At 60.5% G+C, this 115,343-nt stretch carries 91 protein-coding genes and 1 tRNA gene (2 of these 92 cut by a window edge); 50 read left to right on the forward strand and 42 right to left on the reverse strand.

Translation table 11 applies throughout. The annotated features are described in order from the left end of the window. Positions 1-1,198, reverse strand: partial view of a methyl-accepting chemotaxis protein gene (locus ACIROY_RS08465; RefSeq protein WP_402341153.1) — the 5' portion only. The gene continues 539 nt to the left of window position 1, outside the view; 1,198 of the gene's 1,737 nt are visible here — the first part of the coding sequence; the start codon lies at positions 1,196-1,198; its stop codon lies beyond the left edge, outside the window. Beyond that, the gene (locus tag ACIROY_RS08470; protein ID WP_402341155.1) at positions 1,199-1,705 is read right to left on the reverse strand and encodes a hypothetical protein; all 507 of its coding nucleotides are present in this window, start codon (positions 1,703-1,705) and stop codon (positions 1,199-1,201) included. 22 nt (positions 1,706-1,727) lie between these two features. On the opposite strand from ACIROY_RS08470, the gene ACIROY_RS08475 reads away from it, so the two are divergent. Then, entirely contained in the window at positions 1,728-2,378 is a 651-nt protein-coding gene (locus tag ACIROY_RS08475; RefSeq protein ID WP_402341157.1) for a VTT domain-containing protein, read from the forward strand. Between the two features lie 45 nt (positions 2,379-2,423). On the opposite strand, the gene ACIROY_RS08480 is transcribed toward ACIROY_RS08475, so the two are convergent. The 3 genes from ACIROY_RS08480 to tsaE all read right to left on the reverse strand — a co-directional run bounded on the left by ACIROY_RS08480 (position 2,424) and on the right by tsaE (position 6,274). After that, positions 2,424-4,106: a methyl-accepting chemotaxis protein gene (locus tag ACIROY_RS08480; protein WP_402341159.1), complete on the reverse strand. Its 1,683-nt coding sequence runs from the start codon at positions 4,104-4,106 to the stop codon at positions 2,424-2,426. Between the two features lie 369 nt (positions 4,107-4,475). Next, on the reverse strand, positions 4,476-5,822 hold the full coding sequence (locus ACIROY_RS08485; protein WP_402274441.1) for an N-acetylmuramoyl-L-alanine amidase: 1,347 nt from the start codon (positions 5,820-5,822) through the stop codon (positions 4,476-4,478). Next, positions 5,786-6,274 carry a tRNA (adenosine(37)-N6)-threonylcarbamoyltransferase complex ATPase subunit type 1 TsaE gene (tsaE, locus tag ACIROY_RS08490; RefSeq protein WP_402274444.1) on the reverse strand — a complete coding sequence of 163 codons (489 nt, stop codon included), beginning with the start codon at positions 6,272-6,274 and terminating at the stop codon, positions 5,786-5,788. The genes ACIROY_RS08485 and tsaE overlap by 37 nt, the downstream gene beginning before the upstream one ends. Positions 6,275-6,321: 47 nt before the next feature. Between tsaE and queG the strand changes: the two genes are divergently transcribed. Both queG and ACIROY_RS08500 read left to right on the forward strand, forming a co-directional pair. Continuing rightward, positions 6,322-7,398, forward strand: coding sequence for a tRNA epoxyqueuosine(34) reductase QueG (queG, locus tag ACIROY_RS08495; protein WP_402341161.1), 1,077 nt, complete (start codon positions 6,322-6,324; stop codon positions 7,396-7,398). A 38-nt stretch (positions 7,399-7,436) separates the two neighbouring features. Then, positions 7,437-9,866, forward strand: coding sequence for a penicillin acylase family protein (locus ACIROY_RS08500; protein ID WP_402341163.1), 2,430 nt, complete (start codon positions 7,437-7,439; stop codon positions 9,864-9,866). A 50-nt stretch (positions 9,867-9,916) separates the two neighbouring features. Here the strand turns inward: ACIROY_RS08500 and ACIROY_RS08505 are convergent, their stop codons facing one another. Genes ACIROY_RS08505 through ACIROY_RS08515 form a run of 3 tightly spaced genes read right to left on the reverse strand, consistent with a single transcriptional unit; the run spans position 9,917 to position 13,506 of the window. Then, positions 9,917-10,807, reverse strand: a complete 891-nt coding sequence (locus ACIROY_RS08505) for an AEC family transporter (protein ID WP_402341165.1) — start codon at positions 10,805-10,807, stop codon at positions 9,917-9,919. Positions 10,808-10,830: 23 nt separating this feature from the next. After that, positions 10,831-11,427: a response regulator transcription factor gene (locus ACIROY_RS08510; protein ID WP_402274965.1), complete on the reverse strand. Its 597-nt coding sequence runs from the start codon at positions 11,425-11,427 to the stop codon at positions 10,831-10,833. A 54-nt stretch (positions 11,428-11,481) separates the two neighbouring features. Continuing rightward, entirely contained in the window at positions 11,482-13,506 is a 2,025-nt protein-coding gene (locus ACIROY_RS08515; RefSeq protein WP_402274453.1) for a PAS domain S-box protein, read from the reverse strand. Positions 13,507-13,720: 214 nt separating this feature from the next. On the opposite strand from ACIROY_RS08515, the gene ACIROY_RS08520 reads away from it, so the two are divergent. The 3 genes from ACIROY_RS08520 to ACIROY_RS08530 all read left to right on the forward strand — a co-directional run bounded on the left by ACIROY_RS08520 (position 13,721) and on the right by ACIROY_RS08530 (position 16,714). Continuing rightward, positions 13,721-14,725, forward strand: coding sequence for a TRAP transporter substrate-binding protein (locus ACIROY_RS08520; RefSeq protein WP_402274456.1), 1,005 nt, complete (start codon positions 13,721-13,723; stop codon positions 14,723-14,725). 148 nt (positions 14,726-14,873) lie between these two features. Further along, a complete protein-coding gene (locus tag ACIROY_RS08525; protein WP_402274458.1) occupies positions 14,874-15,437 on the forward strand; it encodes a TRAP transporter small permease in 564 nt (187 codons plus the stop codon). Continuing rightward, positions 15,434-16,714: a TRAP transporter large permease gene (locus ACIROY_RS08530; RefSeq protein ID WP_402341167.1), complete on the forward strand. Its 1,281-nt coding sequence runs from the start codon at positions 15,434-15,436 to the stop codon at positions 16,712-16,714. The genes ACIROY_RS08525 and ACIROY_RS08530 overlap by 4 nt, the downstream gene beginning before the upstream one ends. A gap of 383 nt (positions 16,715-17,097) precedes the next feature. Here ACIROY_RS08530 and ACIROY_RS08535 read toward each other — a convergent pair whose 3' ends face one another. Next, positions 17,098-17,757 carry a VOC family protein gene (locus ACIROY_RS08535; protein ID WP_402274461.1) on the reverse strand — a complete coding sequence of 220 codons (660 nt, stop codon included), beginning with the start codon at positions 17,755-17,757 and terminating at the stop codon, positions 17,098-17,100. Positions 17,758-17,852: 95 nt separating this feature from the next. Between ACIROY_RS08535 and ACIROY_RS08540 the strand changes: the two genes are divergently transcribed. Genes ACIROY_RS08540 through plsY form a run of 4 tightly spaced genes read left to right on the forward strand, consistent with a single transcriptional unit; the run spans position 17,853 to position 20,498 of the window. Further along, positions 17,853-18,350 (forward strand): methylated-DNA--[protein]-cysteine S-methyltransferase, encoded by a 498-nt coding sequence (locus ACIROY_RS08540; RefSeq protein ID WP_402341169.1) that lies wholly within the window; start codon positions 17,853-17,855, stop codon positions 18,348-18,350. Continuing rightward, a complete protein-coding gene (gene xerD, locus ACIROY_RS08545) occupies positions 18,340-19,323 on the forward strand; it encodes a site-specific tyrosine recombinase XerD (RefSeq protein ID WP_402274466.1) in 984 nt (327 codons plus the stop codon). Before ACIROY_RS08540 ends, xerD begins: the two co-directional genes overlap by 11 nt. 32 nt (positions 19,324-19,355) lie before the next feature. Next, positions 19,356-19,850 (forward strand): Cys-tRNA(Pro) deacylase, encoded by a 495-nt coding sequence (ybaK, locus tag ACIROY_RS08550; RefSeq protein ID WP_402274469.1) that lies wholly within the window; start codon positions 19,356-19,358, stop codon positions 19,848-19,850. 39 nt (positions 19,851-19,889) lie between these two features. After that, a complete protein-coding gene (gene plsY / locus ACIROY_RS08555) occupies positions 19,890-20,498 on the forward strand; it encodes a glycerol-3-phosphate 1-O-acyltransferase PlsY (RefSeq protein ID WP_402341171.1) in 609 nt (202 codons plus the stop codon). Between the two features lie 28 nt (positions 20,499-20,526). Here plsY and ACIROY_RS08560 read toward each other — a convergent pair whose 3' ends face one another. Then, positions 20,527-21,183 carry a hypothetical protein gene (locus ACIROY_RS08560; RefSeq protein WP_402341172.1) on the reverse strand — a complete coding sequence of 219 codons (657 nt, stop codon included), beginning with the start codon at positions 21,181-21,183 and terminating at the stop codon, positions 20,527-20,529. Positions 21,184-21,282: 99 nt separating this feature from the next. Next, on the reverse strand, positions 21,283-22,308 hold the full coding sequence (gene tsaD / locus ACIROY_RS08565) for a tRNA (adenosine(37)-N6)-threonylcarbamoyltransferase complex transferase subunit TsaD (RefSeq protein WP_402341174.1): 1,026 nt from the start codon (positions 22,306-22,308) through the stop codon (positions 21,283-21,285). A 185-nt stretch (positions 22,309-22,493) separates the two neighbouring features. Between tsaD and ybiB the strand changes: the two genes are divergently transcribed. Further along, entirely contained in the window at positions 22,494-23,465 is a 972-nt protein-coding gene (gene ybiB / locus ACIROY_RS08570; protein WP_402341176.1) for a DNA-binding protein YbiB, read from the forward strand. 66 nt (positions 23,466-23,531) lie between these two features. Here the strand turns inward: ybiB and ACIROY_RS08575 are convergent, their stop codons facing one another. Then, a complete protein-coding gene (locus ACIROY_RS08575; protein ID WP_402274479.1) occupies positions 23,532-23,957 on the reverse strand; it encodes an XRE family transcriptional regulator in 426 nt (141 codons plus the stop codon). Positions 23,958-24,067: 110 nt separating this feature from the next. After that, on the reverse strand, positions 24,068-24,487 hold the full coding sequence (locus ACIROY_RS08580; protein WP_402341178.1) for a hypothetical protein: 420 nt from the start codon (positions 24,485-24,487) through the stop codon (positions 24,068-24,070). Positions 24,488-24,577: 90 nt separating this feature from the next. On the opposite strand from ACIROY_RS08580, the gene ACIROY_RS08585 reads away from it, so the two are divergent. Further along, on the forward strand, positions 24,578-26,638 hold the full coding sequence (locus ACIROY_RS08585) for a putative bifunctional diguanylate cyclase/phosphodiesterase (protein ID WP_402274484.1): 2,061 nt from the start codon (positions 24,578-24,580) through the stop codon (positions 26,636-26,638). Here ACIROY_RS08585 and ACIROY_RS08590 read toward each other — a convergent pair. The 6 genes from ACIROY_RS08590 to trxA form a co-directional block, all read right to left on the reverse strand. Further along, positions 26,617-28,005: an MATE family efflux transporter gene (locus ACIROY_RS08590; protein ID WP_402274487.1), complete on the reverse strand. Its 1,389-nt coding sequence runs from the start codon at positions 28,003-28,005 to the stop codon at positions 26,617-26,619. The genes ACIROY_RS08585 and ACIROY_RS08590 overlap by 22 nt on opposite strands. Before the next feature lie 52 nt (positions 28,006-28,057). Next, positions 28,058-29,776, reverse strand: a complete 1,719-nt coding sequence (locus tag ACIROY_RS08595; RefSeq protein ID WP_402274967.1) for an ArnT family glycosyltransferase — start codon at positions 29,774-29,776, stop codon at positions 28,058-28,060. Positions 29,777-29,974: 198 nt separating this feature from the next. After that, a complete protein-coding gene (locus ACIROY_RS08600) occupies positions 29,975-30,244 on the reverse strand; it encodes a type B 50S ribosomal protein L31 (RefSeq protein WP_053196114.1) in 270 nt (89 codons plus the stop codon). 274 nt (positions 30,245-30,518) lie between these two features. Then, the gene (locus tag ACIROY_RS08605; RefSeq protein WP_402274489.1) at positions 30,519-31,733 is read right to left on the reverse strand and encodes an ABC transporter substrate-binding protein; all 1,215 of its coding nucleotides are present in this window, start codon (positions 31,731-31,733) and stop codon (positions 30,519-30,521) included. 490 nt (positions 31,734-32,223) lie between these two features. Further along, entirely contained in the window at positions 32,224-33,492 is a 1,269-nt protein-coding gene (rho, locus tag ACIROY_RS08610) for a transcription termination factor Rho (RefSeq protein ID WP_040503902.1), read from the reverse strand. A gap of 148 nt (positions 33,493-33,640) precedes the next feature. Continuing rightward, positions 33,641-33,967 carry a thioredoxin TrxA gene (gene trxA, locus ACIROY_RS08615; protein ID WP_116436841.1) on the reverse strand — a complete coding sequence of 109 codons (327 nt, stop codon included), beginning with the start codon at positions 33,965-33,967 and terminating at the stop codon, positions 33,641-33,643. A gap of 394 nt (positions 33,968-34,361) precedes the next feature. Here trxA and ACIROY_RS08620 point away from each other — a divergent pair, with 394 nt between their 5' ends. From ACIROY_RS08620 to dnaG, 8 genes are all read left to right on the forward strand, one after another. After that, the gene (locus ACIROY_RS08620) at positions 34,362-37,094 is read left to right on the forward strand and encodes a PD-(D/E)XK nuclease family protein (RefSeq protein ID WP_402341180.1); all 2,733 of its coding nucleotides are present in this window, start codon (positions 34,362-34,364) and stop codon (positions 37,092-37,094) included. Beyond that, the gene (locus ACIROY_RS08625; RefSeq protein WP_402341182.1) at positions 37,091-40,459 is read left to right on the forward strand and encodes a UvrD-helicase domain-containing protein; all 3,369 of its coding nucleotides are present in this window, start codon (positions 37,091-37,093) and stop codon (positions 40,457-40,459) included. The genes ACIROY_RS08620 and ACIROY_RS08625 overlap by 4 nt, the downstream gene beginning before the upstream one ends. Before the next feature lie 225 nt (positions 40,460-40,684). Beyond that, positions 40,685-41,893, forward strand: coding sequence for a cation:proton antiporter (locus ACIROY_RS08630; RefSeq protein WP_402274496.1), 1,209 nt, complete (start codon positions 40,685-40,687; stop codon positions 41,891-41,893). Beyond that, the gene (locus tag ACIROY_RS08635; protein WP_402274498.1) at positions 41,890-43,125 is read left to right on the forward strand and encodes a YbdK family carboxylate-amine ligase; all 1,236 of its coding nucleotides are present in this window, start codon (positions 41,890-41,892) and stop codon (positions 43,123-43,125) included. Before ACIROY_RS08630 ends, ACIROY_RS08635 begins: the two co-directional genes overlap by 4 nt. A gap of 42 nt (positions 43,126-43,167) precedes the next feature. Beyond that, a complete protein-coding gene (locus ACIROY_RS08640) occupies positions 43,168-44,367 on the forward strand; it encodes an NAD(P)/FAD-dependent oxidoreductase (protein ID WP_402341184.1) in 1,200 nt (399 codons plus the stop codon). 175 nt (positions 44,368-44,542) lie between these two features. Further along, positions 44,543-44,755, forward strand: coding sequence for a 30S ribosomal protein S21 (gene rpsU, locus ACIROY_RS08645; RefSeq protein WP_005665410.1), 213 nt, complete (start codon positions 44,543-44,545; stop codon positions 44,753-44,755). Positions 44,756-45,051: 296 nt separating this feature from the next. After that, entirely contained in the window at positions 45,052-45,501 is a 450-nt protein-coding gene (locus tag ACIROY_RS08650; RefSeq protein WP_402274504.1) for a GatB/YqeY domain-containing protein, read from the forward strand. A 24-nt stretch (positions 45,502-45,525) separates the two neighbouring features. Next, positions 45,526-47,340, forward strand: a complete 1,815-nt coding sequence (gene dnaG, locus ACIROY_RS08655) for a DNA primase (protein ID WP_402341185.1) — start codon at positions 45,526-45,528, stop codon at positions 47,338-47,340. 277 nt (positions 47,341-47,617) lie between these two features. Here the strand turns inward: dnaG and ACIROY_RS08660 are convergent, their stop codons facing one another. Further along, positions 47,618-47,926, reverse strand: coding sequence for a hypothetical protein (locus ACIROY_RS08660; protein ID WP_402274509.1), 309 nt, complete (start codon positions 47,924-47,926; stop codon positions 47,618-47,620). A gap of 88 nt (positions 47,927-48,014) precedes the next feature. Between ACIROY_RS08660 and rpoD the strand changes: the two genes are divergently transcribed. After that, complete coding sequence (gene rpoD / locus ACIROY_RS08665; RefSeq protein WP_402274512.1) at positions 48,015-50,240, forward strand: RNA polymerase sigma factor RpoD; 2,226 nt, start codon at positions 48,015-48,017, stop codon at positions 50,238-50,240. Between the two features lie 33 nt (positions 50,241-50,273). Beyond that, positions 50,274-50,352, forward strand: a tRNA-Ile gene (locus ACIROY_RS08670). Positions 50,353-50,498: 146 nt separating this feature from the next. Here the strand turns inward: ACIROY_RS08670 and ACIROY_RS08675 are convergent. From ACIROY_RS08675 to ACIROY_RS08685, 3 genes are all read right to left on the reverse strand, one after another. Continuing rightward, positions 50,499-50,801, reverse strand: coding sequence for an ArsR/SmtB family transcription factor (locus ACIROY_RS08675; RefSeq protein ID WP_402341186.1), 303 nt, complete (start codon positions 50,799-50,801; stop codon positions 50,499-50,501). A gap of 63 nt (positions 50,802-50,864) precedes the next feature. Next, positions 50,865-51,614, reverse strand: coding sequence for an SDR family NAD(P)-dependent oxidoreductase (locus ACIROY_RS08680; RefSeq protein ID WP_116436716.1), 750 nt, complete (start codon positions 51,612-51,614; stop codon positions 50,865-50,867). Positions 51,615-51,722: 108 nt separating this feature from the next. After that, positions 51,723-52,400 carry a peroxiredoxin-like family protein gene (locus ACIROY_RS08685; protein ID WP_402341188.1) on the reverse strand — a complete coding sequence of 226 codons (678 nt, stop codon included), beginning with the start codon at positions 52,398-52,400 and terminating at the stop codon, positions 51,723-51,725. Between the two features lie 120 nt (positions 52,401-52,520). On the opposite strand from ACIROY_RS08685, the gene ACIROY_RS08690 reads away from it, so the two are divergent. From ACIROY_RS08690 to ACIROY_RS08710, 5 genes are all read left to right on the forward strand, one after another. Beyond that, positions 52,521-53,399, forward strand: a complete 879-nt coding sequence (locus tag ACIROY_RS08690; RefSeq protein WP_402341190.1) for a LysR family transcriptional regulator — start codon at positions 52,521-52,523, stop codon at positions 53,397-53,399. Between the two features lie 93 nt (positions 53,400-53,492). Beyond that, complete coding sequence (locus tag ACIROY_RS08695; protein ID WP_402274527.1) at positions 53,493-54,098, forward strand: TetR/AcrR family transcriptional regulator; 606 nt, start codon at positions 53,493-53,495, stop codon at positions 54,096-54,098. A gap of 122 nt (positions 54,099-54,220) precedes the next feature. Beyond that, positions 54,221-55,255 carry an NADP-dependent oxidoreductase gene (locus ACIROY_RS08700; RefSeq protein ID WP_402341192.1) on the forward strand — a complete coding sequence of 345 codons (1,035 nt, stop codon included), beginning with the start codon at positions 54,221-54,223 and terminating at the stop codon, positions 55,253-55,255. A gap of 508 nt (positions 55,256-55,763) precedes the next feature. Next, on the forward strand, positions 55,764-56,891 hold the full coding sequence (locus ACIROY_RS08705) for a porin (RefSeq protein ID WP_402274532.1): 1,128 nt from the start codon (positions 55,764-55,766) through the stop codon (positions 56,889-56,891). A 330-nt stretch (positions 56,892-57,221) separates the two neighbouring features. After that, positions 57,222-59,063 carry a DUF1566 domain-containing protein gene (locus tag ACIROY_RS08710; protein WP_402341194.1) on the forward strand — a complete coding sequence of 614 codons (1,842 nt, stop codon included), beginning with the start codon at positions 57,222-57,224 and terminating at the stop codon, positions 59,061-59,063. 143 nt (positions 59,064-59,206) lie between these two features. On the opposite strand, the gene ACIROY_RS08715 is transcribed toward ACIROY_RS08710, so the two are convergent. Both ACIROY_RS08715 and zwf read right to left on the reverse strand, forming a co-directional pair. Then, a complete protein-coding gene (locus tag ACIROY_RS08715) occupies positions 59,207-61,168 on the reverse strand; it encodes a glucokinase (protein WP_402341196.1) in 1,962 nt (653 codons plus the stop codon). 122 nt (positions 61,169-61,290) lie between these two features. Then, positions 61,291-62,766 (reverse strand): glucose-6-phosphate dehydrogenase, encoded by a 1,476-nt coding sequence (gene zwf, locus ACIROY_RS08720; protein WP_402274539.1) that lies wholly within the window; start codon positions 62,764-62,766, stop codon positions 61,291-61,293. Between the two features lie 253 nt (positions 62,767-63,019). On the opposite strand from zwf, the gene ACIROY_RS08725 reads away from it, so the two are divergent. From ACIROY_RS08725 to ACIROY_RS08750, 6 genes are all read left to right on the forward strand, one after another. After that, entirely contained in the window at positions 63,020-64,273 is a 1,254-nt protein-coding gene (locus ACIROY_RS08725) for an ABC transporter substrate-binding protein (RefSeq protein WP_402274541.1), read from the forward strand. Between the two features lie 175 nt (positions 64,274-64,448). After that, on the forward strand, positions 64,449-65,411 hold the full coding sequence (locus tag ACIROY_RS08730) for a carbohydrate ABC transporter permease (RefSeq protein ID WP_402274543.1): 963 nt from the start codon (positions 64,449-64,451) through the stop codon (positions 65,409-65,411). Beyond that, positions 65,401-66,300 (forward strand): carbohydrate ABC transporter permease, encoded by a 900-nt coding sequence (locus ACIROY_RS08735; RefSeq protein WP_402274546.1) that lies wholly within the window; start codon positions 65,401-65,403, stop codon positions 66,298-66,300. Before ACIROY_RS08730 ends, ACIROY_RS08735 begins: the two co-directional genes overlap by 11 nt. A 36-nt stretch (positions 66,301-66,336) precedes the next feature. After that, entirely contained in the window at positions 66,337-67,479 is a 1,143-nt protein-coding gene (locus ACIROY_RS08740) for an ABC transporter ATP-binding protein (RefSeq protein ID WP_402341198.1), read from the forward strand. Between the two features lie 243 nt (positions 67,480-67,722). Further along, positions 67,723-69,471 (forward strand): ATP-dependent nuclease, encoded by a 1,749-nt coding sequence (locus ACIROY_RS08745; RefSeq protein WP_402341200.1) that lies wholly within the window; start codon positions 67,723-67,725, stop codon positions 69,469-69,471. Further along, the gene (locus ACIROY_RS08750; RefSeq protein WP_402341202.1) at positions 69,471-71,189 is read left to right on the forward strand and encodes a UvrD-helicase domain-containing protein; all 1,719 of its coding nucleotides are present in this window, start codon (positions 69,471-69,473) and stop codon (positions 71,187-71,189) included. Before ACIROY_RS08745 ends, ACIROY_RS08750 begins: the two co-directional genes overlap by 1 nt. Before the next feature lie 26 nt (positions 71,190-71,215). Here ACIROY_RS08750 and ACIROY_RS08755 read toward each other — a convergent pair whose 3' ends face one another. From ACIROY_RS08755 to ACIROY_RS08800, 10 genes are all read right to left on the reverse strand, one after another. After that, complete coding sequence (locus tag ACIROY_RS08755; protein ID WP_402341204.1) at positions 71,216-72,016, reverse strand: competence protein CoiA; 801 nt, start codon at positions 72,014-72,016, stop codon at positions 71,216-71,218. A 216-nt stretch (positions 72,017-72,232) separates the two neighbouring features. Further along, complete coding sequence (locus ACIROY_RS08760; RefSeq protein ID WP_402341206.1) at positions 72,233-75,448, reverse strand: CusA/CzcA family heavy metal efflux RND transporter; 3,216 nt, start codon at positions 75,446-75,448, stop codon at positions 72,233-72,235. A gap of 53 nt (positions 75,449-75,501) precedes the next feature. Further along, positions 75,502-76,797 (reverse strand): efflux RND transporter periplasmic adaptor subunit, encoded by a 1,296-nt coding sequence (locus ACIROY_RS08765; RefSeq protein WP_402341208.1) that lies wholly within the window; start codon positions 76,795-76,797, stop codon positions 75,502-75,504. Between the two features lie 12 nt (positions 76,798-76,809). After that, complete coding sequence (locus ACIROY_RS08770) at positions 76,810-78,042, reverse strand: TolC family protein (RefSeq protein ID WP_402341210.1); 1,233 nt, start codon at positions 78,040-78,042, stop codon at positions 76,810-76,812. Between the two features lie 77 nt (positions 78,043-78,119). Beyond that, positions 78,120-78,488, reverse strand: coding sequence for a cation efflux protein, CzcI family (gene czcI / locus ACIROY_RS08775; protein ID WP_402341212.1), 369 nt, complete (start codon positions 78,486-78,488; stop codon positions 78,120-78,122). A 40-nt stretch (positions 78,489-78,528) separates the two neighbouring features. Next, on the reverse strand, positions 78,529-79,689 hold the full coding sequence (locus ACIROY_RS08780) for an MFS transporter (RefSeq protein ID WP_402274565.1): 1,161 nt from the start codon (positions 79,687-79,689) through the stop codon (positions 78,529-78,531). A gap of 272 nt (positions 79,690-79,961) precedes the next feature. Then, a complete protein-coding gene (dgoD, locus tag ACIROY_RS08785; RefSeq protein WP_016836730.1) occupies positions 79,962-81,110 on the reverse strand; it encodes a galactonate dehydratase in 1,149 nt (382 codons plus the stop codon). Positions 81,111-81,214: 104 nt separating this feature from the next. Further along, positions 81,215-81,868 carry a 2-dehydro-3-deoxy-6-phosphogalactonate aldolase gene (locus ACIROY_RS08790; protein ID WP_402274568.1) on the reverse strand — a complete coding sequence of 218 codons (654 nt, stop codon included), beginning with the start codon at positions 81,866-81,868 and terminating at the stop codon, positions 81,215-81,217. 4 nt (positions 81,869-81,872) lie between these two features. Beyond that, a complete protein-coding gene (locus ACIROY_RS08795; protein ID WP_402341214.1) occupies positions 81,873-82,892 on the reverse strand; it encodes a 2-dehydro-3-deoxygalactonokinase in 1,020 nt (339 codons plus the stop codon). Positions 82,893-82,938: 46 nt separating this feature from the next. Beyond that, positions 82,939-83,868, reverse strand: coding sequence for an aldose 1-epimerase (locus ACIROY_RS08800; RefSeq protein ID WP_402341216.1), 930 nt, complete (start codon positions 83,866-83,868; stop codon positions 82,939-82,941). Between the two features lie 436 nt (positions 83,869-84,304). Between ACIROY_RS08800 and ACIROY_RS08805 the strand changes: the two genes are divergently transcribed. From ACIROY_RS08805 to ACIROY_RS08850, 10 genes are all read left to right on the forward strand, one after another. Further along, the gene (locus ACIROY_RS08805) at positions 84,305-85,276 is read left to right on the forward strand and encodes an ABC transporter substrate-binding protein (protein ID WP_402341217.1); all 972 of its coding nucleotides are present in this window, start codon (positions 84,305-84,307) and stop codon (positions 85,274-85,276) included. A 264-nt stretch (positions 85,277-85,540) separates the two neighbouring features. Then, positions 85,541-87,130, forward strand: coding sequence for a sugar ABC transporter ATP-binding protein (locus ACIROY_RS08810; protein WP_402341219.1), 1,590 nt, complete (start codon positions 85,541-85,543; stop codon positions 87,128-87,130). After that, entirely contained in the window at positions 87,127-88,221 is a 1,095-nt protein-coding gene (locus tag ACIROY_RS08815; protein WP_402341221.1) for an ABC transporter permease, read from the forward strand. Before ACIROY_RS08810 ends, ACIROY_RS08815 begins: the two co-directional genes overlap by 4 nt. Positions 88,222-88,237: 16 nt before the next feature. Continuing rightward, complete coding sequence (gene yjfF, locus ACIROY_RS08820) at positions 88,238-89,269, forward strand: galactofuranose ABC transporter, permease protein YjfF (protein ID WP_402274581.1); 1,032 nt, start codon at positions 88,238-88,240, stop codon at positions 89,267-89,269. 214 nt (positions 89,270-89,483) lie between these two features. Beyond that, positions 89,484-90,557 (forward strand): multiple monosaccharide ABC transporter substrate-binding protein, encoded by a 1,074-nt coding sequence (gene chvE / locus ACIROY_RS08825; RefSeq protein WP_402274584.1) that lies wholly within the window; start codon positions 89,484-89,486, stop codon positions 90,555-90,557. 202 nt (positions 90,558-90,759) lie between these two features. Further along, a complete protein-coding gene (gene mmsA, locus ACIROY_RS08830; RefSeq protein ID WP_402341223.1) occupies positions 90,760-92,307 on the forward strand; it encodes a multiple monosaccharide ABC transporter ATP-binding protein in 1,548 nt (515 codons plus the stop codon). Position 92,308: 1 nt separating this feature from the next. Continuing rightward, the gene (gene mmsB, locus ACIROY_RS08835) at positions 92,309-93,508 is read left to right on the forward strand and encodes a multiple monosaccharide ABC transporter permease (protein WP_402274589.1); all 1,200 of its coding nucleotides are present in this window, start codon (positions 92,309-92,311) and stop codon (positions 93,506-93,508) included. A gap of 115 nt (positions 93,509-93,623) precedes the next feature. Beyond that, positions 93,624-95,372 (forward strand): IlvD/Edd family dehydratase, encoded by a 1,749-nt coding sequence (locus ACIROY_RS08840; protein ID WP_402274592.1) that lies wholly within the window; start codon positions 93,624-93,626, stop codon positions 95,370-95,372. Positions 95,373-95,384: 12 nt separating this feature from the next. Continuing rightward, positions 95,385-96,383, forward strand: coding sequence for an AraD1 family protein (gene araD1 / locus ACIROY_RS08845; protein ID WP_402274595.1), 999 nt, complete (start codon positions 95,385-95,387; stop codon positions 96,381-96,383). 26 nt (positions 96,384-96,409) lie between these two features. Next, the gene (locus tag ACIROY_RS08850; protein ID WP_402274597.1) at positions 96,410-97,186 is read left to right on the forward strand and encodes an SDR family NAD(P)-dependent oxidoreductase; all 777 of its coding nucleotides are present in this window, start codon (positions 96,410-96,412) and stop codon (positions 97,184-97,186) included. A gap of 172 nt (positions 97,187-97,358) precedes the next feature. Here the strand turns inward: ACIROY_RS08850 and ACIROY_RS08855 are convergent, their stop codons facing one another. Next, positions 97,359-98,300 (reverse strand): LysR family transcriptional regulator, encoded by a 942-nt coding sequence (locus ACIROY_RS08855; protein ID WP_402274600.1) that lies wholly within the window; start codon positions 98,298-98,300, stop codon positions 97,359-97,361. A 294-nt stretch (positions 98,301-98,594) separates the two neighbouring features. On the opposite strand from ACIROY_RS08855, the gene ACIROY_RS08860 reads away from it, so the two are divergent. Both ACIROY_RS08860 and ACIROY_RS08865 read left to right on the forward strand, forming a co-directional pair. Further along, positions 98,595-99,704, forward strand: a complete 1,110-nt coding sequence (locus ACIROY_RS08860; RefSeq protein ID WP_402274602.1) for a porin — start codon at positions 98,595-98,597, stop codon at positions 99,702-99,704. A 169-nt stretch (positions 99,705-99,873) separates the two neighbouring features. Further along, positions 99,874-100,755 carry an SMP-30/gluconolactonase/LRE family protein gene (locus ACIROY_RS08865; RefSeq protein WP_402341225.1) on the forward strand — a complete coding sequence of 294 codons (882 nt, stop codon included), beginning with the start codon at positions 99,874-99,876 and terminating at the stop codon, positions 100,753-100,755. A gap of 76 nt (positions 100,756-100,831) precedes the next feature. On the opposite strand, the gene ACIROY_RS08870 is transcribed toward ACIROY_RS08865, so the two are convergent. Next, entirely contained in the window at positions 100,832-102,715 is a 1,884-nt protein-coding gene (locus tag ACIROY_RS08870) for a tetratricopeptide repeat protein (RefSeq protein WP_402341227.1), read from the reverse strand. Positions 102,716-102,925: 210 nt separating this feature from the next. Here ACIROY_RS08870 and ACIROY_RS08875 point away from each other — a divergent pair, with 210 nt between their 5' ends. Further along, the gene (locus tag ACIROY_RS08875; protein ID WP_402274608.1) at positions 102,926-103,609 is read left to right on the forward strand and encodes a fumarylacetoacetate hydrolase family protein; all 684 of its coding nucleotides are present in this window, start codon (positions 102,926-102,928) and stop codon (positions 103,607-103,609) included. 344 nt (positions 103,610-103,953) lie between these two features. Then, complete coding sequence (locus ACIROY_RS08880) at positions 103,954-105,504, forward strand: DEAD/DEAH box helicase (RefSeq protein ID WP_402341229.1); 1,551 nt, start codon at positions 103,954-103,956, stop codon at positions 105,502-105,504. Here the strand turns inward: ACIROY_RS08880 and gluQRS are convergent, their stop codons facing one another. After that, positions 105,505-106,398, reverse strand: coding sequence for a tRNA glutamyl-Q(34) synthetase GluQRS (gluQRS, locus tag ACIROY_RS08885; protein ID WP_402341231.1), 894 nt, complete (start codon positions 106,396-106,398; stop codon positions 105,505-105,507). Continuing rightward, positions 106,391-107,323 carry a LysR family transcriptional regulator gene (locus tag ACIROY_RS08890; RefSeq protein WP_402274614.1) on the reverse strand — a complete coding sequence of 311 codons (933 nt, stop codon included), beginning with the start codon at positions 107,321-107,323 and terminating at the stop codon, positions 106,391-106,393. The genes gluQRS and ACIROY_RS08890 overlap by 8 nt, the downstream gene beginning before the upstream one ends. Positions 107,324-107,533: 210 nt before the next feature. Here ACIROY_RS08890 and ACIROY_RS08895 point away from each other — a divergent pair, with 210 nt between their 5' ends. Further along, positions 107,534-108,109, forward strand: coding sequence for a flavodoxin family protein (locus ACIROY_RS08895; protein ID WP_116436894.1), 576 nt, complete (start codon positions 107,534-107,536; stop codon positions 108,107-108,109). 80 nt (positions 108,110-108,189) lie between these two features. Here ACIROY_RS08895 and ACIROY_RS08900 read toward each other — a convergent pair whose 3' ends face one another. After that, the gene (locus tag ACIROY_RS08900; protein WP_402341392.1) at positions 108,190-109,110 is read right to left on the reverse strand and encodes a sulfurtransferase; all 921 of its coding nucleotides are present in this window, start codon (positions 109,108-109,110) and stop codon (positions 108,190-108,192) included. Positions 109,111-109,326: 216 nt separating this feature from the next. On the opposite strand from ACIROY_RS08900, the gene dnaE reads away from it, so the two are divergent. Both dnaE and ACIROY_RS08910 read left to right on the forward strand, forming a co-directional pair. Further along, a complete protein-coding gene (gene dnaE, locus ACIROY_RS08905; protein ID WP_402274617.1) occupies positions 109,327-112,785 on the forward strand; it encodes a DNA polymerase III subunit alpha in 3,459 nt (1,152 codons plus the stop codon). Further along, a complete protein-coding gene (locus ACIROY_RS08910; RefSeq protein WP_402341233.1) occupies positions 112,772-114,100 on the forward strand; it encodes an O-antigen ligase family protein in 1,329 nt (442 codons plus the stop codon). Before dnaE ends, ACIROY_RS08910 begins: the two co-directional genes overlap by 14 nt. Positions 114,101-114,112: 12 nt before the next feature. On the opposite strand, the gene ACIROY_RS08915 is transcribed toward ACIROY_RS08910, so the two are convergent. Beyond that, the gene (locus tag ACIROY_RS08915) at positions 114,113-115,144 is read right to left on the reverse strand and encodes a glycosyltransferase family 9 protein (RefSeq protein WP_402341235.1); all 1,032 of its coding nucleotides are present in this window, start codon (positions 115,142-115,144) and stop codon (positions 114,113-114,115) included. Positions 115,145-115,191: 47 nt separating this feature from the next. Further along, on the reverse strand, positions 115,192-115,343 hold the 3' portion of the coding sequence (locus tag ACIROY_RS08920; protein ID WP_402341236.1) for a glycosyltransferase family 8 protein. The gene runs 859 nt beyond the window's last position; the window shows 152 of its 1,011 coding nt (coding positions 860-1,011); the start codon falls outside the window, past its right edge — the gene reads right to left on this strand; the stop codon is at positions 115,192-115,194.

Consider the following 115,343-nt stretch of genomic DNA (forward strand, 5'->3'; position numbering starts at 1 on the left):
CTTCGGAAGCCACCACGGCAAAGCCGCGGCCCTGTTCGCCGGCACGCGCAGCTTCGACTGCGGCGTTCAACGCGAGGATGTTGGTCTGGAAGGCGATGCCATCGATCACACTGATGATGTCGACGATTTTCTTCGACGAATCATTGATGTTGTTCATGGTGTCGACCACCTGGCTGACCACCGTACCGCCTTGCTCCGCCACTTGCGATGCGGTTGCCGCCAGCTGGTTGGCCTGGCGCGCATTGTCGGCGTTCTGGCGGACGGTCGAGGTCAGTTCTTCCATCGCGGACGCGGTTTCTTCCAGTGCGCCGGCTTGCTGCTCGGTGCGTGAGGAGAGGTCGAGATTGCCGGTGGCGATTTCGCTCGAGGCGGTGGCAATGGTGTCGGTGCTGACGCGCACTTCGCCGACGATCTGCAGCAGGCGTGCGTTCATGACCTTGAGGGCGGACAGCAGTTTGCCGGTTTCGTCCTTGCTGTCGCTGTCTATGCGCGAGGTCAGGTCGCCCGCCGCCACCGTTTCGGCCAGGCCGACGGCGCGGTTGAGTGGACGCGTGATGCTGCGCGTTGTGAAATAGGCAATCGCCACCGCCACCAGCAACGCCGTCGCGGTCAGCAGGATGATCAGGTTGAGTGCGCTGCGGTATTGTTGCTCCACCAATGCGCCGGCGTCCTTCATCAGCTTGTCTTGGTATTTGATCAACTCGGTCAGGGATTTCAGGTACTTCTGCTGCAGGTCGAAGGTGCCGCCGGCGAACAGCAGCGCCACCGCCTTGTCTTTTTCGCCGGCGGCGATGTTCTTGAGCACCTGGTCGCTGGCGGCGACGTATTCGCTGCGGCTGCGCTGGATTTCCTTGAACAGCTCACGGCCGCGTTCACTCCTGATGCCCTTGTCCAGCTTGTCCATGTCGGCCGCCACGGTCTGGAAGGCCGGAGAGAAAATCGCGTTCTGCGCCTTGAGCTGTTCCGGGTCGGACATCAGCAGCAGATTGCGGGTGGCGCGGATGATCAGGTTTTCCTGGATGATGATGTCGTTGGCATAGACGGTCTTGGGGTAGGTCTCATTCACGACCATCGACATCTCGCCGTTTAGTGATGCCAGGCGGTTGCCGCCGAGAAAGCCGGTGGCGATGAGCAGCATAACCAGAATGGCAAAGCCAAGTCCCAGCCGAACGCCGATTTTCAAATTTGTGATGCGCATTCAGAGTCTCCCGTTGATAAGACATGCCGTCGCTTTTATTGGGGAAGTGCAGCGGTCGGCATATCCGTTGTTATCGGAAACATAGTTGTTGTTCTTGAGCATGCAGATCAAATAAGTTTTTTCTTTAAAACGATTTACCTGTTGAGTCGCCTCTTGACATTGTTCCTGCCTAACCAGCCCTGCTATCCGGCGACGGCCCGCCGGGTCGAGTAGTGTATGATTCCGGCGCAGCCTGAGCGGCGTCAAAAACGAAATGAGTGCGGAACTCATTTCATGAATAGCCGCGAGATGCGTTTGCCCCAGAAAGGGCGCTGGCAAGGCGTGCGACGCGTCGCGTGGCGGTGCCACGCGCAAGGAGCGCAACGCGGCCAGCGCCCTTTCTGGGGCAAACCCTTCGGGAACGTCCTGTTTGGGCGTATTGCTGCGTTGCGCCGCTTGCCAAGGGAGCCACCCTTGGCTGCGCGACGCGCCTTGCACTACCTCCCAAACAGGATCGTTCGCACTCACGGCTATTTATGAAATGAGTTCCATGGATTACTTGCAGTTACTGGACGTGCTGTTGCACGTCGACAAGTCCCTCGGCATCCTGATAGAACAATACGGCACGATGATTTATGTGGTGCTGTTCCTGATCATCTTCTGCGAAACCGGTCTGGTGGTGTTGCCCTTTCTTCCCGGCGACTCGCTGCTATTCATTGCCGGCACCTTTTGCGCCACCGGCGCCATGAACATCTGGCTGCTGATGTTCCTGCTGGTGGTCGCGGCCGTGACCGGCAACACCCTCAACTATTGGATCGGCAGCGCCATCGGGCACCGCGTCTTCACGCACAACTACCGCTGGCTCAATCCCGCCGCGCTTGCCAAGACCCACGCCTTCTACGAAAAACACGGCGGCAAGACCATCATCCTGGCGCGCTTCACGCCCATCGTGCGCACCTTCGCGCCGTTCATCGCCGGCGTGTCGGCGATGACCTTCATCAAGTTCCAGTTCTTCAACATCATCGGCGCCCTGTTGTGGGTGGTCGGCCTGCTGGCGTTCGGTTACCTGTTCGGCAACTTGCCATGGGTGCGTCAGAATCTCAACACGCTGGTCCTGATCGGCATCGCCGCCGCGATCCTGCCGATCGTGCTTGGCGCGCTGTGGCAGTTCTACCGCAAGTTCTTTTCGAAACGTCAATAATCGGCAAGGAGTAGCCGGTCTGATCGATTGCCCGGCTGCGTCTCATCAGAATTCCTTCCACTGTTTGTCGCTGCCGAGCGCCACCGGTTGAGCAGCGCGGCCAAGCCGCATCGGCGGGGCTTTCGCGGCGACCGCCGGCCTGGTCTTGCGTTGCACCAGACCGTCGTCACCGAGCAGCTGGTACCCGCCGAGCTTGAATATTCCGACCACCTGCGCCAGGCGATCGGCCTGGTCTTGCAAGGACTGCGCCGCTGCGGCCGCCTGTTCGACCAGGGCGGCGTTCTGCTGCGTGGTCTCGTCCATCTGCGTGACGGCCTGATTGATTTGTTCGATGCCCTCGCTTTGCTCCTGGCCGGCGACGGTGATTTCGCCGACGATCTCGGTCACGCGCCTGACGCTTTGCACCACCTCGCTCATGGTGTTGCCGGCCTGGGCCACCAGTTTGCTGCCGTTGCCGACTTTTTCCACGGAGTCGTTGATCAGCGTCTTGATCTCCTTCGCGGCCGATGCGCTGCGTTGCGCCAGGCTGCGCACTTCCGACGCCACCACGGCAAAGCCGCGTCCCTGCTCGCCGGCGCGCGCGGCTTCGACGGCGGCGTTCAACGCCAGGATATTGGTCTGGAAGGCAATGCCGTCGATCACGCTGATGATGTCGACGATCTTGCGGGACGACTCGTTGATGGACTCCATGGTCGTGACCACCTGACCGACCACGTTGCCGCCCTGGGTCGCAACTTCCGAGGCCGACGCCGCCAGCTCATTGGCCTGGCGCGCGTTGTCGGCGTTCTGCCTGACGGTCGAGGTGAGTTCTTCCATGGCCGACGCGGTTTCTTCCAGCGAGCCGGCCTGCTGTTCGGTGCGGCTCGAAAGGTCGAGATTGCCGCTGGCGATTTCGCCGGAGGCGGTGGCGATGGTGTCGGTGCCGCTGCGGACCTGGCTGACAATCTTCAGCAGATTGTCGTTCATGGTTTTCAGCGCCTCCAGCAATTGCGCGGTTTCGTCCTTGCCGCTGCTGTCGATCTCGGAGGTGAGGTCGCCGGACGCCACCGTCCTGGCGACTGCGACAGCGCGGTTGAGCGGTATGGTGATGCTGCGCGTGATGCCCCAGGCGATGCTTCCCGCCATCACGAGGCCGAGGGCGGCCAGCACGATGAGCATGTTTCTGGCGTGTTCATAGTTGCGCTCCACTTCGTCGCCGGATGTCACCATCATCTCGTTTTGCTGTCTGATCAGCTTGTCGACCGCAGTCATGTATGCGCTCTGGACCGGCCGTACTTCGCCGATGAGCATGTCGATGGCGCCGTCCTTGGTGCCGTCGACCACCATCTGGCGTACCTTGTCGCGTTTGTCGACGTAATTCGTTTGCGCCTTGATCAGATCGGCCAGCAGCGCACGGCTCTGATCGTCGGCCAGCCGCTTGTCGAGTTCGGCCAGGCGTTCCTGGATGGCTTTGTCGGCGCCGACGATGCGGTCGTTTTCGCTCTTGATCTGCGCGGGGTCCTTGAGCAGCAGGATGTTGCGCAGCGAGCGCGCAACCAGGTTGATCTGGTCGACGATGTCGCCGGCGGCCACGGTCTTGGGATATTTGTCGTGGATGACGTCGTTCATCTGGTGGTTGAGCTGAGCAAGCCGGTTCACGCCGACGACCGCCATGGCGATCATCAACAGTGTCAGCAATCCAAAGCCCAGCCAAAGACGACGGCTGATGGTGATGTTGGCAATCTTCACTTGTTCCTCCCAGTTGTAAAACACGCAATGCGGATATTGCTGTCGGAAAATACCTTGGGTATGGCAGTGGAAGATGACGCTGTGTTTTTTGAGCAACCGGAGGCCGGTGACAGCAATGGACGCCAGTTTGCTCTTTATGATTGTCCCCGGACGCAAGAGAGCAACTCCGACGCCTCGCGAGACAATTCATCATACGGCCGCGCGGGGCTGCTGCGATGGGCGGAAATGAGGCGGGAATACAGTTCTGTTCGGCCTTGGAGGCCGGTTACGATGCCGCCCGGCAAAAAAAAGCGGTCCAAATGAACACTCCCGGCGCGATGGCCGGGAGTGGAAGAGACAGTGGCGCAGACGGGGCAGACCCCGATCAACTCAGGTCAGCTTGTTCTTGGCCAGCGGCGGATTTTTCGAGAAATACTTCTTGATGCCGGTCATGATGGCGTCGGCCATGTCATCCTGATAACTGTTGTCGGTGAGCTTGGCTTCTTCTTCCGGATTGGAGATGAAAGCCGTCTCGATAAGGATGCTGGGGATGTCCGGCGCCTTCAGCACGGCAAAGCCGGCTTGCTCGACGGCGCCCTTGTGCAGCTTGTTGATGCCGCCGATTTCCTTGAGCACGGCATTGCCAATGCGCAGGCTGTCATTGATCTGGGCGGTGGTCGACAAGTCGAGCAGGACGCTCGCCAATTGTTTGTCGTGGGTCTTGATGTTGACGCCGCCGATCATGTCGGCCGAATTTTCCTTGTTGGCAAGCCAACGCGCCGCGGTTGAACTGGCGCCTTTTTCCGACAGGGCGAACACCGAGGAACCGCGCGCGGTCGGTTGCACGAAGGCGTCAGCGTGGATCGAGATGAACAGGTCTGCCTGCACCTTGCGCGCCTTTTGCACGCGCATGCCCAGCGGGACGAAGAAGTCGGCGTCGCGGGTCAGCATGACGCGCATGTTCGGCTGTTCTTCGATCTTCTTCTTGAGGCGCTTGGCGATCGACAGCACCACGTCTTTTTCGCGGTTGCCGCGGCTGCCGATGGCGCCGGGATCTTCGCCACCGTGGCCGGGGTCGAGCGCGATGGTGATCATGCGCGTCAATTGCAGCTTGGTGTCGTCCTGCGGTCTGGCCTTGGCGGCGAACGGCGGATCTTCATCCTGTACTTGCGGCGCAGCTTTGGGATCAGGTTTGGCTTCGGCCAGCGGCGGCCTGACTTCGGCCTGCTGATCCTTGGGCCAGTTGCCCTTCTGGATCAGCGCGGCGATCGGGTCGGGCGGGTTGGCCGGGTAGAGGTCGATGACGAAACGGTACTTGTATTCGCCGACCGGCTCCAGCGTGAACACCTGCGGCTTGATCTCGTCCTTCAGGTCGAACACCAGCCGCACTACGCTGGGGCGGTTCTGGCCGACGCGGACCTGCTTGATATAGGGATCGTTGGGCTGGATCTTGGCGACCAGGTCTTTCAGCGTCGAATTGAGGTCGATGCCTTCGATATCGACCACCAGGCGTTCCGGATTCTTGACGATGAAGTGGGTTACCTTGAGGTTGCTGTCGTTTTCCAGCGTGACGCGGGTATAGTCGTCGGACGGCCACACGCGCACCGCGAGGATTTGCGAGGCCAGCGCCGGCAGGGGAGTCAATACGGAGACGAGGAGCGTGCCGCCTGCCTTGAGGATGGTGCGGCGAGTCTTGGATGTCACAGATTTGGAGCGAATTTCAGTCGAGCGAGGCATTGATGACCCTTGTCAGACAACGCTCGTAATTCTACATCACGTCCGTGTCCTGCAACCGTTAGCGAGATATTGATATCCGGAGCAGGCAACACGGGGTCGCCCTTTTCCGGCCATTCGATGATGCAGATGCTGTTTTCGTTGAAATGTTCACGAAAACCCGCATCCAGGAACTCTTCCGGGCTGGCCATGCGGTAGAGGTCGAAGTGGATTACGGTTACCATGCGGTCTGCCAGCTTCACCTCATACGGTTCGGCCAGCGTGTAAGTCGGGCTTTTGACGCGTCCCGCGTAGCCGGCGGCATGCAGCAGCGCCCGCGTGAGCGCGGTCTTGCCGGCGCCGAGGTCGCCGTGCAGGTAGATCGCCATGCCGGGTTCCAGCACCTGGGCCAGCGATGCGCCCAGGGCTGCGGTGCCGGCTTCATCCTGCAAATGGGTGTGACGCGATGGCTGCATAAATTCTTGTTTGATTCTTGTTTTAAGCGACGTAGTGAAAACGATCGATGACTGACCTTGTAGCACTTGCCGACACCATCAAAGCCTGGGGGCGCGAACTCGGGTTCGCCGACCTGCGCATTGCCGACGTCGATCTGTCGCATCGGGAGGCGGGTTTTCAGGCGTGGCTGGACAAGGGCTACCACGGCGAGATGGATTATATGGCAAGCCACGGCATGAAGCGCGCCCGGCCCGCCGAATTGGTGCCCGGCACGGTGCGCGTGATCACCGCGCGGATGCCTTACCTGCCGCGCGACACCGCCCCTGACTGGCGCGAGCGCGAAGAAGGGCGCGGCGCCGACGGCTCTGCTGCAGTGGTCTCGCTGTATGCGCGCGGCCGCGATTACCACAAAGTTTTGCGCGCGCGGCTGCAGCAACTGGCCGGCCGCATCGAGAAGGAGATCGGCGCCTTCGGCTATCGCGTCTTCACCGATTCGGCGCCCGTGATGGAAGTCGCACTGGCCGAGAAATCCGGCCTCGGCTGGCGCGGCAAACACACGCTGCTGCTCAACCGCGAAGCCGGCTCCATGTTTTTCCTCGGCGAACTGTTCACCGACCTGGCGCTGCCGGTCGACGAACCGATTACGCCGCATTGCGGCCAGTGCAGCGCCTGCATCGACGTCTGTCCGACCCAGGCCATCGTCGCGCCGTACGAGCTCGATGCGCGCCGTTGCATTTCCTACCTCACCATCGAGCTCAAGGGCAGCATCCCGGTCGAGCTGCGCAGCCTGATCGGCAACCGCGTCTATGGTTGCGACGACTGCCAGTTGTACTGCCCGTGGAACAAGTTCGCCCAGACCTCGACCTTGCCTGACTTCGACGCGCGCCATGGTCTCGGCAGCGCTTCGCTGATCGAATTGCTGAACTGGAGCGAAGACGATTTCAACCGCAACACCGAAGGCAGCGCAATCCGCCGCATCGGCCACGAACGCTGGCTGCGCAACATGGCGGTCGGCCTCGGCAACGCCGCCGGCACGCACAAGGGCGATGCGGACATCGTCGCGGCGCTGCACGCGCGTCTCGAGCATCCTTCCGAACTGGTGCGCGAACACGTTGAGTGGGCGCTGGCGCAACATTCCTTGTAAAGTGTTGTCTCCATAAAAAATATAGATGGAGACACCTGATGACAAAACTGAAACCTTTATCCGCTGCGCTGCTGCTGTCCGGTTGCGCCGCGATGGCGCTGTCCATGACGGCCCATGCGGCAGGCGAATCCGAAACCCTGCGCGTCCCCGGCCTGCACAAGAAGGCCGAGATCCTCGTCGACAAATGGGGCGTGCCGCACATCTATGCCGCCAGCCAGGACGACGCCTTCTTCGTGCAGGGTTTCAACGCCGCGCGTGATCGTCTGTTCCAGATTGATTTGTGGCGTCGCCGTGGACTGGGCCAATTGTCCGAAGTGTTCGGTCCGGCCTACGTCGCGCAAGACCAGGCGACGCGCCTGTTCCTCTATCGCGGAGATATGCAGCGCGAGTGGAAATCCTACGGCAAGCATTCCGAACACGTGGCGAGCGCCTTCGTCGCCGGCATCAACGCCTATGTCGACTATGTCACGGTGCATCCCGAGCGGCTGCCGTATGAGTTCAAGCAACTGGCTTACCTGCCGGCGCGGTGGCAGGCCGAAGACGTGGTGCGCATCCGCAGCCACGGCCTCACGCGCAACCTCACCAGCGAAGTCGCGCGCGCCAACGTCGCCTGCAAGGCCGATCTCAAGTCCGATGAAATTCGCTCCGGCCTGACGCCGCAATGGGAGGCGATCATGCCGCAGGGCCTTGATCCTTGCCTGCCCAAGGACTTGCTCAAGGTATTCGGGCTGGCCACGCAAAACGTCAAGATCACCAAGGAAAGTCTGAGCACCGCAGCCGATGATCAAGGCGCGACTATCCGCATTGCCGCCGCCGAGAACCCCGAAGAGACCATGGAAGGCAGCAATAACTGGGTGGTCTCGCCGGGAAAATCCGCCACCGGTCGCGCCATCATGGCCAATGATCCGCATCGCGCTTACTCTGCACCGTCGCTGCGTTACATCACGCATCTGAGCGCGCCCGGCCTGAACGTCATCGGCGCCGGCGAGCCGGCCTTGCCGGGTGTGTCGATCGGCCACAACGGCACCATTGCATTCGGCCTGACGATCTTCAACATCGACCAAGAAGACCTCTATGTCTACGAGCTCAATCCCGCCAATCCCGACGAGTACAAATACCAGGGCAAGTGGGAGCGCTTCAAGGTCCTGCGCGAAGCGATCAAGGTCAAGGGCGGCACATCGACAACTGCCGAGCTGAAGTTCACGCGGCACGGTCCGGTGATCTTCGTCGAGCAGGAAAAGAACCGCGCCTTCGCCGTGCGCTCCGGCTGGCTGGAGCCGGGCATGTCGCCGTACTTCGGCAGCATCGATTACATGCGCGCCAAGAATTTCAAATCCTTCAAGCGCGCCATGCTGAACTGGGGCGCGCCGACCGAGAACCAGGTCTACGCCGACGTCAAGGGCAACATCGGCTGGGTGCCGGGCGGTCTCGCGCCGAAGCGTCCGAACTGGGACGGCTTGCTGCCGGTGCCGGGCGACGGTCGCTATGAGTGGGCCGGATTCTGGACCGGCGATCAGCTGCCGTCAACCTACAACCCCAAGCAGGGCTGGTTCGCGTCGGCCAACCAGATGAACCTGCCGGACGACTATCCTTACCGCGAGCGCAAGCTCGGCTTCGAGTGGACCAACAATTCGCGCTTCTCGCGCATCAGCGAAGTGCTGGCCTCATTGCCGAAGGTGTCGCTGGAAGATTCGATGCGCCTGCAGAACGACGACCTGGCGATTCCCGCACGCCGGCTTGGCGCGCTGCTCAAGCCGTTGACGTCGGGCGATGCGCAGACGCAAGCGGCGTTAAATATTTTCAACAGCTGGGATGATGTCGAACGCGTCGATTCACCGCAGGCCGCGCTGTATGAAGTCTGGCTCACGCGCCACCTGGGCAAGGCCTTCAAGGAAGCCGTGCTGAGCAAGGAAGCGGCAGCGGCGATGGGCGCGCCCGATGTCGCCGTGATGCTTGACACGCTGGAGCAGCCGCAGGCCCGGTTTGGCGCCGACGCGGCGAAGAAGCGCGATGACGTCTTGCTGACGAGTCTGGCTGGCGCCTTTGCCGAGATGGTGAAGTTGCAGGGCGATGACGCCAGCAAATGGCAATGGGGCAAGCTGCATCACAACTTGATGGAGCATCCGCTGGCCGGTGTGGTGGACGAGGCGACGCGCGCGAAACTGAACGTCGGACCACTGCCGAAACACGGCGGCGCCTATTCGCCGAACCAGTCGACCTATCGCCCCAGCGACTTCCGCCAGACCAACGGCCCGTCGTTCCGGGTGGTGGTCGACGTCGGCAACTGGGATAACTCCAAAGCGGTCAATTCGCCGGGCCAATCGGGCGACCCGGACAGCCCGCACTATCGCGACCTGGCCGACAAATGGCTGAACGGGGAATACTTCCCGCTGCTGTATTCGCGCAAGGCGGTGGAGGAGGCGACGGTGCAGCGGATTGTGCTGGAGCCGGCCGGGCAAGTTAAGTAAGCTCCACGGTAAAACCGTCGTCCCGGTGAGCGCCGGGGCGACGATGACTCTCAATGCACCAGCATCAACCAGAACGGAATCGTCACTGCCGACACCAGCGTGCCGAGTGAAATCAGGAAGGCCGTCATGGGGCCGTTGCCGCCCATGCGCGCAGCGAGGATGTAGCAGCTCGACGCCGTCGGCAGCGAGCAGAACAGCACCACGATCTGCAACTGCAGCTGCGGCAGTTCGAGCCAGCGTCCCAGCACATAAGCGACGGCCGGCACCGCCAGTAATTTGATGGCAGTGAAGTAGGTCGTCATCAGTTTGTCTTCACGTATTCCCGCCAGGCGCAGACCCGCGCCGACCATCAGCAGACCCAGCGCAATCGAGGCGCTGCCGAGACGCGACAAGACCGCGCCGGCAACTTCCGGCAAGGTGAACCCGCACAGCGCGAACAGCAGGCCGGAACCGGTTGCGATCAGCAGGGGATTGCGCGCCAGCTCGCTTCCCAGGTTACCGCTGCGATGGGCCAGCGCATGCACGGCGGCCATGTTGCACAAGGGGACGCCGAAGCCGATCAGCAGCGCCATCAATCCCACGCCTTTTTCGCCCGCCAGGCGTGACGCCAGCGCCAGCGCAATGTAGGAGTTGAAACGGAAGGCGGTCTGCATGCCCGACTCGTAAGTCATGGGACCGGCCTTGATGAAGGGCTTGCCGATCCAGGTCAGCGCCACGCCGGCCAGCAGCGCCAGCACGCCGACTTCGACAAACTTGCCGGTGGTGGCGAGATTGAGCTGCAGGCGCGCGGTGGAATAGAACAGCAGCGCCGGGAACAGCAGGTAATAGACCATCTTTTCCATGCCGGCCCAGAACGCTTCACCCCAGTTGGTGATGCGGAAGATGATCACGCCCATCAGGATCAGGATGAAATCGGGCAGCAACAGTGAGATGACTTGCATGGGTATTCGGCTTGCGTTGGTTGTTACTTGAGCAGGCGCGCAAGTTCGACGGCGGTCTTGACGTTCATTTTGTCGAAGATGTGGGCGCGGTGCACTTCCACCGTGCGCATGCTGATGCCGAGCTCGTCGGCGATGACCTTGTTCATTTTGCCGGCCAGGATCAGGTTCAGCACTTCGCGTTCGCGTGTCGACAGCGAGTCCAGGCGCGTGCGCACGGCGTCCTGTTCGCCGGCTTCGCGCGAGGCCTGCAAAGCCTCCAGCACGCGGTCCATGAGCTGGTTGTCGTTGAACGGCTTTTCAAAGAAATCGAAGGCGCCGTTCTTGAGCATGTCGACCGCCATCGGCACATCGCCATGGCCGGTCAGGAAAATCACCGGACGCCGCCGTGTGACGCCGCGGCTCTTGAGCGTGTCGAACAATGCCACGCCGCTTTGATCCGGCATGCGAACATCGAGCAGGATGCATTCGCCGTCGACGTCGAAACTGTCTGGACCGGCCTGCTCCATTGCCGCCAGAAAGGCTGCGGCGCCGGCGTAGGCGATGGCGGGAATGGCGCGCGATTGCGCCAGCCACGTGAGCGAATCACGGATGATCTCTTCGTCGTCAACAATGTGCAGCATCGATGCCATGTGAAATAGTGACGCTTGGCCGAAGGCGCGCGTTTTTGTTCTGGTTCAAACCGCAGAGTCCTGCCCGGGCAGGGAAGGCAAGGAAAACCGGAAGATTGTACCCCCGGCAGGGTTGTTGGCATAGGTCAGCGTGCCGCCATGGAATTCGATGGTGGTGCGGCAGATGTTGAGCCCCATCCCCATGCCCTCGGCCTTGGTCGAGAAGAACGGCGAGAACAGGGCGGCGGCGACTTCGGGCGGGATGCCGTGGCCCTGGTCGGTCACAGACACCACCACGGATTGCTGGGTCGATTGCTGCGACGACGTCTGCCGGTCGAGTGCGGCGGCAATCCGCAGGATGCGGCGCTCCGGCGCGATCGCCGCCATCGCCTGGATGGCATTGCGGGTCAGGTTGAGCAGCACCTGCTCAAGCAGTACCGCATCCCCCAGCACATTGGGCAGGTTGGCGGGAATCGCGGTCTGCACCACCACCAGGAATTGCTGCGCCTGCAGTTCCACCAGCGGTGCAATGTTGTCGACGATGCCCTTGATCGACACCGGCTGGCGCGTCGGCTCGCGCTTCTTGACGAACTGGTGCACGCTGCGGATGACGTTGCCGGCGCGCTGCGCCTGGGTATTGATTTTCTCGAGCGCAGGTTGCAGCGAGGCTGGATCGAGTGCGCCGTTCTGCATCATGTTGAGTGCACCCGTGGTGTAGCTGGAAATCGCCGCCAGCGGCTGGTTCAGCTCATGCGCCAGGGTCGAGGCAATTTCGCCCATGCTGGCCAGGCGTGCGCCAGTCTGCAGCTTTTCTTCCTGCATGCGACTCAGGTCCTCGGCGCGCTTGCGGTCGGTCACGTCGAGGATCGATCCCATCCAGCCGGTCTGCTTGCCGTTCTGATCGACCAGCGGCGATTCGAAAATCAGCACCGGAAAACGCTCGCCGTCCTTGCGCTGGAAGATGGTTTCGAATTGCGGCGTAATCCGGCCGGCCAGCACGTTGGAGAAGCGCTCCTGGTATTCGTCCATCGCTTCCGGCGCCCAGTAGGGCATCGGCGGGATCTTGCCGACCAGCTCGTCGGCGGGGATGCCGACCATCTTGCAAAAGGCCGGATTGACGTAGGTGATGCGACCTTCGAGGTCGCGTGCGCGCATGCCGGTGACCAGCGAGTTTTCCATCGCGCTGCGGAACGACACTTCATGCACCAGCGCTTCTTCCGCCGTCATGCGGCGATTGATGTCGCGCCACAGCGCCCACAGGCTCCACAGCAGGCCGAGCGACAGCACGATGACCGAGCCGACCAGCAGATTGGGTAGCAGCTTCGGCGCGCTCTTGGTGCTGTTGGTGTGCAGTCGCAGCGTCAGCCCGGGCAGCTCCAGTTCGCGCCGATGGGTGTAGACGTTCAGGCCCGGGCCGCCGGCCGTGCGCCGTGCGACCACCTTGTCGTCGGTGTCGGTGAGGACGATCTCGTTGTCCTGGGCGAACCACCACGGCACCATTTCATTGAGCACGCGCGCCACCGAATAGCTGGCGACGACGCTGCCGAGGTAATGATTCTCGCGGAACAGCGGGATGTGGTAATCCATCACCACCGGCTCGGCGATCCCGGGCGGCACGGCGGGGGCGCTGTAGATCGGTCGGCGAATCGTGCGCGCCTGCTCTTCGGCCTGTTGCGACGGCGTCGACAATTCGTGGCGCGCGACCGGGAAATCGTCGGTGGAAGCGAGCGGCTTGCCGTCGGCGCTGAACCAGGTGACGCGATAGAACTCGCGGTTGTTGCGCAGCAGCGCGTTGAGGCGGCTGCGGAACTGGTCTTTTTTCAGGTGCTCGTTGACGATCTCGCGCGCGATCAGGCGCATGCTCTCATCGTCGCGGCTGAGCTGGAAACGGATCGCCTGCTCGACCCACAGCGAATCGGCGATGAGCTGTTCCTGGCGTTCGCTCGACTCCATCTGTTGCGCCTGGCGCGGCAGCCAGATCAGCGTCATCAGGAACAGCAGCACCAGCAGGATGGGCATGACCCAGCGCAGCAGGTGGCGGCGCCCCGGCGACAACAGGTGGGAGGGAGAGGAGATGTGCTGCGGCTTCATGGACTCGGAAGTGGGCGATGGCTCGATGCGCGTAGTTTATCGCGAGCAGACTTACGGTGGACGATGTTCGTCGGACGTACGTCAGATGTTGCAATGCGTCATGCAAATTGTGGTTATCCACAGTTGTGTCAGCTTTTTGTCATGTCAAAATGCGCTCAGTCAGAATTGTGACCACACCTTTACACTATTTTCTAAACCAAAAAAGGGGACAACCATGAAGCTCAAGTCATTAGTTTTTGCGCTCACCGCCGCAACGATCATCGCAGGCAACGCCTTCGCCCAGGCGCCTATCGTCATCAAGTTCAGCCACGTCGTCGCCAACGACACGCCCAAGGGAAAGGCCGCCGAGCGTTTCAAGGAGCTGGCCGAAAAAGCCACCAAGGGGCGCGTGAAGGTCGAGGTCTATCCGAACAGCACGCTGTACAAGGACAAGGAAGAACTGGAAGCGCTGCAACTGGGCGCGGTGCAGATGCTGGCGCCGTCGCTGGCCAAGTTTGGTCCGCTGGGCGTGAAGGAATTCGAGGTCTTCGACCTGCCGTATATTTTCCCGAGCAAGGAAGTGCTGTACCGCGTGACCGAAGGTCCGATCGGCAAGGACCTGTTCAAGAAGCTGGAGCCAAAGGGTATCACCGGTCTGGCCTATTGGGATAACGGTTTCAAGGGCATGTCGGCCAACAAACCACTGCACGTGCCGGCTGACTTCCGCGGCCTGAAGATGCGCATCCAGTCGTCCAAGGTACTCGATGCGCAGATGCGCGCGCTCGGCGCCAATCCGCAAGTACTGGCCTTCTCTGAGGTCTACCAGGCACTGCAGACCGGCGTGGTCGACGGCACCGAGAATCCGCCATCGAACCTGTACACCCAGAAAATGCATGAAGTGCAGAAGCACGTGACGGTCTCCGACCACGGCTACCTGGGCTACGCCGTGATCGTCAACAAGAAGTTCTGGGACGGCTTGCCTGCTGACATCCGCACCGCGCTGGAAGGCGCGATGAAGGATGCCACCAAGTACGCCAACGCCATCGCGCAGCAAGAGAACGATGCCGCGCTGGCCGCCGTGCAAAAGACCGGCAAGACCACCATTTATCGCCTCAACGACAAGGAAAAGGCTGAATGGCGCAAGGCGCTTCTGCCGGTGCAGACACAAATGGCCGACCGCATCGGCAAGGATCTGATCGCCGCGGTCAACAAGGAAGCCGCCGCGTTGGGTCAGAAGTAAGCAGTCAGAAAAATAAGACGAGCTCAGGCGGCACAAGGTGTCGCCTGAGAAAAAAGATCTGACAGGGATGGGGCAACGTTCGATAGCGGTTCGTTCGGTTTGATCCGTCTATCCCCATTCCCGCACTTACATCCAACGAGGAGAAACAATGCTTAAATTTCTGGACCACCTGGAAGAGTGGCTTATCGCCTTCCTGATGGCGGGTGCGACCGTCATCATCTTCGTGGCGGTGTTGCACCGCTATGCCTCCGGCCTGCCGATTCCCTGGTTGCAGGACCAGCTGATACAAATCAACACCAGCTGGGCGCAGGAGCTGTGTATTTTCATGTTCGTGTGGATGGCCAAGTTCGGCGCCGCGTACGGCGTGCGCACCGGCATCCACGTCGGCGTCGATGTGCTGATCAATCGCATGAACACGCCATGGCGCAACAAGTTCGTGGTGCTGGGACTGCTGGCCGGCGCGCTGTTTACCGGCATCGTCGGTACGCTGGGTGCACAGTTCGTCTGGGAAATCTCACAGCACTCGAGCACTTCCGAAGTTCTGGAAATACCGATGTGGATGGTCTACATGGCCGTGCCGCTCGGTTCCTACCTGATGTGCTTCCGTTTCCTGCAGGTCTGCTGGGCCTTCATCAAGACCGGTGAATTGCCTAAACACGACCACGCCTACGTCGAAGGCCTCGACGAAGAAATCGCAGGAGGAAAAGTATGAACGCAGCCATTATCTTCGTCCTGCTGTTCGGCCTGATGCTGACCGGCATGCCGATCTCAATCTCGCTCGGCCTGACGGTATTGACCTTCCTGTTCACCATGACCGACGTGCCGATCCAGTCGGTCGCGCTGAAGCTGTTCACCGGCATCGAGAAGTTCGAGATCATGGCGATCCCGTTCTTCATCCTGGCGGGCAACTTCCTCACGCACGGCGGCGTTGCCCGGCGCATGATCAACTTCGCCACGGCGATGGTGGGTCACTGGCACGGCGGCCTTGCACTGGCGGGCGTGATGGCCTGCGCCTTGTTCGCAGCGGTGTCCGGTTCTTCGCCGGCGACCGTGGTGGCGATCGGTTCGATCATCCTGCCGGCGATGGTGCGCCAGGGTTTTCCCAACAAATTCGGCGCGGGCGTCATCACGACCTCGGGCGCGTTGGGCATCCTGATTCCGCCGTCGATCGTGATGGTGATGTACTCGGTCTCGACCAATACCTCGGTGGGCAAGCTGTTCATGGCCGGCGTGGTGCCGGGCCTGATGCTGGCCTTCCTGCTCGGCCTGACCACCTGGTACCTGGCGCGCAAGCACAACTATCCGCGCCTGCCGAAGGCAAGCTGGGCGGAGCGCGGTGCGGCTTTTCGCAAGAGCGGCTGGGGCCTGTTCCTGATCGTGATCGTGATGGGCGGCATCTACACCGGCATCTTCACGCCGACGGAGGCGGCGGCGATGGCGGCGGTGTACGCCTTCATCATTGCGGTGTTCGTCTACAAGGACATGGGCCTGAAACAAGTACCCAAGGTCTTGCTGGACTCCGCCTCGATGTCGGCCATGCTGCTGTACATCATCACCAACGCGGTGCTGTTCTCGTTCCTGGTGACCAGCGAAAACATTCCGCAGGCGATGGCGGCGATGATCACCGACAGCGGCCTTGGTCCGATCACCTTCCTGCTGGTGGTCAACGTGCTGCTGCTGTTGGCGGGCAATGTGATGGAGCCGTCGTCGATCGTGCTGATCATGGCGCCTATCCTGTTCCCGGTGGCGATGAAGCTGGGCATCGACCCGGTCCACTTCGGCATCCTGATCGTGGTCAACATGGAAGTCGGCATGTGCCATCCGCCGGTCGGCCTGAACCTGTACGTGGCCTCGGGCATTACCAAGATGGGGATTACCGAGCTGACGGTGGCGGTGATGCCGTGGCTGTTGACGATGCTGGCATTCCTGGCGCTGGTGACGTACGTGCCGCAGATTTCGCTGTGGTTGCCGAACCTGGTTTTTGACTGATCAAAGGGTAATGCAGCAGGCCGTCGCCGCAGGCTGGAAGCGGCGGCGACGGCAATATTTCCCGATTGAAATATTGTCAAAAAACATGTTTTAAATTTGCGCAAAAAGTACTTTTAATGCGGAGCAAGTACTGTTAAAGTGCGACCTCGTCTGCAAGGACAACAGAATTTCAGCCGCAGTATTGTCGGTAGTTCATGGCTTTAAAAACAAGATTTAAAGTGGGTGATGCACATAACAAACGGTATTGATACCGAGGATACTGAGGAGACGTGGGTTCAAGAAGCTGTTTAAACGGCCGGGACGCACAAGGGTAATTTCAAGGCGCATCGCAAGATGCGCCTTTTTTATTTTCTGCGCGGATTTCGCTGCCTGCAGGCGCGTTGTTACTCCGCCAACCCCAGCGGATGCAGGCCGGTTGGCGTCTGGATCAGCGCCAACAGGTGCGGCTTTTGCCCGGGCGCCGGCTGGTGCATGTCGACGTGGCTTTGCAAGCCCATCTGCGCCAGACTGGCGGCGATTGCCTCGGCTTGTGGATGGCATCCCTCCAGTTTGACCAGGCTGCAACCGAGATCGGCCATGTTGTCGGTCGGGTGGCTGGAACTGTTCCACTGGATCAGGCTGGGCATCACGCCATCCAGGACCAGCTTGCCGTCGGCGGGAATGGTGATGCGCCATTGCAGCGCGCCACGGCTCATTTCTTCAACGATGCCGGGCGAGATGGCAGACGCTGCCGCTGCGGCTTCGATATCGTCGGTGCGCACCACCCAGGTCGCCAGGCGCGGCTTGCTGCCCGCGGCCATGTAGTCAAGCCCGAACCAGCGCGCGCGTTGTGGCGCAGGAGCTGGCGCAGCTGGATTGATCGCGATGACTTCCAGATAAAAACCCCGGCCCAGCTTGAGCAGGGCGTTATGCGTGCCGAGCCGCACATGTTCGCCACCGGCTTGCGGCGTCACGCCGAGGGTTTGCTCGATGTAGGCAATGCCTTCGGCCAGCGAGGGAGCGGTGACGACGAGGTGGTCGGCGTGGCTGGTAGGTGTTGTCATGTATCCGGTTCCTGAGTTGCAGCGGGGTTGAAGGCGGGTGGCAGAGGTTTGCGGCGATGTGCTTAAATAGCGTATTCCCTCAATGTTTCCGAGTCATGAAGAATACACAAGCGGGCGACATTTTTTCCGCCATCGTACACGTACCGTTCGGCGGCATCGGTATTCGCACTTCTGCCGGCCTGATCCTGGAGATGGTTACCCTGCCCAAACACTTTCGTGAAAAGGACGCGACCGACGCCGTGGCCGACAAGGCCGCGAAACAGATTCTGCGCTACATCGACAAGCCGGACTACCGCTTCAAGCTGCCGCTGGCCGAAGTCGGCTCGGACTTCCAGCGCCGCGTGTGGGATGCAATCGCCTCGATTCCACGCGGCGAAGTGCGCACCTACGGCCAGATCGCCAAGTTCATCCGGTCGGCGCCGCGCGCGGTGGGACAGGCTTGCGGCGCCAACTGGTTTTCGCTGGTCATTCCCTGCCATCGCGTCACGGCGGCGGGCGGGCTGGGCGGCTATTCGCATCGCGACGACGAAGACGGTTTCCCGCTCAGCGTGAAGCGCTGGCTGCTGGCGCACGAAGGTGTCGATGGCTACTGACGTATCTGCTGACGTGTCTATTGACGCCGCCAAGCCCGTCAGGAAAAGCGTCACCGGCCGCGCGCCCAAGGTCGAAGCCACCGGCGCCAGCCTGGCCGCTATCGACGAGTTTTGCGACACGCTGTGGCTGGAAGACGGGCTCGCCAAGAATTCGCTGGAAGCCTACCGGCGCGACATGACGCTGTTCGCACATTGGCTGCAGACCGAGCGCCAAAAGGATCTGCTGGCGACGCATGCGGAGGACCTTAACGCCTATTTTGCCGCACGCCACGCTGACACCAAGGCGAGTTCCTCCAATCGCCGGCTGGCGGTGCTCAAGCGCTTTTTCCTGTTGGCGCTGCGGCAGAACCGCATCAGCGAAGATCCCTGTCTGCGCCTGCGCTCGGCCAAGCAGCCGCCGCGCTTTCCCAAGGTCTTGTCGGAAGGCCAGGTCGAAGCCTTGCTCGCCGCGCCTGACGTGACGACGCCGCTGGGCCTGCGCGACCGCACCATGCTTGAACTGATGTACGCCAGCGGCTTGCGCGTGTCCGAACTGGTGTTGCTCAAGTCGGTGGAAGTCGGCATGAACGAGGGCGTGCTGCGCATCACCGGCAAGGGCAACAAGACGCGCCTGGTGCCGTTCGGGGAAGAGGCGCGCAGCTGGATCGAGCGCTACCTGCGCGAAGCCCGTCTGCTGATCCTCGAAGGCCAGGTCGATGACGCCCTGTTCGTCACCGCACGCGGCGGCGCCATGACGCGCCAGATGTTCTGGACGCTGATCAAGAAATACGCGCTGCAAGGCGACATCCGGGCGCCGCTGTCGCCGCACACGCTACGCCACGCCTTCGCCACGCATCTGCTCAACCATGGCGCCGACCTGCGGGTGGTGCAGTTGCTGCTCGGGCATGCCGATATTTCAACCACGCAGATTTACACCCACGTGGCGCGCGAGCGCCTGAAGAAATTGCATGCGGAACATCATCCGCGTGGATAACACGCTTCAAGTTGCGGCATAATGTGCGCCAAATGAGCTCCAGAAAAGACCATATTTCCGAAACCCAGGCCACGCAATTCCTGCGCAAGCATGGCGTTTCCTTCACCGAACACCCTTATCCCTACGAAGAGCACGGCGGCACCAGCGTGTCGGCGCGCGAACTGGGTGTGGATGAGCATCATGTCGTCAAGACACTGGTGATGCAGGATGAGGCGGCCAAGCCGATGCTGGTGCTGATGCACGGCGACCGCAAGGTATCGACCAAGAATCTGGCGCGGCAGATCGGCTGCAAGTCGGTGGAGCCGTGCAAGCCGGAAGTGGCCAATCGCCATTCCGGCTTCCTGATCGGCGGCACCTCGCCGTTCGGCACGCGCAAGGCCATGCCGGTCTACGTCGAAGAAAGCATCCTGGCGATTCCGAAGATTTACATCAACGGCGGCCGCCGTGGTTTCCTGATCGGGATCGCCCCGGACGTCATTGTCAAAGTCTTGCCCGGCAAGCCTGTACACTGCGCGCTGGAAGAATAAACAAGCTGCTGCAAAACAGCGTCAAGAAAGAAGGATTCAATGAATACAGTATTGTTTGCGATCGCCGCCTACCTGATCGGCTCCATTTCATTCGCCGTGGTGGTGAGCAAGGCCTTCGGCCTGTCGGACCCGCGTACTTATGGCTCGAAAAACCCCGGCGCCACCAACGTCCTGCGCAGCGGCAACAAGAAGGCGGCGGCGCTGACCTTGCTGGGCGACGGTTTCAAGGGCTGGCTGGCGGTGTGGCTGACAATTAAATTCGGTCCGCAATTCGGCGTCGGCGACACCGGCGTCGCGCTGGCGACCATCGCCGTCTTCCTCGGTCACCTGTGGCCGGTGTTCTTCCGCTTCGTCGGCGGCAAGGGCGTGGCGACCGCGCTCGGCATCTTGCTGGCGCTGAACGTCTGGCTCGGCGTAGCGACACTGGTCACCTGGCTGGTGATTGCCTATGCCTTCCGTTATTCCTCGCTGGCGGCGCTGATTGCCAGCGTGTTCGCACCGTTCTACTACGGCCTGCTGTTCGGCAGCGCAGACGGCATCCTGCTGGCAGTGCTGGCGATGAGCGCGCTGCTGATCTTCCGCCACCGCAAGAACATCGCCAATCTGCTGGCGGGCAAGGAAAGCAAGATCGGCGCTAAGAAAAAGTAATCGCCGGGCGCCAGCCGGCCGGGAGCGGCTACTGCCCCCATGGCAAATGAAAATTGAACGAACGCTGTTGCGGCAGGCATGTTCGGATCAACTGAAATTTCCGCCACGTGCGCGGCATGAAATCACTCCTGAGCGTCTCAGGCAACTGCATTTGTCGTTCTACCGTGTGTCTGGCGCGGTTGTAGCAGCGATAACACCATGACGTGGAAATCAGCAAATATGTGGCAAGCACTGCGATATTGTTGTCGCAGTGTTCCAGCAACTTGAGATAGGCCGCAGCGCGTGAATGATGCGGGCTGACGTGCAACTCCCGACTCTCGGCCTCCTTCAATTCCAACTTCGCCAACGGATCATCGGCCGGATCGCTGCGCAGCTTGTTGAGCAGCGGATGGCTGTCATGTTCAGGATCGTCGCCATAATCCCACGCGTCCAACCGGACCGCCATGCGGATAGTCTTCTCGTCGTAGTTCACCAGTTGCTGGTACAGATAACTGAATAGCAAATCGACGTGGGCCGGATTCAGAAAGTCGATTTCGAATCCCTGTTTCGCTTTTATTTCTTCCGCCATGAGCCAGGCTTCCGCCTGCACGTCATCAGCTTCGTGCTCTCCTTTTGTCGCTGCGGAGATCTTCCTGAATTTGGATTTGTATTTTTTTGCGAAGGCTGCAAAGTCGCTGTGAGGCATCTGTTTTTGAAAAAAAGATGCATCTTAGCTGCGCGTATTTCCTGTGGGAATCGTATTTATTCGTATATTGCGTTTGATTGCGCATTGATTACGCAGTGACTATGTATTGATCTCGTCCAGCGGCCAGCGCGGCCGCACGCTGAAGGCATAGTCGCGCTTGGCCGCTTCGGGATGCTGCTGCAGCCGCATGGCGCCGGCGAAGGCGATCATGGCGCCGTTGTCGGTGCAGAATTCCAGCTCCGGATAAAACACCTGGTAGCGTCGTTTGGCGGCAGCGGCGTTGAGGCCTTCGCGCAGCTGCTTGTTGGCGCCGACGCCGCCGGCGATGACCAGGCGCTTCATGCCGGTGTGCTTGAGCGCGTTCATGCATTTCGCCACCAGCACGTCGACGATGGCGTCGACGAAGGAACGTGCGATGTTGGCCTTGTCTTGTTCGCAGATGTTGGTGGTCTGGTTCTTGACCACGGTCAGCACGGCAGTCTTCAGGCCGGAAAAACTGAAGTCGAAATTCTTGGAATGCAGCATCGGGCGCGGCAATTGATACACGCCCGGATCGCCGAACTCGGCCAGGCGCGAAATCGCCGGGCCGCCCGGATAGCCGAGGCCGAGCAGCTTGGCCGACTTGTCGAAGGCTTCGCCGGCGGCGTCGTCGAGGGTTTCGCCGAGCAGCTCGTATTGGCCGACGCCGTCCACGCGCATCAACTGCGTATGGCCGCCCGACACCAGCAGCGCCACGAACGGAAACTGCGGCGGGTTGGACGACAGCAGCGGCGACAGCAGGTGGCCTTCCAGGTGATGCACGCCGAGCACCGGCTTGTCGAGCGAGAGGCCGAGCCCGCAGGCCACCGATGCGCCGACCAGCAGCGCGCCGGCCAGGCCGGGACCTTGCGTGTAGGCGATGGCGTCGATGTCGTCGTGGACGATGCCGCTTTGTTCAAAGACTTGCCTGAGCAGGGGAATCGCACGGCGGACGTGGTCGCGCGACGCCAGTTCTGGAACGACGCCGCCGTATTCCTGGTGCATTGCGATTTGCGAATGCAGGGCATGGGCGAGCAGACCTTTTTGCGTGTCGTATAACGCAAGACCGGTTTCATCGCAGGAGGATTCGACGCCGAGAACTATCATGGATTGCAGCAGGGAAAACAATGAGGACGCGGGTGCATCCGAAGGCGCTATTGTAAAGGAAAGGCGCACAGGAGAATGTCAAGCGCCCGGCGGCGCACAAGAAGCGTCGCATGGTGTACTCTTGCGCACATCAAAAACGGCAGCAATAACGGCAACAACATCGGCACCAATACGAGAGCAGGATCATGACGGAATCAAACAAGGACATGCTGGCTGCGGCCCGCTTCATCAAGGAAATCGGACGCGGCAAGGATGGCGCGCGCAGTCTGTCGCGCGACGATGCGCAACTGCTTTACGGGGCGATGCTGGATGGCCGCGTCAGCGATCTCGAACTTGGCGCGATCCTGCTGGCCATGCGCGTCAAGGGCGAATCGGTGGAAGAAATCGCCGGCTTCCTCGACGCCGCCGAGGCATCGTTCACGCCATTGCAGGCGCCGCTGGGCGACTATGCGCCGGTGGTGATTCCGAGCTACAACGGCTCCCGCCACATGGCCAACCTGACACCCTTGCTGGCCTTGCTGCTGGCGCGCGAAGGCGTGCCGGTTCTGATGCATGGGGTGACCCAGGATCCGCAACGCGTCACCAGCGCAGAGATTTTTGAAGCGCTTGGCATCCATCACGCGATCGGTCCGCACGAAGCGGAGGCTGCCCTGGCCAACCGGCAACCGGCATTCATTCCGATCCAGGTGCTGGCGCCGAAAATGTCACGTTTGCTGGCAATGCGCCGGGTGCTCGGGGTGCGCAACTCAACCCATACGCTGGTGAAGATCATGCAGCCGTTTGCGGCGCCGGCCTTGCGCCTGACTTCGTACACTCATCCCGAATACCTGGAAATGCTCGGCAAGTATTTTGTCGACGCCGCGCCGCCTCAGCGCGGCGATGCTTTCCTGATGCGCGGCACCGAAGGCGAGACCGTCGCCAATGCGCGGCGTGCACAGCAGATCGACTGGTTCCATGGCGGCGAACGTACCTTGCTGGTGGAAAAACAGAAAGTGGCGGAAGAGATTCCGGACTTGCCGGAGGGCAGGGACGCCGCCGTGACGGCGCGTTGGATTGAGGCGGTACTGCGCGGCGAGAAAACCGTACCGATTGCGATCACCGAACAGGTCGAGCATTGCATGACGGTATCCAAAGCGATCAAGGCGCGCGGGCTCTGAAGGTGCTCATTGATACGTGAGCGTCATCGCGGCGTATTGTCTCGACGTGTTGTCTCTAGGTGTATCTCAGGCTTTGGGTTTGACGACCTTTGGGGGGAGCGCTGCAGCGACTTGTGCGAAGGCGAAGATGACTTCCTTGACGATCTTGCGTTGTGGCGCAGGCAGGTTGATGAAGGCTTCGAAGGCCTCGCGTTCGCGATAGCCGATGGCTTCTTCCCAGCGCGCGCGGCGCTTGTCGATGCGCTTGCCGATTTCTTCGCCGAAGCGCAGATGTTGCGGCGTGACAATGAGCCATTCTGCGAGCGTCTCGAGCTTATCCTGATTCGGCATGGACTCGCCGAGAAGCCAGCGTCGCACGCCGTGCAACGTCATCGGTTTACCCCAATAGCGCAAATTGAACTCGCGTTCCAGAACAGCGGGCTTTGGTTCATATCCCGCTTTTTCCATCGAGGCGCGCAGTCGTTTTGCAAATTTTTCGTTCGCGTTTTCCATGACTGGAACTTACTGCCTAGTGGGTGAGGATTGGGTACTTTTGGTTTTCGGAATAATTACGCGGAGGATGTGACTTATAATCAACGCCGCTTAACGTCACCAAGTTGTAGCTATCTTGTCTTATTTTCAACTTGACTGATAGATAACAATTGTAACGTGTGGGAATCTCCCAACATGACGCCCAGCAAGACTTTCAGGCCGGTAACGGTGTTTGCGCGAACCTCGTTCGGCGCCTGCCCCACGGCAGAAAAGTTGCCTTGGCGGTCACATTCCGGAGTCGCGGGCGGAAGCTGTGATTTCGTCAGAACAGCCAGTTCTTTTCGCAGGGTGAAAACGCCGCGGAAGAAGCCGGGATTTTTTGGTGCAAACCAGCTAGAATAGGCGCGGATAAAGGGATTGCGCCGGATGGCACCGATTGTCGCTAATGAATAAAGAGCAAACGACAAACGGCTGCGCATGCAAAAACACGAGCGTTTGCGACGCTTTTTTCTCCTGATTTTGTTTGTGAACATCGATGCGTCTTCATGCATCGGGGAAGCTTTGTTTGTTGTCGTGGATTCACGGGATTCATTTTCGTAACACGCAGTTCGAACGGAAGATGCAGACGGATTTATCAGATCATGGCTGGCTCCTATAACCTTTTGCTGATTTGCTTTTCTCTATTTGTTGCGACGCTCGCTTCGTACACAGTATTGGAAATCGCTGAACGCATCTCATCGCAGGAAACCGCGCGCTACCGCCGCATGTGGCTGGCCGGCGGTGCGCTGGTGTTCGGCGTCGGCATCTGGTCCACCCATTTCACCGGCATGCTGGCGTTCCAGCTGCCGATCAACGTCGGCTACAACGCGTTCTTCACCGGCATCTCGCTGCTGCTGTGCATCGGCCTGTCGTTTTATCTCCTGCATCGTTCCACCCAACGCCGGCTGCGCTGGCCGCGCATGCTGGCCGACGGCGTCGCGCTCGGCGGCGGCATGGCAGTGGTGCACTGGCTCGGCCTGCATTCGATGCAAATCCTCCCGGCGGTGCGTTACACGCCCTGGCTGGAGATTCTGTCGGTGCTGGCGACGATGGCCGTCGCAGTGCTCAACATCTGGATCATCTACACCCTCAATGCGCGCAAGAGCGATCATTTCTGGCGCCGTGTGATTTTTGCGGGCGTGCTGGGCCTTGGCATCTTCTTCATGCATTGCCTGAACATGGCGGCGGCCAATTTTTCGGCGGATAGCATCAGTAGCACCTACGCCAGTATCGACAGCGACAACCTGATGAGCGCGGTGGTGCTCGGTACCCTGTTTGTGCTGATCGCCGCATTGATTTTCAGCGGCGCACAAAAGACCAAACTGCTGCGCAAGATCGTCGGCCGCACCAATGACAAGCTGCTGCATTTCGCCACCCACGACGTGCTTACCGGCCTGCCCAATCGCGCTTTGCTGGCCGAGCGCATCCAGCATGCGATCCATGTCTCCAAGCGCAGCGGATTGTCGTTTGCGGTGCTGTTCATGGACCTGGACGGCTTCAAAGGAATCAACGACTCGCTCGGCCACTCGGTCGGCGACGGTTTGCTGATCGCCGTCGGGCAGCGTATCCGCGCCTGCATCCGCAGTGAAGACATGGTGTCGCGCATCGGCGGCGACGAGTTCGTGGCGGTGATGGGCAACCTGGCCTCGCCCGAAGTGGTCGAGAACCTGGCGGAAAACATCCTGAGCGTGCTGCGCCAGGATTTTCGCGTCGACGAGGCGACCTTGCGCGTGACGTCGAGCATCGGCATCGCGGTGTATCCCAACAGCGGCGACACTGTAGATGCGTTGATGAAGAACGCCGACGCGGCGATGTATGAAGCCAAGCAGAACGGTCGCAACACCTACCGTTTCTTCGAGCCGGCCATGCACGCCAGCGCGATGCGCCACCTGACGGTGCGCCACGCGCTGCAGATGGCGGTGGAGCACAACCAGCTGTCGCTGCATTTCCAGCCCAAGTTCGAAGGCCGCCAGCGGACGCTGACCGGTGTCGAGGCCTTGCTGCGCTGGGATCATCCGGAACTGGGTAGCATGAGCCCGACTGAATTCATCCCCATCGCCGAGCGCTCGGGCCAGATCATTCCGATCGGCGATTGGGTGTTGCGCGAAGTGTGTGCGCAGATAGTGCGCTGGGATGCGGCCGGCATGCCGCCGGTCAAGGTGGCGCTCAATTTGTCGCCGCTGCAGATGCGTCCGGACCTGGTCGACAGCGTCACCGCGATCGTCAGCCAGGCTGGCATTACGCCGCAGCGCCTGATGTTTGAGATCACCGAAACCGCTGCGATGAAGAACGTCGAAAAGAGCGCGCGCATCATCACCGACCTGCAGGAGCTCGGCTACGACATCGCCATCGACGATTTCGGCGCCGGTTATTCCAGCCTGGCGTATCTGCAGCAGTTCCACTGCCGCCAGATCAAGATCGACAAGTTCTTCACGTCGCGCCTGGATCAGGGCGGCGACTCCGGACCGGCCATCGTCTCGGCCATCATTGCGCTGGCCCATGCGCTGAACATGGAAGTGGTGGCCGAAGGCGTGGAGACCGAAGCGCAGCTCGCCGCGTTGCAAAAACTCAACTGCGACCAGGTACAGGGATTCCTGCTGGCGCGGCCGGCAGCAGCCGGGGATGTCCAGCATTTCCTGGGTCAGGGCAGGGCGTTCGCCTGAGGTCCTGAAGCGCTCGAAGCAGCGCGTCGCTGGATGATGCGCAAATACCAGATCAGGAAGAACGCCACCAGCCCCAGGCTGGCGCTGTTGCCGAGCCAGAAGCCGGCGGCGCCGTGCAGCCACGCCGGCGATACGCCGAACGGATCGAGGCCGAGGATATAGCCGCCGCCGAGTCCGACACCCCACAGCGCCACCGCGTAAATCACAGTCGGGACCACCGCCACCTTGTAGGCACGCAGCACGAAGGCCGTGGTCACCTGCAGCGAGTCGAACAGCTGGTAGAACGCGATGAACAGGAACAGCGGCAAGGCCGAGGCGATGATGACTTCGTCGGGCGTATAGGCGCGGATGATCAGCTCTCGCGCGAACCACACCGCCACGCCGATCAGCACCGACAGGATCGCCGACAGGCGGATGCCTGCACGGGAAATCTTCTTGGCGGTCTGCCAGTCGCGTGCGCCGATGGCTTGCGCCACCAGTGTGCCGGTGGCGTTGGCCAGCGACAGGGGCAGCATGTACAGCACGGTGCCGACGTTGGCGGTGATCTGATGTCCGGCCACCGCCACCGCGCCGAGGCGCGCGATGAAAATCGCCATCAGCGTGAACGCCGTGACTTCGATGAAATAGCTCAGGCCCATCGGGATGCCTAGTTTCAGCAGGCTGCGTTGCGCCTTCCATTGCGGCGCGACGAAGCCGCTGCCGAACACGCGCAGTTCGCGGTAGATCGGCGCGCCGCGTACCAGCATCCAGCCGGTCAGCAGCATCAGCCAGGCAATCAGGCTGGTGGCGATGGCGCAACCCGGACCGCCGAAGGCAGGCAAGCCGAGGCCGCCGAAGATGAACCAGGCGTTGAGCGGAATCTTGAGCAGCAGGGCGCCGATCTGGATCGCCATGACCATCTTGGGGCGCGAGATGGCGTTGTTGAGCGCGGCATAGACGCGGAAACCCAGCGTCGCCGGCAGCGCCAGCGCTTCGATGCGCAGGTAGAGGGTGGCTTTTTCAGCCAGTTCCGGCGAGGCTTGTGCGAACGACAGGAGCACCGGCGAGAACAGCAACACCAGGCAGCCGAGGCAGCTGAGGAAGAAGGCCAGCCACAATCCCTGTTTCACTTCTCTGCCGATGTCGCCGAAGCGGCGCGCACCGTACAACTGGCCGATGGTCGGCAACAGCGCCTGCAGCACGCCCGACAAGCCGACGAACACGCTCACGTAAATCGATACCCCCAGCGACAGCGCCGCCAGATCCATCGCCGAGAAGCGCGACACCATCGCCGTGTCGATCACGCCATTGGCGATCAGCGCCAGCTGGCCGATCAGGATCGGCCAGGCCAGCGAAGCAATGCGGAAAGTATGGATGCGTGATGTCATGCTGTTGAAAAGTCGACGCCGGTCTGGCCTGGATCAGGATGCCGGCATCGCTTCAGTTGCCGATGCGGCGATACAGGCGGAAGCGCTCGTCGCGGTCGGAGGGACGCCGGCCCTCCCACAGCAGTTGCCAGCGGCCTTCATACTGGCGCAGCATCTGTTCGGCGTTCTGGTTGTCGATACTGTCCTGCAGCAGCAGGAAGTCGCAGCGCATGTCCGGACGGTCTTCGAAATGCACGTGGCCGAAGTAGGCGAACGAGGCGCGTTGCGCCGGGCCGACGTTGGACTCCACGCATTGCTTGACGGCCGACATGCGTTCTTCGATCTGTTGCGCCACGCCGGCATAGCTCTTGCCGTAGTTGACCCATGGCAGCCACAAGGTCATCAGCAGCACCCAGCACAGCACCACGCCGCCGGACGACAGCACCACCGCGCGCCACAGCACCGAAGGCCGGCGCGAAATGCGCCAGTGCACCAGCATGATCCAGAAAATCGTGGTCAACACCGCGATCGCCAGCGCAATGGCATTGAAGCCGGGTTTGTAGCCGGGAGCGAGCTTGAAGGCGTTCTTGGCGATCTGCGCCGGCCAGCCGGTTTCCTTGGCGATCCAGCCGATCCAGATGAAGGCCGCGCAGGTGGTCAGCGTCATTACCGAGAACCAGTCCACCGCATTGATGGCGCCGCGCTTCATGGTCGGCAGACCGAAGGCCGCCAGTATCGCCAGCGCCGGCAGCAGCGGCAACAGGATGCCTTCTTCACTGTGCACATTGAGCAGCACCAGCAGCGTGAGCGGGATGAAGAATGCCAGCGGCAGCGAAATATGCAGCGATTGCAACTGGCGGCGCCAGGCGTACACGGCCCAGCCGGCGAACGGCCAGGCCGGCCAAGCGAACCAGACGCCGTACTTGCCGAAGAATTTCAGCGAGGCCATGGTCGGCCAGTTGATCTGATAGATGTTCCAGCTGAGCCAGGTCGAGAATTGTGCGCTGGCCTCAGGCAGCAAAGCCCGGATCGAAAAGACCCAGACCAGGCAGATCGCCAGCGCCGCCGGCAGCGTCAATCCCACCAGCGACTTGAACACCGGACGGTAATGCAGGCCCGACAACACCAGCAGTCCCAGCAGCACGCCGGCCGGCAGCAGCCAGCCGTGCGTGAGCACCAGCAAGCCCAGCACCGCGCCCAGCGACAGCGCCTGATGCGGCTTGTTGGTGTCGAACACGCGTGCCGCGCTGTACATGGCGTAGGCCACCAGCGCGATTTGCAGGGTTTTGGCGCTGGTCTCGTGGCTGTGCAGCAGCAAGCCCAGGAAACCGAGGTAGATCAGGAAGGCGCCGTCAGCCAGGGTGCGGCCGAAATCGCGCGGCTCCGGCTGGCCGCCGAAGGCCAGCTTGAGCGGCTGCGCCTCGCTGCGGCGGCCGAGCAGGTAGGTGGCGTACCAGATCGACAGCGAGCCGATCAGGAAGCAGCCCACGGTCGAGATGCGCGCCGCCAGCGGATCGCCCAGCAGCCAGCCGAACAGCTTGATGCAGATGGCGCCGAACCAATAGGCCAACGGACTCTCGGCGGGCATCGCCATGCCGGCGATATTCGGCGCCAGCCAGTCCATCAGGTTGCCATGCGCCATGGTCCACATGATGCCGAAGCTGGCGGCGTCATCGTTCTTCCACGGGTCGCGGCCGATCAGGCCGGGCAGGATATACAGCAAGCCGAGCGCGAGCAGGCCCCAGCGAGGCAGAGCATTGGTCGCGGCGGCAGGGAGGCGGACTGGCTTCATCAAGGTGTTATTGCTCTTGTACGTGTTGCTGCACTGTGCGGGTGCAATTATCGGGTAGCCGATATTGTGCAGCAAAATTCCGTTAAAGGATGTATTGGATGGTAACGGCGGGGCAATCCTGCAGCGGTAAAGCTGCACCCCGTTCCGCAAAAAACAAAAAAGGCAGCCTTAGCTGCCTTTTTTGACATCGTGCAGAGATTATTCTGCTGCGATTGCAGTCTTGGAACCGACTGTGCCGAACTTTTGGCGGAATTTCTCGACGCGACCTGCGGTGTCGACGATCTTGTGCTTGCCGGTGTAGAACGGATGCGATTCGGAAGAAACTTCAATCTTCACGAGTGGGTATTCCTTGCCTTCGAATTCGGCCTTTTCGCGTGTGCCGATAGTCGAACGGGTGATGAACTTGAAGTCGTTCGAAACGTCGTGGAACAGAACTTCGCGGTAATCCGGGTGAATGCCTTGTTTCATTTTTTTGCCTTGAAAAGTAGTGGTAGCCAATCGTCACTTCGTCGGTCGCCTTGCTTCTTGACCCGATTGTCGATCACTTGCCGGTGAAAAGTCCGAAATTATACAATGAAATCAGGGGTTTGCACCAAATCTATATAGTCAGAGGCCGGGGAAGGATGTTGTTTTTTGCCGATTTGACGCGGTTTTCGGGCCGTTTCGGTCCGGTAGGCGCCAGGTGAGACGCTGCCGGACAGGGATCAAGCCCCGCCGGCAGGTCAGATTGGTCAGCCCAGGCTTATTTCCACAGGGAACACTTGGATTCAGCCTTGGTGGTCCATGCCTGTTCGGCAGGAATGGTCTGCACCACCTTGTAATAGTCCCACGGATACTTCGATTCCGACGGTTTCTTCACTTCCATCAGGTACATGTCATGCACCATGCGGCCGTCGGGACGGATGTAGCCGTTCTTGGCGAAGAAGTCGTTGATCTTGGTCTTGTGCATCTGCGCGATGACCTTGTCCGGATCGTCGGTGCCGCTGGCTTTCACCGCGTTCAGGTACTGCATCGTCGCCGAATAGTCCGCCGCCTGCAGCATCGACGGCATGCGCTTCATCTTGGCGAAGTAGCGCTTGGACCAGTCGCGGGTTTCCTGGTTCATGTCCCAGTACCAGCCGTCGGTCAGGTACATGCCCTGGGTCACCTGCAAGGTCAGCGCATGCACGTCGTTGATGAACATCAGCAGGCCGGCCAGCTTCATGGTCTTATTGATGCCGAACTCGTTGGCGGCCTTGATCGAGTTGATGGTGTCGCCGCCGGCGTTGGCCAGCCCCAGGATCTGCGCCTTGGATGCCTGCGCCTGCAGCATGAAGGACGAGAAGTCCGACGCACCCAGTGGATGCTTGACCGCGCCCACCACCGTGCCGCCATTGGCCTTGACGATGTCGGAGGTGTCCTTCTCCAGCGAGGCGCCAAAGGCATAGTCGGCGGTCAGGAAGTACCAGCTCTTGCCGCCGTTCTTGACGATGGCCGAGCCGGTGCCTTTGGCCAGCGCGACCGTGTCGTAGGCATAGTGGATGGTGTAGGGCGTGCATTCTTCATTGGTCAGGCGTGCGGTGGCGCCGCCGACGGCGATGAAGGTCTTTTTCTTTTCGCCGGCAACCTTGGCCATGGCCAGGCTGGTGCCGGAATTGGTGCCGCCGATCAGCATGTCCACGCCTTGCTGGTCGAACCATTCACGCGCCTTGGAGGCGGCGATGTCGGCCTTGTTCTGGTGATCGGCGGTGACCAGTTCGATCTTCTTGCCGTTGACGCTGCCGCCGAAGTCGGCGATCGCCATCTTGATTGCTTCGATGCCGCCCTGGCCGTCGATGTCGATGTAGACGCCCGACAAGTCGGTGATCAGGCCGATCTTCACCACATCTCCCGAAATCTGCGCTGCCGCCGGTCCGGCAAATCCTGCTGCACATGCGGCGACCACGGTCGCCGCGATGGCTGTCATTTTGACTTTCATCTTTTGCTCCTCCTGATTGGTTGTGTCTGCGTTGCTGTTTTTATGCCGTCTGGTGGACGGAAAGGTGAAACCCCGGCATGGATCCATGACCGGCAGTACTGCGGTGCTCTACAACGTACAACGGTGCTGCGCTTGCGGATGAATGCCCGGCAGCGGGAGCGATGCCGGTAAATGATCTGAACGGTCTGAACCTGTCGGTTCGATGCTGTCTCTGTATTTAATTTTTATTGCCGGGTCTGTCTTTGCGCAGAGCGCGGCGTGGCTGAAATAGTAGTGTAGGAAGAAAATTGCGGTCAAGCGGTATTTCCAAACCGGCGAAAACCAACCAAGGCCGCGCGGGCATAAAAAAATCCGCCTGGTCGCCCGGGCGGATTTTTCTGATTGATAGCCCTAAACGGGGGCTAACACGGCGTCACTGGCAAGGCGCAACGACGCAGACAGCACGAATGTGCGGCAAGGAGTTGCAACGCAGCCAGCGGCGTTGTGTTAGTCACCGCTCGCTGCCGCGACGCATCATGTCGAAGAACTCGGCGTTGTTCTTGGTCGACTTCATCTTGTCGAGGATGAATTCCATCGCTTCGATTTCGTCCATGTCGTACATCAGCTTGCGCAGGACCCAGATCTTTTGCAGCTGGTCCGGCTTGATCAGCAGTTCTTCGCGGCGTGTGCCGGACTTGCTGAGGTTGATCGCCGGGTAGACGCGCTTCTCGGCGAGGCGGCGTTCCAGGTGGACTTCCATGTTGCCGGTACCCTTGAATTCTTCGTAGATCACGTCATCCATGCGGCTGCCGGTTTCGATCAGGGCGGTGGCGATGATGGTCAGCGAACCGCCTTCTTCGATGTTGCGCGCGGCGCCGAAGAAGCGCTTCGGACGTTGCAGCGCGTTGGCGTCGACACCGCCGGTCAGGACCTTGCCGGACGCCGGGATCACGGTATTGTAGGCGCGCGCCAGGCGGGTGATCGAGTCCAGCAGGATGACCACGTCCTTCTTCATTTCAACCAGGCGCTTGGCTTTTTCCAGCACCATTTCGGCGACCTGGACGTGACGCGTTGCCGGTTCGTCGAAAGTCGATGCAACGACTTCGCCGCGCACCGAGCGCTGCATTTCGGTCACTTCTTCCGGACGTTCGTCGATCAGCAGGACGATCATCACGGTGTCGGGATGGTTGGTGGTGATGGCGTGGGCGATGTGTTGCAGCATGACCGATTTGCCGGACTTCGGCGACGCCACCAGCAGGCCGCGCTGGCCGCGGCCGATCGGCGCGATCAGGTCGATGATGCGGCCGGTGATGTTTTCCTCGCCGCGCATTTCGCGCTCGAGCTGCATGATCTTGTTCGGATGCAGCGGCGTGAGGTTTTCAAACAGGATGCGGTGCTTGGAGGCTTCCGGCGCTTCGCCGTTGACCTTGTCGACCTTGACCAGCGCAAAGTAGCGCTCGCCGTCTTTCGGTGTGCGCACTTCGCCTTCGATGGAATCGCCGGTGTGCAGGTTGAAGCGGCGGATTTGCGAGGGCGAAATGTAAATGTCGTCAGTGGACGCCATGTAGCTGGCGTCAGGCGAGCGCAGGAAGCCGAAGCCGTCAGGCAACACTTCAAGGGCGCCGTCGCCGAAAATTTGTTCTCCCGATTTCGCGCGTTTCTTGAGGATCGCGAACATCAGTTCTTGTTTGCGCAGGCGCGCCGCGTTATCGATGTCCAGGCCAATTGCCATTTCAAGCAATGCGGAGACGTGTAACGCCTTTAATTCTGATAAGTGCATAAGAGTGTCCCGGGATGGGAATCGTAAAAGGTGGGGGAGGGAATTGCGTGGCGTGTAAATTAAAAAACTAGCTTACGTGTATCGATTGTTCAGGCTACCGGTAAGCACAACAAGCGGCGATACGAGCGTACCGCCGCTGTGAATCTTCTTAGATGTTGCTGTCGATGAACGAAGTCAGCTGGCCTTTTGCCAGAGCGCCGACTTTTTGCGCTGCTGCTGCGCCGTTCTTGAACAGGATCAGCGTCGGAATGCCGCGGATGCCGAACTTGGCTGGAATTGCCTGGTTTGCATCGACGTCCAGCTTGGCGATCTGCAGCTTGCCTTCGTATTCCTTGGCGACTTCTTCCAGAATCGGGGCGATCGCTTTGCAAGGACCGCACCATTCAGCCCAGAAGTCCACCAGGACCGGCTTGTCGGATTTCAGGACGTCTGCTTCAAAAGAGGCGTCGGAGATGTGTTTGATGTTTTCGCTCATGGTAGATCCTCGATCTGAGGGAATATATATAAGTAAGTGGTCAAATAGCGCCGGGGGAACATACCATTTGCTTGGCGTATGCCATCAACGCTTCCGGAGTTGCTTCATTGCGTAACTTTGCTTAAAGCAGATGGAGTCGTTGTGCCCTGATTCAAGTATTTTGAAACGCGGCAACGGGTATTCGGCGGGGTACGGAGGCAATCATAACCCATTTTCGGGAAAAGTGCGCCTTGCCGCCGCCGATAGGCCGCCATCCGGCAAAGCCTGTTGCGGGGCGGTTGCCAAGGTTGCCAATTGACCCGGCCGGTCGCATACAATGCGGCAAAGACATGCCGGGTCGATAGATTTCGGCAATCATTTCGATAAATATATTTTTCTCTGCGGCCCCCTTTTAATGTTGCATTCGCCCCTGTTGATCAGCCCCTCCATCGACTTCTGGCCGCAGACCGCGGCCGCCTTGCTGGAGGCCGATCACATGCTGGGCGCTGCATTTGGAGCGGGGGCGCGTGACTTTTCCGGTTATCAGGTGGTGGTGCCGGCGTTTTCGCATGCGGTGCACTGGCGCGCGGCGTTGGCCCAGGTGCTGCAGCGCCGGTCGCCGCAACAGGCCGGCTTCATCCCGCCGCGCATCAACACCATGGCCGGCTGGCTGGCCATGCAGGCGCCGCAGCCGCAGCAGGACGACAGCGAGCGCCTGATGCAGCTGTACGCGCAATTACGCCAGCACGCCTGGCTCAAGAAGATGTTTACGGCGCGCCGCAACACCGACCTGCTGCCGCTGGCGCAGACGCTGCTGTCGCTGTCGGATGAGTTGACCCAAGCGTTGTTGCCGGCCATGGAGCGCACTCCCGGCGACGCTGATGAGCGCTGGCAAGCCGCGCTGGCGCAGCTGTCGCCGTCGGCGCGCAGCATGCTCTCGGACGAGGCGCAGCTGGTGTGGTCGATCTGGCAGAGCCAGCTCGACGGCAATGACAAGACCGCGCAGCGCTACACGCGCATGCTGGCGCTGGCCAAACCAAGCGCCCACGCGCCCCTGGCGCCGCTGATGTGGATCAGCCCGGTCGCCCCCGAACCGATGGAACTGGCCTTCCTCGAGGCCTACGGCGAACACGCCGAAGTGCAGCCGGTGCAGATCGACTGGCGCGGCCCGGATATCCCCTTGCTGTACCAGACCGCCTGGCCGGAGTTGTGCGACGCACCGCTGGCCCCCGCGCCTGACGACCTGTTCGCGCCGCAAATGGACGCGCCGACGCTGGCGCTGTGTCCGGCTGCGAGTCTGGAAGACGCTTCGCTGCAGAGCGCGCAGATCGTGCTCGACTGGCTGCGGCAAGGCAAGAACGACATCGCCATCGTCGCCCAGGATCGCGTCAGCGCGCGCCGCCTGCGCGCCTTGCTGGAGCGTGCGCAAGTTTCGGTGGCCGACGAAACCGGCTGGAAGCTGTCGACCACCCGCGCCGCCGCAGCGATGGCGGCGTGGTGCGACGTCGTCACCTCGCGCGGCGAAACCACTGCACTGCTCGACCTGCTGAAGTCGCCGTTCATCTTCGCCGGCATGGCCGACAAGAGCGCGGCGGTAATGCAGATCGAGTGGCAATTGCGGCGCGAGAATATTTCCGGCGAATGGCGCAGCGTGCAAGCGGCGTTCAAGAGCGGGTCGCTTGCCGCAGAGGTTTTGCAGGCAGTGGCTGCGCAGGCCGCGCTGTTCGAGGGACGCAAGAACCTGATCGACTGGAGCGCGTGCGCGCAACACTTGCTCGATGCGCTCGACATGCGCGCCGCGTTCACGCAGGACATCGCCGGCCAGCAGGTGCTGCAATTGCTGGACGACCTCGGCGCCCGGCAATCGGATACCGACGGCGGCGAATTGTTCTCCTTCTCGGAATGGCGCGCATTGCTGAACCTGCAGCTCGACGCCGTCACGTTCATGCCGCCGATCACCGATCGTCGCATCGTCATGCTGCCGCTCAACGGCGCGCGCCTGCGCAATTTCGACGCCGTTCTTGTGATCGGCGCCGACGCCGAACACCTGCCGTCGCAACCGCAGGAAACGCTGTTCTTCTCGAATGCCGTGCGCCACGAACTTGGATTGCCCACGCGGCTGTCGCGCCAGCACCAGCAATTGCGCGACCTGACCGAACTGCTGTGCGCCAATCGCGAAGTAGTGCTGTGCTGGCAGACCCACAAGGACGGCGAACCGAATCCCAAGAGTCCGTGGCTGGAGCGTCTCGAACTGTGCCTGGCCAAAGCCGGCATGGCGCCGCTACGCGAACTGCGCCACGATTTGCCGCTGCATGAATTGCTTGCCGCACCGTCCACCATGCCGGCGCCGTCGGCCGCGGAGCTGACGCCGGCGCGGTTGTCGGCCAGCGCCTACAACCGGCTGGTGGCATGCCCGTATCAATTCTTCGCCCAGCACATGCTGCGCGTGAACGTGATGGATGAGCTCTCCGACATGCCGGAGAAGCGCGACTACGGCGGCTGGCTGCATGAAATTTTGATGAAATACCACGAAGCGCTGCGCGATGCGAAGACGCCGGTCGAGCAGCGTGCAGCCTTGCTGGCGACCATCTCGGATGAGGTCTTCGGCAAGGCGATCCGCGAGCATCCCGCCGCGCTTGGTTACGAGGCGCGCTGGCGCAAGGTGATGCCGGCCTATCTGGTCTGGGCCAATGAACGTGAAGCGCAGGGCTGGCATTTTGTGCTCGGCGAGTTGCCCTTGCAACACGCATTGGCGTGGCCGGACGGCGGCATCGAGCTGTACGGTCGCCTTGATCGCGTTGATGAAAACGCGGAGGGCGAACGCGCGGTGCTCGACTACAAGACCAGCTCGCTGCCGTCGCTGGTCGCCAAGTTGAAGAATGCCGAAGATCACCAGCTGCCGTTCTACGGATTGCTGTCGGGCCAGACCATGGCGGCTGCGCACTACGTCGCCCTGGAGCCGTCCCGGGACAAAACCGGCGACGTCGCCGCCCCCGATTTCGAGAAACAGCAGCAGGCCTTGCAGCAGCAGATCATCACGGTCGTGCAGGCCATCGGCAACGATGCGCCGCTGCCGGCCAATGGCATCGAATCGGTTTGCCAGTATTGCGATGTGCGCGGACTGTGCCGCAAGGGAGTCTGGCAATGAACGACATGAATGGCGTAAGCAACAAAGGATCAATCTCCGCCTACGAAATCAACGGCCGTCCCGCAGAAGCGGCGGCATTCACCGCAGCCGCCTGCGATCCACGTCAGTCGGTGGTGGTGGAAGCCTGCGCCGGCAGCGGCAAGACCTGGCTGCTGGTGGCGCGCATGTTGCGATTGCTGCTCGCGGGCGCACAGCCGGCCGAACTGCTGGCGATCACCTTCACCCGCAAGGCCGCGCAGGAAATGCGCGAGCGCCTGATGGAGTTGCTGCACGAACTGACGCTGGCGCCGGCCGAACAGGCGCGCCAGTTGCTGTTGGAGCGCGGCGTCGACGCCGACGAGCTTCCGCGCCTGATGCCGCTGGCGCGCTCGCTGTACGAGCAGATTCTGGCGGGCCAGCAAGGTTTGTCGATCGACACTTTTCATAGCTGGTTTGCGCGTCTGCTGCAGATCGCGCCGCTGGCGTCGGGCGTGCCGCATGGCTATGCGCTGACCGAGAAAAACGGCGAGATCATGAACGAGGCTTACCGCCGCTTCATGCAGGCGGTGCAAAAGCCGGCGCAGCAAGCGATCAAGCTGGCCTTGCTGGAACTGTACGAGCTGGCCGGCGACAGCGGTGCGCGCAATCTGCTCGATTCCTTCCTCGACAAGCGTGCCGAATGGTGGGCTGCAACCATGCCGCCGCTATCGTCGGAAGACGCGCCGCTGCAATGGCTGGAGGAGTTGTGCGGCCCTGACGCCGCGCACGATGCGCGACTGACGGTCTGGAGCGACGAGGCCTTGAAGGCGCGGCTGTACGAGGTGTCGTCCTTGCTCGGCAAGGGCACGGCAACCAACCAGAAACGCGCGGTCGCCATCGAAACGCTGGTGAGCGGCGACGCGTCGGCCGAGCAGTTCGCCGCATTGGCGACGCAGTTCTATGACGACAACGGCAAACCGCGCGGCAACACCAAGACCAAGGATTTGAAGGCGGCATTGAGCAAGCACTACGGCGTCGACGAAGAGGTCGCGGTGTCGCTGTTCGATGAAGTGTTTGAACTGACCGGCAATGAGCTACGGCTGTTGCAGCGCCGCAGCGCCGAAGGCATCGTGCTCAAGCTCAATCGCGCGTTGTTCACGGCCGGACGCGCCTATCTCGACGCCTATCAGGAAGTGAAGGCCGAGCAGCGGGTGTTCGATTTCGCCGATCTGGAATGGCACGCTTACCGGCTGCTCACCAACGAGGAAAGCGCGGCCTATCTGCAAAGCCGCCTCGACGCGCGCTACAAGCACATCCTGCTGGACGAATTCCAGGACACCAACCCGCTGCAATGGAGCATCGTGCGCGCCTGGCTGCGTGCCTACGGCGGCGATGCGGCGCAGCCGAGCGTGTTCGTGGTGGGTGATCCCAAGCAATCGATTTACCGCTTCCGCCGCGCCGAGCCGCGTGTGTTCGCCGCCGCACGCACCTTGCTGGAACAGCAAGGTGCGGCGGTCTTGCGCGCCAACCAGACGCGCCGCAACGCCAGCGTCATCGTCGACGTGCTCAACACCAGCTTCAGCGGGCGCAATGCCTTGTTCGCACCGCAAACTACGCTGGGCATGGACGGCGGCGCCGTGTGGCGCTTGCCGCTGGTGCAGGCTCCCGAGGCGGCCGAAGAGGACAAGACCGACGCCGCGCCATCAGCGCTGCGCAATCCGCTGATCACCCCGCGCGAGGAAGAAGACGATGCGCGCCGGCGCGACGAAGGCCGTCAGGTGGCGCAGGCGATCCTGCTGGCGCGTCAACGCATCCAAGTCGGCGGCCGCGCGCTCAAATGGGGCGACGTCATGCTGCTGGTGAAGAAGCGCCGTCACCTGATCGCGTATGAAAGCGCATTGCGCGAGGCCGGCATTCCGTTTGTCTCCGACAAGCGCGGCGGCTTGCTCGATTCGCTCGAGATCGCCGACCTGATCGCGCTGCTGACTTTCCTGATCACGCCCAACGACACGCGTGCGCTGGCTCACGTGCTGAAGAGCCCGATCATCGGCGCTTCCGACGCCGACCTGATCGCGCTGGCGCAACGCAGCGAATCCGACTGGTGGAAACGCGTGCTGGCCACGCAGCAATCCGGCGCAGGATCGGCATCGGCCGCCATCGCCCGCGCCGCGCACTTGCTGGCGCAATGGCTGGACGCCGCGCCGCATTATCCGGTGCACGATCTGCTTGATCGTATCCTGCACGAAGGCCAGTTGGCCGCGCGCTATGCCCAGTCCGTCGCGCCATCCATGCGCAGCCAGGCGCTCGGCAACATCGAGGCCTTTGTCGAACTGGCGCTCAACCTCGACGCCGGCCGTTATCCCAGCCTGCCGAAATTCATCGATGCGCTGCGCGTCTTGCAGCGCCACGCCGAAAGCGATGCGCCCGACGAGGCCAGCATTGATGCCGCCGCCGACGCCGTGCGCATCCTCACCGTGCACAGCGCCAAGGGTCTGGAAGCGCCGGTGGTCGTGATGATGGACACCAACCACAGCGATCCCGCCAACGACAACATCGGCATCCTGTGCGACTGGCCACAGGACGAAGACGCACCAACACATTTCTCCGCCTTCGGCCGCAAGAGCGAGCGCGGCACGGCGCGCGACCGCTGGTTCGACGCCGAAGAACATTTCAAGATGCAGGAGGACTGGAATCTGCTGTACGTCGCGCTGACACGCGCCAAGCAACTGCTGATCGTCAGCGGTGTGGCCGGCACCAAGGGAGCATTGGAGGGCGGCATCCAGGAAGGCAGCTGGTACAGCCGGTTGTTCGACCGCGCCGGCGAGGAGCAGGGCGTGGAATTGATAGCGCCGCCTGCGCAGATCAACGACGCCGGGCAACAGCGCGAAGAACGATTCGAACTGCCGCTGTTCATTCCGACGCCGCTGCCGGCGCCGGTGGTCGATGCGCCGGCGAATTACAGCAATGACGCCATCGACGAAGGCGTGGCCTTGCACGCGCTGCTCGAACGTGCGCTGCATGCGCGCACCTGGCCGGTGAATTTGCCCGACGAAGCGGCCATCGCACGCTGGTTGCCGTGCCCGCGTCCGCTGGCGGCGGTGATCCGGGCCCAGGCCGTCAATATGTTGGCGCAACCGGCGCTGGAGCGTTTCTTCAATCCCGCCCTGCATCGCCATGCGCGTGACGAAATGGAGATCGTTACAACCGACGGCGTATTGCGATGCGACCGCGTGGTGGTGTTCGACGACGAAGTCTGGGTGCTTGATTACAAGCGCAATCTGCTCGATAGCGAGCGCGCCGCTTATCAAGCGCAATTGACGCGTTATCGCACGGCGCTGTTGTCGGTGTTTTCTGACAAGCAAATAAGGTCTGCGCTGATTACTGCCGATGGTCGGCTTTGGGAATAATGGCAACGCATTCGCCACTTAACCGCAAACAAAAGACGATCAGATCATAGGAAAAAATTTCGTTTAATATAAAAATGGTTTAACCTCGGGTTCCCTACCGCGGTTAATGTTCAGGAAGCTTTCAAGCAGCATCGCTTCATATCAATCATCAGTGCGTCTCCAACAGCATCGCCAAGGAACAGGCGAAGCGCGCGCACCGTCAAAATAAATACGTCAGGAGGAGCTATGCAGTGGACTCTTCCGTCTTTCGCCCTTGCACAACCGATCCAGTGGAACGCGTTGCTGCTGTTCGGCAGCTTGTTGCTGTTCGGGCTGATAGCCGGTCATATCGTGTCGAAGTCGCCATGGGTGCCGCGCATCACGGGTTATCTGATTGTTGGTTTCATCCTCGGCGGCGGCGGCCTGAACTGGCTGTCGGGCGATGTGCTGAGCGTGACCAATATCTTCGCCGACATTGCCGTCGCGCTGGTGGTATACCAACTTGGTCGCTACGTCGACATCGGCTGGCTGCGCCGCGAGAAGTGGCTGCTGGCCACCGTCGTCACCTCGGCTGTACTGTGCTTCACTTTCGTCAGTCTGGCCTTGCTGTGGTTCGGCACCTCCAACGTACTGGCCCTGCTGGGCGGCGTCTGGGCCATCGCTACCGCACCGGCCGTGGTGCTGGTGGTGCTGCGCGACCTCAAGGCTGAAGGCCAGGTCACGCGTCGCCTGGCGACCATGACCGCGCTCAATAACTTCGTCGCGATCCTGGCCGCCTACGCCTTGCTGCCGGTGATTGCGCATGAGTCTGGCACGCCGCTGCTGACGCTGGTCGAGCACACCGCGTATTCGCTGATCGGTTCGGCCGTGCTGGCTTACCTGACTTACTGGCTGATGATGCCGCTGGCGCGCCTGCTCGGTCGCCAGGGCAGCCGCCAGTTCGTGTTGGTGATTTCGGTCATCGCGCTGGCCATCGGCGTGGCGCACGCGCTGCATTTGCCGGTGATGCTGACGATGCTGATCTTCGCCATCATGTCGAAGAACCTGGATCGCCAGTACGACCTGATGGAGCTGGAATTCGGCGTCGCCAACGAATTGTTCGTGGTGATGCTGTTCGTCACCGTGGGCGCCTCGATGCGCCTGGCGGACCTGAGCATGGTCGGCTTGTCGGTGCTGATTCTGATCGCCGCGCGTTTCGTGGCGATGGGCTGCGGCGTGTTCCTGTTCGCCCGCTTTGCGCGCATGAACTGGAAGCAGGCCGGACTACTCACGCTGGGCACCTTGCCGATGACCGAGGCGGGACTCGGGCTGATGCAGACGATTTCCAACCTGTACCCGCATACCACGTCCGACGTCGTGCCCTTGCTGGCGGGATGTCTGATCGTGCTGGAATTGTTTGGCCCTGTCGCCACCCAATTCGCCCTGATCAAATCTGGTGAAAGCGGACGCGAATGACTACTACCACTACCTCTGCCTCTATCCCTGCCGCTGCGCCGGTGCAGGAAGAAGGACTGACGCATTTTCCGACGTCCAGCGCCGGCATCCTGCCGTTCACTTCGTCCACGCCGTTCACGATGGGCATCGAGCTTGAGCTGCAGCTGGTCAATCGCCGCAACTACAATCTCGCCAGCGACGCCGTCGACCTGCTGACCTGGATTGAGCCGCGCGAGCTGCAAAAGCAGATCAAGCTGGAAATGACGCAGGGCATGATCGAACTCAACTCGGGCATCCATACCCGCGTCGACGAGCTGATCGAAGAGTTGAAGGACTTGCGCGGCGCCCTCAACAACGGCGCCCAATATCTCAACATCGACGTCTCCGGTGGCGGCGCGCATCCGTTCCAGCACTGGAACGAGCAGCGCATCACGCCGAGCGAGCGCTTTTATCACCTGCACGAGAAGTACGGCTATCTCGCCAAGACCTTCACCGTGTTCGGCCAGCACATCCACATCGGCGTGGCCAACGGCGACGATGCGCTGTATCTGACGCATGCATTCTCTCGCTTCGTGCCGCATTTCATCGCGCTGTCGGCGGCGTCGCCGTTCTATCAGGGCGCCGACACCAAATTCGACTCGTCGCGCAGCAACGTGGTGCGTGCGTTCCCGCTGTCGGGCACGGCGCCGGTGCAGACCAAGTGGGCCGAGTTCGAGACCTACTACGACGAGCTGCTGCAGATGGGCATCGTCGCCAGCATGAAGGATTTCTACTGGGACATCCGCCCCAAGCCCGAATACGGCACCGTTGAAATCCGTGTCTGCGACACCCCGCTGACCATCGAGCACGCCGCCCATCTGGGCGCCTACGCGCAGCTGCTGGCGCGCTGGATCCTGACCGAGCGGCCGTTCGTGATGCGCGACGATTTTTACCTGCTGTATCAGTACAACCGGTTCGAGGCCAGCCGCTTCGGATTGAACGGCATGCTGGCGTTGCATGGCGAAACGCCGGCGACTTCGAGTAAACTGCCGATCTTCGAGCATTTGCTGTTGCAATTGCAGTTGCTGCAACCGTATGTGCAAAACGAGGTCGAGGAACTGACCCTGAAACGCCTGCGCCACATGGCGCACAACCGGCTCAGCGACGCCGGCTGGCTGCGCCAGGCATTTGCTCAGCGCGGTTCGCTCAACGATATGATGCGTCTGTCGTCCGAACTGTGGATGGACCGGTCGCCGCCTTCTTATTTCCAATGATGCCCCTGCCTTCGCCAGCGAAGCAGGCTGGCGAAAGCAAACATGACAACACCATTCGATGTAGCAGTAATCGGCGCCGGCGCCGCCGGCATGATGTGCGCGGCCGTGGCAGGGCAGCGCGGCAAGTCGGTGGTGCTGATCGATCACGCATCCAAGTTGGCCGAGAAGATCCGCATCTCCGGCGGCGGTCGTTGCAACTTCACCAACATCGGCGCGACGCCGCAGAATTTCCTTTCGCAAAATCCCCATTTCTGCAAAAGCGCCTTGTCGCGCTACACGCCGCAGGACTTCCTTGCGCTGGTCAAGCGCTACCAGATCAGCTTCCATGAGAAGCACAAGGGCCAGTTGTTCTGCAACGACTCGTCTGAAGAGATCATCGCCATGCTCAAGGCCGAGTGCGACTCAGGCAATGTCGAGTGGCGCATGCCGTGCGGCGTGGCCTCGGTCGGCAAGGACGGCGAGCTGTTCCGGCTGGAGACCGATTCCGGCGAAATCCTGGCGCGTCATGTGGTGATCGCCACGGGCGGTCTGTCGATTCCCAAGATCGGCGCCACCGATTTCGCCTATCGCATCGCCAAACAGTTCGACATCAAGATGGTCGAGACGCGCCCGGGCCTGGTGCCGCTGACTTTCGACGGCGCCGGCTGGCAGCCTTTCGTCGACCTGGCCGGCATCGCGCTGGAAGTCGAGGTGGAGACCGGCGTCAAGAAGGAGCGCGGTTACTTCCTCGAAGACTTGTTGTTTACCCATCGCGGCTTGTCCGGTCCGGCTATCCTGCAGATTTCCAGCTTCTGGCAGCAGGGCGCCTCGCTGACGTTGAACCTGCTGCCGCAGATCGATGTCGCCGAGGTCTTGATCGAAGGCAAGACCACGCTCAAGAAGAATCTCGGCAACCAACTGGGGCAATGGCTGCCGGCGCGCCTGGCTGACGGCTTGCTCAAAGCCAACGGATTCGACGGCACGGCGCGCATTGCCGACATGCCGGACAAGCAACTGCGCCAGGTGGGCGAAGCGCTCAACCGCTGGACCATCAAGCCGAATGGTTCGGAAGGCTACCGCAAGGCCGAAGTCACCATGGGCGGTGTCGACACGCGCGAGCTGTCGCAGCAGAGCATGATGGTCAACAAGGTGCCGGGCCTGCATTTTATCGGCGAGGCGGTCGACGTGACCGGCTGGCTGGGCGGCTACAACTTCCAGTGGGCTTGGGCGTCGGGCGTGGCGGCGGGGCAGGCGATTGAATAGAGTTGGCGTGAATGCGGGAGTGTATGTTTCCGGCACGCATCCCAGATCATTGATTTATTTGGATTTTTTGCCGTCCGGTTGGAAAAAAGCCACGGTAAAGCTTCCATTTGCCGCTTCGGTCTGCTAAAATCGCGTTCTTTCCGTATCCAACCTAACCTCTTTGGTTTGAATCTACATGACCACTATTCGTCTTAAAGAAAACGAGCCGTTCGAAGTCGCCATGCGCCGCTTCAAGCGCACTATTGAAAAAACCGGTCTGTTGACCGAGTTGCGCGCGCGCGAGTTTTACGAAAAGCCGACAGCAGAACGCAAGCGCAAGCTGGCAGCCGCAGTGAAGCGCCACTACAAGCGCATCCGCAGCCAGCAACTGCCTAAGAAGCTGTACTAAGAATTTCCCGTCGCGCCGCCTTGGTGCGCGCGACCACGTTAAACCCGCTCTGGCTCAAACCACAGCGGGTTTTCGCATTCGTAGGCCGTCGCTAAGCTGCTGCGCGAACCGGCATGCGGTCTGCGGTGCTCATCGTACATTCGTACGATTCCGCTCCTCGATCCACATGTCGGTCCTGCTCGCTACGCTTATCGACGGCCTACGTGGTCTCATATAAGTCCTTTGCGACGCACTTCAGCGACCGGGATTTGAGGCTTGTGCTAGATTGAATCAATCGCTTATCTCTGGAGAATGCAATGGGTCTGAAAGAGCAAATCACCGAAGACATGAAGGCGGCGATGCGCGCCAAAGAGGCGGCCAAGCTGGGTACGATTCGCCTGATCACCGCGGCGATGAAGCAGAAGGAAGTCGATGAGCGCGTCGAGCTCGACGACGCCATGGTGCTGGCGATCATTGACAAGATGGTCAAGCAGCGCAAGGATTCCATCAGCCAGTTCGAAGCCGGCGGTCGCCAGGACCTGGCCGATATCGAGAAGGCCGAACTGGCCATTCTGACCACTTACATGCCTGCCGGCCTGTCCGATGACGAGATCAAGGCTGAAGTGCAGGCCGCCGTGGCCGCCACCGGCGCCGCCGGTCCGCAGGACATGGGCAAGGTCATGGGCGTGCTCAAGCCGAAGCTGGCCGGTCGCGCCGACATGACTGCCGTGTCCGCTCTGGTCAAGGCCGCCTTGACCAAAGCCTGAATCTTGTCAGGACGCTAACTCCCTGTGATTCCACAGTCGTTCATTCAGGATTTGCTCAACCGCGTCGATATAGTCGATGTGGTTGGCAAGTATGTGCAGCTCAAAAAGGGCGGCGCCAACTTCATGGGCCTGTGCCCGTTCCATAACGAAAAATCGCCAAGCTTCACGGTCAGTCCGACCAAGCAGTTCTATCACTGCTTCGGCTGCGGCGCGCATGGAACGGCCATCAGTTTCCTGATCGAATATTCCGGCCTTGGCTTTGTCGAGGCGGTCAAGGATCTGGCCCAGGGCGTCGGCATGACGGTGCCCGACAACGACGACCGCATCCCCCCGGCGCAGCGCGCCGAGCAGCAGGCCAAGAGCATGGCCTTGTCGGATGCGATGTCGGCGGCTTGCGATTTTTATCGCCAGCAGCTGCGGGCGGCGCCGAACGCCGTTGAATATTTGAAGGGCCGCGGCCTGACCGGCGAAATCGCCGCCAAGTTCGGCCTCGGTTATTCGCCTGATGAATGGGACAGCCTGCGCAAGGTGTTCCCGGATTATGAAGTGCCGGCCCTGGTCGAAGCCGGCCTGGTGATCGACAAGAGCGACGAGGACGGCGGCCAGCGCATGGGCCGCAAGCGTTACGACCGCTTCCGTCACCGGGTGATGTTTCCGATCCGCAATACCAAGGGCCAGGTCATCGGCTTTGGCGGCCGCGTCATGGACGGCGGCGAGCCGAAGTACTTGAACTCCCCGGAAACGCCGCTATTTCAAAAGGGTAGCGAGCTGTACGGTTTGTTCGAAGCGCGCCAGGCGATCCGCGAAGCGGGCTATGTGCTGGTGACCGAAGGTTACATGGATGTAGTGGCGCTGGCGCAGCTGGGTTTCCCGCAGGCGGTGGCGACGCTGGGTACGGCGTGCACGCCGATCCACGTGCAGAAATTATTGCGTCAGACCGACGAAGTCGTGTTCAGCTTCGACGGCGACTCGGCCGGACGACGCGCCGCACGGCGTGCGCTGGACGCGTGCCTGATCCACGCTTCGGACAATAAGATCATCAAGTTCCTGTTCCTGCCGAAGGAACACGACCCCGACAGCTACGTGCGCGAAAAAGGCGCAGAAGCGTTCGAGCAGCAGATTAAAGAAGCGATGCCGCTGTCGCAATTCCTGATCAAGGAAGTGGTCGGCGAGAACGACATGACCACGCCGGAAGGCCGCGCCCGCGCGCAGTTTGACGCCAAGCCGATGTTGCAGGCGCTGCCGCCGTCGTCCTTGCGCCTGCAGATCGTGCGCAGCCTGGCACAGGTCACGCAGACCTCGCCGGCTGAAATCGAGGCCTTGTTCGAGCTGTCCAATCCGGTGGTGCAGACTGCCGCGCGCCGGGCGCCGCCGCCGCGCAGCAAGCGCATGGCGCCGATCGGACTGGAGCGCCAGATCGTGCGGCTGCTGGTGGCGCATCCGGCCTTGTCCGCGGATCTGGACGACGACACCCTGGTGGTGGTCGGCCATCACGCACCGGATCACGCGCAGATGGTGACGCAACTGGTTGAAGCGTGCCGCAGCATGGGTGAGCAAGCCAATTTCGCGACGCTGGTCGAGCTGCTGCGTGACGGCGGGGCGGATTTTGAAAGCCTGATCGCTGAAATCGCAGCCGAGACCGAGGCCGAATCCGAATTCGATGTCGTCCGGCAAGAAATGGCCGGCGCCGTGCGCCAGATGAAAATGCGCCAGGTCGAGGACGAAATGAAGCAATTGTCGATTACCGGACTGAGGGATGAAGTTGCCCAAAGCAGGTACCGGGAATTGATGCAAAGGAAGGAGCATCTGAAACGTCTCACGGGAGCTGATTTCGGATGATTTTGAGAGGTGTTGAGGGACGATCGGGGCGGGATCTTACACAGGATTGCCTTGATCTCCGGGAAAAACACCCTATATATGTTATAATCTAGGGCTTTAATTCCGCGGCGAAACATAACTCGTGATGCGGCAAAGATTCATTGAACCATCGGTCCATAGAGCGAATGAAGGCAAATAAGCCATCGCATTGGACAAGAAATGCAGGGGACGAAAGATTTAGGAACGTTGCGCGGGCAAATCGTATCCAATTGGTATGAGATGCATGAAGAGCATGGTTTTATTGGCGCAATGAGTTTGACTCACTTGGCTTTGATTCTATGGCAGATGCAATGAAGAAAACCGCAAAAACTCCGACACCTTCCGCTAAAAACACCAAGCCGGCCGTCAAGCCGGCAAGCAAGTCGACCCCTGTAACACGATCGGTCCCGAAGAAAACAGCTGCTGCAAAGCCCACCGGCAAAGCAACGGCGACGGCAGTAAGGGCAACAAGCTCGCCGGCGAAAGCTGCATTGACAGCCTCGGCGAAAAAAACCAGTGCCAAACCTGCTTCTACGGCGGTTCGCGCTGCAGCGCCGGTAATTGCCAAGGCGACTACCAAAGCGGCTGCAACGCCAACGAAGAAGAACTTATCTCAAGCCAGCGTCAAGCCGGCTTCTGTGCAATCGAAAGCTTCTGTGACAATCAAGAAACCTGAACCGAAAACCGCCAAGCCTGCCGCGAAAGCAGCAGTCAAGAGCGAAGTCAAAGACGTCAGCGTCATGATCGCGCCTGGCGTCAGCCAGACCACCGACGCCGCCGCACTGGCAGCCATCGACACGTCCGGCTACATTTTGCCGTCCGTCAAGGTGCCGGGCCGCCGTGGCCGCAAGCCGAAGGAATTCCAGCCCGAGAACGACGAAATCGCCGCACTGAATGCGGTTGAGCGCGCCGAACTCAAGGCCGTCGACAAGGCCAAGGCCAAGGACCGCAAGGCCAAGGAAAAGGCGCTGCTGAAAGACGCGTTCTCGTCCGACACCGAAGCCACCGAAGAAGAACTCGAGCGTCGCCGCCAAAAGCTCAAGACCCTGATCAAACAGGGTAAGGAGCGCGGCTACCTGACCTTCTCCGAAATCAATGATCACCTGCCCGAAAACATCGTCGATCCGGAAGCCATCGAAGGCATCATCGGCACGTTCAACGACATGGGCATCTCCGTGTACGAACACGCGCCGGATGCTGAAACATTGCTGCTGTCCGACAACGTCGCCAACGTCGCCAGCGACGACGACGCCGAAGCCGCCGCCGAAGCTGCGCTGTCGACCGTCGACTCCGATTTCGGCCGCACCACCGACCCGGTCCGCATGTACATGCGTGAAATGGGTTCGGTCGAACTGCTGACCCGCGAAGGCGAAATCGAAATCGCCAAGCGCATCGAAGACGGCCTCAAGGACATGATCCAGGCGATCTCGGCTTGCCCGACCACGATCGCTGAAATCCTGGTTGCCGCCGACAAGATCTCGAAAGATGAAATCAAGGTCGACGAAATCGTCGACGGCCTGGTTGACATGAGTGAAGGCGAAGTCGTTGTCGCCGCCGCTTCGGATGAAGAAGACGAAGAGGACGACGAAGAGGACGACGAGGAAGAGGAAGAAGAAGGCGAAAGCAGCAACACCGGCGGCGCCGCAGGTTTCTCCGCCGAGCAGCTGGAACAGCTCAAGCGCGATGCGCTGGGCAAGTTCGCCACCATCTCGACCCAGTTCGACAACATGCGCAAGGCCTTCGAAAAAGAAGGCTACAACTCGAAGCCGTACGTCAAGGCGCAGGAAATCATTTCCAACGAGTTGCTGGGCATCCGCTTCACCGCCAAGGTCGTTGAAAAGCTGTGCGACACGCTGCGTGCGCAAGTCGACGAAGTGCGCCAGATCGAGCGTCAGATCCTCGACGTCGCCGTCAACAAATGCAACATGCCGCGCGCGCATTTCATCAAGGTCTTTCCGGGCAACGAAAGCAACCTGGACTGGGTTGACGGCGAAGTCAGCGGCAACCACGCCTACAGCGTCGTGCTGGCGCGTAACGTGCCAGCCATCAAGGAACTGCAACAGAAGCTGATCGACCTGCAAGCGCGCGTCGTGCTGCCGCTTCCAGACCTGCGCGGCATCAACAAGAAGATGGGCGCCGGCGAGAAGAAGGCGCGCATGGCCAAGCGTGAAATGACCGAGGCCAACCTGCGTCTCGTGATCTCGATCGCCAAGAAGTACACCAACCGCGGCCTGCAATTCCTCGATCTGATCCAGGAAGGCAACATCGGCCTGATGAAGGCGGTGGACAAGTTCGAATACCGTCGCGGCTACAAGTTCTCGACCTATGCGACATGGTGGATTCGCCAGGCAATTACCCGTTCGATCGCCGACCAGGCGCGCACCATCCGTATTCCGGTGCACATGATCGAAACCATCAACAAGATGAACCGCATCTCGCGTCAGATCCTGCAGGAAACCGGTGCAGAACCTGATCCGGCGACGCTGGCCATCAAGATGGAAATGCCGGAAGACAAGATCCGCAAGATCATGAAGATCGCCAAAGAACCGATCTCCATGGAAACGCCGATCGGCGACGACGACGATTCGCACCTGGGCGACTTCATCGAAGACAACAACACATTGGCCCCGGCCGATGCCGCGTTGCACGCTTCGATGCGCGGTGTGGTCAAGGACATCCTCGACTCCCTGACGCCACGCGAAGCCAAGGTGCTGCGCATGCGTTTCGGCATCGAAATGTCGACCGACCACACGCTGGAAGAAGTCGGCAAGCAATTCGACGTCACGCGCGAGCGCATCCGTCAAATAGAGGCAAAAGCGCTGCGCAAGCTGCGCCATCCGTCGCGCTCCGACAAGCTGAAGAGCTTCCTGGAAGGTAACTAAGTCAGATCGGGACTTCGGTCCCGGCCAGACTCAGGCCCCCTAGCTCATGCTTGGTTAGAGCAGCGGACTCATAATCCGTTGGTGCCGTGTTCGACTCACGGGGGGGCCACCAGCAATATCAAGGGCTTACGGTAAAACGTAAGCCCTTTTTCTTTTGCTGGGGGATTTCGGCTTGTCAGAGAAAAAGTCAGCTCATCGTTCTTGCTCATCGGATGATTTTTCGACGTGTACTTTCGTACCCGATGATTTCGTTAGGATTTATTCCAGGCGCTTCTTCTCAACAAGACAGGTTTCAATCAGAAAATCAATCACGCCGACAACGACACTCTCTTCCGTTGAATAATAAATATAAGTCCCCTCGCGCCGCGCCGACAGCAGCGCAGCCCTCGTCATCTCCTTGAGATGGAACGACAGGCTGGAGGGAACGATCTGCAATTGCGCAGAAATCTCGCCCGCGGAAAGTCCCCGCGGTCCAGCGGCGGCCAGCGCCTTGAAAATCGCCAGCCGGGATCTGTGTGCGATCGCACTCAAGGCGAGCATCGTCGCATCTTCGTTCATCATGGAATGTCCCGTGTATGGTCAATCGGCGGCGCGCTTCACAACCGGGCGCGCCGCCAATCATTTCTAGATCTGAGCCATGCCGCCGTCTACGGGCAAATCAATTCCGGCTACAAAACTGCTGTCGTCCGACGCGAGGAACAGCGCCGCGGACGCCAGTTCCTCCGGGCGTCCCATCCGGCCAAGCGGAATCGCTTGCGAGAATGTTTCACGCAGCTTGTCCGCCTCTTCCCTGGTCTGAAACTGCGAGTCAATGATGGGCGTATCCACTGGTCCCGGGCTGAGCGTATTGACACGAATGCCGCGATCCTTGAGTTCCAGCGTCCAGGTCCGGGCGAATGAGCGGATCGCCGCTTTCGACGCGCTGTAAGTGGTGTAGGAAGGCATCGCCTTGCTGTTGGCAATCGAAGACGCGAGGATGATCGAGCCGCCCTTGCGCATCAACGGCAGGGCTTTCTGTACGGTAAACAGCAATCCCTTGGTGTTGATATCGAAGGTCTTGTCAAAATGCTCCGGACTGATTTGGTCAATCGTCTGCAATTCAATGAAACCGGAGTTCGCGAACAGTACGTCGATTGCACCTTTGGACTCCTTGATGGTTGCGTACAGACGATCAAGATCATCCATGCTCGTGACGTCGCCCTGGACGGCAGTCACGTTGCTGCCGATTTCCATCACGGCCTTGTCGAGCTCCGCCTGCCGGCGGCCGGTGATGAAAACATAGGCGCCTTCTTCGACGAACCGCTTTGCTGTAGCAAAGCCGATACCGCTGCTGCCGCCTGTGACGACAGCGATTTTTCCTTGTAACTTGGACATGTTCATTTCCTTTAAATGTAGTGCGTTCATCCAGCGACGACTGTCATGGACGTGAATTTGTTTGCACGGTGCTGGCCCCGGATAGGCCGGCATCAGTGATGGGGGGAATCAGGCTGCGCTGAGCTTGAGTTGTTGCAGCACCGGCAGCAGCTCTGAAGGATCGGGACGCTGCGTATAGTCAGGATTGACTTCCGCATAGGCGATCACGCCGTCCTGGCCGATGACGTAGCGCGCGGGCATCGGCAGGGTCCAGCTTGGTTCGCCGTTGTTGATGGCAAGATCGTTCTTGAACGTGTTCTTGTAGAGATCCTGCAGATACTCGGGCAGCGTAAAACGCAGGCCGAATTGCGCTGCAACTTCATTGCCGGAATCGGACAGGATCGGAAAGCTGACGTTGTTCTCGCGCACCGAGCGGCGTGTATTGGCCGCCGTTTGCGGCGATACCGCAATGAGTTGCGCGCCGAGGCCTTCTATCTGCGGCAAGGCCTTTTGCAGGGCCTGCAGATCCAGGTTGCAGTAGGGGCACCAGACGCCGCGGTAAAAGCTCAGCACCAGCGGACCGGATTTCAGCAGTTCGGCGAGCGAAAGGGGTGTTCCGTCGACGTCCGGCAAGGCAAAGTCGGGAGCGACGTCGCCGGCCTTCAGGGCGCGGTCCGCGATGCGAGACGCCACCAGCTCTGCCGTGGCACGGTGCATGGGTTCGTGGATCCAGGCAGGGGCGTTGAACGGCGGGCCGCCGGCTTCGAAGTTGCGGCGGAATTCGGCGAGTTGTTCAGGTAGTTTCATTACAGTTTCCTCAGTTGGTTGCGCCATGTGGCGTGAGGAGAACTATCTTTCATTTGTCGATGAGCGAGAAGGTGGGTAAATCGACTAAGATATATCCAAATTTCAAATGAATGGATAGTCATGAGTGATCGCCTTTTTGCGTTGCGTGTGTTTGTCCGGATCGCGCGCAGCGGCAGTTTTTCCAAGACGGGGCAGGAACTAGGCCTGTCCCAACCTTCGGTGTCCCGCATCGCCGCCGAACTGGAAAAAGAGGTCGGCGCCGCGCTATTTACCCGCACCACCCGGGCAGTGTCGCTGACGGAGGCCGGCCAGGATTATCTGGCGCGCATTGAGCCGATCCTGGCGGCATTGGAAGAGGCCGACCACGCAGTGAGAGGCACGGGAGAGCTGCGCGGCCTGCTGCGCGTCGCGGTATCGTCCAGCCTCGCGGTGCGCGAGATCGTGCCGCAGTTGCCGCTCTTCATGGAGCGCTATCCCGCGCTGCGCGTGGAGTTGATGATGAGCGACCAGCGCCAGGATCTGGTGCAGGAGGGCGCGGACCTGGCGTTGCGGTTCGGCGTCCTGCCCGACTCGAGCGCTACCGCGCGCAGGGTTGCCGTCTCTCCGCGCATGCTGGTGGCGGCGCCAGCCTATCTGGTCAAACATGGCACGCCCAGCACGCCTGCCGACCTGTCCGAGCATGCGATGATCCTGGGTCCCACGGGCGGACGCACCTGGGAATTCCGTCAGGGCGGGCGCAGCGCTTCCGTGCGCGTCGACGGACGGTTGCTGGTGTCGCTCAATGAAGCGGCGATCGCCGCCGCAGTCGCCGGTCTCGGCATCGTCCAGACCAGTCGCTGGGGCTGCCGCGCCGAACTCGATGGCGGCGCATTGACGCGCGTGCTGCCGGATTGGGACGCAGGGCAACTCGAACTGCATGCGGTCTTCCCCGCCGGACATGCCGCCAAGCCGTCGGCGCGCAGTTTTATTGAACATCTGATGCAGCATTTCGCTGCTTAGGCACGTTCGCGCTCATGCGGGCCAGGCAGCACGACGAAATATCTGTGTCAAGGTTAACTAGACGACCGGTCTAATCTATGACATCATGCGCCCATGACTACTGCCATTGCTCCTCCCGATCTGCGTCAGCACATGCTCGACGTCGCCAAGTCCCTGATGCTGGAAAAGGGCTTCACGGCGGTCGGGCTGACCGAGTTGCTGGCTGCCGCCAAGATTCCCAAAGGCTCGTTCTATCACTACTTCGCGTCCAAGGAAGCTTTCGGCGACGCCTTGCTGACCTGGTATTTCACCGGTCACCACGCACAGCTCGACATCTTGCTGGGCGGGCGCGATCCGGCTGCGCAGCGGCTGATGCGTTACTGGCAGTACTGGCTCGATACCCAGACCGGCGGCGATCCCGATCAGCGCTGCCTGGCGGTCAAGCTCAGTGCTGAAGTCTCGGATCTGTCCGAAAGCATGCGGGCGACGCTGGAGTGGGGTACGCGCGGCATCATTGAGCGCGTGACGCGCTGCCTGGCGGAGGGGCAGGCCGATCAATCGCTGCAGGTGACGCAGGAGCCGGCCGAGTTGGCCGCCACGCTGTACCAGCTGTGGCTGGGCGGCAGCCTGATGGCCAAGATCAGCCGCCATCGCGGTCCGCTTGATACGACCATGGCGAGCACGCGCCAATTGCTGGGACTGGCGGATTCGCCGGCCTGACTCTTCATTGACGGTGGCGGCCAAGATGCAGATGTGTTTTGGCGGCCTTTTTATTTAACTCATTACTAGACGACCGGTCTATTAATATCAAAGCCTATCAGGTAAATCGAAAAGGAGAAAACATGCCGCTACACCAATATCCCCTCGTCAATCGTCGCATCGTCCTGGCGCAACGTCCTCACGGCGCACCGGTTCCCGCAGATTTCCGCCTGGAGCAAGTCGCCATGCACGAACCAGCGGAGGGGCAATTGCTGCTGCAGACCATGTTCCTGTCGCTCGACCCCTACATGCGCGGCCGCATGAGTGATGCTGCGTCCTATGCGCCGCCGCTGGCCTTAGGCGATGTGATCGTGGGCGGCACAGTCAGTCGCGTCGTGGCGTCGAGGCATCCGCAATTCAATGAAGGCGATCTGGTGCTGGGTTTCGACGGCTGGCAGGAATACGCCTTGTCGGAGGGCAGCGACCTGACACCGCTGGGCGATGCCGCACATCCTTCTTACGCGCTGAGTGCGCTGGGCATGCCCGGCTTCACCGCCTATCACGCGCTGCTCGAGATCGGCCGGCCGAAGGCTGGTGAAACCGTGGTGGTGGCGGCAGCCAGTGGTGCTGTCGGTTCGGTGCTTGGGCAGATCGCGAAGATCAAGGGCGCGCGCGTAGTCGGCATCGCCGGCGGCGCGGACAAATGCCGATATGTCGTCGATGAGCTGGGATTTGACGCCTGTCTGGACCGGCGCGATCCGGAGTTCGCACGCCAGCTTGCTGCGGCCTGTCCGGATGGCATCGACATCTATCACGAAAGCGTCGGCGGTCCGGTGTTCGACGCGGTGCTGCCGCTGCTCAACGACCACGCGCGCATACCGGTATCGGGGTCGATTGCCCATTACAACGAAAAGGGTCTGCCGGCTGGCCCGGATCGTTTGCCGCAGCTATTGAGCGCGCTGGTGTTCCGGCGTATCCGCATGCAAGGATTCATCATCCTCGACCACTATGCCGACGGCTATGCTGAATTCCAGCGCGACATGCGCGCCTGGGTCGCCGCCGGGCGGGTCAAGTTGCGCGAGGACATCGTCGCAGGACTGGAGCATGCGCCAGCTGCGTTGATCGGTTTGCTCGACGGTCGTAATTTCGGCAAGGTGGTGGTGCGCGTCGCCGATTGATCACGCGGCGGCGACTCAGCTTCGTTTGCACTCTATATATAGAAGGCCTGGCGGTGCGCCAGGCCTTTGCTTTTTACGCTATCCGGAGAAATATCCGGGTAGTGCCTCTCTGTTGTCGGCAGGCATGATTCTCCTTGCTCAAATCACCCCGCTGAAGTTTAAGTTCGTATCAGCAACATATTTAAACCAAAATGTAGTTTTAAAACTAACAATAAGTAGCAAAGCTACTTGTAGCATTAGTACACATATTCTTTGTTTCTATGGCTCGCAACTGTTGTAATTCCCAATAAATCTATAAAATCTATGTAGTTGCGGTAAAAAAATCATGGAAAATAAATTTTTAATGTGTAGAATTAAATAAAATTTTTAGTAAAACTACATAAAATGTAGAGAGGCAAAAAGAAGCGCAACCGTCACATGGCTGCGTGGAAACAATGCCCAAAAAAAAGAATTCGAGTGCAATGCTCGAAAAATAGTGGAAGTCCCCACAGCAAATTTAGGAGATGAAATGAAAAAAGCATCAAAGGTCGCATTCATTGCGAAGCCGCTCGCTATTGCTGCCGTCATGGCCGGCGCATGCGCAAGCGCTCAGGCTCAGACTAACGTCACCATCTACGGCCGTATCGACGCCGGTATCAATTATCAAAGCAACTTCACCCAACGCGATTCCACCGGCGCAGTCGTTTCCCGCGGCGGCAAATGGGGCGTTGACGGCAATGAGTGGGGTACCAGCATGTTCGGCTTCAAGGGCAATGAAGATCTGGGCGGCGGTCTTAAGGCGATCTTCACACTGGAAAGCGGTTTTGACGCTTCCAACGGCCAGGTCAACGGCGGTTCGGGTCTGTGGACACGTCGCTCGTTCGTCGGTCTGAGCGGCTCGGCCGGTACTCTGAAAATGGGTAAGGACCTGGCGATCCAAAGCGATCCGATCTGGGCACTGGATCCGACCGGCCAACAAGCGCTGAGCACCGCGACACTGGTCAAGGAACGCAACTGGCCGCAAACCAACAACATGGTCAGCTATGAAACGCCAAACTTCGGCGGCTTCACGGCAACTGTCATGCACGGCTTCGGCGAAGCTGCAGGTTCGTTCACCAAGGGCGTAGCCCCGACAACCGGCCCAACCAATATCAACAACGGCAGCCGCGACGGCATCTCGCTGGCTTTCGTGCAGCCGACCTATGAACTGCGCGCCATCTATGACGTGCAACGCGACACCAACGGTCAGTTCTCCACATTGTTTGCTTCTTCCAAAGAGCTCACACTGGGCGGCACCGTCACCATCGACAAACTGAAGTTGTTCGCCGGTTACGAAAACCTGCGCGCGCCTTCGGCAGCAGCAGGTTCGCCTGACCGCGCCAACCATTACTGGCTGGGCGCGAACTACCAGATCACACCAGCTCTGACACTGATTGGCGCGGCTTACCACGTCAACGTCAACGGCGGCGTGGGTAGCGCCAACCTGTTCGTCCTCGGTGGTAACTACAGCCTGTCCAAGCGCACACTGTTGTACGCAACCGTCGGCACAATCCGCAACAGCTCGACTTCGGACTTCTCGGTCGAGTACGGCACCAATGGCGGCGCCGTGGGTCAGAACATGAACGCGCTGTACTTCGGCGTCAGCCACTCGTTCTGATGCAAGACAAGCCCGGGATCGCGTGATCCCGGCACCGTCCTCGCGGGCATGATTCCATCGTTAATAGTCGCGATGGAATCATCCCGCGCAGGTCTGCAGCAAACGTGCTGTACTTTAGTCGGGCGGCACACGTAACGCAGAGTAGTCGTAGGTGTAGTGACATCCTGAGGAACTCCCCCTCTTGGCCCGTTCGATGTTGAGCGGGCTTTTTTATTTTCTTCCGCAAGTTTCCCGGCACTACCTTTCCTGCACCCTATGCCGTATATTCAGCGCACGGCAACAGCCGGAGCCGGCATATGACAAGGCGACATACTCGGGGGAGATGCTGTGTTGAAAAGTTATCGCAAGATCGGATTTGCATTCCTGCTTTTGGCGGCTGTTCTGCTGACGGCGTGTGCGACGACACGTCCGAAAAGTGACAAACCGTCGCTGCCCGGTGCAGAGTGGCGTACTACCCGTACCGTCAACGGGGTAAGGCAACCGGTGATGGATGCACCGAAATGGTCGTCCGAGAATGAACTCACCCTGTTGGACGATGCAACCGGTTTGCTGTGGAGCAAGAGATCGTTCGCGCTACCGGCCGACAAAACTCTCGAAGACGCCCGAAGTTATTGTGAAAGCTTGGGCTGGCCCGCGATGCAGATCCCCACGAGGCAGCAATTACAGACGCTCGTTAACTACAAATACGCCAACCCGGTCGTTGATCATGACCGTCTGCCGGGTATCCGTTCAATTCCCTATTGGACCTCGACGCCATCCGATATCAACGGCGCCGACAAGGATTCGTATTGGCTCATCGACTTCCTTGATGGGAGAAGTTTTTCCAGAAGCGCAAAGGGCAATCTGGCTGGTGTTCTGTGCGTCGCGGACTTTCACGAGGCCAAACCAGACAGTCATTACACCGACCGGGGAGGCTGGGTCGAAGACAATGCCACCGGACTGGGATGGCAAAAGCAGACGGTACAGGCCAACGACGCCAGTGCCTTGGCGGATGCCTGCCTTGGATCGGGCTTGGGTGGCAAGCGCTGGCGCGTTCCTGCGCAGCATGAACTCCTGAGCCTGGTGAGTGCAGGGCAAAGCCATCCTTACCTCGATCCGCTCTTTTCGGGCGAGCTGTCGCTGAGCAGCAGTACGGCGGACTTGCATCGCGTCGGTTCGGATTTTTATGGCGTGGACTTCCGGCGCGGAGTGACCGTCACGGGAGATGGCATGCACACGCGCTGTGTTTCCCAGTGGCCCGACAACAAGTTGACAGGGCGCACCTACGAGGGGAGCGTGTTCATCGATGCGCCCAACGTCGATGACGCAAACCGTCAGCTGCAATTGTTCGAGACGGGGCACTATCGAAAAATCCACGGAGACCTGTACATTCACGGGCCGGTTGCGGCTGTCATCCTGCCTTATCTGGAAGAGGTGACCGGGAGCATAAGCATCGACCGAAGTGTGAAAGTTCATACTGTCGCGATACCTTTCCTGACTACGCTCGGCGGGGAGCTCGGCGCCGTTGGCAATGCCGCTCTGGAGCGTCTCGTGTTTCCTGGACTTTCTGGAATTGGCGGTAGTCTGACGTTGAGCAAGAATGCCAATCTCGGCAGCAAGCAAGAGCAGATCCCCCTGGCCGACGACATTGTCGAGCCTTTCGATTTTCGTTCATTGAAAACGATCGGGGGGGACGTCAGTATTCAAGCTCACCAGCAACTCAAGATGCTCTCGATCACCTCTCCGATAGCGGTCGGGAAAAGTGTGAGCATTGGGGATAATCCGCAACTGCGGACGATCCGGATGACTTCGCTGGCTTCGATCGGTCAGTCGTGCGGACCTGGTAGCGGCGACTGCGGCAGTCTCGAGATACTGTCGAACATGCAATTGGCGTCAGTGGACTTCGCGTCGCTGAAAACCATCGTTGCAGGTTTCTCCGTACGTGGAAATCCCGAGCTCAAGGATGTTCAGGAAAGGATAGATCGCATCGATACCGAGTTGGTGGCGCAATATAATCGCAAGTTGTGCGCTCGCACGGTGCTTGATCGCATTCTCTTGCGCACCTGGAACAGCGGGCATTTTCCCGGCGGCGTCACCATTACCGACAATGATCCTGCTCCGGAATGCAAAACTGCATGTAGCGATCGGGACCATTGCACAATTCCTCACGCCAAGGCAGTGCCGCGCCGTTGAAGCAGGCGGTGGTGCTATTCAAAGAAAAACCGGCAAGCCTTGCAGGCCTTGCCGGTTTATTTTTTGTGGAGGGCCGGTGCTGCATCTGCAGTCCGCCGTCCTGTCTTCGCCGCTTGCCTGGTATTACCTGATATTGCCCGGTCTTATTTGGTGTGCGAGATCAGATTCGGTTTGTTGCCTTCGTCGCCGTGCTTTTCCACGGGATGATCGTCGGCTGCCGACACCTTGTCGCCGAGGACGTCGTGCGTCGACGCGATGTGGGCCAGGATGCCGCGCTTGGCCTGGCGCTGCAGCTCCGCGAACGGGCTCGAGCGATTCAGCGACACGCCCACCGCCAGCACATCCACCAGCAACAGCAGCAGGATGCGCGACACCATCGGGATGTGCATCATGCTGCCTTCATCGTGCTCGACCGCCAGCGTGTAGTCGGCGCGCTTGGCCAGCTGCGAATTGCTCGGCGCCAGCGCGATGATGGTGGCGCCGGAGTTCACCGCGACCTCGACCGTGGTCGCCAGGTGACGCAGGCGGCCCGAGTTGGAGATGATGACCGCGACGTCGGTATTCTTCAGCAGCGAGGCCGAGACTTCCTGCAGTTGCGGATCGGTGTAGGCGGTCGACGGAATGCCGAGGCGGAAGAATTTCTGTTGCGCGTCTTCCGCCACCAGGCCGCAGCTGCCGAAGCCGTAGAACTCCACGCGCGTGGCATGGCTCAGCACTTCGATGACCTTGCTCAGCGTGTCCGCGTTGAGGCTGTCGCGCACTTCCATCATCGCCGCGATGGTGTTGTCCACCACCTTGACGCCAACGTCCAGCGAGGAGTCGCCGACGTGGACCTGGCTGTGTGTGACAGGCACGGTGCCGGTGACGCCCGAGGCGAGTTTCAGTTTGAAATCGGCCAGACCCTGGCAGCCCATGGTGCGGCAGAAGCGGATCACGGTCGGCTGGCTGACGTTGGCGCGGCGCGCGATTTCCGAGATCGGTTCGCTCATGACCGCGCGCGGGTGCGCCAGGATCAGGCCGGCGACGCGTTCTTCGGCCGGCGAGAATTGCGAGCGCGCCTTGCGGATTCGTTCCAGGAAAGGCACGGCATTGCCGCCGCCCAGGCGTTCGGCCAGGATCGCGGCGACGCCGACGAAAGCCGGGTAGGGCGCGGTGATGACGAAGGTCGGGATCTTTTGCATGTAGGCGTCAAAACGCCCCTTGCTTTCAAAGCGCGCGCGGAAGGCTGAGCGTGCAAAGTAGTCGCCCAGATGCGGCACCACGCCGCCGCCGATGTAGATGCCGCCCAGCGTGCCGAGCGTCACCGCGACGTTGGACGCCAGCGTGCCGAGCATGCCGCAGAAGACGTCCACCACTTCCAGGCACAGCGGGTCTTTCTGATTCAGCGCGCGGTCGACGATCTGCGGCGCCGCCAATTCTTCCGGGTTCTTGACCTTGTTGATCTCGCACAGCGCCTTGTAAATCATTTCCAGGCCGGGGCCGGAGATCAGGCGTTCGGCCGAGACGTGTTTATAAGTGCGCCAGCAATATTGCAGGATAGCCGCTTCCTTTTCGTCGGCCGGCGAGAACGACACGTGGCCGCCTTCGCTGCCCAGCGCGATCCAGCGTCCTTCGCTAGGGATCAAGCCGCCCACGCCGAGACCGGTGCCGGCGCCGACCAGGCCGATCACGCCGCCTTCCAGTCCCTGGCCGCCGCCGATCTGTATGCAATGCGACTGCTCCAGATGCGGCAATGCCATCGACAGCGCGGTGAAATCGTTGACCACCAGCAGCGTATCGAGACCGAGCAGCTTGCGCGTCTCTTCAATCGAAAACGCCCAGTGATGATTGGTCATCTTGATCTGGTCGCCTTGCACCGGATTGGCGATCGCGATCGCCGCATGGTGAATGGCCGGATGTTCGTTGGTTTCCAGGTAAGCCTTGGCCGCCTGCGAAAACTCCGCATAGTCGGCGCAACGCAAGGTCTGGATCGTATCTATCTGTCCGGGAGCACGTTCCAGCGCGAAGCGCGCATTGGTGCCGCCGATGTCTGCCAACAAACGCGGACCATCCATGAAGGTGTTCGACGCGTTGTAGCTGCCATGTATGAGCGATGCTGAAGACATGTAGTGAAACTTTCCGAAAAAAAACTGTTATGCGTATCGGTGAGGCTGTGCGCGGGCTTGCTCTGCGGTGCTTTTATTTTAAGTGGGCGTATATTAGCTCGCTTTGCGCAAATCCGTGGCCATCACCGGTCTTCTGGCCAGTGCGCGCCGGCGCGCGACATCATCGCCGACGAAGCACTGGGTCCCCAACTTCCAGCAAGATAAGATTTCGGCAGCGCAGCAGTGCTCTGCCAATGGTTCAACAACGGTTCCACCCAGCGCCATGCCGCTTCCTGCTCATCGCGCCGCACGAACAGCGCGAGGTTGCCGCGAATTACATCGAGCAGCAGCCGCTCGTAAGCATCTGCTCGCTTTTGCTTGAAAGCCTGGTCGAAGGCCAGGTCCAGCGCCACCGGCTGTATCGTCATGCTGTCGCCGGGTTGCTTGGCGAAGCAGTGCAACTGTATCGATTCTTCCGGCTGCAGCCGGATCACCAGCCGGTTACTGCTCTCCACGCCTTGCGGCATCGGCAGGATCGCGTGCGGGATCGGCTTGAAGGTGATCACGATCTCCGCAGTGCGCTCCGCCAGGCGCTTGCCCGTGCGCAGGAAAAACGGCACGCCGGCCCAGCGCCAGTTATTGATCTCGGCATGCAACGCGATGAAGCTCTCGGTCTTCGACTGCGGCGCAATGCCGGCTTCCTGGTGATAGCCGCCGACGGCCTGGCCGCGCACCGCACCGGCGGCATATTGGCCGCGCACAGCGCGGGTTTCCAGGTCGTCGCGGCTGAACGGTTTAAGGGCGCGCAGCACGCGTACTTTTTCATCCCGTATAGCATTGGCATCAAGCGAAGTCGGAGGTTCCATCGCCACCATGCACAACAGCTGCAGCAAATGGTTTTGCACCATGTCGCGCAAGGCGCCGGTGCCGTCGTAGAACTCGCCGCGGCCTTCCACGCCGAGCTGTTCGGCGATGGTCAGCTGCACGTGCTCGATCGACTCGCGCCGCCACAGCGGTTCAAACAGGCTGTTGGCAAAACGTAAAGCCAGCAAGTTCTGTACCGACTCCTTGCCCAGATAGTGGTCAATGCGATAGATCTGGTCTTCAGCGAACACCCGCGCCACGGCGTCATTGATCGCGCGCGAGGACTCGAGATCGTGGCCGAGGGGCTTCTCCAGCACCACGCGGGCGTTGTCCAGCGCAATGCTGCTGGCGGCCAGGTGGTTGCAGATTGGTTCGAACAGCTTCGGCGACGTCGCCAGGTAATAGACAGTGACGGCCTGGCCGTTCAGTTGTTCGCCGAGCAACGCGTAGTCGGCGGCGCTGGTCGCGTCCAGCGCGACATAAGTAATGCGGCGCAGAAAACTTTGCCATTTGTCGGCGTTCTGATTGGCAATGCCTTCGCTGACATACAGGCCGGATTGGGTGTGAACCCAGTCAAGATACGACTCCTGATTCAACTCCTGTTTGGCGACGCAGATGATGCGGCCATCTTGATGTAATTTGCCGTCAAGATGCGCGGAGAACAGCGCGGGAAGGATTTTCCGCATCGCCAGGTCGCCTGTCGCTCCAAACAGGACGAAATTGAACAAGCACGCTTCTTCTTGAATGACTTGCATGAGATTTCTATGTAATTAAACAAAACTTATATTGCAATGTTACTGTAGCATTACTACAATTACAAGCGAGCGACGGGAGTTCGTCCTAATAATTAAGTTTATTGAGGCAATTTTTGTAGTTTTAGTAAAGTGAAGTAGAAAAGAGTGCTCTTGAAAGCACCCGCCGTACCAACAGCAAGTTCTCTTCCCCGGGGAACCAAGACCTTGCCGCGGTGCAAGCCGACGGCAATTTTTAAAACACAGGAGATAAAAAATGATGTTGAAGCACGCCATTAAAAAAAGTCTGATCGCCACCACCCTGATCGCAGCTTCCACCGTAGCGTACGCCGCGGAAGTGGAAGTGCTGCATTACTGGACTTCCGGCGGTGAAGCAAAATCGGTTGCCGAACTCAAAAAAATCATGGAAGCCAAGGGCGTGACCTGGAAAGACTTCGCGGTCGCCGGCGGCGCAGGTGAAAACGCGACGACAGCGCTGAAGGCGCGCGTCATCGCCGGCAGCCCTCCGACAGCCGCCCAGATCAAAGGCCCTGCAATTCAAGAATGGGGTCAGGAAGGCGTACTGGCCAACATCGACGCCGCAGCAACTGCCGGCAAGTGGGATTCCCTGCTGCCGAAGTCGGTCTCCAGCGTGATGAAGTATCAAGGCCACTATGTCGCCGCACCGGTCAACGTGCACCGTGTGAACTGGCTGTGGATCAACCCTGAAGTGCTGAAGAAAGCCGGCGCCAAGACTCCAACGACCTGGGATGAATTCTTCGACGCTGCAGAAAAGATCAAGAAGGCCGGCTTCGTCGCCGTTGCCCATGGCGGTCAGCCATGGCAGGACGCCACCGTCTTTGAAACCGTCGCCCTGGGCGTCGGCGGCGCCGACTTCTATCAGAAGGCGCTGGTGAAACTGGACCAGACAGCCCTGACCAGCGCCAACATGGTCAAGACTTTCGACACACTGGGCAAGATCAAGACCTACATCGACAAGGATTCCGCAGGCCGTGACTGGAACCTGGCAACCGCCATGGTCATCAACGGCAAGGCCGGCATGCAATTCATGGGCGACTGGGCCAAGGGCGAGTTCACCACCGCCGGCAAGCAACCAGGCAAGGACTATCTGTGCGTAGCAGCACCTGGCACTGACAAGTCCTATACCTTCAACATCGACTCGATCGCCATGTTCAAGGTCAAGAATCCTGATTCGCAAAAGGCCCAGCTGACTTTGGCAACCGCCATCATGAGCCCAGAGTTCCAGGAAGTCTTCAACCTGAACAAGGGTTCGATCCCGGTCCGTCCTGATATCCCACGCGGCAAGTTCGACAGCTGCGCCACCAAGTCGATGGACGACTTCGCGACATCGAGCAAGGCCAACACCCTGGAGCCAAGCATGGCCCACGGCATGGCCGTCAGCTCGGCAGCGCAAGGCGCGATGTTCGACGTGATTGCCAAGTTCATGAACTCCAACATGACTTCACAAGCCGCCGTGCAAGCGCTGGCCAAAGCAGCTAAAACTCAGTAAGCAATAAGAAGTAACCAGAAGCAGTGTAATAAGGCCTGTTCCGCAGCACGCTCCGGCGTGTTTGCGGACAGGGTATTTACGGGGCGGGCGCAGCGGTCGGGCGCCCATCATCGTGAAAGGCCGGCAGGATTGTTCGACCGGTTTCGCGATAGTTCCCCGGGTTCAGGAGACATGCATGTCCAATTCAACAGTTTCCCTGTCGTCGACCAGTTCGAACGCTGCCGGCAAGCCCGCGCGTAGAAACGGCCGCAGTGGAAAATTCGCCGCGCTGGCCGACAACTGGCTGCCGCGCCTGGTCTTATCACCGACCATCGTTTTGTCGCTGGTGTTTGTCTACGGCTTCATCGCACTCACCGGCTATCTGTCGCTGACCAATTCGCGCCTGATGCCCAATTACGAATTCGCCGGCTTCGATCAATACACCCGACTGTTCGCGCTCGACCGCTGGTGGACCGCCGCCAGCAACCTCGGCATCTTCGGCGGCCTGTTCATCCTGCTGTGCCTGGCCATCGGCCTGTTCATGGCGATCCTGCTGGACCAGAAGATCCGTGCCGAAGGCGCATTGCGCGCCGTCTACCTGTATCCGATGGCGCTGTCCTTCATCGTCACCGGCGCCGCCTGGAAATGGATTCTCAATCCCGGCCTCGGCCTGGAAAAAATGATGCATGACTGGGGCTTCGCCAACTTCACCTTCGACTGGCTGGTCAACTCCGACATGGCGATCTACACCGTCGTCATCGCCGGCGTGTGGCAGTCGTCCGGGTTTGTGATGGCGCTGTTCCTGGCCGGCCTGCGCGGCATCGACGACGCCATCATCAAGGCCGCAATGGTCGACGGTGCCAGCTTGCCGACCATCTACCGCCGCATCGTCATTCCGGCGCTGCGTCCGGTGTTCTTCAGTGTGCTGCTGGTGCTCGGCCACATCGCCATCAAGAGCTTCGACCTGGTCATGGCCCTGACCGCAGGCGGACCCGGCACCTCGTCGGACTTGCCGGCGATTTTCATGTATCAGTTCTCCTTCACGCGCGGACAACTCGGCCTCGGCGCCGCGTCCGCCGTGATGATGTTGGCGACCGTGCTGGCCGTGCTGGTGCCTTTGATGTATCTGGAAACGAAAGGAACCCGCAATGGCCGTTGATACCTTCGCTCCCAAAGGGGGCCCGAACCAGGAGCGCAAGCCGCTCACCATCGGCCGCGTGCTGATCTACATCCTGCTGGTGCTGGTGGCGCTGTACTACCTCGCGCCGCTGTACGTGATGATCACCACCTCGCTCAAGTCGCTCGACGAAATCCGCACCAGCAACCTGCTGGCGCCGCCGATGGCGCCGACGGTTGCAGCCTGGGGCAAAGCCTGGGATACAGCTTGCACCGGCGTCGACTGCGGCGGCCTCGCGCCGTTTTTCTGGAACTCGATCAAGATGACGATTCCGGCCGTGCTGATCTCGACCTTGATCGGCTCGCTCAACGGCTACGTGCTGGCGCACTGGCGCTTCCGTGGATCGGAGGCGTTGTTCGCCGCACTGATGGTCGGCTGCTTCATTCCGTTCCAGGTGGTGATCCTGCCGATGGCGCGCCTGCTGGGCATGTTCGACCTGGCCAATACGACGCCGGGCCTGATCTTCGTCCACATCGTCTACGGCATCGCCTTCACCACGTTGTTCTTCCGCAACTACTACGTGACCGTGCCGGAAGAGCTGGTCAAGGCGGCGCGCATCGACGGCGCAGGATTCTTTCTGACCTACCGCAAGATCATCTTCCCGCTGTCGCTGCCGATTTTCATGGTGTGCTTCATCTGGCAGTTCACGCAGATCTGGAACGACTTCCTGTTCGGTGTGGTGTTCGGCGGCTCGGATGCAAAGCCGGTCACCGTGGCGCTCAACAACCTGGTCAACACCTCGACCGGCGTGACCGAGTACAACGTCAACATGGCGGCGGCGATCATCGCTGCGCTGCCGACGCTGCTGGTGTATATCCTCGCTGGTAAATACTTTGTCCGCGGCCTGACAGCAGGCGCCGTCAAGGGTTAAGCAGTTCAAGACAAGAATTCATGGAGAAGTAAGAGAATGGCAAGCTTATCAATTCGCAACGTACGCAAGGTTTACCCGAACGGTAACGAAGTCCTCAAGGGCATCGACCTCGAAATCGAAGACGGCCAGTTCCTGATCCTGGTCGGCGGCTCCGGCTGCGGCAAGTCGACGCTACTCAACATGATCGCCGGACTGGAAAGCGTGTCCGAAGGCGAGATCATGATCGGCGACCGCGTCGTCAACAACGTCGCCCCCAAAGAGCGCGACATCGCCATGGTGTTCCAGTCGTATGCGCTGTATCCGACCATGACCGTGCGCGAAAACATTTCCTTCGGCCTCGGCATCCGCAAGATCCCCAAAGCCGAACAAAAGGAAATCGTCGAGCGCGTCGCCAACATCCTGCAGATCACCCATCTGCTGGATCGCAAGCCGGCACTGCTGTCCGGCGGTCAACGCCAGCGCGTCGCAATGGGCCGCGCGATTGCACGTGATCCGTCGCTGTTCCTGTTCGACGAACCGTTGTCGAACCTGGACGCCAAGCTGCGCGTCGAAATGCGCGCCGAAATCAAGCGCATGCACCAGCGCCTGGGCAGCACCATCGTCTACGTCACGCACGACCAGATCGAGGCGATGACCCTGGGCGACCGCATCGCCGTCATGAAGGACGGCGTGGTCCAGCAATTCGGCAGCCCGCAAGAGATTTACGACTCGCCGAGCAACCTCTTCGTGGCCGGCTTCATCGGCTCGCCGTCGATGAACTTCCTGCGCGGCAAGCTCACCACCGACGGCTCCGCTCCCGCATTCGAGCTCGACCACGGCGGCCGCAAGACTTTGCTGACCCTTCCGCTGAACGGCCACACCGATGCCGTAGCAAAATGGGTAGGCCGCGACATCGTCCTTGGCATCCGTCCTGAACACGTGACCGACGCCATGAGTGCGCGCAACGGCGACCCGCTGAGCACCACCGGCAGCTACCGTCCGACCGAAGTTGACTGCACCATCGAACTGACCGAGCCGACCGGCCCGGACACATTGGTGGTGGCGCGCTTCAACGATGCGCCGGTGACTTGCCGTACGCATCCGCGCGCAGGGGCCTTGCCGAATGAACCGTTGAAGCTGGCGTTTGATCTGACCAAGGCATTGTTGTTTGATCCGGCTTCGGAGCAGAGGATTGCCTGAAGTTTTGGGTAGATAAAAGAGGCCCCGCGATAGTGATGTCGCGGGGCTTTTTTATTGCTGTTTCGTGAATCAGTACCAGTAGAGGAACAGATCTAGGCGGAACATTTTAATTTTTTTTTGAATTGGGCCAATTTTGATTGAATACTCCCTAATGAGGAATTTTGATAAAGTGGCAATTCGATTACTGGATAGTGTCTGTGATCGGCCAGAACGGGGAACAATAATTCAAACATTGGGGGACACATGTATTTGGCAGAATTACGTATCCAGAATTTCCGTAAATTGCGCGATGCTACCTTGCACTTTCAAGCCGGCCTAAATGTCATTGTTGGCGCAAATAACGTTGGAAAGAGTGCGGTTGTGGATGCGCTTCGTGCACTTTTAGCGGGACAAGATGAGCCATTTCCCAGACTGACTATCGATGACAGACACCGCCCACGCGGCGAAGATGCTCAAGGAAACATCTACTTCCAATACATATTTCGCGGCCTCACCTTGGATGAGGAGGCCGATTTTTTAGCTGCACTGACACCCGATGAAGCGGGTCGTCTAGAAGCACATGTTCATGTTCAATACGGTGACGCGGATCAAACTGGTCGATTTAAGGCCAAGCGTTGGTGCGGTGTACACGAGGAAGTACCGTTGACGGCGGACATGATGGAGAACCTCAGAGGTGTATATCTGCAGCCTCTTCGCGATGCCTCGCAAAGCCTTAGGCCAAGTAGAAATAGTCAACTTTCTCGACTTCTACATCTGCTAACGGACGAAGACGGACGGCTTCAAATCAATGTTGCTTTGGGGGTATTAGACCAGCAGATTCGAGCGCACGCTCCTATTCTAAATACGCAAACGGCAATCAGCACACGTCACGATGCAATGCTTGGAGACCAACTCCGGCAGGAACTTTTGGTAGGCCTTAGCTCGAATGACTTCCAGCGGTTGTCGTCTCGACTCTCCCTTTCCGTCGATAATTTTGAGATTGAACAGAACGGTTTGGGATTTAACAATTTGATCTTCATGGCCGTAGTTCTCAGCGAGCTTGCTAAGAACGTAGACGCGACCTATCGCGGATTGATTGTTGAAGAGCCAGAGGCTCATCTTCATCCGCAGCTTCAGGCAATACTTCTAAAATATCTGGCGAGCCTACATGCTGTCGAAGGCGAAAAACCTGTGCAGCTATTCGTGACAAGCCACTCTCCGAATTTTGCCAGCAACGCAAATCTCGATTGTCTCTCATGCCTCGTTGAAACAGATGGAAATGTTGAAACATTTTTTCCTAGGAAAATCGATTTCCGGCCAGGGAAGCGTGAAAAATTAGCCCGATACTTGGATGTGACTAGGGCGGAGCTATTTTTTGCGCGAAAGGTAATTTTTGTAGAAGGTGCCGCAGAGCTCATGCTCGTTGATGCACTAGCAACTGCTGCGAATATCGATTTTCGTCGCCACGGAGTAAGCCTGATTAGCGTTGAGGGTTTGAATTTCGATTCATTTCTACCGCTGTTTGGCATTAACGCGCTAAAGATTCCGGTGGCATTGATCACCGATGCTGACCCGGACCCTGTCGTCGGCGCAGATGGGAATTCACAGGCGGTCTATCCAAGTCTTGGAGACCAAGTGAATGTGTCCGCCAATACCACCAACATGCTTGCGCATGAGGATCAGTTTGTACAAGTTTTTCATGGAGTCAAAACGCTAGAGTATGACCTTGCCTTGTATGCAGAGAATCGTGAGGCTATGTTGACAGCCTTGGATGAAATGCATCCTCAAATCGCTGCTGTCGTGAGATTGGAAGTGGATGCGGCTGCTGACAATACAGACAAAGCACGTATTCTTTTCACTAGATTGTTCGAGCGGCCGCCGAGCCAAAAAAATGTTCAGAAGGGCCGATTTGGTCAGGCTTTGGCTGCAGTGATCGCGGGCGGTGCTCCATGTAGGGTTCCAGATTATATTGGGCAGGCGTTGCTGCACGTTTGTCCCGCTGGAGTTCGCTAATGGAGCTTTCTGACGAGCAACTTGCCGTTGTCAATGCCCCCCTCGTACCCTTGGCTGTAATTGCGTGTGCGGGAAGTGGCAAGACGGCTACAGCAGTTCATCGGGTGGCGCAAATGCGTCGCCAGCTTGGCGCATCACGAGGACGCATAGCACTGCTGTCGTTCTCCAATGTGGCGGTTGAAACATTTCGTAGCGGCTATCGCATCATTGCGCAGACGTTACCGTCAAACGTTGGTGCGGATCGCGTCGATATTGATACCCTTGACGGATTTTTTACGACCCACATTCTCCGTCCTCATGCTCATCGAACGATGGGATGCGACAAATCTGCTTTTCTTGTTACTGGGGGAGAGGCATTTCTCGCTGGCTATACCTGCCCCACGGGAAACTTCCCGATACCGATCACCGATGTGAAAGTAACAATGGCTGATGGGCAGCCTAGGTTTTACTACAGCGTGCGCGGCAATCCTGCTGCGCTGGAGGCGGCCACGACCGTAAGAACCGTCCACAGGCTCGGGCAAGTCGGCGCATACACTCATGACCTCGGCCGATATTGGAGTTACCGGGTTCTGCGGGAGCAACCACACCTCTTGCAAGTTCTAGCCAGACGCTATCCACACATCATCATTGACGAGTCGCAAGATATCGGCAGTTTTCATCAATTGCTTTTGGACCTACTGATCGAGGCGGGTGTGCAGGTATCTCTCATTGGAGATCCCAATCAAGGTATTTACGAATTCGCGGGTGCCAATGGATCCTATTTACGCTCATATCATGAGCGGAATGGTGTCCTGTCATTTGCGCTCACCCGTAACTATCGTTCGGTCCAGTCAATTCTGTATCTCGCAAATCAGCTAGCCGGTAGAGATGATCAACCGACTCGGCAAGGCATCGCTGATGGAACAGGTGCCTACTACATCACTTATGCAAACGAGGAAGATCTTCCTCATCTCATGGATGCGTTTCAAGCAGAAGTTGGACGTGTAGGAATTGATAGATCCAATGCGGCCGTACTGTGTCGAGCGAGACCGCTGGTTGAGCAACTAGCTGGCAGTATTCAACCGAGTGGTCGAGGAGTTACAAAAGCATTTGCAGAAGCTGCAATCTATCGAGACATGAGGGGGGATTATTTGAATGCGTTCAAAGCGGTTTCCCGTGCTTTCATTGGCCTAATGGCACAACCTCCTCATGGTCTTCTGGCGCAATTGACTCATCACCAAGACCAGCAGTTCAGACAGCTTCGACAGAAGCTATGGATATTCACTCGCGATGCAGCACATGGACTGCCCTCATGTGATCTCCCCGCGTCTGAAATCTGGCATGCGCAATTGTTCGCTCGAGTGCGGGAGATGTTGGCGGAGATTCAACAAGAATTCGAGTTTCAACCTCAAGACAGACTGGGAAATAGACTGGCTAGGGCACTTCTTCCAGAGGGGCCGCTCAATCTAGGTCGAGATCTAGTGGCCGAGAATGATAGGGACGTTCGCATAGAAACGGTCCATCAGGTCAAAGGGGAGAGTATTGATGCAGTTCTATATGTGGCAACTGCCGCCCATGCGCGTGCAATGCTCGAGGGAGTTGGAAGCGAGGTTGGTCGCATCGGCTATGTCGCTGCGACTCGTGCGCGTAGTCTTTTCTGGCTGGCTCTTCCAAGGGCGGCTCTTGGTGCAATGCGCGCTCCGCTGAATAACGCTGGCTTTCTAGAGGTAGGTGGATAGATGCGCCTAACCAAGCGCAACATACTTCATCGTGTTGGAGGCTTTTCAATTGATAAGATATTTCCCCCTGGATACCAGTGAGTCCCAAACCTCGATTCTTCTCTCTTCTTGATTTTAAACGCCACCGCTTCTAGGGGGTATGGACCGGTAAGCATAAGCTTCTTCCACCGTTTTGATATCCGTTCGTAACCTCCTACGGATACATGTTCTCCGCCGCTTTCATACCATTCGCTTACAGGTACGTCGATCATGCTTTTTTCAAATTTCCCGTGCCAAAGATGAGAGTTTTCAGGATCAAAATACCAAATGTGTCCAAAATTGAACCCATGAATCCAACGCTCGAATGGCTTGGGCGAGTAGCGTTTAACTATCATCCCGTCTTTTGATCTTTCAAAATCAAGTTTGTCAGGACGAAAGAGTGGGATCCAAATCAGAGTAATCCCGTGTTGAAAATATAGGCTCGTCCTTTGCTCTATTTCCGTAGGCCCAATTGATGAGTGCTGAAGTTCGAATGCTACTTGTTGGTTGTTATTGCCCGTGACGAATACATCCGCCCTCAATTGTCTAGCGGCAAGCGGAAGTTCTATATCGACTTGACGGCCCTGGCTCTTGAAAAATTCATAGAACAACTCTTTCGCACGCAGATGAAGCTTCGTTTCTCCCATGGCCCATGAGCAGCTAACGGGAGGTTTGTGAGCGAAGTGATGAATGACCTTACGCCCTTGTCTGAGGATGACTTCTTGCGCGCACCCAGGGCAATAATAAGTCGGCCCTTTCTTTGCACCTGCTGCCACAATTCGTTGTTGTTCTAAGAGGGCTACCAGCATGATGTCGTGAACGTAGCGGAAGAAATCTCAGCATACATCAATGTTTCACATAAAAAAAGCCACCCGAAGGTAGCTATTTTCGTGAAATTTCCTTCGCTTTAATACGTGAATATCAGCGTATGTGGTTAGCTAATTCGGCAAAATCAATGGATATTCTGTACCAACGAAGATCATATGAAAAATCCCCGCAACGACTACGTTGCGGGGATTTTTATTTTAAGTCGTTGATGCATTTCGGCCTTTTCGGCCATGTAGCCAACCGCGCAAGCGGTTACTCCACGATGACGGCTGCCTGTTGACATTGCCATCCTCTGAATCAGATGAATGCACCAACCGATACAACAACGGCAACACCAGCAACGTCAACAACGTCGACGACAAAATCCCTCCAATGACCACGGTCGCCAGCGGCCGTTGCACTTCCGCTCCGGTGCCGGTTGCCAGCGCCATCGGCACGAATCCCAGCGACGCTACCAGCGCGGTCATCAACACCGGTCGCAGGCGCGTCATGGCGCCTTCGAAGATGGCGTCGTCGAGCGAGCGGCCTTCTTCGCGCAGGGTGCGGATGAAGGCGATCATCACCAGGCCGTTCAACACCGCCACGCCTGACAGCGCGATGAAGCCGACGGCGGCGGAGATCGACAGCGGGATGCCGCGCATCGCCAGCGCCAGCACGCCGCCGGTCAGGGCGAACGGGATGCCGGTGAAGACCAGCAGGCCGTCCTTGACGTTGTTGAACATCGCGAACAGTAGGACAAACACCAGCAGCAAGGCGACCGGTACGACGATTTGCAGGCGTTGGGTTGCCGACTGCAGGTTCTCGAACTGGCCGCCCCAGGCGATCCAGTAGCCGGCCGGGATTTTTACCTGCGCGGCGATGCCGGCGGCTGCGTCATCGACGAAGGAACCGAGATCGCGTCCGCGCACGTTGGCGCTGACGACGACGCGGCGCTTGCCGTTTTCGCGGCTGACCTGGTTGGGGCCGGGGGCGATGTCGAAGTCGGCCACTTCGCCCAACGGGATGTAGCTGATCTTGCCGTCAGAATGCGGCAGCGGGATCGGCAGGCGCTTGATGGCGTCGAGGTCGTTGCGTTCGTTTTCCGGCAGCCGCACGATGATGTCGAAGCGGCGGTCGCCCTGGAACAATGCGCCGGCTTCCTTACCGCCGATGGCCATGGCGATCGTATCCTGCACGTCGCCGATGTTGAGGCCGTAGCGGGCGGTCTTCTCGCGGTCTATCTTGACGGTCAGCATCGGCAGGCCAGTCGATTGCTCGACCTTGACTTCGGTTGCGCCGGGGACTTTGCCCAGTGTGGCTGCGATCTTGGCGGCAGTGTCGTTGAGCACGTCCATGTCGTCGCCGAAGACCTTGACCGCGACGTCGCTGCGCACGCCGGAGATCAGTTCGTTGAAACGTAACTGGATCGGCTGGGAGAACTCGTAGCTGTTGCCGGGCAGGGTGGCGACGGTTTCCTGGATGGCGGCGATCAGTTCGTCGCGGGTCTTGCGCGGCTTGGGCCACTGATCTTGCGGCTTGAGCATGATGTAGCCGTCGGAGATGTTCGGCGGCATCGGGTCGGACGCCACTTCGGCGGTGCCGGTGCGGGCGAACACGCGCTCGATCTCGGGGAAGTTGTCCTTGAGCGTGCGTTCGAGCTGCTGCTGCATCTCGACTGATTGCGTCAGGCTGGTGCCTGGAATGCGCAAGGCCTGGATCGCGAGGTCGCCTTCGTTGAGGCTGGGCACGAACTCGCTGCCGAGCTTGGTGCCGAGCAGCGTGCACAGGACGATCACGGCAGCCGCCAGCGACAACACCACCGGCTTGTTGCGCATCGAGGCTTGCAGCAGCGGCGCGTAGGCGCGCTTGGCGGCGCGCATCAGGGCGTTTTCCTTTTCGTCGACCTTGTCGCCGATGAACAGGGCAATCGCCGCCGGGATGAAGGTGACTGACAGGATCATCGCGCCCAGCAAGGCCGCCACCACGGTGAAGGCCATCGGCTGGAACATCTTGCCTTCGACGCCGGTCAGCGCAAACATCGGCAGGTAGACGATCATGATGATGAGCTGGCCGAACAGCAGCGGGCGGCGCGCTTCACGCGAGGCGGCGAAGACTTCGTGGAAGCGTTCGCTGCGCGTCAGCGGCCGGCCGTGATGCTGCTGCGCGTGAGCCAGGCGGCGCACGCAGTTTTCCACGATCACGACGGCGCCGTCGATGATGATGCCGAAGTCGAGCGCGCCCAGGCTCAGCAGGTTGGCGCTGACGTGGTTGGACACCATGCCGGTGAAGGTGAACAGCATCGCCAGCGGAATCACCATCGCCGTGATCACGGCCGCGCGGATGTTGCCGAGGAACAGGAACAGCACCGCGATCACCAGCACCGCGCCTTCGATGAGGTTTTTCTTGACGGTGTTGATGGCCTTGTCGACCAGCACCGTGCGGTCGTACACGGTCACGGCTTGCACGCCTTCGGGCAGCGAGCGGTTGATCTCGGCCATCTTCTTGTCAACCGCTTGTGACACGGTGCGACTGTTCTGGCCGATCAGCATGAAGACGGTGCCGAGCACGACTTCGCGGCCGTTCTCGGTGGCGGCGCCGGTGCGCAGTTCGCGGCCGATGCCGACGTCGGCGACGTCGCGGATGCGGATCGCCACGCCTTGCACGTTGCCGAGGATGATGTTGCGGATGTCGTCGAGCGAGGCCACCTGGCCGGGCGCGCGGATCAGGTATTGCTCGCCGCGCTTCTCGATGTAGCCGGCGCCGACGTTGGCGTTGTTGCGTTCCAGCGCAGCGGCGACGTTTTGCAGCGTCAGGCCGTAGGAGGCCAGTTTGGCCGGCGAGGGAGCGACGTGGTATTCCTTGGCGTAGCCGCCGATGGAATTGATTTCGGTCACGCCGGGCACGTTGCGCAGCTGCGGCTTGATGATCCAGTCCTGGATTTCGCGCAGGTCGGCGGGCGAGTAGGGGACGCCGTCGGCGTTCTTCGCGCCTTCCTTGGCTTCGACGGTCCACAGGTAGATTTCGCCGAGGCCGGTCGAGATCGGTCCCATGGCGGGATCGATGCCGGACGGCAGCTTACTGCGTGCTTCCTGGATGCGTTCATTGACCAGCTGGCGTGCAAAGTAGATATCCGTGCCGTCCTTGAAGATGACCGTCACCTGCGACAGGCCGTAGCGAGACAGCGAGCGCGTCTGTTCCAGGTTGGGCAGGCCGGACATGACGGTCTCGATCGGGAAGCTGATGCGCTGCTCGGTTTCCAGCGGCGAGTAGCCGGGCGCCGAGGTGTTGATCTGCACCTGGACGTTGGTGATGTCGGGCACGGCGTCGATGGGCAGCTTCTGGTAGCTGTAGACGCCATAGGCCGCCATGCCGAAGACGGCCAGCATGACCAGCCATCGGTGCTCGATGGCGAAGCGGATGATGCGTTCAAACATGGCGGTGTCCTTCTCGCTCGGAGTGGGAGGTGTGGTCGCTGTTCAGCAGATTCTTAATGCGCATGTTCGGCGCTCCCCTTGCCCAGTTCGGCCTTGATGACGAAGCTGCCTGCGGCGGCATAGACATCGCCCGCGCTGAGGCCCTTGATGATTTCGACGCGTTTGCCGTCGGTGCGGCCGAGCGTGACTTCCTGTTTGCGGAAGCCGTCGGCGACGCGCACGAAGACCACCTGCTTTTGTTCGACCGATTGCACCGCATCGGCGGCGACGGCGAGCGCGACGTCGGTTTCCTGTGCCAGCACGTCGACATTGACGAACAGGCCGGGACGCCAGGCGTTGCCGGGATTGGGCAAGACCACATGAGCCTTGGCGGTGCGGGTTTGTTCGCCCAGCAAGGCGCCGACGTAGGCGATCTTGCCGCTGGCGCTGGAGGCGAATGCGGTGGCGTTGACGGTGACGCTTTCGCCGACGCGCACGGCGTTCATGTCGCGCGCGGCGACCGTCATCTCGGCCCAGACGCTGGACAGGTCGGAGATGGTGAAGATGCTGGCGTCTTCCTTCACGGCTTCACCGAGCGCGAGATGCTTCTCCACGACGATGCCGTCGAAGGGGGCGCGGATTTCATAGCGGTTCAGGCCGGACGAACTTGTTCCTGCACCGATGGCGGCCAGTTTCTGCTGTGCATTGCGTACGGCGATTTCAGCTTCCTTGAGCGCCTGTCCGGCTTGCAGGTAGTCCTGCTCGGCGGAGATCTTTTCTTGCCACAAGGTCTTTTCACGGGCATGTGTCGATTGCGCCAGCGTGAGGCGCTGCTGCGCATTCAGCAATTCGCTGCGTTGTTCCGACACCGTGCTGCTGCTGACGACGGCGAGTACTTGTCCCTTCTTCACCTGCTGGCCGAGATTGGCGCTGACCGATTCGACCACGCCGTTGACCTTGGGCACCACGTGCGCGGTGCGGTCCTGGTTGAAGCGGATTTCGCCGGGCAGTTGCAGGCTGGTGCGGATGCGGCCGGGTGCGGCGGTGTCGAGGACGATGCCGGCGGCTTTCAGTTGCTGCTCGTTGAAGGCGATCTTGCTGTCTTCGTCGTGACCCTTTTCATCGTGATCTTTCTCGTCGTGGCCTTTCTCATCGTGGTCTTTGTGTTCGTCATGGTCGTCTTTGGCTTCCTTGTGGCCTTCTTCCTTGTGATTGTCCTTGGTTGTTTTTTCTGCGGCATGGTCATGGCCGCTTTCGGCATGGGCGTCGGCCGGTGCCGATTTGCTGGCGCCGCTAAGCAGGATCAGCGCAGCCAGCAGTGCGGTGATGGCCGCGATCGCGGCGATGGTGAGTTTCTGTTTCTTGGTCATGATGGCGTCCGGTTATTGGTTGGGGCCGGCGGAACCGAGCAGGCGCTCCAGTTCGGCCGAGGCAAGATGGGCGTCGGAGATCGCGCGCAGGTATTGCGAGCGCGCCTGGAACAAGGTGCGCTGGGCGTCGAGCACTTCCAGGAAATTGAACTTGCCGAGTTCGAAGCCCTTGCCGGCGGCGGCGTAGGCACTCTGCGCGCCGGGCAGGATGTCGCTGTGCAGGACGGCGACTTCGGCATGGGCGTTGCGCAGTTTTTCATACGCCTGCGCGATGTCGGTGCGCACGCGCGTCTCGGCGGCAGCCAGCTCATCGCGCGCCTTGTCGGTGCGGCGCAGGGCTTCTTCCAGGTTGCCGCGATTGCTGTCGAGGAAGGGCAGCGGCATCGACACGCCGACCACCCACATGCTGCGGCCGGCTTCTTCATCGCGCTTCCGGCCCAGACTCAGCGTGGCGTCGGGAATGCGCTTGCTGCTTTCGATCTTGCTCAATGCCTGGCGGCGTTCGACTTCCAGCCGGGCCAGCCGCAGTTGCGGCGCGTCGGCGCTGCGCCCGGCGATGTCGGCGATGGCCGGCAGTGGCGGCAATTGTCCGGCAGCGCCTTCAGCCAGCGTGAAGCGCGGCTGCGCGTTGCCCCACAGGCCGGCGAGGCGGCGGCGCGCGAGATCCAGTTCGCCGTCGGCCTGGCTCAGTTCGAGCCGTGCAGAGGCAGCGGCGACGCGCGCCCGGGTTTCTTCCACCGGCGAGATCTTGCCGGCGGTGACGCGACGGCCGGTGGCGTTGGCGGCGCTGTGGGCCAGGTCGGCGGATTCTTGCGCCAGGCGTCGGCGTTCCTGCGCTGTCAGCACCGTGAAGAACGCCGACGTGGCGGCGATGCGGATGTCATCGCGCCTGATGGCCAGCTCAATGCGGGCGGCTTCGCGTGAACGTTCTGCGGCGCCGATGCGGGCGGCGCGCTTGCCGCCGAGTTCGATGGGCTGGTTGAGTTGGATGGTGGTGGTGCGCGTGCTTTTGCGCGTGTCCTCCATCAGCGTCGACAGCTCGGGGTTGGGGCGGGCGCCGGCCTGCGTAACGGTGGCGTCGACCGCCTCAAGTTCATGCCTTGCGGCGGACAGTTCAGGATTGTTGTCGAGCGCGAGCGCGACGGCGTTGCTCAGCGTCAGGGGCGTTGCCGCCTCCTGCGCATGCGTGTAGGCCGGGCAGGCGAGCAGAAGCGCCAATCCCAGCGGATAGAAACGGGTGTACATCGAATTCTCCGGATGAAAGGGAAGGAATTCGGCGAGCGGTCAGCAGTAAGGAAGAAAGGGGAAGACGACTCGCCGGCTTAGGCGGCGAGTTTCCAGTCGGGCTCTTCGGGGGATTCCCCGATATGGGAGAGATATAGCGTGGGTAGTGAAGGAGTGAAGCTGTTCTTCTCCGGCGCAGGCGGCGTCCATGACGTGTACGAGTTCATCGGCTTGCTGCAGGAGAAATGGCAGAAGCTGCAATCGGCGTCGCTGCCGGTGTTGAGCTTGCTGTCGTCGCTTTGGTCCGCTAGCTGATCCTGCTGCTCTTGCTTGCTGTCGGCAGTGGCGTGATGGCCGACGTGCTGTGCAGCAGGATTGCTTTCATGCTGGCAATACGACGCCACCGCGGCCCAGGAAAACTGGAAGGGCAGCAGCAACAGCAGGAAAATGAGGACGTAGCGTTTCATGGCAGGGCATTATAGCCGCACTTTTTCAAGACCAGTCGAATCACGCCGCAGCGCGTGCTGCACGCCGATCCAGCAAGGCCGACGTCAGCACCGTCAGGAAGCCCAGCACCGACACGCCCGCGCCCAGCAGCGGCAGATCGGTCAACGGCCAGCCGGCCGAAATCGCCAGTCCACCCAGCCACGCGCCGGTGGCGTTGCCGACATTGAACGCGCCCTGGTTGAGCGTCGACGCCAGGTTCGGCGCGTCCTTGGCTTTATCCAGCACACGGATCTGCGCAGCGGGAACAACGGCAAACGAGAACGCGCCCCAGACGAACATGGTGATCAGCGTCGGCAGCGGATAGTGGCTGCTCCACGAGAACTGCACCAGGATCAGCGCGATGCAGACGAACATCGAGAACAGCACCGGCATCAGTCGCCAGTCCGCGAGGCGGCCGCCGATCAGGCCGCCGACCGTGATGCCGGCGCCGAACAGCAGCAGCACCCAGCTTTCCTGGTGCGCGGTGAAGCCGGTGACGTCGAGCAGGATGTAGGCGATGTAGGTCAGCACGCTGAACATGCTGACCGACGCCAGCGTGCTGGTCAGCAGCGCGAGCTGGACTTGCGGATGAACGATGGCGCGGAATTCCTTGAAGATGCTGCCGCCCTGCATGGCGATTTTTTTCGGCAGGCAGATCCACAGCATGATGACGGCGGCCAGGCCGATCAGCGTGATGACGCCGAAGGTCGAGCGCCAGCCGGCGGCGTGACCGAGTGCGGTGCCGAACGGCACGCCGAGGATGTTGGCGACGGTCAGACCGGTGAACATCAGCGCCACGGCCTGTGCACGTTTCTCGCGCGGCACTAGTTCGGCGGCGACCACGGAACCGATGCCGAAGAACGCCGCGTGGCAGAACGCGGTGACCACGCGCGCCACCATCAGGAAGTTGTAGCTCGGCGCAATCGCGCACAGCACGTTGCCGAGGATGAACAGGCACATCAGGCCGACCAGCGCACGCTTGCGCTGCCACTTGGCGGTGACGATCGCCAGCACCGGCGCACCGGCCGCCACGCCCAGGGCGTAGCCGGACACCAGCATGCCTGCCGCCGGCGCAGTGACGCCGAGGTCGCGCGCGACATCAGGCAACAGCCCCATGATCACGAATTCTGTAGTGCCGATGCCGAAGGCGGCAACGGCGAGGGCGAAGAGGGGCCAATGCATGATGAAAATCCTGGTAGGGGAACTGCGGGGGAAAGCGCTATTTTACGTGGCTGCGGCCCGCCCTGCTGAGCAGATGTGGGCCGCATGAGTGAAATATATTGAAGAGAATCGTGCGAACTCAAAGAGATCGAAACCTGTTCGCGGTCCGTAGCGAGGAGTCATCAGCCGCCGCCGACCGGAGCGCAAGGACCGGAACGTACTTCAGGTACGTGAGGATCCTGAGCACCGTACGGTGGTGGATCATGGCTCCGCAGTAGGACCACGGACAGGTTTTACCATTCGGCGAAGCTGCCGTCTTTGTGCCGCCAGATGGGGTTGCGCCAGCGATGTCCGACTTCGGCACGCTGCCTGACGTATTCCTCGTTGATCTCGATCCCGAGGCCCGGGCCGTTCGGGATGGTGACGTAACCATCCTTGTAGCTGAATACGTCGGCGTCGGTGACGTAGTCGAGCAGGTCGTTGCTCTCGTTGTAGTGGATGCCCAGGCTTTGTTCCTGGATGAAGGCGTTGTACGACACGGCGTCGACTTGCAGGCAGGCCGCCAGTGCGATCGGTCCGAGCGGGCAGTGCAGCGCCAGTGCGACGTCGTAGGCTTCGGCCATGGTGGCGATCTTGCGCGTCTCGGTGATGCCGCCGGCGTGCGAGACGTCGGGCTGGATGATGTCGACGTAGCCTTCGCTGAGGATGCGCTTGAAGTCCCAGCGCGAATACAGGCGCTCGCCCAGCGCGATCGGCGTGCCGGTGAGGTGAGCGATTTCCTTGAGGGCTTCGTAGTTTTCGCTGAGCACCGGTTCTTCGATGAACATCAGCTTGTACTGTTCAAGTTCCTTCACCAGCACCTTGGCCATGGGCTTGTGCACGCGGCCGTGGAAGTCGACGCCGATGCCGACGTTGGGGCCGACGGCCTCGCGCACGGCGGCGACGTTGGCCAGCGTGAGCTCGACCTTGTCATAGGTGTCGATGAATTGCAGTTCTTCGGTGCCGTTCATCTTGACCGCGGTGAAGCCGCGCGCCACCGCATCCTTGGCCGCCTTCGCGGTGTCGGCCGGACGATCGCCGCCGATCCAGGAATACACGCGGATGCTGTCGCGCACCGGGCCGCCGAGCAGCTGGTTGACCGGCAGGCCAAGCGCCTTGCCCTTGATGTCCCACAGCGCCTGGTCGATGCCGGCCAGTGCGCTCATGTGGATGGCGCCGCCGCGATAGAAGCCGCCGCGGTAGAGCACGGTCCAGTGGTCTTCGATGTTGCGCGGGTCTTTGCCGATCAGGTAATCGGCCAGTTCTTCGACGGCGGCGGCGACGCTGTGCGCGCGGCCTTCGACCACGGGTTCGCCCCAGCCGACGATGCCTTCATCGGTTTCGATCTTGAGGAAGCACCAGCGCGGCGGCACGATAAAGGTGGTCAGTTTTGTGATTTTCATCGGAAATGATCCGTTCTGAGAAAAAGCGCCCAGTCTTGCGGCGGGCTGGTTGAGGAGCGGCCGGTCGTCATGGGCATGTTCATGACCCTGCGACCGGCTTCTTTTTAAGTGGTCGGTGTGGAAGCACCATGACGGGTTTGCCAGGCGCTGACGAAGGCCTTGGCGTTTTCGGCGACGGTGGCGGCGGACATGCCCGGCTTGAACAGCGCCGAACCGAGGCCGAAGCCGGATGCGCCGGCTTCGACGAACACCGACACGCTGCTGGGCATGATGCCGCCCACCGGCAGCAAGGCGACCGAGGCCGGGATCACCGCGCGCCAGGCCTTGACGACGTGGGTGCCGAGCTGCTCGGCCGGGAACATCTTGAGCACGTCGGCGCCGGCGGCCAGCGCGGCAAATGCTTCGGTCACGGTGGCGACGCCGGGGGCGCTGCACAGGCCGGCATCCTTGGCGGCGCCGATGACGCGTGCGTCGCTGTGCGGCATGACGATCAGTTCGCCGCCGGCGGCCTTGACCTGGGCGACTTGTTCGGGGCTGAGCACGGTGCCCGCGCCGATCACGCAATCGGCCGGCAGTGTACGGCGCAGCGTGGTGATGCTTTGCAGCGGCTCGGGCGAATTGAGCGGCACCTCGATGACGCGGAAGCCGGCGTCATACAAGGCCTTGCCGATGGCTTCGACTTCGTCGGGACGCACGCCGCGCAGGATGGCGATCAGGCCGCAGTGCTGCAGGGCGTGGTGGAAAAGATTCTTTAGCATGGTTCTACTTTCTCGGTGTTCTTGGTGAGGACGAAACCAGGCCCGCATGCAGGGCCAGTTTCCACAAGCCGTGCTCGGTGGCGGCAGCGGCGATTTCCACTTTCGTCAGGTCGTACAGCGCCAGCGCCTGGCGGTAACGCTCGCACAGCGCGTCGTCGCCGATGAGGGCGATGCGCTGTTGCCGGACGCCGTCGGTGGTGGCCGCCAGCGCGGCGATTTCGTGGCCGATCAGCAGGCCGGACAGGTAATGCGCCTGGGCGCGCGGCGACAGTTCGCCGGTCAGGCCGAGGGTGCGGCTGCTGAAGATGTTGGACAGCATGCCGGCGCGGCCGTCGGGCGACTTCGCCACCAGCGCGCCGCGCACGAAAGCCGCGTCGTCTTCTGCATCTGCTGCGCCGTCGCGTTGCATGGTGCGGCCGAGGATGCTGTGGTTGCTCAGTACGGCGTACATCTCGCCGGTCATGAAGGTGTCGAAATGTTCGATGCGCTTGCCGCGCACGTGCACCCATTTCGAGTGCGTGCCGGGCAGGCCGATCAGGATGTCGTCGACCTGCAGTTGGTCGAGGATGCCGGCGACCTGGGTTTCCTCACCGCGCATCACATTGGGCAGCGCCGAGCGTTGCAGCAGTCCCGGCACGATATGCAGCGGCACGCCGAAGCCGGTGTCGATCGCGGTCAAGGTGTTGCCGACGTCGCTGACGGCCAGCGGCACGTCGAGGTAGGGCGCTTCCCGCCAGCCCTGTTTGCTGCCGACCATGCCGGCGGCGATCAGCGGCGTGGCCGGGAAGTCGCGCAGCCAGTCGCCGCACGCGGCTTGCAGCGCGCGACGGAAACCGGCGAGGGAAGAAGCTGCGGATGTATCGGCGCCGTCTTCCGCCGGCGGCAGGTTCATGATCCCCCACGGCAGCGCGCGCTTGTCGGCCACGCGGCCGTCGGCGTCGAACCGGTAGGCGCGCAGCGAGGTGGTGCCCCAGTCGAGCGCGATCAGGCCGGTGGAGGAGGTGGAAGGAGTTGCTTGCGTCATTGTGTGTTCGGTTTTAAAACAAATTCAGAGCAGATTCAAAACAGATTCAAATCTCGCTCACGATGAAATACGTGAGTAATTGCATGGACGCCTCCGGCGCCAGGTTGACCAGGCCGTCGCGGCCGGGCATGTGGAAGGCGTCGATCGGATGCGTGATCGGCTCCAGGCAAAAATAGTCGAGGCCGGGCGGGCGGTACATCAGGCTGTAGCCGGTGCAGTTTTCCATTTGCATGCTCAGGCGCAGGCCGCGGTCGGGGTAGTCGATGTGCGAGAGGCCGTCCCAGCCGGTGAAGCAGTTGTCGATCAGCGGACCATCGGCGGGGAACTCCACCGGCGCAAACCGGTTGTAGTCGAAGGTGGCCGGAAAGTCGCGCGTATGCCCGGTCGGAATCGGATCGGCGCCGCACAGCCAGACGCCGTCGGCGCGCGATTGCAGGCGCGTGTCGGCGTTGCGCGGGAAGTAGGGATGCAGGCCGAGGCCGAACGGCAGTTCTTCGGCGCCGCGATTGGTGACTTGCAGATCGATGGTCAGGCCGTCGTCGTTCAGCGTCAGCGTCTGCGTCGCGCTGTAGGTATACGGATCGCCGTCGTATTGCGCCGAGTCCAGCGCCAGCACGATGCGGTTGTCGGTTTGACCGGCGACCCGCCAGCTTTGCAGCCAGCCGTCGCCGTGGATAGGATAGTTTTCGCCGGCGCGGTTTTGCAGCACCGGGTAGTGCGCGCCCTTGTGCATGAAGCCGCCTTCGGTGATGCGGTTCGACCATGGCACCAGCGGAAAGCAGGCGGTCGTGTACAGATCGTCAACGCCGGACCAGGGACGAAACAGCGGCGTCCAGGCGCCGCGCCATTCCAGATCCCAGGCCGCGATGCTGGCGCCGAGTCCGGGCAGCACGCTCAGGCGTTGACGTCCGGACTGAAGGGTCACGGTCTCAATGGCGGGCGCGTCGTTGCGCTGCGCTGCTGGGGATGTGGTCATGGCGTCTCGGTTGCGGTCTCTATTATCTGGGCGGATGCTGTGCGGTCTGCTCCGCCTGGGCCTGCTGTACTGCTGTCTGTGTCGCTGGATGAGGCAAAAACAGCGCCGATCCTAACATCGGCTACCGATGCGGAATAATGAAAAATTTATGGACATTGATATCAAAAATGATCTGTCAGGTTGAGGCGCGTCAGTATTTTGTCAGCGTTTTTTTGCTCCATGTAGTTTGCTAAAGCGCCATGCCTGTTTCGGTATCGGATATCGCCAAAAATTCATTGGATAGATATTTCTCCGTCTCCTACTATTGACCGGCACATTTCGCTGCACGCCAGGTGACAGCGAAGACGCACATGACGGCGCTACCGTTCCCCCCACGACAAGCGCCGGACACCAAATAAAAACAGTTCGTGTTGATAAACATCATTGGAGACAAGTAATGAAAATGACTCGCAGAACCCTGCTGGGCGCCGCCGTTTGCATGACCCTGGGTTGGAGCGTCCTGTCCGGCGCTATTGCCGCCGACAAACCGCTGACCATCGGCTTCTCGCAAGTCGGCGCCGAAAGCGAATGGCGCACCGCCAACACCGCCTCGATCAAGGACGCCGCCAAGAAGGCCGGCGTCAACCTGAAGTTCGCCGATGCGCAGCAGAAGCAGGAGAACCAGGTCAAGGCCATCCGCTCCTTCATCGCACAAAAGGTCGACGTGATCGCCTTCTCGCCGGTGGTTGAATCGGGCTGGGACACCGTCCTGCGCGAAGCCAAGGCCGCCAAGATCCCGGTGATCCTGACTGACCGCGCCGTCAACGTGAGCGACAAGTCGCTGTACGTGACCTTCATCGGTTCCGACTTCGTCGAAGAAGGCCGTCGCGCTGCACGCTGGTTGCTGGACCGCGCCAAGACCATGCCTGCCGGCGATATCAACATCGTTGAACTGCAAGGTACTGTGGGCTCCGCACCGGCGATCGACCGCAAGGCCGGTTTCGAAGAAACCATCAAGACCAACCCGAACCTGAAGATCATCCGCTCGCAGACCGGCGACTTTACCCGCGCCAAGGGCAAGGAAGTCATGGAAGCCTTCCTCAAGGCCGACGGCAAGAAGATCAACGTGCTCTACGCGCATAACGACGACATGGCCATCGGCGCCATCCAGGCCATTGAAGAAGCCGGCCTGAAACCGGGCAAGGACATCCTGGTGATTTCGATTGATGGTGTGAAGGGCGCGTTCGAAGCCATGATGGCCGGCAAGCTCAACGTCACCGTCGAGTGCAGCCCGCTGCTCGGACCGCAACTGATGTCGATCGCCAAGGACGTCAAGGCCGGCAAGGAAGTGCCGAAGCGCATCACCACTGAAGAAGGCGTGTTCCCGGCCGAAGTTGCGGCCAAGGAATTCCCTAACCGCAAGTATTGATACGTTATTGATACGTTATTGATGCCTGATATCGGATATTGATCGGTCTCCCGCCCGCATGTGCGCCATGTGACCCATGTGTGCATGCGGGTTCCGATCGTATGACCGGGGAAGCAATTTCCCGGTGTTGTTTCTCCTCTGCTCTGGAGTAACCCCTGGGCCTTGAACGATGCGCCGCAATGCCCCTCTGTGTTGCGGCGGATCTGCTCAACAGGCTTTGTGCGGCGGGCTTCGGCCCGCCGTTTTTTCACTTGCGGTAACGCCATGTCGAACGCAACTTCAGAACACACTCCCGCCAGCGGCGCCGAACCGGCGCTGGAACTCATCGGCATCCATAAGTCATTCACCGGCGTCAAGGCATTGAGCGACGTCGGCCTGCGCCTGTTCCCGGGCGAAGTCCATACCCTCATGGGCCAGAACGGCGCCGGCAAGTCGACGCTGATCAAGGTGCTCACCGGCGTCTACACACCCGATGACGGCCACATCCTGCTGCGCGGCCGCGCCATCCGGCCCGGCTCGACGCTGGAAGCGCAGCAGCTCGGCATCAGCACGGTCTACCAGGAAGTCAACCTGTGTCCGAACCTGACCGTGGCCGAGAATATTTTCATCGGCCGCTACCCGCGCAAATGGGGCGGCGTCGGTCCGATCGACTGGGCCACCATGCAGCGCCGCGCGACCAAGTTGCTGGCCAAACTTGACCTGCACATCGATGTGCAAAAACCTCTGTCTGCCTATCCGCTGGCGATCCAGCAGATGGTGGCGATCTCGCGTGCCGTGAGCGTATCGGCCAGCGTGCTGATCCTCGACGAGCCGACTTCCAGCCTTGACGAGGCGGAAGTGCAATTGCTGTTCAAGGTCTTGCGCAGCCTGCGCGACGAAGGCATGGCGATTCTCTTCGTGACGCATTTCCTCGACCAGACTTACGAAATCTCCGACCGCATCACGGTGCTGCGCAACGGCGTGCGCGAAGGCGAATATGCCGCCAGCGAATTGTCGCGCCTCGATCTGGTCAACAAGATGGTGGGCGTGCCGGTCGACGCCACCGCCGCCGGCGAGGCATTGGCCGACAACGCCGACATCACGCCGGCCGCCAACGACGGCGAAGTCTTCCTGCAGGCGCGCGGACTTGGTCGCAAGGGGGCGCTGACGCCGCAGGACTTCGAGCTGCGCGCCGGTGAAGTATTCGGCCTGTGCGGCCTGCTCGGTTCCGGCCGCACCGAGACCGCGCGGCTGCTGTTCGGCGCCGACAAGGCCGACAGCGGCGAGATCAGCATCAAGGGCAAGCCGGTGAAATTCTCCACGCCGCGCGACGCCATCGCCGCCGGTATCGGCTTCTGCTCCGAAGACCGCAAGAAGGAGGGCGCCATCCTCGACCTGTCGGTGCGCGAAAACATCATCCTCGCGCTGCAGGCTCGCAACGGACTGCTGCACGTGATCCCGCGCAAGCGCCAGCAGCAGATCGCGGCCGATTACGTCAAATGGCTGGGCATCAAGACCGCCGACGTCGAAACCCCGATCGGCCTGCTGTCCGGCGGCAACCAGCAGAAGGCCTTGCTGGCGCGCTGGCTGGCGACCGACCCCGACATGCTGATCCTGGACGAGCCGACGCGCGGCATCGACGTGCGCGCCAAGCAGGAGATCATGGATTACGTCGTGGCCTTGTGCCGCAAGGGCATGTCGATTCTTTTCATCTCTTCCGAAATCCCCGAAGTCCTGCGCTGCAGCGACCGTATGCTGGTGCTGCGCGATCGCCACGGCTGCGGCGAATATCTGCGCGGTGAGCTGGACGACGCCTCGGTGCTGCAGGTGATCGCGGGCGAGACCGAAGGGCAGACAGCAGGAACCGCAACATGAGCGCATCAATGAATTCCGACCTGATCTCCAATCGCAATACTTCTTCGGGCGCCGCTGCCAACCGGCTGCGACGCGCCTTGTTTCATCCGCTGAGCCGGCCGCTGGGCGCGCTGGCGGTGCTGCTGCTGATCGACTTCTTCATGATCCCGGGCTTCTTCCGCATCGAAATGAAGGACGGCCATCTGTACGGCAGCGTGATCGACATCGTCAACCGGGCGGCGCCGCTGATGCTGGCGGCGCTGGGCATGACGCTGGTGATCGCCACGCGCGGCATCGACATTTCGGTCGGCGCAGTGGTGGCGATTTCGGGCACGATTGCGGCGATGCTGATCGGCGGCACCATGGTCGTCAACAATGGCGTACCGGAATACGTCAGCAACATCCCGATGGGTTGGGCGCTGGCCGCCGCGCTCGGCGTGGCGCTGCTGTGCGGCGCGTGGAACGGCCTGCTGGTGGCGACGCTGGGGCTGCAACCGATCATCGCCACGCTGATCCTGATGGTGGCCGGACGCGGGCTGGCGCAATTGCTGACCGATGGCCAGATCATCACGGTGTACTACAAGCCGTTCTTCTATCTTGGCAGCGGTTACCTGTGGGGCCTGCCGTTTTCGCTGTTCATCGTCGCCGGCATGTTCGTGGTGCTGGCGCTGCTGATGCGCAAGACCGCGCTGGGCCTGTTCATCCAGTCGGTCGGCATCAATCCGGTGGCGTCGCGCCTGGCGGGCATCCGCACGGCGGCGCTGATCTTTTTCGTCTATATCTTCTGCAGCCTGTGCGCCGGACTGGCCGGGCTGATGATCAGCGCCAACATCAAGAGCGCCGACGCCAACAACGCCGGCCTGTTGCTGGAGCTGGACGCCATCCTGGCGGTGACGCTGGGCGGCACCTCGCTGGCCGGCGGCAAGTTCAGCCTGGTCGGCAGCGTGATCGGCGCGCTGATCATCCAGGCGCTGACATACACGATCTATTCATTGGGCGTGCCGCCGGAAGTCAACATGGTGGTCAAGTCGGTGGTGGTGTTCCTGGTTTGCCTGTCGCAGTCGCCGGAGTTTCGTCGTCTGCGTTTTTTCAAATCCGGCAACCAAGCCTAAGCATTCAGGAAAAATCATGAAGAATTTTCGCTCCCTGTTGGCGACGCCATACTTCACCTCGCTGGTCACCGTCGCCTTGCTGGTGGTCCTGTTCGCGATGGGTTCGGTCGCCTACGACGGTTTCTTTTCGGTGCAGGTGGTGCTGAATCTGCTGATCGACAACGCTTTCCTGCTGGTGATCGGCATCGGCATGACCTTCGTGATCCTGTCCGGCGGCATCGATCTGTCGGTCGGTTCGGTGCTGGCGCTGACCACCATGATTTCGGCCTACCTGCTGCAATCGTGGCATTGGCATCCGCTGCTGGTGATCGTCTGCGTGCTGGCGCTGGGCGGCCTGTTCGGCGCCGCGATGGGCGTGCTGATCCATTTCTTCAAGCTGCAGCCGTTCATCGTCACGCTGGCTGGGATGTTCCTGGCGCGCGGCCTGTGTTATCTGATCAGCATCAATTCCATCACCATCGACGATCCGTTGTTTGTGGCGATGTCGCAGACCCGGCTGGAGTTCGGATTAGGCGACGCCTTCGTCTCGCCCAGCGTGGTCATAGCGGTGCTGATGCTGGCGCTGGCGATCTACCTGGCGCATTACACGCGCTTTGGCCGGGCGGTCTATGCCGTTGGCGGCAACGAGCAGTCGGCGCTGCTGATGGGTTTGCCGGTGGGTCGCACCAAGGTGGCGATTTATGCATTCAGCGGTTTCTGCGCGGCGCTGGCGGGTGTATTGTTCTCGTTCTACATGCTGTCCGGTTACGGCCTGCATGCGCAGGGCACCGAGCTCGATGCCATCGCTGCGGTGGTCATCGGCGGCACCTTGCTGACGGGCGGTTACGGTTATGTGGCCGGTACCCTGACCGGGGTGCTGATCCTGGGCGTGATCCAGACGCTGATCGCCTTCGACGGCACGCTGAGCTCCTGGTGGACCAAGATCGTGATCGGCGTGCTGCTGTTCGTGTTTTGTCTGGCGCAGCGGCTCATGTCGCTGGGCGCGGCCAAGGCGGCAGATGCGAATGGCGCAGCCGTCGCCGTCAAACCGTCCGCACAGGCGGCTTGAGGCATCTGGCAAGGGCAAAAGGCGGCAGACGCGAGTCCTGCCGTTTGCGCAAAACTGATGTTGAAAACAATATGGGTTTTAGCAAAAAAATCATTAGAAATGTATTGCTCTAATGGTTATCGTAGAGGCCTTGCAAAATATGTCGCGTTCCCCCGCGCAGATAGGCATGTTTTGCATTGCCAGTAAAACAACAAACATTTAGGAGACGAGAAGTATGAAACTCAAATCGGTATTGGCCGGGCTGACGCTTGGCCTGAGCATGGGTCTGATGGCAGTGAGCGCACAAGTGAGCGCCCAGACCAAGGGCCTGATCGGAATCTCCATGCCGACCAAGTCGTCGGCGCGCTGGATCGCTGACGGCAACAACATGGTCAAGGTATTCAAGGAAAAGGGCTACCAGACCGACCTGCAATACGCGGAAGACGACATCCCGAACCAGCTGGCGCAGATTGAAAACATGGTGACCAAGGGCGTCAAGGTTCTGGTCATCGCCGCGATCGACGGCACCACCCTGTCCGATGTGCTGCAAAAAGCCGCCGACAAGGGCATCAAGGTCATCGCTTATGACCGCCTGATCCGCAACTCCAAGAACGTCGACTACTACGCGACTTTCGACAACTACCAGGTCGGCGTGCTGCAGGCTTCGTACATCGAAAAGGCGCTGGACCTGAAGGGCGGCAAGGGTCCGTTCAACATCGAACTGTTCGGTGGTTCGGCTGACGACAACAACGCCTTCTTCTTCTACAACGGCGCCATGTCGGTCCTGAAGCCTTACATCGACAAGGGCAAGCTGGTCGTGCGCAGCAAGCAGCTGGGCATGGACAAGGTTGCAACCCTGCGTTGGGACGGCGCGACTGCGCAAGCCCGCATGGACAACCTGTTGAGCGCCTACTACGGCAACGCCCACGTCGACGCAGTGCTGTCGCCGTATGACGGCATCAGCATCGGCATCATCTCCTCGCTCAAGGGCGTCGGCTACGGTACGCCGAAGCTGCCAATGCCGGTCGTGACCGGTCAGGATGCGGAAGTGCCTTCGGTCAAGTCCATCATCCGCGGCGAACAGCGTTCGACCATCTTCAAGGACACACGTGAACTGGCCAAGGTCACCGTCTCCATGGTGGACGCCGTGTTGTCGGGCAAAGCACCAACCATCAACGACACCAAGACCTATAACAATGGCGTCAAGGTTGTGCCTTCCTACCTGTTGAAGCCGGTCAGCGTCGACGCCAGCAACTGGAAAGAAGTGCTGGTCGGCAGCGGCTACTACACCGAAGCCCAAGTGAAGTAATTCGCTGGTTCGGTTAAGTGAGTGTGGTCCGGTCGATGAATGTCGGCCGGACAAAAAAGCAGCCCCGCGCCGCGCGCGCGGGGTTGGTGTTTCCGGAGGCGACGTTGCCGCAGCTTGCAACGACTCTGATCGGACGCCAGAATAGCGGCCCGCAGCATCCCACCACCACGGCAGGCCGGAGCAAAAAAAGAGGTCAGAACACATGAGTACAATTCTGGAAATGCGCGGAATTGAAAAGACATTCCCGGGTGTCAAGGCGCTCAACAACGTCAACCTGGCAGTGCGCACCGGCGAGATCCACGCCGTGGTCGGCGAGAATGGCGCCGGCAAATCCACCCTGATGAAAGTCCTGAGCGGCGTCTATCCGCACGGAAGCTATTCCGGCGACATCATCTATCAGGGCCAGACTCGCGAATTCAAGGATATCGTCGACAGCGAAAGCGTCGGCATCATCATCATCCACCAGGAGCTGGCATTGGTGCCGCTGCTGTCGATTACCGAAAATCTTTTCCTCGGCAACGAGCAGGCCAGCAGCGGCGTGATCGACTGGGAACTGTCCTACGCCAAAGCCAAGGAACTGCTGGCCAAGGTCGGCCTGAAGGATCCGCCGTCGACGCTGATCACCAACCTCGGCGTCGGCAAGCAACAACTGATCGAGATCGCCAAGGCCTTGTCGAAAGAGGTCAAGCTGCTGATCCTCGACGAACCAACCGCCAGCCTCAACGAAAGCGACAGCGATGCCTTGCTCGAACTGCTGCTGGAACTCAAGGCGCAGGGCATTTCGTCAATCCTGATTTCACACAAGCTCAACGAGATTTCCAAGGTCGCCGATTCGATCACCGTGCTGCGCGATGGCGCCACGGTCGACACCTTCGACTGCCGCAAGGAAGAAATCAGCGAAGACCGCATCATCCAGAACATGGTCGGGCGCGAGATGGCGGACCGCTATCCCAAGCGCGAGCCGCAGATCGGCGAGACCATTTTCGAAGTCAGGCAGTGGCGCGTGCACCATCCGATTCATCCTGATCGCGTGGTGATCAAGGACATCGACTTCAACGTGCGCAAGGGCGAGATCGTCGGCATCGCCGGCCTGATGGGCGCCGGCCGCACCGAACTGGCCAAGAGCATCTTCGGCCGCGCCTATGGCACCAAGATCAGCGGCGAGGTCCATCTGCACGGCAAGAAGATCGACGTCGGCACCATCCAGAAAGCCATCAACCACGGAATCGCCTACGTCACCGAAGACCGCAAGGGCGACGGCCTGGTGCTGGACGAAGACATCAAGAAGAACATCTCGCTGGCCAACCTGGGCGCGATCTCCGACAAGTCGGTGATCGACGAGGCGCGCGAGTTCAAGGTGGCGGCCGACTTCCGCACCAAGATGCGGATCCGCTGCTCGAGCGTGCTGCAAAAGGTGGTGAACCTGTCCGGCGGCAACCAGCAGAAGGTGGTGCTCAGCAAGTGGCTGTTCTCGAATCCGGAAGTGCTGATCCTCGACGAGCCGACGCGCGGCATCGACGTCGGCGCCAAGTTCGAGATCTACACCCTGATCAACCAGCTGGCTGCGGAAGGCAAGTGCATCATCATGATCTCGTCGGAAATGCCGGAACTGCTCGGCATGTGCGACCGGATCTATGTCATGAACGAAGGACAGTTCGTCGGCCAATACACGGCGGCGGAAGCATCGCAGGAAAAAATCATGCGTTCCATAGTACGGAACGAAAGGATTGTGAAGAATGGAGAACAATGAAATGAGCAAGACACCTACGCTCGACGCGGTCCCCGAAGCCAAACGGGAATACGCCGGCTTCCTCAAGAACAACATGCGCGAATACGGCATGCTGCTGTCGCTGGTGGCGATCATGGCCTTCTTCCAGGTCATGACCGACGGCACGCTGATGCAGCCGCTCAACCTGACCAACCTGGTGCTGCAAAACAGCTATGTGGTGATCATGGCGCTGGGCATGCTGATGGTGATCGTGGCCGGCCACATCGACTTGTCGGTGGGCTCGGTGGTCGGTTTCATCGGTGCGCTGGCGGCAGTGCTGATGGTCAACTATGAAGTCAACTTCATCCTGACCACCGTCATCTGCCTGATCGCCGGCGCCGCCATCGGCGCAGCGCAAGGTTACTGGGTGGCGTTCTTCCGCATCCCATCCTTCATCGTCACGCTGGCCGGCATGCTGGTATTCAAGGGCCTGACGCTGGCGCTGCTGGAAGGCCAGTCGGTCGGTCCTTTTCCGCGCGGCTTCCAGCTGCTGAGCTCGGGTTTCATTCCTGAATTCTTTGCCGACACCGGCAGCGTTCGCATCACCTCGCTGCTGGTCGGCGTGGCCGCCGCCGCGATTCTGCTGGCGGTGAAAGTCCACGGCCGCAGCAAGCAGGTCAAGCACGGCATGGAAGAAGAACCGGCGGTGTTCTTCCTGCTCAAGAACATTCTGTTTGCGGCAGCCATCATCGCCTTCAGCTACCTGATGGCCTCCTACAAGGGCATGCCGAACGTGCTGATCATCATGTTTGCGCTGATGGTGGTCTACACCTTCGTCACCAACCGCACCACCATCGGCCGCCGCGTCTACGCCGTCGGCGGCAATGAAAAAGCCGCCAAGCTGTCCGGCATCAAGACCGAACGCGTGAGCTTCTACACCTTCGTCAACATGGGCATGCTGGCGGCGCTGGCCGGCCTGATCTTCGCGGCGCGCCTGAATACGGCTACGCCGAAGGCCGGCACCGGCTTCGAGCTGGACGTGATCGCAGCCTGTTTCATCGGCGGCGCATCGGCTTCGGGCGGCGTCGGCAAGGTCATGGGCGCGGTCATCGGCGCCTTCGTGATGGGCGTGATGAACAACGGCATGTCCATCATGGGCATCGGCATCGATTACCAGCAAGTGATCAAGGGCCTGGTATTGCTGGCTGCCGTATTCTTTGATGTCTACAACAAAAATAAATAACAAGAAATGTAAGTTCTGCCAGAGGGGTGGCTGTAAGAGGAGTTTCTTGCAGCCGTTTTCATCAGCGTCGCCACACCGGGAGGTGGCGACCGCACTATTCCAAACGGATGAGTAAATGACTATCGACAAGAAGCGCACACTGCGTTCCGCAGCCTGGTTCGGTACGGCCGACAAGAACGGTTTCATGTATCGCAGCTGGATGAAGAACCAGGGTATTCCCGATCACGAATTCCAAGGCAAGCCGGTCATCGGCATCTGCAACACCTGGTCAGAACTGACGCCGTGCAATGCGCACTTCCGCAAGATCGCGGAACACGTCAAGCGCGGCATCATCGAGGCGGGTGGTTTCCCGGTCGAGTTCCCGGTGTTCTCCAACGGCGAATCCAATCTTCGCCCGACCGCGATGCTGACGCGCAATCTCGCCAGCATGGACGTCGAAGAATCGATCCGCGGCAATCCGCTCGATGCGGTGGTGCTGCTGGTCGGCTGCGACAAGACCACGCCGGCGCTGCTGATGGGTGCGGCCAGCTGCGACGTGCCGGCGATCGTCGTCACCGGCGGCCCGATGTTGAACGGCAAGCACGAAGGCAAGGACATCGGCTCCGGCACGGTGGTCTGGCAATTGAGCGAACAGGTCAAGGCGGGCAAGATCTCCATCCACGAATTCATGGCGGCCGAAGCCGGCATGTCGCGCTCGGCCGGCACCTGCAACACCATGGGCACCGCCTCGACGATGGCTTGCATGGCCGAAGCACTGGGCACTTCATTGCCGCACAATGCTGCGATTCCCGCCGTTGATGCGCGCCGTTATGTGCTCGCGCACATGTCCGGCATGCGCATCGTCGACATGGTCTGGGAAGGCCTGACCTTGTCCAAGATCCTGACCCGCGAAGCGTTTGAGAACGCCATTCGTGTCAACGCCGCCATCGGCGGCTCGACCAACGCCGTGATCCATCTGAAGGCGATCGCCGGCCGCATCGGCGTCGACCTCGAACTGGAAGACTGGACGCGCGTCGGCCGCGGCACGCCGACGATTGTCGACCTGCAGCCCTCGGGCCGCTTCCTGATGGAAGAGTTCTACTACGCCGGCGGCTTGCCGGCAGTGCTGCGCCGCCTCGGCGAAGCCGACCTGATCCCGCATAAAGATGCGATGACAGTCAACGGCAAGACGCTGTGGGAAAACAACCAGGACGCGCCGCAGTACAACGACGAAGTGATTCGCAAGCTCGACAATCCATTGATCGATGACGGCGGCATCTGCATCCTGCGCGGCAACCTGTCGCCGCGCGGCGCAGTGTTGAAGCCGTCGGCAGCCTCCCCGGAACTGATGAAGCATCGCGGCAAAGCGGTGGTGTTCGAAGACTTCGCGCATTACAAGGAACGCATCAACGATCCTGATCTGGACGTCGACGCCAGCTCGGTGCTGGTCATGAAAAACTGTGGCCCCAAGGGCTATCCCGGCATGGCCGAAGTCGGCAATATGGGCTTGCCGCCCAAGCTGCTGGCGCAAGGCGTCAAGGACATGGTGCGCATTTCCGATGCACGCATGAGCGGCACCGCCTACGGCACCGTGGTTCTCCACGTGGCGCCGGAAGCTGCCGCCGGCGGTCCGCTGGGCATCGTGCAGGACGGCGACTGGATCGAAATGGATTGTGCCGCCGGTCGCTTGCATCTCGACATCAGCGATGAGGAAATGGCGCAACGCCAGACTGCGCGCGCCGAGAAGCTGGCGCAGGTCAAGCCGGCGATGCAGGGCGGCTATCAATCGCTGTACATCGACCGCGTATTGCAGGCCGACGAAGGCTGCGATTTCGATTTCCTGGTTGGTTGCCGCGGCGCTGCCGTTCCCAAGCATTCTCATTAAGGAGTAACAAGCATGTTGCTGGTGCAATTCAAACAAGCCGACGGCTCGCGCCTGGTCGGCAGCCTCGAAGACGACGGCAAGAAGATCCGTGTCGTCGACGGTTATCGCAGTACGTATGCCTTGGCGCGCGCCGCCATCGCGAAGAAGGCTTCCTTGCAGGAATTCGCCACTGCCGCGCTCGGCGCGACCGTAGTCGATTATGCATCGGTTGCGGAGCGAGGCGGCTTGCTGGCCCCGCTGGATCATGAAGACACGGCGCATTGCTACGTCACCGGCACCGGTCTGACCCACCTGGGCAGCGCCGACGGTCGCGACGCCATGCACAAGAAGCTCGACGGCGCCGGCGACAACCTGACCGACAGCATGAAGATGTTCCGCATGGGTCTGGAAGGCGGCAAGCCTGCGGCCGGCAAGATCGGCGTGCAGCCGGAGTGGTTCTACAAGGGCGACGGTTCCATCGTGCGCGCTGCGGAAGAACCGCTGGCGATGCCGCACTTCGCGCTCGACGGCGGTGAAGAGCCGGAGATCGCCGGTCTCTATATCATCGGCGACAACGGCCAGCCGTATCGTCTCGGTTTCGCCATCGGCAACGAGTTTTCGGACCACGTGACCGAGCGTCAGAATTATCTGTTCCTGGCGCATTCCAAGTTGCGTGTCTGTTCGGTCGGCCCGGCATTGCTGGTGGGCGAATTGCCTGCGCACGTGCAAGGCATGTCGCGCATCCGCGCGCAAGACGGCAAGGTGCGCTGGGAGAAGCCTTTCGTCAGCGGCGAGGACAACATGTCGCACACGGTGTCGAACCTGGAATACCACCATTTCAAGTATCCGCTGTTCCGCCGCCCCGGCGACGTGCACATCCATTTCTTCGGCACGGCAACGCTGAGCTGCTCCGACAACATCACGGTCGCGCCGGGCGAGACGTTCGAGATCGACGTCGCTGCTTTCGGTCCGGCATTGCGCAATCGCCTCAGCCTGGACGACGTGCCGCATCCGCACGTCACCGTCCTGTAAGGCGCCACTCAATTTCTGGAGAACACATGTCTGCAACATATCAATTGGCGAGCTACCCCAGCCTCAAGGGCAAGCGCGTCTTCATCACGGGCGGCGGCACCGGCATCGGCGCGGCCATCGTCAGCGCGCTGGCGGAACAAGGCGCCATCGTCGCTTTCGTCGACATTGCGAAAGACGCCAGCGAAGCCCTGTGCAAGCAGATCGCCGACGCCGGTTTCACCGCGCCGTCGTTCCGCTACTGCGACCTGCGCGACATCGCATCGCTGCAAAACACCATCAAGGAACTGGCCGCCCAGTTGGGCGACTTCGATGTACTGGTCAACAACGCCGCCAATGACGAACGTCACAAGCTGGAAGACGTGACGCAGGAATACTGGGACAACCGCATCGCCATCAATCAGCGTCCGTCGTTCTTCGCCGTGCAGGCGGTGGCGCCGGGCATGATCAAGAAGAAGGGCGGCTCGATCATCAACTTCAGCTCGATCAGCTGGCACACGTCGAGCGGCGGCTTCCCGGTCTACACCACGGCCAAGTCGTCGGTGCTCGGTTTGACACGCGGCCTGGCACGCGATCTCGGCGCGCACAATATCCGCGTCAATACCGTGACGCCGGGCTGGGTCATGACCGAACGCCAGATCGAATTGTGGCTGGATGAGAAGGGCAAGGAAGACATCAAGCGCAACCAATGCCTGCAAGGCGAATTGCTGCCGTGGCATCTGGCGCGCATGGTGTTGTTCCTGGCGTCGGATGAGAGCGTCATGTGTACTGCACAAGAATTCATCGTGGACGCCGGCTGGGCGTAGATTGGTGATAAAGCACCGCTAGCGGCGTTGCGACGCCTTGCCGTGCTCACGCACTGTCTGCGTCGGCGCGCCTTGCTATCGGCACTTTCTCGCCAATCTATGCAGGCGCAGCTGAAAATAAAAAAAGCGAGACTTGATGTCTCGCTTTTTTTTGTGGCTGGAATTCAGGAATTCAGTAAATCGTTTTCGCCACATCCCTGATCGCCTGTTGCAAAATCACCGCGCCCGGCGACAGCAAATGTTCCCGGCGGGTGATGATGCCGAAGCCGTCCATCTTGCACGGCAATTCTATCGGCAGCAGATCCATCAGGCGCGCCTGGGAATAATAGCGCGCCACTTCGGTCGGCATGGCGTACAGGAAGTCGGTCTGTTGCAGCAGGCTGGTGATGGTGAGGATAGCGGTGGTGTCGACCACATTGGCCGGCGGCGTCAGGCCGCTCTTGCGGAACATCAGGTCAACGCGGCTGCGCAAGATGCTGCCCTTGGGCGCCATGATCCACGGGTCGTCGACGATGTCCTTGAGTTGGAGGTTCTTGTGCGCGTGCAGCGGATGGCCGACGCGGGCGACGGCGCAGATCGGTTCGTCGGACAGTTCTTCGTAGTGCAGGTTGTGGCTGACTTCTTCATCGAGGATGCGCGCCACCAGGAAGTCCAGGTCGCCGCGCAGCAGGCGTGCCAGCAGGATGTTGCTGCTCTCGACTTCGACGCCGATACGCAGCATGGGCGAGTGTTCCTTGACGCGCGCAATCGCTGCCGGCAGCAGTGACATGCCCGGCGACAGGATCACGCCGACGTCGACCTGGCCGGACAGGCCGGACTTCAGCGCGACGATGTCTTCATGTGCCTTCGACAAGCTGGTGAGCGCCATGCGCGAGTGGCGGATCATCGCTTCACCGTAGATGGTCGGGCGCATGCCGCGCGGCAGGCGATCGAACAAGGTCACGCCGAGCATGTCCTCAAGATCCTTCAGTTGCTTGGATGCCGCAGGCTGCGTCATGTTGAGTTCATTGGCGGCGCGATGAATATTTCGTTCATCATCTAGTGCGATTAACAGCAAGAGCTGCCGTGTTTTCAGACGCGCACGCAGGAACCAGTTCGGGTCGCTGTTCTTCATTTGTCTCCGCCATTTTTTATATTTTTCGATGATATCAAATCAAGTATCGACTGAGGCAAATAATTCATTAGAAATATATGTCACTAATCCTTAGTATCTAGCCCAGTTCAGACGGTTTCACGCTCTGGACTCCACGTTGAAATGAAGCTGACGAAATGCTGATCGAACGGTTGAAAAAACCGGTATCGAGGAGGACTTTTGCGCGCTGATTCAACGCGGGTTTCATACAAAAAAAGTGAGGGTGCAGCAATCGACTCCACCCTGTTGACTATAAAGATCTACGGAGACTTCACGATGACTCAGTCCATCTCAACCAAAACCCTTCTCAAGGCCCTGGGCACGGCCTCCCTGTTCGGCGCATGCCTGGCATCCGCGCAGGCGGAAGACAGCGTCACCATCTACGGACGCGTCGTCGCCGGCGTCGACGTGCAGAGCAACGTGCACCAGGCCAACGGCAACACCGGTACACAAGTGCGCGCAGCCAGCAACCAGTGGGGCACGAGCATGATCGGCTTCAAAGGTAAAGAAGATCTGGGTGGCGGCCTGAACAGTTTCTTCCTGCTGGAATCGGGTTTCGGCGCGACCAAGGGTGCTACCAACGGCACAGCACTGTTCAATCGTCGTTCGTATGTCGGCCTGAACGGCAGCGCCGGTTCGATCAAGATCGGCAAGAATTTGTTCATCGACAATGACGTCTGGTTCCTCGACCCGACCGGTCAGCAATGGATCGGCACCGCTAATCTGGTGCACGGCCGCAACTGGGGCGGTGCCAACAACATCATCGAATATCAGACGCCGACATGGGGTGGCTTCAACGCCACGTTCCAGACCAGCCTCGGCGAACAAGCCGGTTCGACCACCAAGGGCCGCAAGGACGGCGTCTCGCTGGTCTATCAGAATCAAGGCCTGGAACTGCGCGCGATCTATGATCTGGTGCGCGACGCCAACGGCAAGTACGGCAGCGTCACGACGAACGCGAGCGGCGCCACAGTGCCGGGCAACGTGTATGACTCCTCCAAGGAGCTGATCCTGGGTGGTACTTACACCATCGACAAACTGAAGCTGTACCTGGGTTATGAAAACCTGAAAGCGCCGGATGTTGCACCTGGCTCGACGGACAAGGTCAATCATTACTGGGTCGGCGCCAACTATCAGCTCTCGCCGGCTTTGACGCTGATCGGTTCGGTATTCCACGTCAACGCCAACAATAACGGCGGTTCCGCCAACCTGTACATGGCCGGCCTGAACTACAACCTGTCCAAGCGTACTTTGCTGTACATCGGCGCAGGCACGGTTCGCAACAGCGGCGCGGGTACCTTCTCGCTGGAAGCGGACGAAGCCGGTGCACCATTGGCGGGTCAAAGCCAAACTGGCGGCTACGTCGGCATTGCCCACTCGTTCTGATCGTATGAGGATCCGATCGTAACGAGCGGCAGAGCGCAGTAAAACGCAGCAGCGGAAGGAGGCAAGCCACGGCTTGCCTCTTTTCGTTTAAAGTTTCGAATTCCCGCTTCATCATTCTTCATCACCCGGAAATCAGTGGCAGGATTTCCCATCACGGAGCAGACATCTCATGCAAGCAAGCCTGATCGTAGACGGCAAAAATGAGCTCGGCGAATGTGCGATCTGGTGCGACAGGACGCAATCGATATTCTGGACCGACATCCAGGGGGCGACACTCTGGAACCACCATCCGGCGGAAGGCACCACGCGCAGCTGGCCCATGCCCGAGCGTTTGTCGGTGTTCGCGCTGACTGCGCAGACCGATCGCCTGCTGATTGGTTTGGCTTCGCGGCTGGCATTCTTCAACCTGGACAGCGGCGAGATCACCAACATCCTGGCGGTGGAAGAAGACCTGCCGACGACGCGCCTGAACGACGGCCGCTGCGATCGTCAGGGACGTTTCGTATTCGGCACGCTCAATGAAGACAAGGGACGCGCACCGATCGGCAGCTTCTACCGACTCAACGCCGATCTCAGTCTGGAGCGCTTGCCGTTGCCGGGCGTGGCGATTTCCAACAGCATCTGTTTCAGCCCTGACGGGACGCGCATGTACTTCTGCGACACCATGCAGGACAAGATCATGTCTTGCGACTACGACCCCGTCAGCGGCGCGATCGGCACGCAGAGAGTGTTCGTTGACCTGTCGGGTGAAAAAGGCAGCCCTGACGGTTCCGCCATCGACAGCCGCGGTTTTCTGTGGAATGCCCAGTGGGGCGGCGCACGCGTGGTGCGTTATGCACCGGACGGCCTGGTTGATCGCATTGTCGCGGTGCCGGTATCGCAGCCAAGCTGCCCGGCGTTCGGTGGCGCCAATCTCGATACGCTGTTCGTGACGACCGCGCATGAAGGCATGGATGACGCAGCACGGGCGCGCGAGCCGGCCGCCGGCGGCTTGTTCGCGGTGACGCTGGACGGCGTGCGAGGCTTGCAGGAAGTACGTTTCGGCGGATAGAGGGAAATGTTTTGCAAGTAAAAATGCCCGGCACACAATGGCCGGGCATTTTTTTGTCCCTGCAGAGGGATGGGATTTACCGTAGCGCCTGTTGAAGTTGCTGCTGCACTTCGGAGATGACGCCATTCCAGTCGCCGGCCTTGCTCTGGCGGAAAATCTGCATGCTCGGATACCACGGTGAATCGTTGCGGCCCAGCAGCCAGCGCCAGTCGGTGTTGTAGCGGTTGAGCAGCCACACCGGCTTGCCCAGCGAGCCTGCCAGATGCGCGACGGCGGTATCGACTGAAATCACCAGATCCAGATTATCGATCAGCGCTGCGGTATCCGAGAAATCGCGAAGATCGCGCGTGTAGTCGACAAGGCGCTGGCCCCCGATGTTGAGACCTGAGGACAGCCCCCCGAGGCTGAGACCCGATGATTGCCCTCCGAGGCTGAGGTTGAGGCTTAGCGAAGAAATGCCGCCTAACGGAGAAATGGTGCTGTTTTGCGGTTGCACGGCAAAGAATTCGACCTGGTCGTTTTGCAGCAGCGGCGACAGCACGGTGAAGGGGATCGAACGTGCGGCATCGAGTCGCTTGGTGGCCGGGCTGTTGACGCGAGGATTGCTGCCGGACCAGACGATGCCGATACGCGGTTTGCGCTTTTCTCCCAGGCGTACTTTCCAGCTTTCAGATTTTCCGGCATCCGGTTGCAAGTAATTCGCCGCAGGGATGTCATTGAGGGAAAACGTCTGGCAGGCGAGCGGCAGGCTCATCAGCGGGCACTGCAGGTCGAACGGCGGCAACTGCTCGCCGGTAGCCAGCACGGCGCTGACGCCTTTGATATTGGCCATCAGGGGTTTGAGCGCCGGTTGCACTTGCAGGATGATGCGGGCGCCGCGTTCGGCCAGCAGCGGAACGTAACGCGCGAATTGCAGCGTGTCGCCGAAACCTTGTTCGGAATGCAGCAGGATGGTCTTGCCCTGCAGGGATTCCTGGCCCAGCCACAGCGGCTGGCTGAAATAGCGCTGGGTCTTGCGCATCTGTTCGGTTTGCCAGCGCTGTTCGTACTGGCGCCAGCCGGCTTCCAGATTGCCCAGCTTCAGGTTGGCCAAGGCGGCGTTCCAGCGCGCCGACTGGAAGTTCGGATCGTTTTGCGGAACCTGGGCGTAGGCGGCGATGGCTTCGTCGTAACGTTGCAGTTCTTCCAGCGTCACGGCGCGGTTGTACAACGCTTCGGCGGAATCAGGCATCAACTGCAGTGCGTGATCGTAGTCGGCCAGCGCTTCTTCCAGCCGGTTCTGTCCGACCAGCAGGAAGGCGCGGTTGGCGATCGCTTCGGCGAAATCCGGTTCGATCTTCAACACCTTGTCATAAGTCGCCATGGCTTCGTCGAGACGATCGAATTCCTTGAGCGTGTTGGCCAGGTTGAACAGCGCTTCCGGATATTCAGGCGCCGCTTCGACGGCTTTTTCGTAGCAGGTCAGCGCTTCGCGCAGGCGACCCAGGTCATTGAGCGAATTGCCCTGCTTGAGCCAGGCCTGTGCGTGGTCGGGTTTGACGGCCAGCACGCGTTTGTAGCAATCCAGGGCTTCCATGTGGCGTTTCATGGCGCGCAGCACGTTGCCGCGCCGGTAGAGTGCTTCGGTGAAGTCGGATTTCAGCGCCAGCACCAGGTCGTAACCGCGCAGCGCTTCCGTGTTGCGTTCCGTGTCTTCGAGGATGGTGGCGCGGTCGAACAGGGCGTCGATATGGGTGGGGTTGATCTTGAGTGCGGCGTCGATCAGGTCAAGCGCTTCCTTGTAGTTCTTGCGATGCAGTTCAAGCATGCCGAGCAGGTACAGGGCCTGGAAATGCCGGGGGAATGTGGAGAGCACCTTGGTATACAAGGCTTCGGCCTTGTCGAGTTCGCCGCTCTGGTGGAGCGCGACTGCTTGCTGGATTTGCACTGCGGCGGCTGCGGGATTTTGGTTAGGGCGCATAGATGAGGTCGATTACTGAATTGGGTTGCTGGTTCGCGTGGCAAGCCGTCAAACGAGGCGTCAAGTCTGACGATGCTACACAAAAAAGCCTCTGTCATGTCGGAATTTGCCGCAGTTCTCCAGCGCGGGAGGGCGTTTTCTTTTACACTCGCAGAGCCTCAAGGGCGCCCCCGCATCCCCGTTTCATCAGAATACTTACGGAGCTACAGCATGTCTTACGCCATTCCCGTTCCCGCCGTCACCAGTGTCCCCGTGGTCGGCGGTGATCCTTTCCCGGTGCGCCGCATTTACTGCGTCGGCCGCAATTATGCCGCCCATGCGCGTGAAATGGGCCACGATCCCAACCGTGAAGCGCCGTTTTTCTTCATGAAGCCGACCGATGCCATCGTGCCGACCGACAGCGCCGTGCCGTATCCGAGCAAGACCAATGACTACCAGCACGAGATCGAGCTGGTCGTCGCGCTGGGCAAGGGCGGCCGCGACGTGCCGGCCGACCAGGCGCTGGACTTGGTGTTCGGCTATGCCGTCGGCCTCGACATGACGCGCCGCGACCTGCAGGGCGAAGCCAAGAAACTGGCGCGCCCGTGGGACATGGGCAAGGGCTTCGACCAGTCGGCGCCGTGCGCGCCGCTGCTGCCGGTGTCCAAAATCGGCCATCCCGACCAAGGCGCCATCTGGCTCAAGGTCAACGGCGAAGTGCGCCAGCAGGGCGACTTGTCGGACCTGATCTGGAACGTCGCCGAGACCATTTCCTACCTGTCGGGACTGGTTGAGCTGTTCCCTGGCGACCTGATCTATACCGGCACGCCGGAAGGCGTCGGCGCGGTGGTCAAGGGCGACAAGTTGCACGGCCACGTCGACGGTCTGGTCGACCTGAACATCACGATCGCCTGATTTTCCCCTATGGGCGCCGCCCCGTTCGCCGGGGCGGCGCCGGCTGCGTATTGTCGTTTTGATATCGCGGAGATGATGCGACATCAAACTGTCATGAAGCCAAATTGCCGGGCGGCGTATAATAGCGGTTTGCCGGGCGATTTCCTGTCGGCAATTCTTGACGCGAGCCTCCTGTCTTTCCTGCGTGATCTTGCATGAGCGGCGTCGCGCGATATGTCAAACATCCGTTTTTACTGAAAGCTACAGAGCCTCTTCGCGAATGTATCCGCCGCAATCTTCTGTGCAGAATATTGTGTCGCATTGCATGATTCCACGCAGGGTTCGCCTGAGGACACTCTCCAAACATGCCTGAGCAATTGCCCGAAATCGCAACACCAGAAACGCCTGCCGTCCGCTTCGAGGACTTTGGCCTCTCCCCTGATATCCTGAAGGCGCTGACGGCGCAGGGCTATATCCATCCGACGCCGATCCAGGAGCAAGCGATTCCGATCGTGTTGCAGGGCCGCGACGTCATGGGCGCCGCGCAAACCGGCACTGGCAAGACCGCCGGCTTTTCATTGCCGATCATTCAGTTGCTGCTGGCCCACGCCAGCGCCAGCATGTCGCCGGCGCGCCATCCGGTGCGCGCGCTGATCCTGACACCGACCCGTGAACTGGCCGACCAGGTCGCCGACAACGTCAAAGCCTATTCCCGTTTCACACCACTGCGCTCCACCGTTGTCTTCGGTGGCGTCGACATGGCGCCGCAAACCGCAACCCTGCGCGCCGGCGTTGAAATCGTCATTGCCACGCCGGGCCGCCTGCTCGATCACGTCCAGCAAAAGACCGTGAACCTGTCGCAGACGCAGATCCTGGTCATGGACGAAGCTGATCGCATGCTCGACATGGGCTTCCTGCCGGACTTGCAGCGCATCATCAACCTGCTCCCGAAGCAACGCCAGAACCTGATGTTCTCGGCGACCTTCTCGCAAGAAATCAAGAAGCTGGCGTCCAGCTTCCTGAACAATCCGGTCACCATCGAAGTGGCGCGTAGCAATGCCACCGCCGAGCGCGTGACGCAGATCATTTACAAAGTCAACGAAGACGCCAAGGGCGACGCCGTTGCGCACATCATCCGCGAGCGCCAGCTCAAGCAGGTGATCGTGTTTTCGAACACCAAGATCGGCGCTTCCAAGCTGGCCCGCCAGCTTGAGAACGAGGGCGTCAAGGCCTCCGCGATTCACGGCGACAAAACCCAGGGCGAGCGCATGGCTGCGCTGGAAGCCTTCAAGCAAGGCCAGGTTGAAGTGCTGGTGGCGACGGATGTCGCCGCGCGCGGTCTCGACATCACCGACCTGCCGTGCGTGATCAATATCGACTTGCCGTACAACGCCGAAGACTACGTCCACCGTATCGGCCGCACCGGTCGTGCGGGTGCATCGGGCGATGCAATTTCCTTGTTCTCGGACAAGGATGAACGCCTGCTGGTCGATATTGAGAAATTGATCAAGATCAAGTTCGTGCGTTCCGAACTGACCGGCTTCGTGCCGCGGCAGCGCAGTGAACGCGGCGATCGCGGTGGTGAGCGTGGCGAGCGCTCTGAGCGCAGCGGCCGCGGCGAGCGTACTGAACGCGGCGATCGTGGTGAGCGGAGCAGCAGTGCAGCGGGTACAGGCAGCGGCAGCAGCGTCGAACGTGATGGCGAACGTTCCACCGTGCGCCGTGATACGCAATCCTACGGCCGCAGCGGCGGTGGCGGCGCGCGTCGCGAAAAGGTCGATCCGTGGTTCCTGAAGCCCTACGAACCGACTGCCGCACCGGCGCCGGTTGACGCTTCTGTCAATGCAGCCAAACCTGCAAGCAAGCCGTCGAAACACAAGGTGGCGGCACTATTGGGCGGCATGCCCAAGCGCTGATCAGAATTTCAGATCAGCCAGGCGACGCTGCCATGCCGGCAGCGCCTGCTCCCAGAATGCGGCGACTTCGGTCGCCGTTGTCACGTCCAGCCCCAGGAATGTGGCGGTCCGCTGCAGTTCCTCCAGCGGACGAGTCAGATCCAGCGCCTGGGCACCGTTCTGCTTCGACAATTTCTCCCCGTCGCTGTGCAGCACCAGCGGCACATGCAGATATGCCGGCGTCGGATAACCGAGCAGACGCTGCAGGTAAATCTGGCGCGCGGTTGAGTCGAGCAGATCGGCGCCGCGCACGATGTGCGTCACGCCCTGTTCAGCGTCATCCACCACCACCGCCAGCTGATACGCCCAGAAACCGTCGGCGCGTTTCAGTACGAAATCTCCCGCTTCCGTCGCCAGGTGCTGGCTCTGCCGGCCCAGCCAGCGATCCGTGAAGCTGATCTCTTCGCTTTCTTCATCCGTATCAGGCACGCGCAAACGCAGCGTGCGTGCCTGCTTGCCGGGCCCTAGCCCGTGGCGGCAGGTGCCGGGATAAATGGCGGCGCCGTCGGTCCCGGTGCCGAGGCTGGAATCGGCAATTTCCTTGCGTGTGCAGCCGCAGGGATAGACATGCCCGGCGAGTCGCGTGCAGGCGTCCAGATAGCGTTGCTTGCGTTCGCTTTGGACCAGCACCGGACCATCCCAGCGCATGCCCAGCGTATGCAGCGCGGTTTCAATTTCCTGTGCGGCGTCGGCGACGGTGCGCGTCTCGTCGATGTCTTCGATGCGCAGCAGCCAGCGTCCATCGTGGGCGCGTGCGTCGAGATAACTGGCCATGGCGGCGGCCAGCGAGCCGGCATGCAAAGGGCCGGAAGGGGAGGGGGCGAAGCGGCCGACGTAGTGTTCGATATTATTCATGATGGGGGGAGCCGCTCAGCAGCGCGCGCTGGACTTCGGGTTGCGACAGGTGCTGCAAGAACCATTTGAGCGATTTTCCCTGCTCGGCCTTGGGCCAGGCGATCAGGAAGTTTTCGTGCGGTTTGCTCATCTGGGTTTGCTTTTCGATCAGCGCACCGCTGGCCAGGTAAGGTGCGGCCCAGTAGCGCGGCAGATGGCCGCAACCGAGGCCGGCCAGCTGCGCCTGCAGTTTGGCCGAGACCGTCGGCACGGTCAGCGTTTCCTGTCCGGCCAGCAGACCCATGGTCAGGCCGGGATGGTTGCGGCTGCTGTCGCCGACGGCGACGGCGCGATGTTGGCGCACCAGCTCCGGCGTCAGCGGTTCCGGCGCATGGGCCAGCGGATGGCTCGGTGCTACCGCGAATACCCATTCGATGGTGCCCAGCTGGCGCGTCTGGAAGCGTCCGCTGGTGCGCACGATTTCAGGGCCGTCCAGCGTCGCGCCGATGACCAGGTCGGCGCGGCCGTCCAGCATGTCGTCCCAGGTGCCGGACAGCACGCCGGGCGTAAAGCGCAGACGCGTGCCGCCGGCTTCGCGGTCGAACGCGGCAACCAGCGGCAGCATGTTGGCAAACGGGATGATGCTGTTGAGGACAATGCGCAACTCGGTCTCGCGGCCGGTGGCGGTGCGTTTGACGCGTTGTTCGAGATCGTCGGCAGCGGCCAGCAGGTGGCGGCCTTCGGTCAGCAATTCACGCCCGGCCGGCGTCAGCTTGGCGCGATGGCCGCGCCGGTCGAACAGCAGTACGTCGAGGTCGTCTTCCAGTTTGCGCACGCTGTAGGTCAGTGCCGACGGCACGCGGTCGAGCGTCACCGCGGCGGCGGCAAAGCTGCCTTTGCGGTCGATCATGTCAAGGATCTGCAGGGATTCCAGCGTCAGGTTCATGCGCTTGTTTAAATTTTTTGAATGAGATATCTAAAATACGGTGCTTATTCTGCGGCACGTCATTGGATATAGTGTAAATCAGCACCAAAAAATTTGTATGAACTCAATGCAAGTACTGCACAAACGCTCTGCGGGGCGTTATGCTCGCCGATGCAGCAAGCGTTCGCTGGTTTTTCCATCGGTTTTTACTCACACAACAAGGAAATCAACATGAGCAAAGTCGCCATCGTTTACCACTCCGGCTACGGTCACACCAAGAAACAGGCTGAAGCCGTCCAGGCCGGCGCTGCAGCGGCCGCAGGCACCACCGTCGACCTGATCGCCATCAACGCCGAGGGCAACATCACCGACGCCGACTGGGCTACGCTGGATGCCGCCGACGCTATCATCTTCGGCTCGCCGACCTACATGGGTTCGGTGTCCTGGCAATTCAAGAAATTTGCCGACGCCACCTCCAAGCCATGGTTTACGCAAAAATGGAAAGACAAGATCGGCGCCGGCTTCACCAATTCGGCGACGATGAACGGCGACAAGTTGTCGACCCTGCACTACCTGTTCACGCTGGGCATGCAGCAGAGCATGATCTGGGTCGGTACCGGCCTGATGCCTTCCAATTCCAAGGCGGCCCAGCGCAATGACATCAACTTCGTCGGTTCTTTCTCCGGCCTGATGGCGCAAAGCCCATCGGACTCGTCGCCGGAAGAAGGTCCGCTGCCGGGCGATCTGGAAACCGCCAAACTGTTCGGCAAGCGCGTGGCGGAAACCACGGCGCAGTTCAAGAAGTAAGCAGTCCGTTTCAGGTTGCACCCGGCACACAAAAAAGCCCACCGTGAGGTGGGCTTTTTTGTGTGCCGGAGCCGGCTGAATCAGTCTGCGGAGGCAGTCGCTGCTTCTGCTGCGGTAGCGGCCTCCGGCGCGCAATGCGGACACGATTTACCCGGCACATAAGCCGGCGACAACTGCTCGCGCGGGGTCACCACGGCACGGCAGGCGAAACACTGCGCGGTCTGGGTTTCCTGCAATTGCGGATTGAGCGCGGTGCGGTAGTCAAAGACGAAGCAATCGCCCTCGTAATGCGCGCCGCCGACTTCTTCAAAGTATTTGAGGATGCCGCCTTCGAGCTGGTAGACGCTGTCGTAGCCGATGTTCTGCATGTGGATCGCAGCCTTTTCGCAGCGGATGCCGCCGGTGCAGAAGGTCACCACGGTCTTGTCGTTGAGCTCTTCCTTGTGGTCGGCGATGACTTGCGGAAACTCGGTAAACTTGCTGATGCGGTAATCGATGGTGTTCTCGAAGGTGCCGACGTCGACTTCAAAGGCGTTGCGCGTGTCGACCATGACCACCGGTTTGCCGTTGTCGTCGTGGCCCTGGTCCAGCCAGCGCTTGAGCGTCACGGCGTCGACGAAGGGCGCACGGCCTTCTTCCGGCTTGATCAGCGGATGCTTCATCGTGATGATCTCGGCCTTGAGCTTGACCAGCATGCGGTTGAACGGCTGGTGTTCGGAATAGCTTTCCTTGACCTGAATATCGGCAAAGCGCACATCGGCGCGCAGCCAGGTCAGGAAGGCGTCAATGTCGGGGCGCTTGCCGGCCAGGAACAGATTGATGCCTTCCGGGCTCAGGATGACGGTGCCGCGTAAGTGGTGTTTTTGACAAAATGCCAGGAACGCCGGGCGTTGCTCCACCGTGTCGCTGAAGGTGATGAACTTGTAGGCGGCGATGTTGACGTACGAATTCTCGCGTTCTTGCGTCTGCTGAGAATGTTGCGGTTGCCGGATTTCTTGCATTTCTTGCATGATGGTATTGCCTAAGTCTTTGAATTGATAGCATTATAAACGCCCCGGGCCGGTTCTGCGATGGCCGCCGGACGCAATCTGCGCGCGCCATGATGCAGATCAAACAAGCCGGCGGCGGAATCGAGGGGGAAATGACGGGCGTCGACAAGTCCCTCAAAACGCAAATTCGGGGGAGTCCCCTGTCATGGCACGGTAAAATAGCGGGCTATGACTACACCGCAATTCGTACATCTTCGACTCCATTCCGAGTACTCCATCGTCGACGGCCTGGTCCGCATCGACGATGTCGTCAAGGCGGCCGCCAAGGATGGCCAGGCCGCGCTGGCGATCACCGATCTGGCCAACCTGTTCGGCATGGTCAAGTTCTACAAGGGCGCGCGCGGCAAGGGCGTCAAGCCGATCGCCGGCTGCGACGTCTGGATCAGCAACGACGACGACCGCGACAAGCCTTCGCGCCTGCTGCTGCTGGTCAAGGACCATCACGGCTACCTGCAACTGTGCGACCTGCTCAGCCGTGCCTGGCTCACCAACCTGCATCGCGGCCGCGCCGAACTGCGCCCCGAGTGGCTGGAACAATTGCGCCACGATGAAGGCGGCAACGGCCTGATCGCGTTGTCGGGCGCGCATTTCGGCGAGGTCGGCATCGCCATCGAGAACGGCAACGTGGCGGCAGCCGAGCGTGCCGCCCAGCGTTGGAGCGAGGTTTTTCCTGGCGCGTTCTACGTCGAAATCCAGCGCGCCAACCAGCCCAACATGGAAGTCCAGGTGCGCCAGTCGGTCGCCCTGGCGGCGCGCCTCGGCTTGCCGGTGGTGGCCACCCATCCCATCCAGTTCCTGTCGCAGGACGAATTCGTCGCCCACGAAGCGCGCACCTGCATCGCCGAAGGCGAGATCCTGGCCAACGCGCGCCGTGTGCGCCGCTTCAACGAACAGCAGAATTTCAAGACCCAGGCCGAAATGGCGGAGTTGTTCGCCGACCTGCCGGGCGCAGTGCTGAACACGATTGAAATCGCCAAGCGCTGCAACCTCATGCTGACGCTGGGCAAGCCCCAGCTGCCGAACTTCCCGACGCCGGACGGCATGACCATCGACGATTTCCTGGTGGCCGAAACCAAGGTCGGCCTGGAAGCGCGCCTCAAGCATCTGTATCCCGATGAAGCCCGTCGCGAAAAGGAGCGTCCTCGTTACGAGGCGCGCCTGAAGTTCGAAAACGACACCATCATCAAGATGAAATTCCCGGGTTACTTCCTGATCGTGGCCGACTTCATCCAGTGGGCCAAGAACAACGGCGTGCCGGTCGGCCCGGGCCGGGGTTCAGGCGCCGGTTCGCTGGTGGCGTATGCGCTGTCGATTACCGATCTGGATCCGCTCGAGTACAACCTGCTGTTCGAACGCTTCCTCAATCCTGAACGGGTATCGATGCCCGACTTCGACATCGACTTTTGCCAGGAAGGGCGCGATCGCGTCATCCAGTACGTCAAGGATCGCTACGGCAAGGAGGCGGTCTCGCAGATCGCCACCTTCGGCACCATGGCGGCCAAGGGCGCGGTGCGCGACGTCGGCCGCGTGCTCGACCTCGGCTACAACTTCTGCGACGGCATCTCCAAGCTGATCCCGTTCAAGCCGGGCAAGCTGGTCACGCTGGCCGACGCCATCGAAGAAGAACCGTTGCTCAAGGAGCGGCTGGAAAACGAAGAAGAAGTGAAGCAGCTGATGGGCTTGGCCCAGCAGGTTGAAGGCATCGCCCGCAACATCGGCATGCACGCCGGCGGCGTGCTCATCGCGCCGGGCAAGCTGACCGATTTCTGTCCCCTGTACACGCAGGGCGGCGACGCCGGCGTGGTGTCGCAGTACGACAAGGACGATGTCGAAGCCGTCGGCCTGGTGAAGTTCGACTTCTTGGGCCTGACCACGCTGACGATCCTCGATCGCGCGGTACGCTACATCAAGCAGCTCGATCCGGACATGGCCGATTTCGATCTGGCTCGCTTGCCGCTGACTGACCGCGCCTCCTACGACCTGCTGACCAAGGCCAAGACCGTCGCCGTGTTCCAGCTGGAAAGCCGCGGCATGCAAGGCATGCTGAAAGACGCGCGGCCCGACCGCTTCGAAGACATCATTGCGCTGGTGGCGCTGTACCGTCCGGGTCCGATGGACCTGATCCCGGACTTCTGCAAACGCAAGCACGGCGAAAAATTCGACTATCCCGATCCCCGCACCGAAGGCATCCTGTCCGAAACCTACGGCATCATGGTGTATCAGGAGCAGGTGATGCAGATGGCGCAGGTCGTGGGCGGCTACTCGCTCGGCGGCGCCGACTTGCTGCGTCGCGCGATGGGCAAGAAGAAGGCTGAAGAGATGGCCGAGCATCGCAACATCTTCCGCGAAGGCGCCGCCAAGGACGGTTTGTCGCAGGAGAAGGCCGACGAAATCTTCGACTTGATGGAAAAGTTCGCCGGCTACGGCTTCAACAAGTCGCACGCCGCCGCTTACGCATTGCTGTCGTACCACACCGCCTATCTCAAGGCGCATCACCCCGCCGCGTTCATGGCCGCCAACTTGTCGCTGGCCATGGACGACACCGAAAAGATCAAGATCCTGGTCGAAGACTCGCTCGACGTCTGCGGCCTGAGCCTGCTGCCGCCCGACATCAATCTGTCCGACTACCGCTTCATCCCGGTCGGCGAGCCGGGCAAGAAGGCCGTGCACATCCGATACGGCCTGGGCGCCGTCAAGGGTTCCGGCCAGAGCGCGATCGAAGCCATCATTGCAGCGCGCCAGGACGGTCCGTTCAAGGACTTGTTCGACTTCGCCAAGCGCGTCGACAAGAAACAGATCAACCGCCGCACGGTCGATTCGCTGATCCGCGCCGGCGCCTTCGATTGCTTCGGCGTCGACCGCGCAGTGTTGCAGGCCTCGGTCGGCCTGGCCTGGGAAAATGCCGAGCAGATGGAAGCATCGGCCAACCAGGTCAGCCTGTTCGGCGGCGACGACAGCGACCTCGAGACGCCGTTGGAGTATGTGCAGGTGCGTGCATGGAGCGACAAGCAGCGCCTTACCGAAGAAAAGACCGCCCTCGGCTTCTATCTGTCCGGCCATCTGTTCGACGCCTACGAAAAGGAAGTACGCCAGTTCGTGCGCACCAAGATTTCCAGCCTGGAGCCGTCGCGCGATCCGCGTTCGATGGCCGGCATCATCACCGGCATCCGCGTGCAAATGACTCAGCGCGGCAAGCTGCTGATCGTCTCGCTGGACGACGGCAGCGGCACGGTCGACGTCACGGTCTACGGCGAACTTGCCGAACCGAACAAGGCCTTCTTCAAGGAAGACGAACTGTTGATCGTGCAGGGCAAGGTGTCGGAAGACCGCTTCAACGGCGGCCTGCGCATCTCGGCGGAGAAAGTCATGGACATCGGCGCCGCCCGCATCCAGTACGGCCAGCGCGTGGTGGTGTCGCTCAACAAGGGCGTGGATCCGGCGCACCTGCGCGACGCACTGTCATCCTATCGTCAGCCGCAGGGCTTACCATTCGTGATGAAATACGTGCAGTCGGGAGTCGGCTGCGAAGTCATGCTTGGGGATGCATGGCGTGTGGTGCCGAGCGATGGCCTGCAGGTGTCGCTGCGCGAGTCGTTCGGGCAGGAAGCGGTCGTTGTTGAATACTGATTGGCACGCTGAGTCGCGCGTGAATAATGACAAGACGGAAATGAAACAAATGCTTCAACGACGTGTGCTGCCGATCCAGTGGCTCGTGACTATTCTTCTGCTCCTGTTCCCGGTTGTTGCATCTACCGTGCACGATGCCGGCAATGCCATTCTCTATCTGTTGCTGCTCACGTCTTTGCTGGCGCTCGCCCTGCGCGCGTCGCCCGATGGCATCCGCTTCGGCGAACTGTTCCGGCAGTACTGGCCATTGCACCTGGCGATGGCCTCGGTTTGTCTGGCGGTGCTGCTCAACCAGGTCTGGAGTGGTAACTTCGCCTTCAAGTTCTACGATCGCGGCTTGCGGCTTGCAGTGTTCCCGTTGATATTCTGGGTGCTGTTCTTTGTGCCGCTGCGTCACATCAAGCTGCTGCAATGGAGTTTTTTCGTGGCTGCGATTGTTGCAGCCGTCAAGGCGTACTTTGTCACCCGAGGATGGGAGATTCGCGAAGGGAACATTGGCTTCCTGTCGATCATCGCCTATTCTGACATCGCATTCTTGGCTGGTGTGCTTTGTCTCACCTGTCGCGGGTGGAGTACCTCGAAAAGCAATTGGATTTTGCTGCTGCGGGTGTTTGCCTGCGTTGCCGGCGCGTTTACCAGCATCCTGACGGCGACGCGCGGCAGCTGGCTGGCTGTTCCGCTGTGGTTGATTTTCTTTTTCGTTTTCTCGGATATCAGGCCGCGCCAGAAATGGCTTTGGTCAGGAGCCTTGGTCACTGCAGTGGTCCTGGTGTTCTCCCTGAACCAGGGAGCGCGCGATCGGGTGCGCAGCGTGCAATCCGATCTGGCCAGCTATTCGCAGGGAGAAGGGCGCAGCACCTCGACCGGCATTCGCCTGCAGCTGTGGAGCGCAGCCTTGCGCCTGATTGAACGCGAACCGGTATTCGGCATCGGTCGCGAAAATTACGAGCCCAGCATCAGGCAGATGTACGAGCGCAATGAGGTCACCAAGGACCTGACGTCGCTGGCGCATTCGCATAACGAGATCCTGTTCAATACCGTCATTTCAGGATCGTTCGGCTTGCTCGCGCTGCTTGCCGTGTATATCGTTCCCGGATATTACTTCGCGCGCGAGTTGCGGAACGAATCGGAAGACGTCCGGACTGCGGCCCGGTCAGGGTGTATTCTTGTGCTCGGTTTTTTTGCGTTCGGCTTGACCGACCTGATGTTTTTTTGGCCGATGCTGGGTGGTTACTACATCATCACTGCCGGGGTATTCCTCGCGGCCATCGTCAAGGCCAAGCGCGCGCAGGACCTGCCTTCTCCGGTGCGCTAGCCTTGTCGGCGGTCATTCAGCCGCCTTCTCTTGCCGCCACGTCTTCACGATGCCGTAGACCGTATCGGGCGTGATCCGGCGCATGCAATCACAAGTCGGCTCCTGGATCCTGCGGCAATCGGGACAGCTCTCGTCCACCGCAAGATTTTGCGACCTGGCGCCGATCGCGGCCCAGCGTCCCGGATGCATCGGACGCGTCGGCGGGAACAGCCCCAGCGTGCGCTGGCCGATCGCGGCCGACAAGTGCAGCGGACCGGTGCCGCTGGCAATGAGGCCGTCCGCCTGCTTGATGAACACCGCCAGCTGCGCCAGCGTCATCGTGCCGCAGACATTGGTGACGTTCGGCAAACGCAGCAATTCCGCCGCATTCTCTTCCAGCCATTGCCCTTCCTTGTCGCTGCCGGTCAGCCACAGATGGACGCCGGGATCGGCAGCCAGCTTTTGCGCCAGCGACTGGTAATGTTCGATCGGCCATTCGCGGCCGTGACCGTTGGATTTGGTATGCAGGATCAGATTGAACGCATACGGCTGCAACGTCTGTGCAATGCCGGCGTCGTTCGGGATGTCGAAATGATAAAGCGCCGGCAATTCGGAACGATCCGGAATGGTGTAGTCGCCGTACGGACGCAGGAAGCAGAAATTGATCTGTGCTTCGTGATCTTCGGACAGGCCCTTGCTGAAGCGCACGCGGCGGTTGCAGTAGAAAAGCAGATACAGTTTTTGCCGGGCGTTGCCGATGCGATGCCGGATCCCGGCACGAAATGCGGCGACTGCCAGCTTCTGGTCCGGTTGCGCCAGTATCACCGTGTCGATATCCGATTTCTTCAGGAAATCCGTCACCGAGTCGGCGATGCTCTCCACTTCAATGACTTCGTCCACGTCGGTGCAATAGCGCACGACGGGCGCTGCGTAAGCGCGGCACAGGAAACTGATTTTCGCCTTGGGATTCAGTTGCCGCAGCCTCGCCACCATGGGCAGGGTCAGCACGACATCGCCGATATTGTCGGTCCGGCAGATCAGGATATGAGAGCTTTGTATTGGCATTTCTCTACTGCGAATTCGTTGGGGTGAACGGAGACTGATTGTGCTGATTATTTAGCCGCGCGCTTGCGCAGATACCGGATATACCACTTCAGGCTTTCCAGCGGCCGTCCCTGGCGGTACATGAAGCGCGAATGCATGCGCATCTCTTTGGTGTTCTTCGGTTCCGGGTCGAGCGGCATGTCGGCCCATGGCGTCAGCG

It is taken from the genome of Herbaspirillum sp. NPDC101396 (assembly GCF_044767365.1).
Lineage (GTDB): Bacteria > Pseudomonadota > Gammaproteobacteria > Burkholderiales > Burkholderiaceae_D > Herbaspirillum.

What these genes read in the sequence shown, in the direction of transcription:
- ACIROY_RS08540 (WP_402341169.1), top strand. Translation starts at nt 17,853, where the DNA reads ATGAAGAATACACAAGCGGGCGACATTTTTTCCGCCATCGTACACGTA.
- trxA (WP_116436841.1), bottom strand. Translation starts at nt 33,967, where the DNA reads ATGAGCGAAAACATCAAACACATCTCCGACGCCTCTTTTGAAGCAGAC.
- ACIROY_RS08560 (WP_402341172.1), bottom strand. Translation starts at nt 21,183, where the DNA reads ATGCCTCACAGCGACTTTGCAGCCTTCGCAAAAAAATACAAATCCAAA.
- ACIROY_RS08875 (WP_402274608.1), top strand. Translation starts at nt 102,926, where the DNA reads ATGTCTTACGCCATTCCCGTTCCCGCCGTCACCAGTGTCCCCGTGGTC.
- ACIROY_RS08770 (WP_402341210.1), bottom strand. Translation starts at nt 78,042, where the DNA reads ATGTACACCCGTTTCTATCCGCTGGGATTGGCGCTTCTGCTCGCCTGC.
- araD1 (WP_402274595.1), top strand. Translation starts at nt 95,385, where the DNA reads ATGTTGCTGGTGCAATTCAAACAAGCCGACGGCTCGCGCCTGGTCGGC.
- ACIROY_RS08640 (WP_402341184.1), top strand. Translation starts at nt 43,168, where the DNA reads ATGACAACACCATTCGATGTAGCAGTAATCGGCGCCGGCGCCGCCGGC.
- ACIROY_RS08500 (WP_402341163.1), top strand. Translation starts at nt 7,437, where the DNA reads ATGACAAAACTGAAACCTTTATCCGCTGCGCTGCTGCTGTCCGGTTGC.
- ACIROY_RS08475 (WP_402341157.1), top strand. Translation starts at nt 1,728, where the DNA reads ATGGATTACTTGCAGTTACTGGACGTGCTGTTGCACGTCGACAAGTCC.
- ACIROY_RS08575 (WP_402274479.1), bottom strand. Translation starts at nt 23,957, where the DNA reads ATGGAAAACGCGAACGAAAAATTTGCAAAACGACTGCGCGCCTCGATG.
- ACIROY_RS08620 (WP_402341180.1), top strand. Translation starts at nt 34,362, where the DNA reads ATGTTGCATTCGCCCCTGTTGATCAGCCCCTCCATCGACTTCTGGCCG.
- mmsA (WP_402341223.1), top strand. Translation starts at nt 90,760, where the DNA reads ATGAGTACAATTCTGGAAATGCGCGGAATTGAAAAGACATTCCCGGGT.
- ACIROY_RS08790 (WP_402274568.1), bottom strand. Translation starts at nt 81,868, where the DNA reads ATGCTAAAGAATCTTTTCCACCACGCCCTGCAGCACTGCGGCCTGATC.
- ACIROY_RS08810 (WP_402341219.1), top strand. Translation starts at nt 85,541, where the DNA reads ATGTCGAACGCAACTTCAGAACACACTCCCGCCAGCGGCGCCGAACCG.
- ACIROY_RS08880 (WP_402341229.1), top strand. Translation starts at nt 103,954, where the DNA reads ATGCCTGAGCAATTGCCCGAAATCGCAACACCAGAAACGCCTGCCGTC.
- ACIROY_RS08685 (WP_402341188.1), bottom strand. Translation starts at nt 52,400, where the DNA reads ATGAAACTACCTGAACAACTCGCCGAATTCCGCCGCAACTTCGAAGCC.
- ACIROY_RS08510 (WP_402274965.1), bottom strand. Translation starts at nt 11,427, where the DNA reads ATGCTGCACATTGTTGACGACGAAGAGATCATCCGTGATTCGCTCACG.
- ACIROY_RS08600 (WP_053196114.1), bottom strand. Translation starts at nt 30,244, where the DNA reads ATGAAACAAGGCATTCACCCGGATTACCGCGAAGTTCTGTTCCACGAC.
- gluQRS (WP_402341231.1), bottom strand. Translation starts at nt 106,398, where the DNA reads ATGAATAATATCGAACACTACGTCGGCCGCTTCGCCCCCTCCCCTTCC.
- ACIROY_RS08520 (WP_402274456.1), top strand. Translation starts at nt 13,721, where the DNA reads ATGAAGCTCAAGTCATTAGTTTTTGCGCTCACCGCCGCAACGATCATC.
- ACIROY_RS08755 (WP_402341204.1), bottom strand. Translation starts at nt 72,016, where the DNA reads ATGCTGGTAGCCCTCTTAGAACAACAACGAATTGTGGCAGCAGGTGCA.
- ACIROY_RS08650 (WP_402274504.1), top strand. Translation starts at nt 45,052, where the DNA reads ATGGGTCTGAAAGAGCAAATCACCGAAGACATGAAGGCGGCGATGCGC.
- ACIROY_RS08680 (WP_116436716.1), bottom strand. Translation starts at nt 51,614, where the DNA reads ATGTCCAAGTTACAAGGAAAAATCGCTGTCGTCACAGGCGGCAGCAGC.
- ACIROY_RS08705 (WP_402274532.1), top strand. Translation starts at nt 55,764, where the DNA reads ATGAAAAAAGCATCAAAGGTCGCATTCATTGCGAAGCCGCTCGCTATT.
- ACIROY_RS08730 (WP_402274543.1), top strand. Translation starts at nt 64,449, where the DNA reads ATGTCCAATTCAACAGTTTCCCTGTCGTCGACCAGTTCGAACGCTGCC.
- ACIROY_RS08855 (WP_402274600.1), bottom strand. Translation starts at nt 98,300, where the DNA reads ATGAAGAACAGCGACCCGAACTGGTTCCTGCGTGCGCGTCTGAAAACA.
- ACIROY_RS08865 (WP_402341225.1), top strand. Translation starts at nt 99,874, where the DNA reads ATGCAAGCAAGCCTGATCGTAGACGGCAAAAATGAGCTCGGCGAATGT.
- ACIROY_RS08485 (WP_402274441.1), bottom strand. Translation starts at nt 5,822, where the DNA reads ATGCCTCGCTCGACTGAAATTCGCTCCAAATCTGTGACATCCAAGACT.
- xerD (WP_402274466.1), top strand. Translation starts at nt 18,340, where the DNA reads ATGGCTACTGACGTATCTGCTGACGTGTCTATTGACGCCGCCAAGCCC.
- ACIROY_RS08795 (WP_402341214.1), bottom strand. Translation starts at nt 82,892, where the DNA reads ATGACGCAAGCAACTCCTTCCACCTCCTCCACCGGCCTGATCGCGCTC.
- ACIROY_RS08585 (WP_402274484.1), top strand. Translation starts at nt 24,578, where the DNA reads ATGGCTGGCTCCTATAACCTTTTGCTGATTTGCTTTTCTCTATTTGTT.
- ACIROY_RS08635 (WP_402274498.1), top strand. Translation starts at nt 41,890, where the DNA reads ATGACTACTACCACTACCTCTGCCTCTATCCCTGCCGCTGCGCCGGTG.
- ACIROY_RS08715 (WP_402341196.1), bottom strand. Translation starts at nt 61,168, where the DNA reads ATGTCTTCAGCATCGCTCATACATGGCAGCTACAACGCGTCGAACACC.
- dnaE (WP_402274617.1), top strand. Translation starts at nt 109,327, where the DNA reads ATGACTACACCGCAATTCGTACATCTTCGACTCCATTCCGAGTACTCC.
- plsY (WP_402341171.1), top strand. Translation starts at nt 19,890, where the DNA reads ATGAATACAGTATTGTTTGCGATCGCCGCCTACCTGATCGGCTCCATT.
- zwf (WP_402274539.1), bottom strand. Translation starts at nt 62,766, where the DNA reads ATGCAAGTCATTCAAGAAGAAGCGTGCTTGTTCAATTTCGTCCTGTTT.
- ACIROY_RS08750 (WP_402341202.1), top strand. Translation starts at nt 69,471, where the DNA reads ATGGAGCTTTCTGACGAGCAACTTGCCGTTGTCAATGCCCCCCTCGTA.
- yjfF (WP_402274581.1), top strand. Translation starts at nt 88,238, where the DNA reads ATGAAGAATTTTCGCTCCCTGTTGGCGACGCCATACTTCACCTCGCTG.
- ACIROY_RS08725 (WP_402274541.1), top strand. Translation starts at nt 63,020, where the DNA reads ATGATGTTGAAGCACGCCATTAAAAAAAGTCTGATCGCCACCACCCTG.
- ACIROY_RS08815 (WP_402341221.1), top strand. Translation starts at nt 87,127, where the DNA reads ATGAGCGCATCAATGAATTCCGACCTGATCTCCAATCGCAATACTTCT.
- dgoD (WP_016836730.1), bottom strand. Translation starts at nt 81,110, where the DNA reads ATGAAAATCACAAAACTGACCACCTTTATCGTGCCGCCGCGCTGGTGC.
- chvE (WP_402274584.1), top strand. Translation starts at nt 89,484, where the DNA reads ATGAAACTCAAATCGGTATTGGCCGGGCTGACGCTTGGCCTGAGCATG.
- ACIROY_RS08535 (WP_402274461.1), bottom strand. Translation starts at nt 17,757, where the DNA reads ATGACAACACCTACCAGCCACGCCGACCACCTCGTCGTCACCGCTCCC.
- ACIROY_RS08675 (WP_402341186.1), bottom strand. Translation starts at nt 50,801, where the DNA reads ATGATGAACGAAGATGCGACGATGCTCGCCTTGAGTGCGATCGCACAC.
- ACIROY_RS08735 (WP_402274546.1), top strand. Translation starts at nt 65,401, where the DNA reads ATGGCCGTTGATACCTTCGCTCCCAAAGGGGGCCCGAACCAGGAGCGC.
- ACIROY_RS08690 (WP_402341190.1), top strand. Translation starts at nt 52,521, where the DNA reads ATGAGTGATCGCCTTTTTGCGTTGCGTGTGTTTGTCCGGATCGCGCGC.
- tsaD (WP_402341174.1), bottom strand. Translation starts at nt 22,308, where the DNA reads ATGATAGTTCTCGGCGTCGAATCCTCCTGCGATGAAACCGGTCTTGCG.
- ACIROY_RS08590 (WP_402274487.1), bottom strand. Translation starts at nt 28,005, where the DNA reads ATGACATCACGCATCCATACTTTCCGCATTGCTTCGCTGGCCTGGCCG.
- ybiB (WP_402341176.1), top strand. Translation starts at nt 22,494, where the DNA reads ATGACGGAATCAAACAAGGACATGCTGGCTGCGGCCCGCTTCATCAAG.
- ACIROY_RS08580 (WP_402341178.1), bottom strand. Translation starts at nt 24,487, where the DNA reads ATGCATGAAGACGCATCGATGTTCACAAACAAAATCAGGAGAAAAAAG.
- ACIROY_RS08850 (WP_402274597.1), top strand. Translation starts at nt 96,410, where the DNA reads ATGTCTGCAACATATCAATTGGCGAGCTACCCCAGCCTCAAGGGCAAG.
- ACIROY_RS08805 (WP_402341217.1), top strand. Translation starts at nt 84,305, where the DNA reads ATGAAAATGACTCGCAGAACCCTGCTGGGCGCCGCCGTTTGCATGACC.
- ACIROY_RS08595 (WP_402274967.1), bottom strand. Translation starts at nt 29,776, where the DNA reads ATGAAGCCAGTCCGCCTCCCTGCCGCCGCGACCAATGCTCTGCCTCGC.
- ACIROY_RS08900 (WP_402341392.1), bottom strand. Translation starts at nt 109,110, where the DNA reads ATGCAAGAAATCCGGCAACCGCAACATTCTCAGCAGACGCAAGAACGC.
- ACIROY_RS08740 (WP_402341198.1), top strand. Translation starts at nt 66,337, where the DNA reads ATGGCAAGCTTATCAATTCGCAACGTACGCAAGGTTTACCCGAACGGT.
- ACIROY_RS08630 (WP_402274496.1), top strand. Translation starts at nt 40,685, where the DNA reads ATGCAGTGGACTCTTCCGTCTTTCGCCCTTGCACAACCGATCCAGTGG.
- ACIROY_RS08860 (WP_402274602.1), top strand. Translation starts at nt 98,595, where the DNA reads ATGACTCAGTCCATCTCAACCAAAACCCTTCTCAAGGCCCTGGGCACG.
- ACIROY_RS08840 (WP_402274592.1), top strand. Translation starts at nt 93,624, where the DNA reads ATGACTATCGACAAGAAGCGCACACTGCGTTCCGCAGCCTGGTTCGGT.
- rpsU (WP_005665410.1), top strand. Translation starts at nt 44,543, where the DNA reads ATGACCACTATTCGTCTTAAAGAAAACGAGCCGTTCGAAGTCGCCATG.
- ACIROY_RS08745 (WP_402341200.1), top strand. Translation starts at nt 67,723, where the DNA reads ATGTATTTGGCAGAATTACGTATCCAGAATTTCCGTAAATTGCGCGAT.
- ACIROY_RS08605 (WP_402274489.1), bottom strand. Translation starts at nt 31,733, where the DNA reads ATGAAAGTCAAAATGACAGCCATCGCGGCGACCGTGGTCGCCGCATGT.
- ACIROY_RS08890 (WP_402274614.1), bottom strand. Translation starts at nt 107,323, where the DNA reads ATGAACCTGACGCTGGAATCCCTGCAGATCCTTGACATGATCGACCGC.
- ACIROY_RS08780 (WP_402274565.1), bottom strand. Translation starts at nt 79,689, where the DNA reads ATGCATTGGCCCCTCTTCGCCCTCGCCGTTGCCGCCTTCGGCATCGGC.
- ACIROY_RS08700 (WP_402341192.1), top strand. Translation starts at nt 54,221, where the DNA reads ATGCCGCTACACCAATATCCCCTCGTCAATCGTCGCATCGTCCTGGCG.
- ACIROY_RS08895 (WP_116436894.1), top strand. Translation starts at nt 107,534, where the DNA reads ATGAGCAAAGTCGCCATCGTTTACCACTCCGGCTACGGTCACACCAAG.
- queG (WP_402341161.1), top strand. Translation starts at nt 6,322, where the DNA reads ATGACTGACCTTGTAGCACTTGCCGACACCATCAAAGCCTGGGGGCGC.
- ACIROY_RS08625 (WP_402341182.1), top strand. Translation starts at nt 37,091, where the DNA reads ATGAACGACATGAATGGCGTAAGCAACAAAGGATCAATCTCCGCCTAC.
- ACIROY_RS08800 (WP_402341216.1), bottom strand. Translation starts at nt 83,868, where the DNA reads ATGACCACATCCCCAGCAGCGCAGCGCAACGACGCGCCCGCCATTGAG.
- ACIROY_RS08525 (WP_402274458.1), top strand. Translation starts at nt 14,874, where the DNA reads ATGCTTAAATTTCTGGACCACCTGGAAGAGTGGCTTATCGCCTTCCTG.
- rho (WP_040503902.1), bottom strand. Translation starts at nt 33,492, where the DNA reads ATGCACTTATCAGAATTAAAGGCGTTACACGTCTCCGCATTGCTTGAA.
- ACIROY_RS08870 (WP_402341227.1), bottom strand. Translation starts at nt 102,715, where the DNA reads ATGCGCCCTAACCAAAATCCCGCAGCCGCCGCAGTGCAAATCCAGCAA.
- ybaK (WP_402274469.1), top strand. Translation starts at nt 19,356, where the DNA reads ATGAGCTCCAGAAAAGACCATATTTCCGAAACCCAGGCCACGCAATTC.
- ACIROY_RS08515 (WP_402274453.1), bottom strand. Translation starts at nt 13,506, where the DNA reads ATGAAGCCGCAGCACATCTCCTCTCCCTCCCACCTGTTGTCGCCGGGG.
- ACIROY_RS08915 (WP_402341235.1), bottom strand. Translation starts at nt 115,144, where the DNA reads ATGCCAATACAAAGCTCTCATATCCTGATCTGCCGGACCGACAATATC.
- czcI (WP_402341212.1), bottom strand. Translation starts at nt 78,488, where the DNA reads ATGAAACGCTACGTCCTCATTTTCCTGCTGTTGCTGCTGCCCTTCCAG.
- mmsB (WP_402274589.1), top strand. Translation starts at nt 92,309, where the DNA reads ATGAGCAAGACACCTACGCTCGACGCGGTCCCCGAAGCCAAACGGGAA.
- ACIROY_RS08760 (WP_402341206.1), bottom strand. Translation starts at nt 75,448, where the DNA reads ATGTTTGAACGCATCATCCGCTTCGCCATCGAGCACCGATGGCTGGTC.
- ACIROY_RS08505 (WP_402341165.1), bottom strand. Translation starts at nt 10,807, where the DNA reads ATGCAAGTCATCTCACTGTTGCTGCCCGATTTCATCCTGATCCTGATG.
- tsaE (WP_402274444.1), bottom strand. Translation starts at nt 6,274, where the DNA reads ATGCAGCCATCGCGTCACACCCATTTGCAGGATGAAGCCGGCACCGCA.
- ACIROY_RS08695 (WP_402274527.1), top strand. Translation starts at nt 53,493, where the DNA reads ATGACTACTGCCATTGCTCCTCCCGATCTGCGTCAGCACATGCTCGAC.
- ACIROY_RS08765 (WP_402341208.1), bottom strand. Translation starts at nt 76,797, where the DNA reads ATGACCAAGAAACAGAAACTCACCATCGCCGCGATCGCGGCCATCACC.
- ACIROY_RS08530 (WP_402341167.1), top strand. Translation starts at nt 15,434, where the DNA reads ATGAACGCAGCCATTATCTTCGTCCTGCTGTTCGGCCTGATGCTGACC.